Below are 113,106 nucleotides of genomic sequence, written 5' to 3'. Positions count from 1 at the left end.
ATTTTGTTTCATAGTCATAGTCTCCTTATATAGTTTCTGAATAGATGGTCGATTCTATCTATTCAGTTTATCGTTAAGTAATAAAGTAGACTGGGAGGAACTCCCAGTCCAACTTTAAACTTGACTAGTTGCTGTGTTTTTGAGCAATTTCGTCTGCAATAGCTTTCACAGCGTCTGTTGCAGCAGTTTTAGCGTCTTTTGCACCACTTGCAGCTTCGAAGAGCATGTTACCAGCTGGTGTCCAAACTGAACCCATTTCTGAGATGTTTGGCATTGGTTGAGCTGAAGCGAACTGGTTGATAACTGCAGTTGTCAATTCGTCGTTTTTGCTTACAGCATATTCACGAGCGTCAGTGTTAGCTGGAACTTCGTTTGTAGCGTCGTAAAGTGCTTTTTGTTGGTCTGTAGCAGTCAAGAAGTCAACAAATTTTTGAGCCATTTCTTGGTTTTTAGCGCCTGTAGGAACAACCCACGCTTTACCACCACCGAATGCTGAGTAGTTTTTACCGTTTACAAGAGTTGGGATTGTTGCTACACCATAGTTTACGCCAGCTTCTTTATATGAAGCTGCTTTCCAAGGTCCTTCGATAATAGCAGCTGCTTTACCATCTGTAAATTGAGTGTTAATCAAGTTGTTTGCAGCGGTACCGTCTTGAAGACCTTGAGGCCATTTTTCATACCAAGTTTTAGCGTATTCAATCGCTTTGATGGCACCTTCGTTAGCAAGTCCGATGTCTTTTGGATCAGTACCGTTTTCGCCAAATACGTAGCCACCGTAACCAGCTAGAAGTCCGTAAGTGTAGTAGAAGTTTGTCCAGTCAGCAAGGAAGGCAGTTGTTTTACCAGCTTCTCCTTCGAAGGCGTATTTGCTATCTTTAGCAAGTGTTTCAAGTTCTGCAAATGTCTTAGGAGCTTCAGTCAACAAGTCTTTGTTGTAGTAAAGAACAAGTGTTTCGATAACTGCTGGTGAGCCGTAAACTTTACCACCGTTTGTTACAAGAGCAGTTGTTGTGTCATCTGCTTTGCTATCATCTGCAAGTGTCAATTCAGATAATTGACCTTCAGAACCAAGGCTACCTACACGGTCGTATGGTGCCATCATAACGTCTGGAGCTGAACCAGATTGGTTGTCCAATGACAAGTTATCCAAACCAGTCAAAGCATCACCAGTTTTAACTGTAACAGTCACACCATTTTCTTTTTCGAAGTCAGCTTTGACGTCGTTGATATAAGATTCATAACCTTGGTCAACGTAGACAGTCAATTCTTTGCTACCTTCAGCAGACTTAGATGCCTCTGTTGATGAACCTGAGTTTGAGCAAGCAGCTAAAACAGCAGTTGATGCAGCAAGAAGAGCAACGCTCTTAAGGAGATTGTGTTTCATTTTCTTCCCTCCGAAGATAAATAGTTTTGTGTGACGTCCGCATAGCGCAAACGTTTTCCTAAGTTGACTTCATTATACACCAGATTGAATCCGTTTGCAAGCGTTTTTATAAAAAAAAATTAAAAATTTTTTTGAGTTTTAAAAAACATAAGAATTTTTTTGTATATATAATGAAGAGAAATATGGAATGGTATAGGAACGAACAGAATTAAAGGAAAACCCCTTGATTTGTTACCGTTTTCAGTATATAATGAAAAAGAGAAAACGTTTGCGTCGTGTAAGCGGATTAGATAGGAGAGCTTATGAAAGTAAGACAGAGTGGTGTGCTGATGCACATTTCATCATTACCAGGCAAATATGGAATTGGTTCCATGGGACAATCGGCCTATGAATTTGTTGATTTTTTGGTAAGAACTAAGCAGCGCTACTGGCAGATTTTGCCTTTGGGAACGACCAGTTATGGTGACTCGCCTTACCAGTCATTTTCAGCTTTTGCAGGGAATACTCATTTTATTGATTTCGATATATTGATTGATAAAGGCTGGCTGACAGCAGAGGATTTACACGGTGTTGACTTTGGGCAGAATCCTACAGAGGTAGATTATGCAGCCATTTTTTATGCTCGCCGTCCATTACTGGAGAAGGCAGTTGTCAACATGAAGGCACAAGGCTTGCCAGAAGATTACTGGATGTTCTTAGGGGAGAATGACTTTTGGATTCATACCTTTGCGGAGTATATGGCTATAAAAGAGCATTTTGATCTCAAACCTTGGACAGAGTGGGAAGATCAAGGGGCGCGCTTACGTTACCACGATACCTTGGAATATTATCGTCACTTGTTGGCAGATCGAATTGATTATCACCGCATTACACAATATTTATTCTTTTCACAATGGAAGGCTTTAAAGGCTTATGCCAATGCCAAAGGTGTTGAGTTTGTTGGGGATATGCCGATTTATATCGCGGCTGATTCTGCCGATATGTGGGCTAATCCACATTTCTTTAAAACGGATGAAGAAGGCAAACCGAGTGTGGTTGCAGGATGCCCACCAGATGCCTTTTCGGAAATTGGTCAGCTTTGGGGCAATCCGATTTATGATTGGGAAGCGATGAAGCATGACGGATTTACTTGGTGGGTTGCTCGTTTACGTGAATCATTTAAGATATACGATATGGTACGTATCGACCACTTTATCGGCTTTGCCTCCTTCTGGGAAATTCCAGCGGGGGAAGAAACGGCGGTCAATGGTTACCGTGTGGAAGCACCAGGTTTCGAACTCTTTGAAACCATCAAGTACCACTTGGGCGATCTGAATATTATCGCGGAAGATTTGGGAACAGTGACAGATAAGGTCATTCAATTGCGTGAAAGGACTGGTTTCCCAGGCATGAAAGTCTTGCAGTTTGCTTTTGATCCAGAAGGAGACAGCATTGAAATGCCGCATAACCATCCTAATAATGTGGTGGCATATACGGGAACCCATGACAATGATACGATTCTTGGCTGGTACGAAAATGAAACAACGAAAGAATCGCGTGCATTCTTAGATAAGTACAGCAATCGTCGTGAGGATGAAGGGGTTAGCCATGCCATGTTCCGTTTGCTTTTCGGTTCACCTGCCTTTATGGCGGTGGCTACTATGCAGGACTTGCTCGGCTTGGATGGATCAGCTCGTATGAATCTGCCAAACACCCTTGGTGGCAACTGGACCTGGCGGATGACTGCTGACCAGCTCACCCCTGCCATTGAGGCGGAATTGCTTGATTTGACAGTGACCTACCGCCGTGAGAATGCCATTGTCAAAGCGAAAAAACAAGAAAAGACAGAAACATCAGCCTAGGCTGGTGTTTTTTGTAAAGGCTTGCAAGATGTGGTATACTGTTTAGGTAAGGATAAATAGGTGCAGTGGGGGACTGGTATGGATTTAGGACAAAAAATCGAGCAACTGAGGCTAGAAAAGGGGCTGAGCCGCCCAGATTTTTGCGGAGATGAATCAGAGTTGACGGTACGGCAATTAGCTCGGATAGAAAGTGGTCAATCGCAACCTTCTATTCCAAAGCTAGAGTACATTGCCCAGCGTTTGGGTATTCCAGCCTATAGCCTGATGCCAGACTATAAGGAATTGCCACAAGGCTATCTGGAACTCAAGTACAAGTTGCTGCGGGAGCCGATATATAATAAGGTGGAGGTGTTGGATAAACAGGATGGGTATATCGAAACCATATATAATACCTATTTTGAAGAACTACCTAAGACTGAGCAGCTTATCTGTGAGGCTATGCAGGCTATGGTTGATATGGTGCGGACCAATCAACCAGATTATGCAGTAGCTCTATTGACAGAAAACTTACCACTTCTTATGGCAAAGAAAGTGTGTGATGTCAATGACTTGATTCTTATTCGGCTCTTTTTTGTCCAGCAAACAATAGGAGAGAATACAGTCAGTAGAGTTCAAAACAACTTTGAATCTATCTCGTATTTAATGAAAAAACTAGCCAGCAGTCAGACATTTGTTCGATTAGAAGATACTTTTTATTTAAGAGATGCGATTATCTCAGGGCTTGCCTGCTTTGAACTAGTAGAATACTATGACGATGCCCCTATCTATATTGATTGTCTTCGTGGAATAATGGAAGAGACACAAGATTATCAAAAGAAACCTCTCTTGTTTATGATGGAATGGAAAGCGGCTTTGAAACTAGAGGAAGATTATGAAAAAGCTGAAAAAGTTTACCAATCAGCAAAATTGTTTGCACAGGTTATTGGTAATGACTATCTGGCACAGAAATTAGCAGAGGAGTGGCAGAAGGATTTGAAAAAATATTTATAACTATAATTTATAGGTGACATAAATGTCATCATTGAAAGACCTAAGAGATATGATTGTTCGTCTTTTAGGTCTTTTTTGATCTCTTGAATGTCTTTTTACGATTTATAGACTATTTTCGATGACATTGTCGTCATTGGTGATTTTGTAAAAAGAGGATATACTAGGCACATAAAAAGTTATATGTAAGAAGGAGATACGAGATGCTTAAATATTTTTTTGGTAAGCTAGGCGATGTTTGGTGGACAATTTAATCACTTTTAGAAAGGTTAGGAGAAAATGAGATGTATTGTTGAAAAGGTCTATATTCCATGAAAGGAAGTTATACCTAAAAAGTAAACAATAAAACAGAAAAACAAAAGGAGAAAATAGGAATGAAAAAGATAGTATTAAAAAGTTTTTTACTCATTGCGATTGTTGGTATGGGGGCTAGTGCTTCAGCGTTGACATACGATGCGTTTTTTGGGGGTGTAACAGGTGTACCTGGAAAGGGAACGACATGGGGTGAGTATACACCGAATCCTAGAACTGGACGTGCTGTTTCTGTAACTGCTGTTGGAAAAACAAGGAGGACAGATTATGGTTCGAGGGTAGATAAAGCCTATGCGTCAGTTGCACGTGCTATGAGAGGGAATCGTTCTTATTGGAATTATAGATAATCTTGTAGAAAATGGAGGGGACTACATATTAAGTAGTCCTTTTAAAAATATGAAAAAAATTTATCGTCTATTATTGTTGTTTAGCGTTCTCAGTGTATTTTATTTGGCACAAAAAGTATTAGAAAATCATATTAAGAATAGCCTACCTGATGTACAGGTATATATTGAGGTAGTAGAGTGGAATCAAAATCGTAGTACTGATTCAGTTTTTAGCGATCTTGATCAATATGCTGAAGAAAATAACCTGCAATTTCATAGAGTGATGACAGAAATAGATTCAAAAGGCGAAACATCTAAGAATGTCTACACTTTTTCCAAAGGAGTAAGTAATTATTCGTATCATTTACCTTCGTTAAAAGAAAACATAAACTTTTTTGATAGCAAAGAATTGATGAACACCTCACCTATAGGTGGATATTATTTGACACAGAGTGTTCCCAAAAATATAAAATCTGACTTTGAGAAAATGGGTCTACATATTCAGGTAGAAACAATCAACATCTGGTACATCCTTTCGGAATATTTTTTCTCTGTTTATGGATTGATTTTCTTTATTTTATGGAGTATCACTTTATTATCCTATTGTTTTGTAGTTATATCAAATTTTAAAAAGATTGGTCTTTTTGAAATTCATGGACGATATCCTGTTTTAGTTGGTCTATATGGATTTGGAACAGATGTTTGCCTTCTCAGTATAATTGCATTATTCTTTGGTCTTTATCGATGGAATTTAATCACATACTTTATTGTTTGTTGGGGAGTTCTATTGGTGTTTATGATTTTTTATCAGAGCTTACTATATGGTTTATTTTCTTTCGTTGGAAGTATTGTTGAAAAATTAAAAAATAGAAGACCATATCATAAGTTATTAAGCATTAACAATCTTGCAAGATTACTTTTACTAGTTGGTCTTTCTATTGGTTTTCAATTTTCTTTTCAAGAGGTACAGAGATTTCAAAAAATAGAAGTAAATCTACAAAAGTGGCAAACGATTGGAGATTATTATCAACTTCTTTTTAATAGAGATACCACACTCTTACCTCAAGAGTTTACTGAAGACGAAGCAAGCCAAAAATTACATAGTCAACAGGTAAATAGCCTTTTACTTCCTCTTTTTAAAGCTGCAGAACAAACAGGTTCAATTTTAGCTGGTAATAATGAAGACAGAAAGAAAGCTTATTCAACAGGCTTCTATTTTGATTCACACTCATTAATGATAGTGAACCACAATTTTTTGAACAAGATACCTATTCTTGATGGTGAAGGTAATCGAATAGTAGATTTAGACAGAAGCCGTTTTTCCATTTTAGTTCCTAAAAACCTAGAAAAAGATAGGGATCAGATTTTAGAAATACTACGATATGAAATAGAATTGAATAGAGATGTTTATTCAGATATTCCTTATGATGGGGATGTTCAAATTTTATATATAGACTCTAATCAAGAGATATTCAATTTTAATGTTGAGAATTTAGAGCAAGCTTTTTCTTATAATCCTGTTATATTAGTTGTTGATTTAAATCTGTTAGCACCAGGCATAGACAACTTAATTTCAGAACTTTCCCAAGGAAACTATTTATTTTCAAATATAGAACTAGCTAAGGGCTATATTAAGGATACGGGGTTAGGTAATCAATTTGTTGGATTTTCTTCTGCCCAAAATAGTGGATTAGCTTTGTTGAAGGAAGTTCGAAATAATATTATTTTGACACTTTTAATGATTGTGTTGATGGTATTTGTTTTAATATTGGTAGAGTATTTTATTTGTCAAACATATATCGAAATTCAGAGAAAAAAGCTATTTTTAAACTACATTTTAGGGAAATCTTGGATGAATCGCCATTATATGTATCTGTTTAAGTGTCTAATGTTAAATATGATTGCATTTATCATTTTTATATACTACGGATTAAAGTGGCAAATAGCAATTATTGTATTCGGAGTTGATATATCATTTTTAGTTGGAAGTTTACTATTCAGCGAAAACAATCAGCAACTTGAGACGTTGAAGAAAGGGATATAGCAGATGAGTATTATTTCAGTTGACAACATATTTAAGTCCTTCAATGGAAGGCAAATATTTTCAGGACTCTCATTTGAAATAAATCGGCAAGAGATGGTAGCTATTGTTGGTAAAAGTGGGACAGGAAAGACAACATTACTAAATTGTATGGGATTATTGGAAAAAGTTGATTCGGGAAATATTAAGATAAATAATCAAATAATCACTTTTCGTAATAGACGACATTTTTTCAGAGATATTGCAGGGTTTCTGTTTCAAAATTTTGCCTTGCTTGAGAATGAAACTGTTCATCAAAATTTAAATTTAATTTTACGTGATACGGACAAACAGGCTCGGGCATTGGAGAAGGTGGGCCTAGATAAAAATATATTAGTTCAACCTGTATATCAATTAAGTGGTGGAGAGCAACAGCGAGTAGCTCTGGCTCGTTTGTTGCTAAAAAATCCTCAAATTATTTTTGCAGATGAACCTACTGCTTCGCTTGATAGGGAAAATGCCAAAGAAATTATTGCTTTGCTGAAAGACTTGTGTCACCAAGGTAAGACCATAATAGTTGTTACACATGATCAAACAATATTGTCTGAATTTGATAGAGTAATTGAAATAGCGAAGTTGAATAATAGTGTGTAATTGATGTGAGTTTTTATCATCAATTCTTGCGGTAGAGGTTAAAGTAGTATCTCCGATTTTTATTGTTCGATTTCTATCAACTTATCAGAAATAGAAATATATATGATAAAACCCGTGGTGCTAGTTCATTTCAAACTACAATAAAAAGCCCAAATGGACTATACTGTAAGTGACGAAACATACAGGAGGTTAGTCCAAATGAGCCACTTACAGTATACCGCTAAATCTCATCATTTGCAATGGAATGTCCGCCAATTCTCACAAATTTGTCATCACTTCTACCAAAATTATTGTCCAGATTCCTTTAAACATCGGCGAAATGTTGGCTTAGTTAAAGTTTCAGATGAATCAATCCTTGTCTTGCTCTTGTTACAAGCTGAACTAAGCATGACATCACAGCGTCATTTCTACACCATCTGCCACCTCTTTCCTTGTGGTCAGTTACTAGAAAGAAGTCGTTTCAATCGTCGGTCAAAACAATTGATTTGGCTCGTCCAATTAATCCGAAAAGCTATGAGTGACATGCTTCCATCTGATAGAGTTGCCATTTTTAAAGGATTAGACGATATTGGCTACAATGCCTCTAAACATCTTTGGTTTTACGGCTTCAAGGTTCATATGCTGGTGACCTTATCTGGTTATATTTTGAACTATGTTGTCACGCCTGCCTCTGTCCATGATATTAAGGTGGTTTATGAGCTATTAGAGGGATGTAAGCAATCGGTTATCCTAGGAGATTTAGGCTACCTGAGCAGTGAGCTCAAGAAGGACTTAGAACAAGAAGGTTACCATCTATGGACGCCATTTCGTAAAAACATGATAGGGTCCGAAGAACATAACAATTGGAAAGTAATGGCCATGAGACGAACTATTGAAACCCCGTTTTTCTGAACTGTGTCGTCTCTTTGACATCGAACATACATTAGCTAGAAGCCTAGCCGGACTACAGTTACGAATTGAACAAATTATTCTAGCTCATAACTTACGCTATTTCAAATGAACTAGCACCACGGGTATGATAAAGTTTATAGATTGTGTTGAAATTATATATTATATAGAGCGTGGAAAAGTGTATAAAATCAATGTTTTTAGCAACATGATTTATATGCTTTGTCCATGCTCATTTTAAATATATCATACTTCGTAAGTTTTGTGATGTATCATTTAACGAATGACTACTAGACATATATAAATATTTAATACTCTTCAAATATCAAAATCGGCTATTGTCAAGAGACTTGATGCTTGAAAGGCTTCAGAAGACTACTCTATATATTATATTTTAAGAGAATTACGTAATAAGTAGGATTGCTAGATGAAAACATAAAGAAATTTTTGCTGGAATCTTACAAGATTGTCATTTCTTTGTAAGGTAGAGCGATGGCTGGCTTTGTCATTATTGGATACAATGGTTGTTATAGGAAAGTTATCAATCTATTCTTGGATTGGAGGAGACGATGAAACGTTTATTTATTCTACTATCAACCTTATTGGTATCGATTTACTTGGGAATTTCCTTGGCAGGTCAGGTCAGTCTTGTGGAGTTTGGTTCCTACAAGGCAGTGGATGTCATCGGGAAAGATACCAATAGACAGACAGCCAATCGTGACCAGGTGACAGAGGTATTGACCGACTTGGCAGATGAACATAAGAGTGTGATTGCTAGACGGATTGTCGAGCCTAATGCTTCTGGGGAAACCAATTTTACCTACGCCATCTATGGTAGCGGACAGGTTCCAGAAGGTTTGACCGTTTCCTCCAAGGAAAGTGCTGAAACCAGCGACTTGGTTAGTTCTTATCTGATTGTTTCAGGAGATTTGGACAACCAAGTCTTGAAAGAAAGCTTGGAATCACTGGGTTACAGTGGCATGGTCCATCATGGCTATTCTCTTTTTAGCATCTTCCTATCCACAGTCGTTTCAGAAGTAGCCATGCTGAGTTTCTTTGTCTTTCTCTTGACCTTCATGGCTCTCACCTTAATCTATCGGATTAAGACCTTACGATTTGCAGGAATTCGTCTGATTTCAGGTGAAAGTTTCTTACAGGTGGTGGCTCGTCCTTTATGGGAGGATATTCGTCAGATTGCGATGGCTACATCGGTGGGGGCTATAATCGGACTTCTTATTCTCTATCTTCAAGCTGGATTTTTACTATCCATCTTGCAGGTCTTTTTCCTGGGGCTTTTCCTCTATGCACTGGCTCTTGCTAGTATTTCTGTCCTACTTAGCCTAGTGTATTTCCTGGGGTTGAGGCAAAATAGCTTGGTTGATTTGCTCAAGGGAAAACTTCCTCTCAAACGGATGTTGGCTATGATGATGGTTGGGCAACTTCTGGCTATTTTGGTAGTAGGTTTTAGCTCTAGCCGTCTATTGCAGGGCTATCAGGAAATTCGCTTGCTTGAACAGGCACAGGAAGAATGGGCATTGAGAGATGACTATTACAAATCTGTTTTTAGTTACAGCTCTGCTATGATGTCTGAAGAGGAAGTCGCCCAGCAGAATAAAAAGTGGCGGGAGTTTGCCAAGGGACAGCTAGAATCTGGGTCGGCTCTATTTGTCAAAAGCAATGTAGACCAGTATCTCTTTGGTAGCGAGGTGGACCCAGAGGGCAATCGCCTGACGGATTATAGTCCTCGTGGCAATGTCCTATATGTAACGCCAGCATATCTGACCGAGCAGAAGGTGGCAGTGGATACCGCATTCTTGGAGAAGATGAATCACTTGACTTTAGGGGAATATGGCTTGATTTTGCCAGAGCGCTTGCGACATCAAGCGAAGCAAGTAGAGGAGATGTTTCAGGCAGAATTAGAAGGATTTTCTCGTGAAAGCTTGGAAATAAGTAGCCAGCAGTTATTTGAAACCAAGGTCAGTCTGACTTATACAGATAGCGGTCACCAGCGCTTCCTCTATAATGATGGTGAGCGTAGCCAGCTTCAGTATCTGACAGATCCGATTATAGTTGTCTTGACTCCCGAGTCCACAGGTGCAACACCGATTTCAGATATGTTCTGGGGAACCAGTGTTGATATGGGGATGAAGTTTAAGGATTATCAGGCTACGATTGAAGCCATGAAGGAACAAGGTGTGTATAACTGGGTGTCATATCTGGTCAATCATCGCTTGACTTTTGTCGGTGTCTTGAACACCAAGCGGACAGAGTTTTATTCGTTACTCATTGGCACTGTCTTGACTTTAGCAACGGCTATTTTGCTCTTTGATGCCATGAACTTACTCTATTTTGAGCAATTCAGACGGGAAATCTTTATCAAGCGCTTGGCAGGAATGACTTTCCGTGAGCTTCATGGACAGTATCTCTTGGGACAACTAGGGGTATTCCTAGTAGGCTTGCTTGCATCAGTTTGGTTGACAAGCGATCTTGTTATGAGCAGTTTGGCAGTGGGCTTGCTTGCTATCAATGCCATGGTGATATTGAAACTGCAAGATAAAAAGGAACAAACTGCCAATGTCGCAGTATTGAAAGGACAATAAGATGATTGAGATTCAGGGATTGAAAAAGAGTTTTGAACAACGGGTGATTTTTTCAGATTTGAATATGAAACTTGAAAAAGGGAAAATATATGCCTTGATTGGTAAAAGTGGTAGTGGCAAGACGACCTTGTTGAATATGCTGGCCAAGCTGGAAGCTACTGATGGTGGGCGGATTATGTATCAGGGACAGGATTTGTCCACCTTATCTTCGCAGGTTTTCTTTCGGCAGGAGATGGGCTATCTGTTTCAACATTTTGGCTTGTTGGAAAATCAGTCCATCAGAGAGAATTTGGACTTGGGATTTGTTGGGCAGAAGCTATCAAAAGCTGAGCGCCTGCAAAGGCAGTTGGTGGCTATGGAACAGGTCAATCTGGGCTATTTAGATATGAATAAACCTGTCTATACTCTATCAGGTGGAGAGGCGCAAAGGGTTGCCCTAGCCAAATTGATTTTAAAAAATCCTCCCTTGATTTTAGCGGATGAACCAACCGCTGCACTTGACCCCAAAAATTCTGAAGAGGTCATGCAGCTCTTGACAGAACTAAAAAATGACAAGCGTGTGATTGTCATTGCGACCCACAATCCTGCTATTTGGGAAAAAGCAGATGTGGTAATTGATATGAAGGAGATTGGACATGGATAATAAATTTAGGTATTATCGCAATCCAGACTATACGATCGGACGTAGAAAGATGGATATGCTGGTCATTGAAAATTTAACGGATAAGTTGATGTTGTATCAAGTTCGGGTAAATGGGTATTTGCTGGACTTTGTCAGTGCGGAGGGCCGAGTAATCAGACGTTATAGACTGAAGGATTTGCCCTTGGATGTCGAATTAACCGTGGCAGATGTAGAAGACGATGTGGATTTGACCTTACCGGAAAATCAAACCTACCGCCAATTTGACTTTTTCCAAAATCTTACCTCTAAATAAAAATCATCTCCTCTAAGTATAACTTAGAGGAGCCTTTGTTATCTCTGTTTACGGACATAGAGCCAGTAGGAAATCCAGTAGTAGATTGTGTAGGCTAGCATGGCGACTAAAGACCAGGAGCCGATAGTAATTATGATAGCCGCTAAACTAGGAAATAAGAGCTTTGCTAGTAAATAGAAGAGGAGATACAGGAAACAGTATTGCCAGTAGTATTTTTTGAAATGTTTCATCACTTTTCCTCCTTGCTACTTTTCTTTATTATAGCATTTTAATATACATTTATCAACTTGTTCACAAAATCACATTGACAAAGCATGGTTTTTGGAGTAGAATAAGACTAAAATTAGGAGGTGCTTATATGAAAAGACCGATTCATTTGTATATTTTTGTTGTACTGTCATCTATTGCGAGCGTATTGCGTGGCTTTAATATATTTTTTGCGAAGTACGATGAGGCTGTTGTGCGTCAATTGTTGCAGAATTTTAATGTTGAGGGGATTGATGAGGCATATTTTACCTACATGAGAGAATCTATCAATTTCCAGACGAATCTTGTCAATAAGGTATTTGCAGTTGTGTTATTACTTGCTGTGATTGCGACGATTGTGCTGCTTTTCCTTAAGAAAAATGAGCAGGCTTCTTATACCTACCTGGGTTATCTTTTTGTAACTCTCCTATTTTCGACCTACGCTTTTATTGGTGAGAAAGGGTTGAGTCAAATTTATACTGATTCAGTTATGCGTCAGTCAGTAGAGGCGCAGGCAATGATGAATTATATTATTCGAGTTGTCCTATTTGCCATCTATTTTGGGGTAACTATTTTCTTCCATCTGCGCAAGCCAAAAGAGAAACCAAGTACAGCTATCAATTCTACTGATATTTAATCATCTAAAAAACTGCATGGTGTATAGTGAACCTGCAGTTTCTTTTGTTTTATGGGATGGCGATGTAGCGACGGGCTCCTGAATAGCTGACATAGCTGATCCACTGGCGTCCTTCGGATGTGACAACTCGGTCATAGCGGACAGAAGAACCAGCACCGTAGTAGGTGATTTCACTTGCGGACTGGCTAGGGCGATTGCGGACAATGGCTTTGCTCTTGAAATAATAGGTACCCGATGCTGGTAAATTACTGTTTGTTTGATTGGTTTGTTGAGATATTGCTGTTAGTTGAGTTGTAGTTCCAGTAATGAATTCGAGTTTGTTTGAGGAATCTGTGTAATAGACATGGATGTGGTAGAGTCCTCGGTCATTTTTATGTTTACTTGCTTGAACGTTTACCTTGTAGCTGCCATCGCTTTGTCGCTGAGCAGGATACCAGATGATATCATCTTGCCCATTATTATCTGACCAAATTGGAATAGATACTGATTTGATAGTCTTGGGAGATTTTACATTGGTGACGATAACTTCAAAACTACCCTCTGCTTGATTGATATTTGTAATGTGGATTGTTCCTTGAGGTTTTGTAGGAGTTGATACAATTGGCTGCTGTGGTGCAGGGGAGGACTGTACCTGTTTGATAGGAATGTAGCGTCTTTGACCACTATAGCTGACATAGCTAATCCACTGGTAGCCGTCAGCTGTTAGAACCTGGTCGTAGCGTACGCTCTCACCAGCATAATAGTAATCCAAGGTTGTGCTAGATTGTTTGGCTTCATTTTTAATTGGTGCTTGCTGGGTAAAGGTATAGGTACCACTGTTTGCTAAGCCAGATGTGTGCGTCTGAGTAGGTGCAGGACTGGTCTGACTGACAGGAGAGCCAGCTAGGTCCTTGAAGTGAATATAGCCACTGACAGAGTTCTTATGGATCAGACGGCGATTGTAGGTGTATCGAGTACCGTAGTTGTATTCTTCGATTTCGACCATGTCACCTTGGATGCTAGATACCCAGGCAACGTGCATAGGAGAGGTCCACCAAGCCACTGCTCCTATGGCAGGGTTCATATCCACTCGGTAACCCTCTCGTCGAGCTCTATGTCCCCAGACATCCGCATTACCGTAAGCTGGTGGGATTTCAAAACCGTTGACTTTACTGAGTCGAAAGGCTACAAAGGAGGTGCACTGGCGTGTGTAGAGTCTCCAAGGGTCAATAGCGTCAACCGCTGTATAAGGATAATCATCCCCCAAGGCACTGGTGGAGCTAGAGCGCGTGCTAGTGGTGCGAGCCTGGGTGGTCAGTCGATTTCTGTTGGTGTTGGTTTGTGTTTGGGTGTTTGTTTTTTGGGAAATAGCAGAGCTACTTGTTGATGAAGTATTAGTTTGAATTTGGTTGGTACTTGTTTGTCTAGTCTGGTTTTGACTTTGCTGTGAGGAAGGTGTTGTTTGTTGAGAACGTGTTTGACTAGCTGGACTAGTTGATGGTGTAGTGGTTTGGATTGGTTGAATTGCTGACGTTGTTGTACCCGTAACGTTTTTTTCTTGCGATATTTGTTCTGTATTGGACTTAGTGGATGGTGTAGTGTTTGTTTGGTTTGTACTAGATTGACTAACTTGATTGTTTTTTTGTTCAGTAGTGCTATTTGTTGTTTGGGCTATAGTTGGGCTTGTAGATGGATTAGTTGTCGTATTGGCACTAGCTACTGGAGCAGCTGCCAGACAGGCATAGGCTAGTAGGACAGAAGCGGCACCGAGAGAATAGGTGCGGATAGAAAAACGAGGTTGGTTTGCTGTAAGTGATGTTTTTGTCATTCAGACTCCTTTGATGATTTTTTGTAGGGGTCTTAGAACCTGTATTCACAAGTAAAGTGCTTTTAGATAAGAGATAGTTTTTCGCTAATCAAGGCAGTTTTTTGAGGGAATACTGACTGTATTTTGAAAAAAACGAACGATGAGTAACTGGAAAACTAGCCTTAGGTGAACGTGCTGAACTGTGAATACAGGTTCTTACTCCCCCTCGCTAAATCTATTCGCAAGAAGTTGGATAATTTTTTGGCATTTTATATTTGTTTTCTGAAATTGATAAATTATCGCAAACGAAAAATCCTCAACCAGTAGGATTGAGGATAGTTTAGTATTACATTTTTTCTGGTGCTTTTACGCCGAGAAGACGTAGAGCTTCTTTGAGGACAAGTCCTGTTGCGTAGGCAAGTGCTAGACGGCTGTCACGCTCTGGGCTTTCATCCAAGATACGAGTGTGTGCGTAGTACTTGTTGAAGGCTTGCGCCAGGTTGATAGCATATTTAGCAATGAGGGATGGGTCAAATTTATCACCAGCACGTTCTACAACGTTTGAGAAGTTTTGGATGTGCTTGATGATGTCCCAGCTTTCTGCATCAGCCAGTTTGTAGTCATTTTCTGCGCTTGGTACAAAGTTGGCTTTGCGCAGGATAGACTGGATGCGGGCGTATGCGTATTGTACATAAGGACCTGTTTCGCCTTCGAAGGAAACCATAGCTTCTAGGTCGAAGTCGTAGCCGTTGTCACGGTCGGTTTTGAGGTCGTAGAACTTAACAGCGCCGACACCAACTGCGTGTGCCACTTCTTCCTTGTTTTCAAGGTCAGGGTTTTTAGCTTCGATTTGAGTAAGGGCGCGTGAAATGGCTTCGTCCAGCGTTGGCTCGAGTAGGATGATATTGCCTTTACGAGTGGATAGCTTTTTCTTGTCCTTGGTAACCAGACCGAAGGTGATATGGGTCATATCGTCGCTCCAGTCGAAATCCATTTCTTTCAAGACAGCCTTGAGCTGTTTGAAGTGGTTGATTTGCTCCTGGCCAACGACATAGATGCTTTTCACAAAGTCGTAAGTGCGTTTGCGGTACATAGCTGTTGCCATATCACGTGTGATGTAAAGTGTTGCACCGTCTGTTTTCATGATGAGGGCTGGTGGCAGATTGTAGCTTTCAAGGTCAACGATTTTGGCACCTTTAGACTCTTGAAGAAGTCCTTTTTCTTCTAAGATTTGGATACCTTCGTCCATCTTATCGTTGTAGAAGGCTTCGCCATTATAGCTGTCGAATGTTACGCCGAGTTTGTCGTAGATGCGGTTGAATTCGACCAAGCTTTCATCACGGAACCATTGCCACAATTCATGCGCTTCTGGGTCGCCGTCTTCCAATTTTTTGAACCATTGGCGTGCTTCTTCGTCCAACTCAGGTTTTTCTTCCGCCTCAGCATTGATACGGACATAGAGTTTGAGCAATTCCGAAATAGGATCTGCTTCGACCGCAGCTTTATCTCCCCAAAGTTTGTAGGCAACAATCAACATACCAAATTGTTTACCCCAGTCCCCCAAGTGGTTGATGCGGATTGGCTTGTAGCCAAGCTTTTCGTGGATGTTAGCAAGGGCATCACCGATAACGGTTGAGCGCAAATGTCCAACTGAGAATGGTTTAGCAATGTTTGGGCTAGACATGTCGATGGTTACATTGCGTCCTTGACCAATGTTGAGTTTACCGTATTGGTCTTTTTCAGTAATAACATCTGTCAAGACTTGGTGGGAAATCGCAGCCTTGTCCAAGAAGAAGTTGACGTAAGGACCGGTAGCTACAACCTTCTCAAAGCCAGTTGTATCGAGTTTTTCAACGATGTCCGCTGCGATAGCCTGTGGAGCCTTGCGTTCCACTTTAGCAAGTGAGAAGGCTGGGAAGGCAATATCGCCCATTTCTGATGATTTTGGTTTTTCTAGCAGATTGTAGATAGCTTCCACTTCCAAACTCGGAAGGATGGCAGCCAATCTTTCTGCAATCACTTGTTTTTGATTCATATAGGATTTCCTCCAAAGTTATTGATTCTATTTTAACACATTTCTAGGCTAATAGCGGGGAAAAGTGTTATAATATTTCTATAAATATACATTTTGAGGTAAAATGATGAATAAAGCAGGACGACATGATTTAATAAAGGCCATGATTCGTCAAGAAAAAATAGGGCGACAAACGGATATTCAGCAAGGTTTGGAGGCTCGAGGGGTAGTGGTAACCCAGACAACCTTGTCTCGTGATTTACGTGAGTTGGGAGTGATAAAAATTCATGAAAATGGGCGTTCATTTTATTCCTTAGCTATCGAAGAAGAGCGCGTGAATTTTATCCAATTATTGGCACAATATGCGTATAAAGTAGATAGGGCTAGTTTTATTCTGGTCCTTCATTCAGAACTGGGAGAAGCGGCCTTGATGGCCAATATTATCGATGCTGAAAAGCCAAAGTCGATTTTAGGAACCTTGGCAGGTGCAGATACCTTGTTGGTCATTTGTCGAGACGAGGAGGCTGCCAAACAGGTTGAGGCTGAAATAAATTATTACTTGAATTAGAATTGAGAGAAAGAATGGCAACAGAAAAAATTTCTCCAGGCATGCAGCAGTATCTGGATATAAAAGCACAGTATCCAGATGCTTTTTTGCTGTTTCGTATGGGTGACTTTTACGAATTATTTTATGAAGATGCGGTAGAAGCGGCACAGATTTTGGAATTGTCCTTGACCAGTCGCAACAAAAATGCGGAGAATCCGATTCCTATGGCGGGGGTACCATATCACGCGGCACAACAGTATATCGACACACTTGTTGAATTGGGGCACAAGGTCGCAATTGCCGAGCAGATGGAAGATCCTAAGCAGGCAGTCGGCGTGGTCAAGCGGGAAGTAGTACAGGTCATTACTCCTGGTACGGTAACAGACTCGTCCAAAATGGGAGCAGACAGTAACTATTTGGTTGCGATTGACCGTCAGGGAGTGCAGTTCGCACTTTCTTATATGGATGTGTCAACAGGTCAGTTTTTTGTGACTAGTTTGGATGATTTTACTAGTCTTTGTGGTGAAATTCGTAATTTACGGGCGCGTGAATTGGTCATAGGCTATGCTTTATCTGAGGAAGAAGAGCAGGTCTTTTCGAACCAGATGAACCTCCTGCTCTCTTTTGAAGATGAGGTGACAGAGGATGTCCAATTGATTGATAACTCCTTGACAGACTTGGAAAAGGCTGCGGCAGGTAAACTCCTCAGCTACCTACATCGGACTCAGATGCGAGATCTGAGCCACTTGCAAAAGGTGGTCCACTATGAAATCAAGAACTATCTGCAAATGGACTATGCTACCAAGTCTAGTCTGGACTTACTTGAAAATGGTCGGACAGGCAAGAAGCATGGTAGTTTGTACTGGTTGTTGGATGAAACCAAGACAGCCATGGGTATGCGACTATTGCGGACATGGATTGATCGTCCCTTGATTGACCTTAAGCGGATTGAGAATCGTCAGGCTGTCGTTCAGGTTTTTCTGGATTACTTCTTTGAACGGAGTGACTTGGTCGAGGCTTTAAAAGGTGTCTATGACATCGAACGTTTGGCCAGCCGAGTGTCTTTTGGAAAAACCATGCCCAAGGATCTCTTGCAGCTCTCTCAGACTCTGGGAAATATCCCAGCAATCAAGAATATCTTGCTACAAATCAATGAGCCTGCTCTAGGCAATCTGGTGGCTGGATTGGACCCAATCCCAGAACTGCACGCTCTCATCAGCTCTGCTATTGACCCAGAAGCTCAAGGGACCATCACAGATGGAAACATCATCCGTACGGGCTTTGATGAAACGCTGGATCAGTACCGTCTGGTCATGCGTGAGGGTGCGGGCTGGATTGCGGAGATTGAGGCCAAGGAGCGTGAAGCGTCTGGTATCAACAATCTCAAGATTGATTACAATAAAAAAGACGGCTACTATTTCCATGTGACCAATTCCAATCTGGGCAATGTGCCTAGTCATTTCTTCCGTAAGGCGACCTTGAAAAACTCGGAGCGCTATGGTACGGAAGAATTGGCTAAAATCGAAGGGCAGATGTTGGAGGCGCGTGATAAGTCTGCTAATTTGGAGTACGAGATTTTCATGCGGATTCGCCAAGAGGTTGAGAAGTATATCGGTCGCTTGCAGAAGTTAGCTCGGACCATTGCAACCATCGATGTTTTGCAGGCCTTTGCAGTTGTGGCGGAGCAGCAACATTTGGTTTGTCCACGCTTTACAGATCAAAGAGAACTGACCATTGACCGTGGACGTCATGCAGTGGTGGAGAAGGTCATGGGCAAGCAGACCTACATTCCCAACTCCATTCATTTGGATACGGATACGCATATGCAACTGATTACTGGTCCAAACATGAGCGGTAAGTCTACCTATATGCGGCAGTTGGCGGTTATTGTCATCATGGCGCAGATGGGTTCCTATGTGCCTGCGGATCAGGCTGAATTGCCGATTTTCGATGCGATTTTCACTCGGATTGGTGCGGCGGATGATTTGGTCAGTGGGCAGTCGACCTTCATGGTGGAAATGATGGAGGCCAACAAGGCAGTCCGTCTGGCGACAGATCGGTCGCTCATCCTCTTTGACGAACTTGGACGTGGAACGGCCACCTATGACGGTATGGCCCTGGCCCAGTCTATCATCGAGTACATCCACGACAAGATTGGAGCCAAGACTCTCTTTGCTACCCACTACCATGAGTTGACAGACCTTAGCCAGACCTTGGAACACTTAGAGAATGTCCATGTGTCGACCTTGGAGAAGGACGGCCAAGTCACCTTCCTCCACAAGATTGCACAAGGCCCAGCTGACAAGTCCTACGGGATTCATGTGGCTAAGATTGCGGGAATGCCAGAGGAACTACTGCAGCGGGCGGATAGGATTTTGCAGACGCTTGAAAACCAAGCCCCTACTGCACCAACTCACCCAGTTCCGACAGTTGTGGAAGAGCCGTCTGGTCAAATCGACCTCTTCGCAGACACGCCTTCTCACCCAGTCCTCGATGAACTGGAAAAACTAGACATCTACAATATGACCCCAATGGAAGTCATGATGGCTGTGGCGGAGTTGAAGAAAAAAATATAAGACAATGAAAGTCAGGACAGTTGTTCTGGCTTTTTGGTCAAAAAACGAACGATTGGAAGGTGATTAAATAAAAAAATTGTCTTTTATGAATAAGTGATATAGAATATGTTTGTATCGATACATTTGTGATTAAGATAATGTTTTTATAAAAATTGAAATTTTAATTGTTTTTTGCAAAGTGATAAATCAACAGAATTCTAAAATATTAAAACGCTATAATTTTTAGGGTGATTCTATAATTCTATTCTGATTAGGAGATAAAACATATGAAAAAAAAGCTCGGTATTTTTAATTTATTTACAGTAATTATCATGCTATTTAACATATTGAGTGCTACGATTGTGAATGTAGATAGTGTTAAAGCAGCTGAAGTTGCGGTGGCTGATGAGAAACCTATAATTGATTTATATAATGACTATGTAAGCAAAACAGGAAGTCTTTATATTAGTAATTCACAGTATAAGCAAATACGAGATTTAGCTAGAAAAGAAGGATATAGTGTAAATGCATACAGTGATAATTCTAGGGTTGGTGCAGGAAAAAGTGCACGAGTTATCGCTAAATGGATACTCAGAAACAGACAGTTTCTTACGAATATGGTAGGAAAAGTACTTGGACGAAAAGCCGCAGTAAGATTTGGGCATGCGTTACAGTATATCACAGGTCCTTTAAGAGTAATTGATCAAACAATTGATGGTGGTTTATATCAAATTGAGCAGATAATCATAAACGGATTAGTAGCGTCAGGATTAGATAATTGGTCTGCTCGAACATTGGCTGCAGGAGTTCGTGGGATATTAAGTGTATTAGTTTAGGAAGAATAGCTACAATGGATTCAAAAGATACAAAATATATTACAGATAAACTGTTTCAATTGGAACAATTGGTTTTGGATATATATGCTGAACTAGAAAGGCAAAATCCGCAATTTGCTCCGATTAGCTGGTATGTGTATCATCTGGGTTTGGATGATGAGCAGGCCAGTGACATCATGCAGTATTTTCTCTTCCAACAGGATAAACCTCTTGAGGAATTAACGGTTTGGTTGGAAGAGTGGGTTGCGACTAATCGTTACCCTTATCCTCGTGATTTTATTGAGAAGATGGCTCGTCGCTACTATGAAGAAGTCACACGGGCAGTGGATAGGTCGGATGCCAGTCTGTCCTTAGAAGATTTGGAGCAGTTGAAGGTAAGCGGAGCCTTCGATGGGCTAGATGAGTTTGAAGAGTAAAGCTCCAGAGGTTTTTGGTTCCTCGCATAAAAAATGTTGATATAACAGACTAAGTCAGGACAGCTGTTCTGGCTTTTTTGCCGTTTAGCTTAGGAATATGACCACATAGTCAAAAGCCCTTGAAACCAGTTAAGAAATGGTGTTTAATAGGGACAGAAGGGAGAGAATATGAAAGTAAAACTAGCTATATCACCAGAAATTTTGGAAGACTTAGTGACTATTGAAGCACAGGCTATGTCTGAGCAGATTACACAGTTGGTGGCCTATGTTCAAAACCTAGACAAGCAGACATCTAGGCTGACAGTCAAAAAAGGGGAGCAGGTCTATCTTTTGGAGCATGAAGAGATTGTCAGGCTATATCTAGAAGATAGGCTCTTGCAAGTGGAAACAGTAGAAAATGTCTATACTTCCAACCTACGCTTGTATCAGGTCAAGGAAGATTTACCAGCAAACTTCTTACAAATCTCCCAGTCGGAAATCATTCACATCAAGCAACTGGACCACCTCAAGCTGACCTCCAACGGTCTGGTCAAACTGGTCATGAAAAACGGATCAGTTACCTACTCATCCCGTCGCTATCTAAAAGTTATCAAAGAAAGGTTAGGACTATGAAAAAATACATTTTATCAGCCAGTTTAGGCATCGCTATCGGAACCATTATCTCCATTATCACATCAGCCGTCTTCGGACAGGGAACCTATTTTCCTCTAAATCCCTTTTCAACCATGGGGGCTTACTACCTGAGCAACTTTAGTCAAGTAACCGTCATGTTGATTTGTGTAGTTATTTGGGCGGCAATCGGTCTCTTGTTCCAGCTGGCAGACACGATTTTTGAACAGGATTGGAGCCTTCTACGAATGATAGCAACGCATTTTTGCATCACAGCTTTAGGCTTCACACCGCTGGGCATTTTGGCTGGTTGGTTTCCCGTGAAACTTGGGGCTCTTCTCTTTTTCTGGTTTATCTTTGTCTTGATTTACGCTTCTCTCTTTTTCCTAAATTATCGGAAAATGGAGCGGCAGATAAAGGACATCAATGGTCGTTTGTAGTATAATAGCACTATCATTTTGTTGGAGTGTTTTATGAAAATTATTTTGACGATTGTTTATAGCTTGGGAGTGGTGTGGAATACTCTCTATATTGCCTACAATGTCGGTAAACTTCCTTTGTTAAATTTGCTTTGGCCTGCTGTGATTTTAGTGGCCTGTGCTATTAACCTGTACTTTTTATGGACTAGAAAACAAGAGTCAGAATAGGCTCTTGTTTTCATTTGTTTTTCAGAAACGAAGTCTATATTTAGTGTAATTTTTCTATTTTTATATTTTTTTACACAAGATATTGATTTTTATTTTGTGAAGTGCTACACTAATAGAAGTGAAGAATTTTGGAGGTTTGTCAGATGAATGTGCAAGAAAATGTCTTACCGAGTATAGAATTATTGGTTTTGAAACGTGATGGACGGACAGTATCCTTTGACCAGGATAAGATTTTTTCTGCTCTTCGGCGGGCAAACCAAGAATTAGAACATCCTGTTTCAGAGGCAGGTTTAAAAATTGTATTAGAAGCTGTTTTGGCTGAAATTGGTCGCCGATTTGAGAAAGATGTTCAAATTTACGAAATTCAAACGGTCGTTGAACAGGAATTGTTAAAAGCCCATTTGTATGATTTGGCGGAGCTTTATATTCAATACCGAACACGCCGTGATTTTCGCCGTCATCAGGCTACCGATATTAATTTTGAAATTCATAAGCTGCTGAGCAAGGACCAGTCTGTGGTCAATGAAAACGCTAATAAAGATGCGGATGTTTTCAACACCCAGCGGGACCTGACAGCAGGTATTGTCGGAAAGTCTATCGGTCTCAAATTATTGCCAGCTCATGTGGCCAATGCTCATCAAAAAGGGGACATCCATTATCATGATTTGGATTACAGCCCTTATACACCAATGACCAACTGTTGTTTGATTGATTTCAAAGGTATGTTGGCACAAGGCTTCAAGATAGGAAATGCGGATGTAGAAAGTCCAAAATCAATTCAAACTGCTACGGCTCAGATTTCACAAATCATTGCCAATGTGGCCTCTAGTCAATATGGTGGTTGCTCAGCTGACCGTATCGATGAAGTTTTGGCGCCCTATGCGGAGCTCAACTACCAAAAGCATTTGAAAGACGCCAAGGATTGGGTATTAGCAGACAAGCAAGAAGAATATGCGCGTGCTAAAACGCAAAAAGACATCTATGACGCTATGCAATCTTTGGAGTATGAAATCAACACCCTTTTTACTTCCAATGGACAAACACCCTTTACCTCACTCGGTTTTGGGTTAGGGACATCATGGTTTGAGAGAGAAATTCAAAAAGCGATTTTGAACATTCGTATCAAGGGTCTAGGGAGAGAAGGTCGTACAGCTATCTTTCCTAAGCTGATTTTCACAGTTAAGCGTGGCTTGAACTTGGAGCCAGATTCTCCAAACTATGACATCAAGCAATTGGCGATTGAATGTGCGACCAAGCGTATGTATCCAGATATGCTTTCTTATGATAAGATTGTTGAGTTGACAGGTTCCTTCAAGGTACCAATGGGCTGTCGCTCTTTCCTTCAAGGTTGGAAGGATGAAAATGGCCAGGATGTGACATCTGGTCGTATGAACCTAGGTGTCGTAACCGTCAATTTGCCACGGATTGCCATGGAGTCCGCTGGAGATAAGGATAAGTTCTGGGAAATCTTTGCAGAACGTATGGCCATTGCCAAGGATGCCCTGATCTATCGTGTGGAACGAGTGAAAGAGGCAACCCCGGCCAATGCTCCAATTCTCTATCAATATGGGGCATTCGGAAAACGCTTGGCTAAGACAGACGCAGTAGATGAAGTCTTTAAAAATCGTCGAGCAACCGTATCTTTGGGGTACATTGGTTTGTATGAAGTCGCAACAGTATTTTACGGTGGCGAATGGGAGACCAACCCAGAGGCAAAAGATTTCACGGTGGATATTATCAAGAAAATGAAAGCCTTGGTTGAAGATTGGTCGGATGAATATGGTTATCATTTCTCAGTTTATTCGACACCATCTGAAAGCCTGACAGACCGCTTCTGCCGAATGGATACGGACAAGTTTGGTCTGGTTGAAAATATCACCGACAAGCAGTATTACACCAACTCCTTCCACTACGATGTGCGGAAAAATCCGACTCCCTTTGAAAAATTGGATTTTGAAAAGGTCTATGTGGAGGCGGGTGCCAGCGGTGGCTTTATCCACTACTGTGAATACCCTGTACTGCAACAAAATCCAAAGGCCTTGGAAGCTGTTTGGGACTATGCTTATGACCGTGTTGGTTACTTGGGAACCAATACTCCGATTGACCATTGTTACGCTTGTGATTTTGAAGGTGATTTTGAGCCGACGGAGCGTGGCTTCAAGTGTCCAAGTTGCGGGAATAGCGATCCTAAGTCGGTGGATGTTGTTAAACGAACTTGTGGTTATCTAGGCAATCCACAGGCCCGTCCGATGGTAAAAGGCCGTCACAAGGAAATTTCGGCGCGTGTGAAACACATGAATGGGTCGAGCTTATAAGTAATAAACAGACTATGTAGAGCTTCCACAGTTCCAGTTAGCTGTGGAAGTTTATTATAAACGAACAAGAGATAAAAAAGAGGAGAAAACAATGGGAAAATATCAATTAGACGCTAAGGGGAAGGCCCTGGTGACACGCTATCATGAGAAGAATTCTAATGTGAAGCAGGATAAAAAAGCGCGTGTGCAGGAATTGCTCAAACAAGCAAAAAATAAGAAAAAATAGTATGGACTATACAGATATTAGTATTCTCCATACCAATGATATGCATTCCTACATGGAGAATTTTCCAAAGAAGGCGCAACTGATTGCGAACATTCGGGATGGTAATGAGAAAAAGGGGATTCCGACCTACAGACAGGTCTCCACCCTCAGATGTGGGGCATTGTCCAAAGCGGTGAGGATCTTTTGGTCAATGGCAGAGCTGTCGAGCCAGATAGGGTCTATCAGATTGTGACCAATTCCTTTGTTTGGAGCGGTAATGACAACTATGACGATTTCCACAAGGCAGAAATTGTGCAGGACTTAGGACTGGATACGGACATTATCAGCGATTTTTTCAAAAGACAATATGGAGACTAGAATGGAATTAAGAAGACCAACTATAGCGGATAAGGATACGATTTTAGACATGCTAGCGGAGTTTGAAACGGCAGGCTCTGCTATGGATGGAGGCTTTATCTCCAAAGAGGTCGACTTTGAAGACTGGATTTTGAGAAATCAAGACTATGAGGCAGGCATCAACCTGCCAGAAGGATTTGTTCCCTCTATTCAGTATGTGTCATTTGACCAGACAGGTCGAGCCCTTGGTTTTCTCAGTCTACGCCTACGGCTCAACGATTTCCTGCTCAATAAAGGCGGTCACATCGGTTATTCCATTCGCCCGACCGAGCGAGAAAAGGGCTATGCCAAGGACCAGTTGCGACTAGGTTTGCAGGAAGCCGCAACCAAAAATATTTCCAAAGTCCTCGTGACCTGCTCGATAGACAATCAAGCTAGTCGTCGTACGATTGTGGCTTGTGGCGGTAGCCTAGAAGACGTCCGCGAAGGAGTAGAACGTTACTGGATTGGCTAAAAGAAGGAGGCAGCTATGACGGAGCAGACCTGGAACAATCCCAAACCATGCGAGTGGAAGAGTGAGGAACTCAGTCAGGGACGGATTATGGACTACAAGGCCTTTAACTTTGTGGACGGCGAAGGCGTGCGGTGCTCCCTCTATGTCAGCGGCTGCCTCTTTCACTGTCCAGGCTGTTACAATGTTGCCACCTGGTCCTTCAAGGCCGGGATTCCTTACACCAAGGAGCTGGAAGACCGTATCTTAGCAGACTTGGCCCAGCCCTATGTGCAGGGGCTGACCCTCTTGGGTGGGGAGCCTTTTCTCAATACAGGCACCGTCCTCCCCCTCGTCAAGCGAGTTCGGACGGAATTGCCAGACAAGGATATTTGGTCTTGGACAGGCTACACATGGGAAGAATTGATGCTGGAAACGCCAGACAAATTAGAACTGCTTAGCCAGTTGGACATTCTCGTAGACGGCCGCTATGACAAAAGCAAACGCAACCTCATGTTGCAATTTAGAGGATCGACCAACCAACGCATCATTGATGTGCAGAAATCATTGCAGGAAAAACGAGTTGTCCTGTGGGATAAGTTAAAAAAATAGCCCTTCACAATGTGAAAGGGTTCTTTTTGACAAATTCACTCAAAAAACGAGAAAAAGCCTTGATAAATCAAGACTTTCCTCATATCAACCAATATCCTCCCTGTAGGGATCGAACCTACGACCCACGGATTAAGAGTCCGCTGCTCTGCCAGCTGAGCTAAGGAAGGTAAAAAATAAAAATGCTGTATTGGTACCGGTTATTCAAAGATTGTATTGATCCCGCACGCTAGAAGCAGGTGGGTGACGTGTTTCTGACTTAGTTGCTTCTGGGTGTACCAGCCTGCATACTGCCAAAAGATCTTTGTCTCCCTAGTAATACAAAAATAGTCGGTCAACACATAGGTATGAATTCGTATACCACAGCAGTTCTTATTTATGATTTAATATTACCACATTTTTTGAAAAAATCAAGAGGAAAACGGCAAAAAAATGAAAACGGTATCAACTTTTTTTCTTGTTTTGTTTTAGATGCTTGATTTTTTCTTGGGTCATGCCCAAGGCACGCTCGTATTTGCCGGTGTCGTTGGCGGTGAAGTAGTCCGCATTTAGTAACTTGTCGGGCAGGTATTGTTGGTCCACCCATTTTTCAGGATAGGCATGCGGATACTGGTAGCCAATAGCATTTCCCAGCTCCTTACTACCAGCATAATGACCGTCCCGCAGGTGATTTGGGATGGGCAGATGACCGTTTTTCCGCAAATCAGCCAGAGCTGCATCCATAGCCAGATAGGCAGAATTGGACTTGGGTGAAAGAGCCAAATCAACGACCACGTTGGCAATCAAAATCCGTGCCTCTGGAAAGCCGATTTTCTGGGCAGCTTCGAGGGCTGTCACCGTATGAATTTGTGCCTCTGGATTGGCCAAGCCGATGTCTTCGTAGGCAATGACCGTCAAGCGACGAGCCAGACTAGGCAGGTCTTCCGCCTCAATCAAACGAGCGGCGTAGTGGAGGCTGGCATTGACATCGCTACCCCGAATGGATTTTTGCAGGGCGGAGAGGATGTCGTAGTGGGCATCGCCGTTCTTGTCCATGCTGATGTAGGACTTTTGCAGGCTATTTTCTACAGCGTCCAGATCAATGTGGCGGCTACCGTCGTCACTTTCCTTGGTCGAAAGTACAGCTAGTTCCAGCGAATTGTAGGCGGCCCGAAGGTCACCGTTTGTCGCATTTGCTAGGAAATCCAGAGCCTCAGGTTCAATGGTGACGGGGAAGTCAAAACCGCGTTCGCTGTCTGTCAGAGCCAATTCCAAGGCCTGTCGGATATGGCTGGTTTGCAAGGGTTGTAATTCAAAAATCTGCACCCGACTGCGAATGGCGGGTAAAATAGAGAAAAATGGATTTTCCGTCGTTGCTCCAATCATGATGATATTGCCGTTTTCCAAAAGAGGGAGTAGGAAGTCCTGCTTGGTCTTGTTGAGGCGATGAATCTCATCGAGCATGAGAACCAGACCGCCAGAAAACTTGGCTTCTTCCGCAATCTCCTGCAGGCGTTTTTGGTTGTCGGTCGTGGCATTAAAGGTCCGAAAGGCATACTTGGTCGTGCCAGCAATGGCAGAGGCGATCGAGGTCTTGCCAATCCCTGGCGGACCGTAGAGAATCATGGACGACAGCATATTGGCATCAATCATGCGGCGGATAATCTTTCCAGGGCCGACCAGGTGTTCCTGACCGATGACCTCATCAATGGATTTGGGCCGCATACGAAGAGCGAGATTGGCTGGCATAGGCTTCCTTTCAGTACATTTATGGTATAATCATTATACTACAATTTTAGGATTTGGAGAGAAACGAAATGACTGAGTTGACAGTGAGTGTTTTGGAAGAATACTTGCGTGACCATTATGGGACGACAGTTCCAGAGCAAAGTCTCTTTATGAAATTGGTGGAAGAAATTGGTGAAGTGGCAGAGCTGCTGAACAAGCGTGCAGGCCGCAAGATGATGGACGGCGAAGAAGACAGCTCTGCTCGTTTGGCAGAAGAATTAGCTGACGTTATTTACTATGCTGTAGCCTTAGCAGCGGTAAATCAACTAGATTTAACCAAGTCCATTTTGGAGAAAGACAAACGGGCTTCCGTCAAATATGGTCGAGAAATAAATTTATTGGAATTTATCGTCATTTAGTTTTTCTTTTATTACGTCGTTAACTCGCTTTGCCGTACTTCAGTACAGCCTACAGCTCGTTGCCTAGTACTAAAAGTAAACTAAAAGACTATATAGAAAAGAGGAAATAGAATGGCGAAACATGGCTTTTTAGATGTGCTGGAAGTGGCACTGGACAAACATTTTACTTATGATTATGAGCTCAACTGGGACAAGAAAAACCATGCTGTTGAGTTGGCTTTTATCTTGGAAGCACAAAATGTGGCTGGGATTGAAACGGTGGACGACGAAGGCAATGCGTCTTCTGAGGATATTTTCTTGGAGGAGTATGTCCTTTTCTACAACCAGGACAAGTCTCGCTTTGACGAGGAAGACTACCTGGTCGCTCTGCCATTTGACGCCAAGAAGGGCTTTTCGGCAAAGTTTCTGACCTACTTCGCAAGCTTTCTCAAGGACACCGCAGACCAAGGCCTAGATGACCTCATGGACTTTTTGGCGGACCCAGAAGCCCAAGAATTTGCCATTGCATGGGATAGCGAGGCTTTTGAAAAAGGCAGAGCAGACTTGGTGGAAGGGGAATTTTACCCATATCCGAGGTATTAGGAGGTTGGAGCAATGGTTAACCGTAGCAAAAATATCAATATGTTCTTGATGGATGGTGAAGTAACTGGGAAAATCAAATGTACCTTATCCAATTGGACGGGAGTTATTTTCAAAATACCACGCATTCACTTAGGGGATTTGAAAGAACGTTCGGAGATGAAGCAAAGTGGTATCTACTTTCTTTTGGGGTATGATGATGAAAAGAGAAAAGATATTACTTACATAGGGCAGGCTACGACTCGTAAAAATGGAGAAGGAGTGCTGCTCCGTATTCAAGAGCATACACGTGATAACCATGCGGATTATTTTAATGATGTGATTGTACTAACAACTCAGAACAATTCCTTTGGTCCAACAGAAATCAGCTACCTAGAAAATAAATTTACTCAGCTTGCCAAGGAGGCGGGGCGTTTTATAGTGAAAAATGGTAACGAACCCAATCCAGGAAATGTAACGGAAGAAAAGCAGTCAGAATTGGATGAAGTCGTTGATAATACCATTACGATTATTGGAACTTTGGGGTATCGTTTATTTGTTCCAATGGTGCAAAATGTGCCTAATGACAGGGAGACGACAGATGCATCGAGTCAGTTGCTTTATTTAAAGCGAAAAAGTAAAAAATCAAACACAGAAATTCAGGCGACTTGTAAGCAAACTACAGAAGGATTTGTTGTGTTGAAAGGGAGTATGATAGAAACTATTGATTCTCAAAAGATACCATCTGTTTTAAAGGAACGACGAGCAGAGTTACAGAATAGCGGGGTGATAGTTGATGGTCTTCTACAAGAAAATCAACTTTTTAATAGCCCTTCTTATGCAGCTGGATTTGTGCTTGGAATGCATACAAATGGTCGAACTGACTGGAAAGATAGAGATGGTCGAACCTTGAAAGAATTAGAAGAGACAATATAGGTTTGGTCTGAGAGAATGAAAGGAAACAAACATGAACTCATGGCAAGAATTAACGATTCACGTGCATCGTGATGCAGAGGAAGCAGTTTCAAATCTCATGATTGAAACGGGTAGTCAGGGGGTGGCGATTAGCGACTCGGCTGACTATGTGGGACAGGAGGACCGTTTCGGTGAACTCTATCCTGAGGTGGAGCAGTCGGATATGATTGCGATTACAGCCTACTATCCTGATACTGTAGATATTGAGGAAGTTAAGGCAGACTTGGCTACTCACTTGGCGGATTTGACAGGCTTTGGCTTGGAAACAGGTCAGATTAGCTTAGAAAGTCAGGAATTGGCAGAGGAAGACTGGGCGGACAACTGGAAGAAATACTATGAGCCAGCTCGCATTACCCACGATTTGACTATTGTGCCGTCTTGGACTGACTATGAGGCTACTGCTGGTGAAAAAATCATCCGCCTGGATCCAGGCATGGCTTTCGGTACGGGGACCCACCCGACCACCAAGATGAGCCTTTTTGCTCTTTCTCAGGTCCTGCGTGGTGGTGAAACGGTCATCGACGTCGGTACAGGTTCAGGTGTCCTTTCCATTGCTAGCTCCCTCCTAGGTGCCAAGGAGATTTATGCCTATGACTTGGATGAGGTGGCGGTGCGTGTGGCCCAGGAAAACATTGACCTCAACGCCAATACTAGCAATATTCATGTCGTGGCGGGCGATTTGCTTCGTGGCGTTGACATTAAAGCAGAAGTCATCGTTGCCAATATCTTGGCGGATATTCTCATCCATCTGACCGAGGATGCCTACCGTCTGGTCAAGGACGAGGGCTACCTAATTATGAGCGGCATCATCGCGGACAAGTGGGACATGGTACGAGCATCGGCGGAGGCAGCAGGCTTCTTCCTTGAGACACACATGATTCAGGGCGAGTGGAATTGCTGCGTATTCAAGAAAACGGCTGACCGCTCAGGTGTGATTGGAGGCTAGGATGCAGCAGTATTTTGTCAATGGCAGAGCACCGCAGGGCGTGTTCCAGATTAGCGATAAGGACACTGCCAAGCATATGTTTTCTGTCATGCGATTGCAGGCAGATGACCAGATTGTCCTGGTCTTTGATGACGGGATCAAACGCTTGGCACGGGTAGTAGATAGCCAGAACCAATCTGTTGAAATCATCGAAGAACTGGCAGACAATGTTGAATTGCCCGTTTCCGTTACCATTGCCATGGGCTTTCCCAAGGGAGATAAGTTAGAATTTGTCGCCCAAAAGGCAACGGAATTAGGCATGGCAGCCCTCTGGGCCTTCCCAGCGGATTGGTCTGTGGTCAAATGGGATGGCAAAAAACTGGCAAAAAAAGCAGAGAAGCTAGAAAAAATCGCCCAAGGTGCAGCCGAACAGAGCAAACGCAATCGCATTCCAGCAATTCGCTTGTTCGAGAAAAAAACGGATTTCCTAGCCCAGCTGGCAGGCTTTGACCAGATTATCTTAGCCTACGAAGAGGCCGCAAAAGAAGGCGAACAAGCCAATCTAGTAAAAATCTTGTCAGGCTTAGAAGCTGGACAATCAGTTCTGGTTATCGTCGGTCCAGAAGGCGGCGTGTCGCCTGAGGAGGTAGCCGCATTTGAAGGAGCAGGAGCGGTCAAGACAGGTCTTGGACCTCGTATCTTACGAGCGGAGACGGCTCCCCTCTACGCCCTTTCTGCTATTAGTTACGCGACGGAATTGTTGAGGTAAGGTCATGTTTGCTTTAGGAACGATTATCAATACGGTCGCCATTGCCCTAGCAGGTGTGCTAGGGTCTTGGTTTGGTCACTTGCTTAAAGAACGCCATCAATCAGGTTTAACGGTGGCGAGCGGGCTAGCTGTTTTATTTTTAGGAATTTCAGGTAGTTTAGAAGGACTGTTGACAGTCGTTGACGGTCAACTCAAAAGTCAAAACAGCATGCTTTTGGTCCTTAGTCTAGCCTTTGGGACTTTGATTGGGGAAGTCCTCCATATCGAAGGCTGGTTTGAAAGGCTGGGTGTTTGGCTCCGTGAAAAATCGGGAAACAGCCAAGATGGCCAATTCTTAGATGCTTTCCTGACAGCTTCTTTGACCGTCTGTATCGGTGCCATGGCCATACTAGGAGCCATCCAAGATGGATTGACGGGTGATTATCGCTTGTTGGCTGTTAAGAGTGTTCTGGACTTTATCATCATCTTTATCATGACGGCCAGTTTGGGCAAGGGAGCAGGCTTTTCAGCAGTACCCGTTTTTCTCTTTCAAGGCTCTGTGACTCTTTTGGCCCGCCTGATTGAACCTTTGATGACGGATCAGGCCCTTGCCAATCTCTCCTTTTATCGGCTCTGCCCTCATCTTCTGTGTCGGTGTCAATATCATCTGGGACAAAAAGATTCGCGTGGCCAATATGTTGCCGGCCATCGTGATTGCAGTTATTTGGTCATTTTTTTAATAGACTAAAAGAGCTCGGTTGCTTATCCGAGCTCTTTACTATTTTACATTAGTTTTCATTTTTCTTGCGGAAAGCACCGACAAGGCCCATCAAACTGATGCCAATCAGGCTAAGCATAGAATTTATCTCACCTGTTGCAGGGAGTGTTTTTGGTCCTGCTTGAGTTGTTGAGGAGGAAGTGCTTGTCTTAGCTGTAGTAGCAAGTTTGTATTTTGGTGCAGGTGCTGTTGTTTTTTCGGCTGGAAGGGTAATGACCTGACCAGACGGAAGTGTAATTTGAACACCAGATTGACCAGATGAAGTTTGATTATCAGTAGCTGTTTGTCCAGTTGGAGGTGTTACGACTTTTGGCTCAGTGTAGACAAACTTGAACTCACCAAATCCTTCGTTTTCAGCTGAGGCTTGGAGGTAAACCAGACCTTCTTGGTCAGCAACTAGAGATTTCGCACGATCTGCTGTCAAGAAGCGGAGATCGAGTCCCTTGATGCTATCTGTAAAGGTCCAGTTATTGTCTGCTGTAGGGTTGATAACTTTCTCAGCGATAATATAATTGATGATGGCTTGGCGGTTTTCCAGGTTGAGCAAGTAATTGACAGAAGCTTCGCGGACCCCAGGGAAAGTACCGTTTGCACGGTAGTTGTTGGTAACCACGATGAATTCTTGATCAGCTGTCACATCTTGCCCATTGTATTGCAGATTCCGAACTCTGCTGGCAGTTTCGTTGATTACCTTACCGTTACGATCGTATTTATTTGGTTGCGTAATATCGTACTGATAAGTTACTCCGTCAATAACGTCAAAATTGTAAGTGCGGAAATCTGTGTTGACTAGGTTTTGTGGCTCTGTTGAGCTTGGGTCAACTTGGTTGAATTGCCCTGCGGACATTTCCAACCATTCTTTGAGTTGGGCACCGTTGACTTTCAAGATAGCTACCACATTGTCATAGAGGTAAAGGTCTGCTACGTTCTTGATAGCGATTGGACCAGCAGGGATATCTGTATAGGCAGTTGCATCGCCTCGAGTACCAGCCTTAAATGGTGCAGCCGCAGATAGGATTGGCAGATTAGCTTCTGAAGTACCCGCCAACTGTTGTTTTGCATACCAGATTTGGGCATTGTTGACGATTTGAACAGATGGGTCGTCTTGCACCAAGGAGAAGAAGCTGTTGATTGGTGCAGTTGTTTCACCGACTTGCTGGCGAACATAGTTGATGGTTTCGTTATGGGCTTCTTTAGCAAGGTCGATGATGCGACTATCTGCTACAGATGATTTTGTATCGATTTTACGAATAGCCGCTTTGCTAGAAGTAGTTGTCCATTTGCCATCTTTAAAGACCAGATTGAGGTCGATGACGCCGAGGTGGTCACCGTATTTACCCGCCATGGTGACAGGAGTGCCGTTGATTTTACCATTTGTATCATCCACGCCAGAGTATTTAGCATAGAAGCTTGGTTTTTCGGCAGTTCCTGGGAATTCTGCGTGGGAGTGACCTGTGATAACCGCATCAACTCCTGATAGGCTGGCGATTTGGTAACCGACATTTTCCTCACCGACTTCATATTGGTCATCGCCGATACCTGAGTGGGAAAGGACCAGAACGATGTCTGCGCCATTTTCTCGCATGGTTGGGATAATATCGCGAACGGCTTCAACTGCATCACGAACAATCACTTTTCCTTCTAGATAAGCTTTGTCCCAGTTGAGAATTTGAGGGGGAACAATCCCCGTAACACCGACATTTAGTGTAACCTTTTTACCCTCGGTGTCTGTGAATGTCTTTTTCACAATGGTATAAGGGGTGTAGAGAAAGTCTTTTGTAGTCGGATCGAGGACATTGGCATTGACTAGAGGCATGTTGGCTGTACGAATTACTTTTTCGAGGTAGGCAAGGCCGTAGTTAAATTCGTGGTTGCCAAGTGTGCCGACGTCAAATCCCAGAGTCTCTAAGGCGGCGTACATAGGATGTTGTTCACCTTCTTCAATAGGATCAACGATAGACTTGTAATTTCCAAGAGGAGTACCTTGAATGGTGTCTCCATTATCTACCAATACGACATTTGGATTTTCTTTTTTTGCTTCTTCGATAAGAACAGCTGTTTTTGCTAGACCCAGTGTCTCTACAGGTTTATCCTGGTAATAGTCATAGTTGACCAAGTTCGTATGGAGGTCAGTTGTTGCGAGAATGCGAACATCAACAGTTTGTCCTTCAACAGGCTGACTAGTTTCAGTTGCAGCAGGAGTGACCGTGCGTGCTTCTGAAGTAGTTGTGTCAGTTGTCTCGCTTGTAGGATCACTAGTTTCAGCTGTCTCGGAAGAGCTTGGATTTTCAGCTTCGGTAGTGGCTGGAACAGGAGATTCTGTATTATCAGCTTTCTCTGTGGTGTCAGATTCAACTGGTACAGCCTGACTTGCTTCTGTTGAAGAAGCTGGAGTTGTGTTGAGAATCTCTTCGGCTTGAGCTAATTTTGGATTGCTTGCAGCTAAGAGAGCTAGTGTGAGTGCTACGGCACACTTACTGAAACGAAAATTCATAAGAATCCTCCATTTTCTTTTTGTAATAATCTTCTACAATCATTATACAGCTAAGGAATGCAAAAATCAAGACTAATTCTGAACGTTTGGTTGAAAAACAAGTGAAAATAGCAAGAAAAGCAATGAAAAAAGGAACGTTCGCTGAATCTGAACTTGGTTTGGATTGTTTGTAATTAGTAGTCTTATGTTGTTAGATTCCTTTTTCTTTTCCAGTGAAAATGGTAAAATAATAGGAAATAGTTAGGGAGAGAAGTAAATGAAAGAAATCAATTACACTGGCGAGGAAGTTGTTGCACTGACAGCAAGCTATCTTCCAGCTGATGATGTGGCCTTTGTTGAGAAAGCTTTGAACTATGCTACTGAAGCTCATAAACTTCAATTTCGTAAATCAGGTGAACCCTATATTGTCCACCCTATCCAAGTGGCAGGGATTTTGGCAGGGCTCAAGCTAGATGCGGTAACCGTAGCTTGCGGATTCTTGCATGACGTAGTAGAAGACACTGAGGTAACTCTGGATGATATGGAAGCAGAATTTGGTCCAGAGGTCCGCCATATTGTTGGTGGGGTGACCAAGTTAGGCAAGGTTGAGTATAAGTCACATGAGGAGCAACTAGCTGAAAACCACCGCAACATGCTGATTGCCATGTCCCAAGATATGCGGGTCATTCTGGTTAAACTGGCAGACCGTCTTCACAACATGCGGACCCTTAAGCACTTGCGCAAGGACAAGCAGGAACGGATTTCACGTGAAACAATGGAAATCTATGCACCGCTTGCCCACCGCCTGGGTATTTCCTCTATCAAGTGGGAATTGGAAGACATGTCCTTCCGTTACCTCAATGAAGTTGAGTTCTACAAGATTACCCACATGATGAGGGAGAAACGACGCGAACGGGAAGAGTTGGTCAATGAAGTTGTCGACAAGTTAAGAGAATACACAGAGGAGCGCCATCTTCACGGTCAAATCTATGGTCGTCCCAAGCATATCTACTCCATCTATCGGAAGATGCATGACAAGAAAAAGCGTTTTGACGAACTATATGATCTGACTGCTATCCGTTGTTTGATGGATACGCCAAGTGATGTCTATGCTATGCTGGGCTATATCCATGAACTATGGAAACCTATGCCCGGTCGCTTCAAGGACTATATTGCCAGTCCAAAGGCCAATGGCTACCAGTCCATCCATACGACAGTCTATGGACCAAAGGGACCGATTGAGTTCCAAATTCGGACGGTGGAAATGCATCAGGTGGCGGAATACGGGGTGGCAGCTCACTGGGCTTACAAGCGTGGTGGCAAGGCAACTGCCAGCGAAAAAGAGTTGCGCTGGATCAACAACCTGATTGAACTCCAAGAAGGGGCTGGAGATGCGCAAACCTTTGTAAATTCTGTCAAGGACGATATTTTTACAGAACGTATTTACGTTTTCACGCCAGATGGTGCTGTGCGTGAATTGCCTAAGGACTCCGTGCCTATTGACTTCGCCTATGAGATTCATACCAAGGTCGGCGAGCGGGCGACAGGTGCCAAGGTCAACGGGCGTATGGTGCCTCTGACGACCAAGCTTAAGACAGGCGATCAGGTGGAAATCATCACCTCTGCCAACTCTTTCGGCCCAAGTCGTGACTGGGTCAACTTGGTTAAAACTCACAAGGCCCGTAATAAAATCAAGCAGTTCTTCAAAAACCAGGACAAGGAACTTTCCGTCTCCAAGGGGCGTGAAATGCTCCAGAATCTCCTCCAAGAAAATGGCTACGTTCCCAACCAATATCTGGACCGTCGCCACATGGACGAAGTCCTGCAAAAGACCAGCTACAAGACCGACGAATCCCTTTTTGCGGCAGTTGGTTTTGGAGAAATCTCTGCCGTGTCCGTCTTTAACCGTCTGACAGAGAAAGAACGCCGAGAAGCTGAGCGGGCTAAGGCAAAGGCTGCCGCGGACGAATTGGTCAACGGTGGTGAAGTCAAACACGACAACAAAGATAGTTTGAAAATCCGTCACGAAGGTGGCGTGGTCATTGAAGGGGCGTCAGGCTTGCTGATACGGATTGCCAAATGTTGTAATCCAGTACCTGGCGATGAGATTGTCGGCTACATCACCAAGGGGCGTGGGGTTGCAGTTCACCGTGTGGACTGTATGAACCTCAAGAGCCAGGAAAACTACGATGTCCGCCTGATTGATGTCGGTTGGGAGGATGAAAACTCTACCAAGGAATACATGGCAAATATCGATATTTACGGCCTCAACCGCTCAGGTCTCCTCAACGATGTCCTCAAGGTTTTGACCAATGCCAGCAAGAATATTTCGTCAGTCAATGCCCAGCCAACCAAGGATATGAAGTTTGCGACTATCCATGTTTCCTTTGGTATTTCCAATCTGGCAACCTTGACCAGTCTGGTAGATAAGATCAAGTCAGTGCCAGAAGTTTACTCAGTGAAAAGGACCAACGGATAAGATGAAAATTATATTACAACGTGTGTCGCAGGCCAGTGTGACTATCGAAGGAAGCATCCATGGGCAAATTGATCAGGGACTTTTGCTCCTAGTCGGTGTGGGGCCAGATGACAGCCAGGAAGACCTGGACTATGCTGTTCGTAAAATTGTCAACATGCGGATTTTTTCAGATGAGGCAGGTAAGATGAACAAGTCTGTTCAAGATGTGGCGGGCAAGATTTTATCCATTTCCCAATTTACCCTTTTTGCGGACACCAAAAAAGGTAATCGCCCTGCTTTTACAGGAGCGGCAGCTCCTGCCCTAGCCAGCCAACTCTATGATGCTTTTAACCAGGCCTTGTCAGCCTTTGTGCCGGTTGAAGTGGGCATTTTTGGGGCGGACATGGCGGTCAGCCTGGTCAATGATGGTCCGGTGACCATTGTGTTAGATACCAAAAATCGCTAGACCTCTATACTTTTTGTGTCTATTTTGATATACTAAAAGTGAATTAGATGTGGAGGTGTCGGATGAAAAAGTTATTAACCAATCATTTCTTTTATTTAATCCTTGCTTTTGTACTAATCTTAGCGATTTATTTCAGTGATTTGGATAAACGTTGGATTATCTTAGCAAGTTTTCTCTATTTCATTCCCTCGCAGATTTTATACCGTCGTCGCCTCAAAGAGCGGCTACAAGAAGACCAGCCCAAGTAGGCTGGTTTTTTGATGTGTAAATTGGACTACAATTCTTTATTAAATATGCTATAATAGTTTTTGCAGAAAAGTAAAGACGGTGGCTCTAATTTCTGAAAGGTAGGTGGGAGCGGTACAGAACTCAACTTGTAGAAAATGAGTTCCCTTTGTCTCCATATTTGTAGCTTCAGGCTAAAATAGTCCACTGGACTATTTTACTACCGCCCCCGCACAGCTCAAAAGGTTCAGTGAACCTTTTGAGGTTGGAAATAGAGCGAACTTTGTTCGCAACAGTCGTATAGGTCAGATTTGGAGTGCGAAGCACGAACAAATCTGCCAATCAACCACTGCGCTGAGATGTTGACGCGAATTAAGAGAAGTGGAATGGAACTTTTTGTTCTACTATGCAAATCATCAAAATCTAACAGAAGGGCTAGCCCAAGCCAGCTGGTAAGTGAACTTACTCATCTGGCAACGACAAATCCTATAAGATTTGTCTAGGGCTCGCACTAGCTCGAGTTTTGAAAAATATCGTTTCAAAACTCTCACGTCGAAAGTCTTAGCTTGTCAACCTTTGAGGTCTTAACACTCATGTTTGTAGCTGGTAACTTTGTTATCGCTCTCGTGATGTTAGTGCTTGAATTGGTAAAATCGACAAAAAAATAACCGTCTATAACTTTGGCGAGTTAACGGTTATTTTTTAAATAATTTATAACAAGCCACCGTCTTAAACGGTTCTGCAAAGGGTAGTTGTTTCCAGCAACTACCTTTTTCTATGCTTATTATACATCGGTAGGTCTATCAAGTCAAGTTGGACATTTATCTTTTGCTGAAATATGCTATAATAATGATTATAACTTACAAAAAATGTAGGAGATTTCTATGCTTAATATTTTTGTATTAGAAGATGATTTTTTTCAGCAGAGTAGGCTAGAAAATGCTATTAGACGGTGTGTTGAAGAAACGTCAGTAAGGTATAAATTCCTAGAAGTTTTTGGTAAACCAAATCAATTATTGGACTCAATTGAGGAAGCAGGCAATCACCAATTTTTCTTTTTAGATATTGAAATTAAAGGCGAAGAAAAGAAAGGAATGGAAATCGCTAAAGAAATCCGTGCTCGAGATCCTTATGCCGTTATTGTCTTTGTAACGACACACTCAGAATTTATGCCGGTAACGTATCGTTATCGAGTCTCTGCTTTAGATTTTATAGATAAAGGCCTAGAGGATAGTGACTTTCAAAAGGCAGTATCAGATGTGTTAGTGCATGCTTTTGAAAATATTGATCATACTATAGCTGAAAATTCTTTTGTATACAAAACTGAAACTGCTCATATTCAAGTCCCTTTTAGTGATATTCTTTATTTTGAAACATCATCAACGATTCATAAAGTCATTTTAAAAACCAAAACAGGTCAGACTGAGTTTTACGGGAAAGTATCCGATATATCGAAAGCAGATGAACGACTTTACCAGGCACATCGTTCTTGTGTAGTGAATCCATTAAATATAACGAGATTGGACAGAACAAACCATATTGCCTATTTTGAGAATGGAGATTCTTGTTTTGTTTCCAGATTAAAACAAGGGAAATTGGTAGAACTAGTGGAGAAAAACAATGACTATCTCACCAGGATATGATGCACTTTTTTTCATTGATATCTTAATAAGACTTTATATTTTTCAGCAAATTAGTGGTTTTAAAATAGAGAAGAAAAAGAGAATTACGATAGCAGTCATTATCACCTTAGCTTCTATATTGTTAAGTAGTACATTTCAATTATGGGAGCCCTTTTCACTATTGCTGATAGTTTCCTTTTTAAAAACTGATTGGAATAAGACTCAAAAAATATTCTATTGTTTATTACCGTTTGTCATTGGAGATATGTTTCAAAGGATAATAGGTTTGTATTTACGATTTATCTTTGATATTGATATTGTTACGTTAAATAGCAGTCCATTATTTAATATTCTCCTAACACTATTATTAGTTCCATTTTATACAATATTTTTTAAAGGACTTGGGATAGAATCTAAGAATCTTCAAGTTGATACTTTGAATCAAGATTTTAAAAAGGTATTTATTGGTCTGAATGTATTTTTTATTACATATTTTTTGATAATCCGTAGTATGATTCAACTTGAAATTGCGATTGAAAATGGTTTGAATTTAAAGATAGATACTTACTTTATTAGGACTAATGTGCTACTGATATACTTTATTCTATTTACAGTTAGTATGTTGTATTTGAACTATCAGAAGAAAGAAAAGCAAGCTCTAGAAATCCAGGAGTTGAAGGACAAACAATTAACTGACTTAGGTCGTTATAGCCGTCATGTTGAGTCACTTTATAAAGAAATTCGAAGTTTCCGACATGATTATACAAATATTCTCATTAGTTTGAATGAGGCGATTAAGGAAGAGGATATTGTTGCGATTCGAACGATTTATAGTGAGGTTATTGCAGATTCTGATAGAAAATTCTATGATGGAAAGTATGATATAGCTAGACTATCCAATATACAAAATCCTGCAGTGAAGAGTTTGCTGTCATCTAAGATGTTGGAGGCACAAAAAAAGGGTATTGCAATTTCTGTGGAAGTAGATGCTGAAATTGAACCACCTGATTTAGAGTTGATAGAATTCATAACTATTCTATCTATCTTATTAGATAATGCGATTGATGCTGCAAAGCAGTGTGCAAATGGAAATATTGTATTTGCCTACTTCCAGGAAGATGATCGAAAAATTGTGGTTGTAGAAAATACTACTGTTGAAGATAAGGTAGCAACAAATCATATCTTTAAGTATGGTCACTCTACAAAAGGAGATAATCGAGGAATTGGCTTGGCCAATGTAAAAGCTATTTTAGATAACTATCCTAAATTTTCTATATCAACGAACAGTAGCAATCATCGATTTGTTCAAGAGTTGGTGTTTTTGGAATAATCTCCCTTTTTGTTTATTCAAAAAAGCTGAGAAGACAAGATTTTTGTTGACAATTAGTAGCTTTTATAATATAATTATTGCATAAGCGTTGATGTACTTTAGTTATCTCGTGATTAAAGTAATGAGCTATCGATTTGGGGACGGTTACCGCGAACGAGAACTTAAGCCGGAAAAAAATGGGACTCTCAAAGAGAGTCTCATTTTTGATTATGTGAGGAGAGACTATGGAAACGTTATTTTCAGAAGCTATTAGAACTTGTTATTCTTTAGAAAATTCTGTTTATGATTTTGAGTTTAGCGATGAAGTCATTTCTTTAAAATTTGAAACAAAAAATTTCTATCATCTCCTTGGATTTCAATACTTAGAAAATTTGAATCGCTATACTGAGTCTGGAAAATCTAAAAGTATCGTTGATAAGGCTTTGTTGTTTAAAAACTTGAAAAAGCAGGTTTTGTACGGAGATATTAGTCAGAATAATTATTATAAAAAAATTAGTACCTCAGGGCAATTTTATGATTTAAAAGGACGATTGGAATTAGCGAGAGAGCTAACTTATTTTTTGGACACCCTTATCTCAAAAAATAGTTACTGGAAATATACCAATCAATTTGGAGTTAGAACGCATATAAAGTGGGACTATCTTATTGAATTCCAGCCCCATATGGAAAATCCTAAACGTTACTATTTGTTTATAAGGAAGGATGAGTCGTCTGACTATTATGTTCCTATTTCTTTATTTAAGACAGACCAACTAAATCATGATAAGGAATATAGTTTTAAGCAGACTAGAAAAATTATTAAATCAGTTACAAAAAAATGTGATGTTGTGCAAAGGTAAAACAACTATCCACAATTTACTTTGTCAACGGACAGTAGCAATCATCGATTTGTTCAGGAGTTGGTGTTTTTAGAATAAGATTTATAGATGTAAGTCCAGTCGAAAGGCTGGATTTTTTTGCATTTTCTCGAAAAAATGGTCATTCATTACAAAATATCGACAGTTCATGACATGGATGAAAAAATAGGGCTGAGTTAGCTTATACTGAATGTGTAAAGAAACAAGGAAAATAAGAACAAGGAGAGGAACATGAATACTATAAAAACATACTTCAAAGGAAATAAAAAAACAATCTACATGGTGTTGATTATTGTTGGCTTATTGACCATTTATCCGCCTATTTTTCAAACCATTTACCAAGCAGGTAGAGATTTTGGGCGTAGTTTTGTGAATGCAGTTTTACCGTAAATATGTTGATAGGATAGGAAATTTTAAAGGAGAGAAAGCGATGAAAAAAATGAAAACTGTTAAGGATAGTCAACCGTGGTCAGAGCGTGAAAAAGTTTTGCTCTTGTTACTTTTGGTTAGTGTGATTGATATTCCGTCTCTCATTGATACCCTATATCAAATTGGTTATGAATTTGGTCAGGCTCTTGCACTTTGGTTTTAGTAAATGATGAGATGATTTATACGCGTATCGTAGGAGGAATAATTTTATGATTTGGCTTATTAAACTTCTTTTGATTGTTGTGATTTCTATTCCTGTAACAAGTATTTTACAGCTAACAAGTATTTTACAGCCTCTTCACAACCATTACTTAAATGGAGTCACGGTTGCGGTCATTTCCGTCATTGTGTCCCATTTAGTGGATAAATATGGGAAAGGTGGGGATGAAGTATGAGTAAAGAGCTGAAAAGGATGTTGAAACTCGGGACACTTTTCCTTGCCTTATTTATCTTTAATATGTTTTTTCTTAAATGGTTGTCTGTTATAGGATTTGTTATTCATTTTAGCGAAATTAGTTATTTGGTTCCACCGCTGTTTTCAGTCATCGTTCTATCGATGATTGAAAAAAAGAGAAGTAAGAAAACGACTAAATGAAAAAATGGTCGTTCATTACAAAATAACGACCGTTCATGACATGGATGAAAAAATGGTGGTGTGTTGGTCTATACTAAGAGTGTAAAAAATAAGAACAAGGAGAAATGAGATGACAGTGAAAAAGAAAATTGCTATGACAGAAGAACAATTGCTACATGTCGCTATGATAGTCTATACCTTGTATGTGCTGTACTTACTTGTCACCAAGAATTTTGTACCACGCTTCATAACTCCCTATGGACTGTATCTATTTGTTCTCGTTGAAGAAAAATTAGAGAAATTTTGCAAAAAACTATATCACAACTTAATGAATCGATAAAAAATGGTCATTCATTACAAAATATCGACAGTTCATGACATGGATGAAAAAATAGTGCTGATTTGGCTTATACTAAGAGTGTAAAAAATAAGAACAGGAGAATTGAAGATGAAGAATAAAAAACTCTATGCAGTTTTGATTCCCGTTGTGCTTTGGATAGTTTTTAAAATCTGTGCGAATTTGTCAGATGAAAACATTAAAGACTATTTCAATATTTTAGCAGTCAGTAATCCAGGACTAATCATCGCTTTTGCCATTTTTACAAATAAGGAACAAAACAAGGAAAAGTAAGTTTGTATAGAAAACAAGAACAAGGAGAAATGAAAATGGAAAACAAACATCAAGAACTTAGTCAAGTAGAATTGGAAAATAGTGTAGGTGGTAAAGTAGGCATTAATCTCGGTGGAGATATTATTAAAGTTGCCGAAAAAGTATTTGCAGGTGTATGCTCATTTCTTGATGGATGGAATAAGAAAAATATACTTGTGGGTGTTAAAGTGGGGTTGATAGAATGATTAATATTTTAAAAAAGTGTGGCTATGTTTTGATATCTATTTTTGGGTTTATGTTTTTATCTATATTTACTCAAACACCGGTTGTATCAACTTTTAGCGATGATCGTATCCATGTTAGTAATAATCTTACAGGAGATACTATTCGAATTATAGTGTGTATTGCTTTTGTATTATTATCGCTTTGGTTTCTATCATCTTTTGCTAAACGACTGGATATTACGTTTAAACAAGGAAAAATAAATAAAAAAAGTCTAGTTATCTACTCATCAGTGACACTTTTTTTGACATTAGTATATGTGACGATTCTATATGTTGGAAATGGCTATAATGTAGGATCAGTTCCGACACAAATACTGGAAATGAAGGAAAGACCGATAGTCTTTATATTGTATCTTTTAACCACAATCGTTACTCAGCCTATTTTGGAAGAAATTTTATATAGAGGAATTCTTCAAGAGAAACTATCACGTTATATAGGTTGGGGTTCTATTGTTGTTACTTCTCTCATATTTTCGTATAGTCATGATTATCAAATTGCATTTAATAGTCAGTTAATAAGTTCTCTAATTTATGGACTAGCTTATTATTCAACTGATGATATTAGAGTATCTAGTATTGCACATTGTTTACACAATTTCGCAGTAGTTATGGTTGTTATTTTGCTGGGATAATCCGACAGAATAACATTATTAATGAAAAGGAGAAATGAAAATGGAAAACAAACATCAAATGATAACTATCAAAGAAACGAATAAAATTATGCAGTTCTTGCAAGGGCTTGTTGTAGGAATTTTGGTCACTGCCGTTCTTATTCACCTAGTGGTTTGGCTTGTTCTTGGAAAAACAGTAGATGTTTTCTCATCTAGTTTCTATCCAACGCTCTTTATTGCATTGTATTTTCTAATGAAAGTGAGCAAGACTAAAAAGGATGAATAGCTTATGAAACGTGTTAAAAATATATTAAAATTTATTGGTTTAATTCTTGTCATCATTGCGATTAACATAACTCCGATGCGATTGATTGCCATACAGGATTCGATGTCAGGTGTCATGCAGTGGGTTTCTGGCATTGGCTATCTGGTCATTGCGACGGCTATTGTGGTGTGGACTTGGAAACGGTATAAGAAAGGTCTACCTGACCAGCAAAAACGGTTCACATTTACTTGGAAAGATTTTGGGTTTGCTCTGCTATTTTTCTTGGCCGGACGGGTTGTCGGTATTGGCGGAACGTTATTGACCCAATTGGTAACTGGTAATGCTACCACAGCCAACGATGCAGCACTTTTGGCTACAAATGAGCAATTGGCGAAGATGTTTCCGCTATACTTTATTGCCTTTCATATTGCAATAGGTGTCTTTGCTCCTTTTATGGAAGAGCTTGTTTTCAGAGGTTTGTTTAGCAGTTATTTCTTCAAAGAACATCAAAAATGGCTAAAATTGATAATCAGTTCAGCTGTCTTTGCTCTTCTTCATGCGATTCATCCAATTGAGTTGCCACTTTACTTCTTGCTTGGGGCAGTCTTCTATTTGGCCTATGCTCGTCGTGGCAATATTGTGGATGCGATTATTGTTCATATCTTGAACAATAGCTTGATGGTTATCTTCTCAATTATTGGTTACTTATTGGTACTGTTTGGTTAGTGATGTTAAAGGAGTTCAGTTATGACAATGATGGAAAAATTAGATAAAAAATACCAAGAAGTTGAAACAGCTTATGAGTCTTCTACGTTTGCAATGAAATTCTTGGTCTGGGTAGGAGTAGCTCTGACCTTGATGACACTTGGATCAGTTCTTGTACCAGCGATTTATTCAGCAGGGCAAGAATTCGGGGAATTTCTATATTCTGTTTTTGGATGAGGGAGTGGTAGAAAATAAAATGAAAAAAGCTGAGCAATCAGCTTTTTATTCACACTCGTTTCGTTAGACTTGTTGAAGGGGGGAAAGTATCTCGTTATTTGAGGGTTTGCTTGAATAGATTGTCTAGGTTGTTTAGGTAGTCTGTTCTTGCTCCTCTAATGCGAAGGACATCTACACGAGAGCCACGAATCAAATAGAAGATGAGGTGCTGTTTTCCAGGAATCATCCTTGTTTTTCCTTCTGGGAATAATGCTTGTCCCAGACGAGCGTCAAGGTCAATATATCCCTCTGGAAATATTTCTAAGGTCAAGATAGCTGTGCTCAGAGATGCAAGCACCTTTCGAGCACTTGATTCTGAAAATTCACGGACATAATACTGGTAGATTTCCTCTAAATCTTGTTCGGCTTTAGCAGATAAATGTACTTCATAGACCATATTTGGCGAATACCTCACGAGCAGGTGTCGTGTGTCCTGATAAAACTTCTTGGTAGCCTTCATCAAGCTCTGCAATCAACTCATCAAGAAAAGCCTCTGCACGTGCCTCTTCTACCGTTTTTATTGGCAAATCTTGCTCTTCCACCACCCTTTCTACAAATAAATTAAGAGCATCAGAAAGGGTCATATCTTTTTCCGATAAGATTATTTTTGCTTGTTCCAGTAATTGTGCATTTACTCTAAAATTATACTGTCTATCCCTAACCAATCCTGCCATTATCTTCAACTCCAAATTCTAATATGTATAACAATAGTGTAGCTATTTGTTTTACATTTGTCAATCGATAATCTTGAGCTAAATATCTTGGATGCTATTCGGTGAATTCAAAAAAATGGTCATTCATTACAAAATAACGACCGTTCGTGACAGGAATGAGAATAGTGTGTTGATTTGCTATATACTAAGTTTATAAAAAGATTGGATTAGAAAGGGAGAGTAGCAATGGTTCATTGGATAAAAAGCATCGTACAGGTTTTATTGTTAACCTTAGTCATACAAGTCCCCTTCATTGCTGAGATGAGTTGGGGGAATATGGATGATACTTTAATTGGTTATCTCATCCATGTTATTTGTTGGATTTTACTCACTATCTTGGTTTTTTGGCTATTAGATACTTTGCGTAAAAAGTATCGTGATTACAATCTAGAAGTGAAAAACTATAGTTATATTAAACTGTTTGGATTGGTTATTTTGGTAATCATTATTAAAATTGTACTATTAAATGTTTCCTTGCGATTATCTGGCTCGACGGTTGATAATAGTAGTATGCTTGAGCTATTTCAGTCCAAATATGGCTGGATGGTCTTGCTTAGTACAAATATTCTCTCTCCTATCCGAGAAGAGTATCTCTATAGGGGAATCTTTCAGGAGAGAATAAGGAGTAAGCACTATCCAATCATTAGCGTGTTAATTACAGCCATTTTATTTGCTTTTGTACATAGTTATGAAATTTCTTTTAGTTTCTGGTCGGCACTTTTTCCAGGATTTTTGTTTTCTTGGATTTACTATAAAACGAACGATCTCAAATATCCGATAGTGGCACATATCTTGTCGAACAGTATTGTGACCGTTTTAAATGTTATAAGTATATAAAGGTGTGAATATTGTGAAAAAAATTGAGTAGGCTATAAACGACAATGGAAAGGAGAGAGAATATGAAAATAATAAAATCCATCGGTTTAGCTGTGGGTACCTTGTTGCTCACTTTGCTCATTCAATTTCCAGTTTATGTGGGGATAACAGCCTTTCAAGAGAATATGCTTTTAAAACTTGCAGTCATGATAGGGCTTGGTCTTGCAATATTGGCACTACTTTCTGTCATCAGACGAGGAATGATGAAGCATCAAGTCTTTTCAAGAGAGAAGCTGAATGTTTTAAAAATAGTCGGTATGACAGCACTGGTATTTACTGGACAAACTTGCCTGAACCTCCTTTGGCAGTATTTGGGTCTTAGTCCTAGTGATTCTAACGCCTTGGATACAGTCAATCAGTTAAATTCAGACAATTTTGGGGTGATAGCTCTCTCAGTTGTCTTGTTTGCTCCAGTTTTAGAAGAATTTCTTTACAGAGGGATTTTGTTAGAAAAGACAGCCCAGTATTTTCCTAAGCATCCTCAAATGGTCATCGTATTTTCTGCCCTTCTATTTGCCTATTGTCATACTTGGAGCTTTTCGGTGGCATTTTTAGGTCACTTTATCACAGGGGCTTATCTGGGTTATCTGTATATGTGCAATAGACGAATGACGGATACTATCCTTGCACATAGCTTCTATAATGCCTCCATTTTATTCCTCCAAATTTTATTTGGTTTGGTGCAGATTGGTGGATAAAAATTGACAGTAGACATTTTGCGGAAATGCCTGTATACTAAGAGGAAACCAGCAATTTTATAATTGCTAACTATCAAGTGCAGAGGTGAGCAAGAATATGAGAAAATTTTTTCAAGACCTTAATCAAGAGTATCTGGAAACCAGAAGTTCAGTTGGAGAAGATTGGCTGGAATGGTTGATTCAGAGAAAGATGACCTGGGGCATGCGGTGGGGCTTGGTAGGGATTCTCATGTTTGTCCTACAACCTCTAACCTTTCATCCACACTTTCTCTTGGGCTGTTTTTATCTAGGTTCTTTTTTGGGTTTGGTATATATCCTAGGGCAACTATTGTTTGCGGCCAGATTTATTTTCCGCAATTGGAAGAAAAAATAATCGCTCAGCTTGTTTAGGCTGGGCGATTGCTTTTTTCGATGAATAATTGTTGAGCGATGGCTGTTGGGACGGCGAGCTCTTTGTCCTTGTACTGGATGGTGATGGTTTGGGCAAAGTGGTCGAAGTCTGTGACGGTTAGTAAATCGCCGACAGCTAACTCATGTTGTTCCAAGTACTGAAGGAGTTGATAGAAGTCATGGATACGGACAAGCTGGTAGTTCCCTGTCTCAGTTAGCTGTGATAGCCGTGTCTGGTAGCGTTCGATGAGCGGTTGTCCTGCTTGAGGAATGCTTCCCCCGTGAGGACAAGTTTGAGGCTGTTCCAGTAGCAGGTCTAGGCGATTGATAAAGTGATCTGAAACGGTGTGTTCTAAAATCTCAGCCTCTTCATGTACTTCTTCTGGAGAGTAGCCAAGTTGCTCAACTAAGAATACCTCAATCAAGCGGTGTTTGCGATAGAGGCTGGCTACCATTTCAAGGGCAGTTTGGCTGAGGAGATAACCTGCCTTGGCATCCTTAGAAATGAGCTCTTCGGCTACCATTTTTTTGAGCATTTCGGAAACGGCTGGTGCGGAGAAGGCCATCTTCTCTGCAATGAGTTTATTGGTAATTTTTTGGTCTAATTGACCCAGTTCATAAATACATTTTAGGTAATCTTCTTTGTTTGGTGTCATGAGAACTCGCTTTCTACTGAAACTATTATATCAAAAAATTTAAAAATCAGTTGACAAAATGAATTTTTTAGCTTAATCTAATTATATAGTTAGGTATGCTTAATAAAAATAAAAGGAGAACCTATATGAAGAAAATATTGTTCAGTTTTGCTCTGCTATTGTCCCTAATAGGGCTAGGAGCTTGTCGTCCATCGCAAACCACAGAAGGCTCCAGTAAGCCAAGAGTGGCTGTGACTACTTCCTTCCTCAATGACATGGTCTATCAGCTGGCGGGTGATGAGGTGGAACGTGATTTGCTGATTCCAGCAGGAGAAGACCCTCATTTGTACGTAGCCAAATCTAGTGATTTATCAAAATTACAAAAGGCTGACCTTGTTCTCTACCACGGTTTGCACTTTGAAGGTAAAATGGTTGAAGCTTTGGAGAAGACCGGAGTAGCTGTTTCTAAAAACTTTAATGCAAAAGACTTGAATACGATGGATGAGGATGGGGAAGAGATTGTCGATCCGCACTTCTGGTTTTCAATTCCCTTATACAAGTCAGCTGTAGCTGTAGCTTCAGAGGAACTACAAAAACTCTTACCTGCTAAAGCTGAGATGATTCAGAAAAATGCAGAAAAATACCAAGCGCAGCTAGATGATTTGCATGCCTGGGTAGAAAAAGAATTAAGTGTGATTCCAAAAGAAAGTCGCTATTTGGTAACACCACATGATGCCTTTAATTACTTTGCTGCTAGTTATGACTTCACTCTTTATGCTCCTCAGGGCGTGAGCACCGACTCAGAAGTGGCTAATAGTGACATGATTGAGACAGTTAACCTAATCATTGACCATAATATCAAGGCTATCTTTACAGAGTCTACAACTAATCCAGAACGCATGGAGAAATTGCAAGAGGCAGTAAAAGCCAAAGGTGGTCAGGTTGAAGTTGTTACTGGCGAAGGTAAGGAGTTGTTCTCAGATTCTTTGGCACCAGAAGGCGAGGAAGGGGATACCTTTATCGACATGTACAAACATAATGTTAAACTGATGGTTAAATATCTGAAATAGTACAGGTCGAACGGACTTGCTATTCAATGAAGACTAGAGATATTACCGAAGATAGAGTTGATAGGTACCAATATGAGGGATAATCAATTGTTTCGAGCACAAGCAGTATAGGACTCTTTCTATAGGAGGTGACAACGCTTGGGGGAGGATAGGCGTTAGTAGCAAATCACACCAGTTATTGAGGTCCTTGACTAGAAATACCGCTTGTAGACCTCGATAATCTTGGTTCACAGCGGGACTTTATATATCAGTAGTCTGTGCGTGAATAGGGATTTCAAATGAGTAGTAAAAAGGACTCGGTCTAGGTCGAGTTCTTTCCGTTTTTGGACCATTTTTAACAGATTTATAAACATACGATTGAAGGAAGCATTGGTGCTCTACGAAAATCAAATTCATGTACTGATGTGTTGAAATAAGCGATGTATAGGGTTTGCCAGCAATTTGTTGGTACGGTATCTTAATCTTATCGACTTTCTCAGCTTGGTAGGTTGGTCTGATTTTGATTTTCATTGAGTATGAATGAGGTATATCATTTTTAAAAATAGGAGGAAATATGTCAGCAATCATTGAATTAAAAGATGTCAATTTAGCATATTCAGCCAGCCAGACCATGGCTTTAGAAGATGTTAATTTGGTGATTCCTAGAGGGAGTCGGACGGCTATTGTTGGACCAAATGGTGCTGGGAAGTCCAGTCTATTCAAGGTCATTTTGGGGTTGGAAAAACCTGACACAGGGCAGGTTCGCTTGCTTGGTCAGGAGGCAGGTCTAGAGAGGTTGATTGCTCAAAAAGTAGCCTATATTCCCCAATCCAGTCAAGTGAACTGGCAATTTCCTGCAACAGTTTTTGAAATTGTTCTGATGGGACGCTTCGCTCATAGTAAGGGAATGTTTAGAAGACCGACTAAGACTGATAGACAGATTGTTGAGCAGGCTCTAGAACGGTTAAAAATTACAGATTTACGCCATCGTCAGATTGACCAGCTTTCAGGTGGGCAGCGTCAGCGGGTCTTTCTAGCCAGAGCCCTGGCACAGGAAGCAGAATTGTATCTTATGGATGAGCCTCTAGCAGGGATTGATCAGGCAACAGAAATCATGATCATGGATATGCTCAAGGAGTTCCAATGTGAAGGGAAAACTTCCATTGTCATTCATCATGACTTAACGACGCTGGATGCCTACTTTGATCACCTTGTCTGGCTTCATAAGCATGTGATTGACTCTGGTCCGATGGATGAGACTTTGACAAGCGAGAATTATCAGGCGACCTACGGCATAGGAAATGGGTTGTTTCTAGGAAATGCCAAAGGAGGCAGTCATGTTTGAGGTTTTCAAAGAGTATTCTTTCTGGACAGTTGCTTTAGGGACCGTAAGCCTAGCTGTAGCAGCCAGCACTATCGGAAGTATATCTGTTCTTACTAAACAGAGTTTGCTTGGGGATGCTCTGGGGCATGCTTCTTATCCTGGAGTGATTGTCTCTTTCATGATTTTTCAGTCGCGACATCCTCTCTACTTGCTGTTAGGAGCAGTGTTGTCAGGCTACCTTTCTTATGCACTTGTCCATTGGCTGCGTCGAAAAGGTGGTCACAGCCTAGTCAATGCCCTTTCATTGGTGTCTGCTTCTTTCTTTGGTTTGGGAATGGTCTTAAAAAATGCTATTCAGGGAAATGAAGCCTTTGCAGGGTCTTCCCAAGCTGGATTGCAAACCTATCTATTTGGACAGGCAGCCTTTATTCAGCTGGATGATGTGATACTCATCGGAATTATTTCTCTATTGGCTTTGGCATTGTTTGCTTTCTTTTATCAAGACTATAAGCTGTATCTGTTTGATCAAACTTTTGCAAGGGTTATTGGTGTTCGTGTAAAGTACTTGCAGCAGTTGACGATGTTTTTGATGATTTGCCTAATTGCAGTAGGATTAAAGTTAGTCGGAGCTATTTTGATGAGTAGTTTTTTGATTGCACCAGCTGTCTTTGGCTTGATGCTGGGAAAATCGTATCACAAGAGTCTATTACTGGCAGGAATCGTTGCAATTGGGTCGGCTTTCGTAGGGACCTGGATTAGCTCCAGTGTATCTGGCTTGTCGACCGGACCGACTATTATCGTCTGTCTGACAGGTCTGACTCTGTCTGCATTTGTGTATGTTACCTATGTCAGAAAGGAGAATGGTCGTGTTTGAAGTATTACTCATTTTGATGGTTATTGCTAGTTCTTGTGGCTTGCTCGGCTCGATACTGGTTGTAAAAAATCAATCGATGTTGGCAGATGCGCTATCGCATTCTGTCTTGCTTGGGATTGTTCTGGGATTTTTTATTAGTCATAGTTTGGATTCGCCATTGTTAATAGTTGGTGCCAGTCTGTTTGGGTTATTATCGGTTCTTGCCATTGACCGTCTGCATAGTCGAAAGATAGCGCATGATGCCGCAACAGGTCTAGTTTTTTCTTTCTTTTTTGCGGTGGCGGTTTTGCTTATTTCTCTTTTTGCTCGCAATGTTCACTTGGATGTGGATCTGGTTTTGCAGGGGGAAGTACTTTTTGCTCCGCTCCATCGTATGGATGTTCTAGCCTGGTCACTCCCTGTTAGTCTGGTCAAGTCGAGTTTGGCTTGGTTGGTTATTGTTCTATTTTTTGTTTGGGCTTACCATCGTTTACAAGTGTACCTATTTGACAGCAACCATGCTCGTTTGTCTGGCTTACGAACAAGGATTTTAGAAATGGTTATTTTGATTCTAGTTTCCTTAACCACTGTTCTGGCCTTTGAAGCGATTGGCTCGATGACTGTTATTGTTTTCTTGGTGGCACCAAGTATGGCTGCCCTACGTTGGGTCAAATCCTTCTGGCAATTGCTTCTTTTAGGGCAAGGTATCGCTATTTTAACGGTTGTGCTAGGTTTTTTAGTGGCCAATCAACTGGATTTAACCATGTCAGGGACCTGTGCCGTTGTCAGCCTTCTTGTGGTTTGTTCGAGTATTATTCTAAAAAATACTTGGTCATGGTCACCTGATAAGTGAAATTGTCAGAATTTTTTGTTATTATAGTCATTAAGAAAGACAAAGGAGAAAAATCAATGACACGTTTACAAGATGATTTTTACGAATACGTCAATGGTGAATGGGCAAAAACAGCCGTGATTCCAGACGATAAGCCAAGAACAGGTGGTTTCTCAGACCTGGCGGACGAGATTGAAAAGCTCATGATTGACACGACAAACGCTTGGTTGGCGGGAGAAGATGTCCCAGAAGATAGCGTTTTGCAAAACTTTGTGGCTTTTCACAAACAAGTAGCTGACTATGAAACCCGTGACCGTTTGGGGGCAAAACCAGCACAAGCCTTGATTGCAGAGTACAAGGCACTCAACTCTTTCGAAGAATTCACCAGCAAGTTGGCAGAATATGAGTTGGCAGGTAAGCCAAACTTCATGCCTTTTGGGGTGTCGCCTGACTTTATGGATGCCCAGACCAATGTGCTTTGGGCCTATGGCATAGCGACCATTTTGCCGGATACGACCTACTATGCTGACGGGCATGAGAAGGGAGCTGCACTGCTCAAGACTTGGCGAGAGTGTCAGGAAGCTCTCTTGCCTAAGTTTGGTTTCAGCGATGAAGAAATTGCAGAGCTCTTGGATAAGGTCTTGGCCTTGGATGCAATTGTAGCTAAATATGTTCTGTCAAACGAAGAGGGGTCAGAGTATGCCAAGCTCTATCATCCATACAAATGGGAAGAATTTGCGGCCTTGGTACCAAACCTGCCTTTGACAGCTTTCTTTGAGGAACTTTTAGGACAGGTGCCTGATAAGATTATCGTTCCAGAGGAGCGTTTCTGGCAGGCGGCTAATGAGATTTACAGTCCTGAAAACTGGGACTTGCTCAAGGCTGGTTTGGTATTTGCGGCGACTCGTTCCTATACCTCTTTCCTATCAGACGAGATTCGGATTTTGGACGGAGCTTATTCTCGTGCCCTTTCTGGTACGCCGCAGGCTCAGAATAGGGAAAAGGCAGCCTACAACCTTGCTCAAGGTTTCTTTAGTCAGGCCTTGGGGCTCTGGTATGCAGGGGAAAAATTCTCACCAGAGGCTAAGGCGGATGTGGAAGCCAAGGTTGCCAAGATGATTGAGGTGTATAAATCTCGCTTGGAAACGGCAGATTGGTTGGCTCAAGAGACGCGTGACAAAGCCATTGTCAAACTTAATGTCATCAAGCCTTACATTGGCTACCCAGAAGCCTTGCCAGAGCGTTATTATAAGAAGCTTGTTGACCCAAGCAAGTCCTTGGTGGAAAATGCCATTGAGCTAAACAAGATTGACATTGCTCATGGTTGGAGCAAGTGGAACAAGCCTGTGGACATCAAAGAGTGGGGCATGCCAGCTCATATGGTCAACGCCTACTACAATCCACAGAAGAACTTGATTGTCTTTCCAGCAGCCATTTTGCAGGCACCATTCTACTCTCTGGAGCAGTCTTCATCAGCAAACTACGGCGGTATCGGTGCGGTTATTGCCCACGAGATTTCCCATGCCTTTGACTCAAACGGTGCTTCCTTTGATGAGCATGGTAGCTTGAATAACTGGTGGACAGAGGAAGACTATGCTGCCTTTGAAGCCCGTACCCAGCAGGTCATTGACCAGTTTGAAGGTCAGGATTCCTACGGTGCCAAAATCAATGGTAAATTGACCGTGTCAGAAAATATTGCCGACCTTGGTGGGATTGCAGCAGCCTTAGAAGCAGCGAAGTCGGAGGACGACTTCTCCGCAGAAGAGTTTTTCACCAACTTTGCTCGCATCTGGCGGATGAAGGCCCGTCCTGAGTTCATGCAGATGTTGGCTAGTGTGGATGTCCACGCACCAGGTCACCTACGCACCAACATCCAGTTGCCAAACTTCGATGAATTCCATGAAACGTTTGGCGTTCAAGAAGGCGACGGCATGTGGCGTGCAAAAGAAGACCGCGTGATTATTTGGTAAAATAAAGAAATACCTAGTGTTGACGTGCACTAGGTATTTTTGTCATTCAGCAAAGATAGCTCATGTAAATTTGTCACTAAGAAAAGCTTTGACTTGATATACTACGTATACCAAGTATTGACTTACCAGTCAATACTTAACCCAGAGGTAAAGGAGAAAATGATGAACACTTTAACCTTAAAAGATTTATTTCATTTTTCTGATGAAGACTTACCCAAAGTAAAGCTGCGTTTTCATGTTTGGGAAGGTAGTGTGGATTATACAAAGTCCTATTATTTAGCGGACAAAGAACAAGTAAATAATTGGAATATTTTTTACAATCCAGAAGGAAAAAACTATTTCCGTGTTGGAGAGATAGTGGTCAATTTTATTAAAGTCGGTCACAATAAATGGTTATTAACAACGGTGAAGGAAATAACGGAGCAGTTGCCTGTAACTTCTGGTAAATCTTATGAAGGCAAGGTGCGGGAGGAATTTTCTGCCTATTTTGATCGTCTAATTATTGATTTTAAAGTGGGGATTTCTACAGTGCGTTATTTTGAGCGTTCTGCAAAGGATATCGTGATTAGAGAACTGCTCCCTACGCCTTGGACGGGCGATGATTTTCCTGGCTATGACAATATTCGTCTATCTTATTACCAACTAGAGAGTATTTTCCGTTTGCAAAAGCAGGATTGGTTGACAGCACTCGGTAATCAGAAAGCAGTTTACTTGTTGACTGATAAACAAACGGGCAAGCATTATGTAGGTTCTGCTACTAGTGATAGCGGTATGCTTTTGTCGCGTTGGCAAGCTTATGTCCTTAACGGACATGGCGGGAATCAAGAACTGCGTCAGCTTGTTAAGGAGCAGGGATTTGACTATGTCAAGACCAATTTTCAATATAGCCTTCTGGAAAATTATAATGGCAGAGTAGATGACCATCTTATATTAGCCCGTGAATCTTGGTGGAAGGAAACCTTGAAAACGAGAGAGTTTGGCTACAATGCAAACTAGGGGAAGATATGAAAGTAAACAGAGTTATTTTTACACCACGTGTCTCATTTGCGGATCAGGGAACGCTGAAATTTGTACTAAAGAAATGGCGCCCAGAAGGATTTTTTGTTAGGGAGTTGGGAAAAGGCAATGGTAACTGGACAATTTATCGCCCAGGGAAAATAGAGGTGGAGATAGACGATGACGGAGAGGTAATCTGTCTGGATGTCACTCGACGGGTAAAAGAATTGTACAACAGGAAGCGTCTAACGGAAAAATTTGCTAAGGATATTGAATGTGATTTGCGAACAGGTAGACTATCTTTAGATGATTTGTAAATAAAAGGAAGGGAGGTGACTACTATGCAAGAATGGATTGTAGTGGATCAATTTGGGAACCTTTATGCCGGTCCCTTTTTAGGGCCAGAAGGTAAAAAATATGCAGAAGAATACGTTAAAAGTTTATATGGAAATTATCGTGTAGAACTCAAAAGATAATCTAATCTTCTCATTTTAGCAGGGTTTACAATCCTGCTTTTTTCTTTCCTGATTTCGTGATATAATAAGAAAATAATCAATTTTATTGGAGAAATGATATGAGCTTCTACAATCACAAGGAAATCGAGCCCAAATGGCAGGAATTTTGGGCGAAAAATCACACTTTTAAGACGGGAACAGACGCAGAAAAGCCAAACTTTTACGCCCTAGATATGTTCCCTTATCCGTCTGGTGCTGGCTTGCACGTTGGTCACCCTGAGGGCTATACGGCGACCGACATTCTCAGTCGTTACAAGCGTGCCCAAGGCTACAACGTTCTTCACCCAATGGGTTGGGATGCCTTTGGTTTGCCAGCAGAGCAATATGCTATGGACACGGGAAATGACCCGGCTGACTTTACAGCAGAAAACATTGCTAACTTCAAACGTCAGATTAACGCCCTTGGCTTTTCTTACGACTGGGACCGCGAGGTTAATACGACTGCCCCTAACTACTACAAGTGGACTCAGTGGATTTTCACTAAGTTGTATGAAAAAGGCCTCGCCTACGAGGCAGAAGTGCCTGTCAACTGGGTAGAGGAATTGGGAACAGCTATCGCCAATGAAGAGGTCCTTCCTGACGGAACGTCTGAACGTGGTGGTTATCCAGTTGTCCGCAAGCCAATGCGTCAATGGATGTTGAAAATCACGGCCTATGCAGAGCGTTTGCTTAATGACCTAGAAGAAGTTGATTGGCCAGAGTCTATCAAGGACATGCAACGCAACTGGATCGGCAAGTCAACGGGTGCCAATGTGACCTTCAAAATCAAGGACACAGACAAGGACTTCACAGTTTTTACTACCCGTCCAGATACTCTTTTTGGTGCGACCTACGCAGTCCTTGCCCCTGAGCATGACTTGGTAGATAGTATCACATCAGCTGAACAAGCAGAAGCTGTGGCAGAATACAAACGCCAAGCCTCTCTCAAATCAGACCTGGCTCGTACTGACCTGGCTAAAGACAAGACAGGTGTTTGGACTGGTGCCTACGCGATTAACCCTGTCAACGGTAAAGAAATTCCAATCTGGATTGCCGACTATGTACTGGCAAGCTACGGAACAGGTGCTATCATGGCCGTTCCTGCCCACGATGAGCGTGACTGGGAATTTGCTAAACAGTTTGGTTTGGACATCATTCCAGTTCTGGAAGGTGGCAATGTAGACGAAGCCCCTTATACAGAAGATGGCATTCATATCAACTCTGACTTCTTAGACGGTCTTAACAAGGAAGAAGCTATTGCCAAAATGGTGGCTTGGCTGGAAGAAAATAGTGTCGGTCAGGAGAAAATTTCTTACCGCCTCCGCGACTGGCTCTTCAGCCGCCAGCGTTATTGGGGTGAGCCAATTCCAATCATCCACTGGGAAGACGGCACTTCCACAGCAGTACCTGAAAATGAGTTACCTCTGGTATTGCCAAAAACCTCAGACATCAAGCCTTCAGGTACAGGGGAGTCACCTCTTGCTAACTTGACAGACTGGTTGGAAGTGGTGCGTGAAGACGGTGTTAAAGGTCGCCGTGAGACCAACACCATGCCGCAATGGGCGGGCTCTAGCTGGTACTACCTCCGCTATATCGACCCGCACAACGACGAGAAATTGGCAGACGAGGAGCTTCTCAAGGCTTGGTTGCCGGTGGATATTTACATCGGTGGTGCCGAGCACGCAGTCCTTCACCTGCTCTACGCTCGCTTCTGGCACAAGTTCCTCTATGACCTTGGCGTTGTGCCGACCAAAGAGCCATTCCAAAAACTCTTTAACCAGGGCATGATTTTGGGAACTAGCTACCGTGACAGCCGTGGTGCCCTTGTGGCGACAGATAAGGTTGAAAAACGTGATGGTTCTTTCTTCAACATCGAAACTGGTGAGGAGTTGGAGCAGGCACCTGCTAAGATGTCTAAGTCCCTTAAAAACGTGGTCAATCCAGACGATGTGGTCGAGCAGTTCGGTGCGGATACCCTCCGTGTTTACGAGATGTTCATGGGCCCACTTGATGCGTCAATCGCCTGGTCAGAAGAAGGTCTTGAAGGTAGCCGTAAGTTCCTTGACCGTGTTTATCGCCTCTTGACGACCAAGGAGATTGTGGCGGAAAATAGCGGAGCGCTTGATAAAGTTTACAATGAAACTGTGAAGACGGTGACAGAGCATATTGAAGATCTGAAATTCAACACGGCTATCGCCCAGCTCATGATTTTTGTCAACGCAGCCAACAAGGAAGACAAGCTTTATGTCGACTACGCCAAAGGCTTTGTCCAATTGATTGCCCCATTTGCACCGCACTTGGCAGAAGAACTCTGGCAGGGTCTGGCAAATACAGGTCAGTCAATCAGCTACGTCGCTTGGCCAACATATGACGAAAGCAAGCTGGTGGAAAGCGAAGTGGAAATCGTTGTCCAAATCAAAGGCAAAGTAAAAGCTCGCTTGACCGTAGCCAAAGACTTAGCACCAGCTGAACTTGAAAAAGTTGCCCTTGCAGACGAGAAAGTCCAAGCTGAAATCGCTGGGCAAACAGTGGTGAAGGTGATTACGGTTCCAAACAAATTAGTTAATATTGTAGTGAAATAATAATATGAAAACGACTTCCGTAGGGGAGGTCGTTTTTGCGTTTTCTAGAGGAGGAACAGCTTTTTTTCCGTTGTGATACGGAAAAACAAAGGGCAGGTATTGGTTTACAATTTACTAGATGGATCATATAATAAGGATATATTAAAAACAAGAAGAAGGGGAGGTTATGAAGACAATCAAATTAGTGACAATCGGTGGCGGCTCAAGTTACACTCCAGAATTGGTTGAAGGTATGATTCTTCGTGCACATCAATTACCCATTCGAGAATGGTGGTTTGTTGATGTTGAACAGGGAGCCCAAAAACAGGAAATCGTTGTTAATTTAGCACGGCGCATGGTCAAAAAAGCAGGTTTGGACTGGAAAATAGAATCGACCTTAGACCGAAGAGAAGCATTGTTAGAGGCTGATTTTGTAACGTCTCAGTTCCGAGTTGGCCAACTACCTGCAAGATACTTAGATGAGACCATTCCCTTGAGTTATGGGATGCTGGGGCAAGAAACCAATGGGGCTGGAGGAATCTTTAAAGCTTTTAGGACCATTGAAGCATATAAAGGGATTATCAAGGATATGAAAGACTTGTGTCCGAATGCTTGGTTGATTAATTTTACGAATCCTGCTGGTATCGTAACGGAAGCCATTGCTAATGAACTCCACTGGAAGAAAGTAATTGGTCTGTGTAATATCCCTATTGGTCAAAAGAAACTTGCTGCTCAGATTTTAGGCCAATCAGAAGGAGACCTAAGTACGCGCCATATTGGGTTAAATCATTTTCACTTTCATGAAGTTTGGGATAAGTATGGGGAAAATCGTACGCAAGTAGTCTTAGAAACATTGTATGGGGATTTGAGAAAGGAGACGCCAGAAGCAGTCAAAAATATTACCAATCTAGAGTTTCCTATTCAATTGCTTCGGACGATTGGAATGTTGCCATGTGATTACCATCGTTATTATTTTTTGGAACAAGAAATGTTAGAGGATGCTTTGGAACAGTATCGTCAGGGTAATGTACGAGCCAAGGTTGTGCAAGAAGTAGAGACAGAATTGTTTGAGCTTTATAAAGACCCACAATTGAAAGACAAACCAAAACAGCTGGAACTACGTGGGGGTGCCTACTATAGTGATGTTGCCTGTCAAATCATTTGTGCTATCCATAATGATAGTAAAGAAGAATTGACCGTATCTACTGTAAATAGAGGAGTTATTCCCTATCTACCTGAAAATTGTGTGGTAGAAGTCACCTCGATTATCTCTGCGCAAGGAGCAACTCCACTAGCCTGTCCACCAACTCCGCCGATTGTAACCGGCTATTTACAACTGATGAAGCAAATGGAGCTTGTCACTGTTCGGGCAGCAATGACAGGTGATTATTCACTGGCTTTACAAGCTTTTACACTCAACCCGCTTATTTCAAATGGACCACAAGCTGAGGCGCTATTGCAAGATATGTTACTTGCACATGAGGACTATTTGCCACAATTTGCACCAGCTATACAACACATAAAAGAGAGAAGGAACAATCAATGACGAAAGACAAGGTATTTTATCAATTTCCAACAAATTTTTTGTGGGGTTCTTCTACATCAGGACCTCAAAGTGAAGGAATTGAGCCAGGTGATGGAAAGGGACAAAACAATTGGGATTATTGGTATAGTATTGAGCCTGAAAGATTTCATAACAAAATTGGCCCTAGTCAAACATCAACATTTTACAAACATTATGAAAAAGATATTGATTTATTAGTTGAAACTGGGCACACTGTATTTCGGACTTCCATTCAATGGTCGCGTCTCATACCAACAGGTACTGGAGAAATTAATCAAGAGGCGGTGTCCTTCTATCGTTCGGTTTTTTCTTTGGTAAGAGCAAAGGGAATTCAACTCTTTGTCAATCTTTATCATTTTGATCTTCCCTATTGTTTACAAGAAAAAGGTGGTTGGGAAAATAAGGAAATTGTTCGAGCTTACGAAGCCTATGCACGTACATGTTTTGAATTGTTTGATGACTTAGTCGATCGTTGGATTACCTTTAATGAGCCGATTGTTCCAGTAGAGTGTGGTTATCTAGGAAATTATCATTATCCATGTAAAGTTGATGCAAAAGCGGCAGTTGCGGTGGCTTATCATACACAGTTGGCAAGTTCTTTAGCTGTAAAGGCTTGCCATGAGGTAAATCCTCATAAAAAAATTGCTATTGTCTTGAATCTAACTCCAGCCTACCCTCGTAGTGAGCAAGCAGAGGATATAAAAGCAGCTCGAATTGCAGAATTGTTTCAAACAAAGAGCTTTCTGGATCCGTCTGTGCTAGGAGAATATCCAGATGAATTGGTCAAACTGATTGATGCATATGGTCTAATGCCAGAGGTCAGCGACGAGGAACTAGCCATTATTAAGGAAAATCGTGTGGACTTCCTAGGGGTGAATTATTATCAACCTCTTCGGGTACACGCTCCAACCAATAGTTGGAAAGAGGGAGAGCCTCTTACTCCGGAACATTTCTTTGCCCCATATGATATGCCAGGTAAAAAAATGAATCCGCATAGAGGTTGGGAGATTTATGAAAAAGGGATATATGATATTGCGATAAATATTAAGGAAAATTACCATAATATCGAATGGTTTGTAACAGAAAATGGTATGGGAGTTGAAGGAGAGAGCGCGTTTAAAGACAATGGACTCATTCAAGATGATTACCGGATTGAATTTATCGAAGATCATTTAGTTGAATTGCATCGAGCTATCCAAGAAGGAGCGAATTGTAAGGGATACATGTTATGGACCTTTATTGATTGCTGGTCTTGGTTAAATGCATACAAGAATCGCTATGGATTAGTTGAACTGGATCTAGACACGCAGGAAAGAATTGTTAAGAAATCAGGCAAGTGGTTCAAGAAATTGAGCGATGCGAATGGTTTTCATCGCTAGGAGGGAATGATGGTGGAACTGGGCTTTTCAATTTATCCTGAAAATTATTCACTAGAAGAGAGTCAAGCTTACATTAAACTCCTGCACCGATATGGAGCAAGGCGCCTATTTATGAGTTTATTGCAACTTGAAAATGGAGACCGAACAGTTTTCGAATTGTATCGAAAACTCATTGAGTATGCTAACCAATTAGAGATAACCGTCATTGCAGATATCAGTCCTCATTTTATCGCAGCCCAAGGTTGGGATGGGGCATTGATGGAGCGTGCAGCTGAACTGGGGTTGGCAGGGATTCGTCTTGATGAAGCTCTTCCTTTGGAAGAAATCATTGAGATGACGCATAATCCACACAACATAAAAGTTGAATTGAATTTGAGTACAGATAAGACCTTGTTGTCCAATCTTTTGGCTAGTGTTGCAAACAGGGATAATATTATTGCCTGCCATAATTTTTATCCTCATGCTTTTACAGGTTTATCCGAAGAGCACTTCTTAGAGATGTCATCTTATTATCATCAATCTGGCATAAGAACTGCGGCATTTGTCAGTGCACAAACAGCTTCTGAAGGACCGTGGCCATTATCTGAAGGCCTACCAACTTTAGAAGATCATCGGTTCTGGCCCCTTCCCTTGCAAATTGCTTGGATGAAGGCAACGGGTGTTATTGATTCTATTTTGATTTCAAACCAATTTATCTCGGAGGAGGAACTACAATCCATTCAAACAGTTTTAAATGAAGATACAATCAGCCTCATGGTTGATATCGAGGAGGGGTTGACTCCCGTTGAAAGAGAGATTGTAGCGTTTGATCATGTTTATAGAGGTGATATTTCTGCTTATGTTCTGCGTTCAACCATGCCTCGTGTGGTGTATAAGGACGCATCTGTACCGGCTCGGTCAGACCAAGAAATTCCTGTGGGACGAGGGGATATCTTAATTGATAATGATTTATATGGTCGCTACAAGGGTGAATTGCAAATTGCACTCAAAGAATTTACCATCAGTCCAAAGGTAAATAAGGTTGGACGAATCAGCCCAGACTATCTTCCTTTGTTAGGCTTTATTAAACCCTGGCAAGCGTTTAAGCTGGTCATAGCTTCCGAGCACTTTCATTAATGATGCGGAAAAAGTAGGGACCTCTAGAAAACGCTCCCATGTTATAATGTATATATAAGAAATCAAAGACTGTTGGAGGAAAGGAGGGAGCATGTTATCTAAAAAAGAAGTACGCTTGTTAGAGGTTTTACTTGCAAAACAGGAGACATTCGTACCAAGCATAGAGCTAGCTAAGGTGTTATCAGTGAGTGATCGAACGGTAAGAACGTATATTCATCAACTGACGTCTTCTTTAGAAAATAGCGGTGCTCATATCCTTTCAAAACAGGGTAGTGGTTATTGTTTACAGATTGAACGGCCAGTTGAGTTTGAAATGTTTTGGCAGGAGCAATTGCACCTAAAGAAGCAATTAACAGATTTAACTCAACTAGAAGAAGCGGGTGATCGGCAACGGTATATTCTTAATAAGCTCTTGTTTGAGGATCCGATTCAGTCACCAGATTGCTTACAAAGAGAGCTATTCATCGGAAAGACTACGCTACATTCCATTTTAGCGGATATTCGGAAACTGTTCTCGTCCTATCAACTAGAACTCCTAGTGACACGTAAAGGAATTGAACTAAGAGGGGATGAACCTGCTATCCGTCACTTTATTATGGATTACTTTTTTGATGAGGGAAGTGTTCAATCTGTTTATGGAGTTGTCGAAACCAATCTATTGCCAGATATACGGTTCACAGACTTAATGTTAATCGTTTTAGACGAGTGTCGGGATGCAAGATTACGTTTATCGGATTTTGTCATGCAGAATCTAGTGCTCCATATTGCTCTTCTTTTACAACGGATGAAAATCGGGTCTGGTCTAGACCGATTCCCGATATCGGAGCGTATTCAGTCGTCTCAAGAGTATCTTGTAGCACAGCGGATTATTGAACGAATCGAAGAAACGTTTCAAGTGACGATACCGTCAGAGGAAGCCAATTATATTGCTTTGCACCTTAAGGTAAAACTAACGGGGAATCCGAATCAAGATGGTGAGGTGGAAGAGAGATTTAGACAAAATGTGGAGAACAGTCTCCTACATTTGTCACATTTAACAGGTCTAGAGTTGTCAAAGGATCAGCAACTATTCAAAGGAGTTTTGGCCCATTTGATACCATTACGTATTCGTTTGGAGAATAATATTCAACTGGGAAATCCCCTAACTGCTGATATTAAAGACCAATATTTTGAGGCTTTTGAATTAACAAAAATGGCATTTTCAGCGATACCAGAATTAATGGGCTATTCGATTTCGGATGATGAGTGGGCGTATCTTACTTTACATGTGATGGCGGCAATTGAACGTTATCAAGGATTTAAGAAGACCAGAGTATTGGTAGTCTGTGCTACCGGAATTGGAAGCGCATTGATGTTAAAGAATCGCTTGGAGAAAGAATTTTCATCCAGCTTAGAAATTCTTGATACGGTCAGCTACTATGAAGTGACAGAGGAACGACTGAAGGATGTTGATTTGATTATTTCATCCATTAGCTTGTCGAATCTAATGTTTATGACACCAGTCATCAATGTCAGCGTCTTCTTGTCAGCGAAGGACATTGAGGCTATTCGTTCTCATTTACAGCAAACAATACCTGTCATCCCTGACCAAGGGGAACATGTGCTAATGGAAGTAGGTCAGGCTAAGCAAATAGCGGAAGCAGTTTTTGCTCCACATAGAATAATCTATCTTGAGGAGGATTGTGATCGAGAAGTGGCCTTGAAGCAATTAGTAGCATTATTGAACGAGTCCATTGAGTCTGATTTTGTTGATCGCTTTATAGAACAAGTGAATTTGCGGGAATCTTACAGCCCAGTTGTCTTTGGGGATCGGTTAGCCTTCCCTCATCCAGCCTTGCCGATGAGCTATTCAGAGCAAATTGTTGTGGGGATATATAAGAATGCTGTGGATTGGGGACATGGGAAGCGAGTTCACTTCATCTTCTTATTGTCACCGTCAAAGGGGCGAAATACCTATCTAAGGCATATTTCACCTTGTCTGGTTGATTTTGTGCAAGATAGAGTTCTCCAAGAACGTTTGTTGGAACATCCCAATTATAGTGAATTAATGAATATTTTTATTGCCCTCATTCAAAGAAAGGGGTAGGAGGAGTTTTTTATGAAACACATTATGTTAGTTTGTAACGCAGGTATGTCTACAAGTATGCTTGTAACCAAGATGCAAAAAGCAGCAGAAGAAACAGGGGTTGAAGCAACTATTTGGGCTGTTCCAGTATCTGAAGCCGATAATGAAGTTGCTCAAAAAGAGATTGATGTATTGCTCTTAGGTCCCCAAGTAAAATTCTTATTGAACGACTATAAGGTAAAATTTGAGCCAGCTATCAAGGTAGATGCTATCAATATGATGGATTACGGAGTAATGAATGGGGCTAAAGTTCTAGAAGCAGCTTTAAAATTAATGGAGGCCTAGTATGAGTTCTCCAGAGTATCTTGAAGCCATCATGGGGCTGATCATGTACGGCGGTGAAGCGAAGGGATTTGCTAGTCAGGCGATTCGAGCAGCCAAAGAAGGTCGTATTGACGAAGCGGAACAGCTGCTCCAAGATGCAACTGCTTCATTGAATATTGCCCATAAATCACAAACACAATTACTAGCAAAAGAAGCAGGTGGAGAGTCTGTAGAATTATCTTTGTTAATGGTACATGGACAAGATCACTTGATGAATGCTTTGACATTTATTGATTTAGCGAAAGAATTCGTAGATCTTTATAAACAGATTGGATAATAGGAGGACTGGGTTATGAAGATATCAAAAATAGGTCAAGTTCCCATTGAGCGACTTTTTGCTACGATTCGCCAATCCTTAAAAGATGATTTTCAGCAAAATACGGGTTCCACTTTGCAAGATCAAGATATCATCCAAGGGCTTACTTATACAAAGGTTTTTGGTGATAAAGGTCAGCATAGTGTCAAAGTGACCATTGAAGAGTTTTCGGCTCCCAATTGTTATGCAGTTTGTTTTCATTCTAATCGAGGCAAAGAACATGTTCGCTACCAGTTAGAGGATTTAGGGAACGCTCAAACCAAGATAGAGTATTCTTATGAGATGGAAGCTGGGGATATTTTTGTAAAAGGTAACTATTTTCTCATGGAAAAACTTTTTTCAAAAAGTATAAAACGCCAGACAGAGACTCAATTAGAAGCCCTTATTCGCCATTCTGTAGACGGGGCTTCAGCTTAATATTTCGATCATATACAATAAAAAAATAGAAAAGGAGACAGATTATGTCAAATATTTCTGAAAAGTTTATGGAAATATCTGGTAAGATTGGTTCGCAACGTCACTTGATTGCGATTCGTGATTCCTTTATTTCCATGATGCCGATTACCATGGCGGGTACGGTGGCCGTTCTTTTGAATGTCTTTCTGAGGGATATTCCAAACAATATGGGCTGGACAGGTTTTGCAGAGGCCATGCAGCCAATTATTAACATCAATGGTTATGTTTATTTTGGAACCATTGGAATCATGGCACTCGTTTTTGCTTTTACCTTTGGTTACAATTTGTCGCTCATGTATAAGGTCAATCCTTTGGCGGGTGGTTTGATTTCCTTCGCCTCCTTCATTTCAACCATTCCTCAAAGTCTCACCATCTCAACTGCTTTAGAAGGAGTGGATAAACCGGTTATCACTGCCTTGGAAGAACTTGGTTTGACCATTGTTACCACTGATGGTGTTTCTGTATTGGAAACCAGTGAGTGGGGAGCAATCGCCTTGAAATATGGAGGTGCAACTGGTCTCTTCACAGCCATGTTTATTGGTTTCTTGGCAACCTTTGTTTATGCAAGTTTGGTGAAACGCAATATCATCATCAAGCTACCAGACTCTGTTCCACCTGCAGTTAACAAGGCTTTTGCAGCGATTATCCCAGGAACGGCAGCGATTTATGTTTCTTCTATCGTGGCTTACCTAGTATTTTCTGTATCTGGTCAGTCCCTGAGTGATGTGGTATCGACCTATATTCAGATGCCTTTACTTGGTTTATCACAAGGGCTTGGTTCAGTCGTACTCCTGACCTTCCTCGTTCAACTTTTCTGGTTTTTTGGTTTGCATGGACACAATGTCCTGGCACCGATTATGGACGGAATTTACCTCATCGCCCTGAATGAGAATACTGCTGCCTATGAAGCAACAAGAAGTGTTGCAGATTTGCCTTGGCTTTGGACACGCGGTTCCTTTGATGCCTACGCTCAGATGGGTGGTTCAGGTGTCACCCTCGCGTTGATTATTGCAATTTTCATCTTCTCTAAACGGGAAGAATACAAGATGGTCGCTAAGCTATCAGCTCCGATGGGAGTCTTTAATATCAATGAACCGATTACCTTTGGTATTCCGATGGTATTGAATCCACTCTTTGTCATTCCATGGTTGATTGTGCCTCCAGTTTGTGCTGCTATTGCTTATTTAGCGACTGCTGCTGGACTCATTCCTCCTGTCTTTCTAGCTGTACCTTGGATTACCCCGCCAGGTCTCTATGCTTATCTGGCAACAGGTGGTAACATTATGGCGGCTCTGGTTTCACTCTTCAACCTCTTTGTTGCCTTCTTGATTTGGACTCCATTTGTCATTGCGGCCAACAAGGTGAAGGCTGGTGAGGACTAATGTTTTCCAAAAATAAATCCCCCTTCTTACTAGCACTAGGTTTTTTTCTGATTGCGATTAGTCCGCTGTATGGCAATAAGTATCTCAATATTATTTCTGGTTTGGTGCTCATCTTACTCAGTGTACTTAGAAGTAGGAGAAAATAAGAACAAGTAGGAAAAAACGACTTCCGTATTGGAGGTCGTTTTCGTCTGTCTATAGATACGCTTTCTCATTTAACCAAGCGTAGATAACAGATAGGGTTTTGTCTTGGAATTTGCCAGATTCGTACATATGGTCTGCTCCTGTTAAGGAAACGAGGACAGAGTCCTTGTAGTTTTTAGCTGTTTTTCGGGCAATGGCGGAAACGGTCATCTTATCTTCGCTTCCTGTGATAACGAGGACAGGTTCTGTAATCTTACTGAAATCGACGTGTCCAGCTCTGCTTTTGTCAAAGAAAGGAAAGGCCATCTGAGAATAGACCTTGCCAGACTCGGGCACTAGGGTCTTGAAAATCTCTTCTTTGAGGGCAGGGTCTTGAACGTTGAGGCAGTAGCGGAAGAACTCGTCCTTGTACGGTGGCATGGGCTTTTTCCAAAATCCCCAGCGCAAGAAGTGGCGGATAAAGCAACGAATCATGGTTGGATAGAAAGCGAAGATATCGTCATTTAGTTTTTCTTTTATTACTTCGTTAACTCGCTTTGCCGTACTCCAGTACAGCCTGCAGCTCGTTGCCTAGTACTAAAAGTAAACTAAAAGACTATATCAGCTGTTGGAGCAGGTCCCATGAGAATCATACCAGCTACCTGCGTGCGTTCTGCGACCATTTGGGCTAGTAGGCAGCCTAGAGAATGTCCTAAGAGTAGCGGTGGTTCTTCTAGGCTCTCAATTAGGGCGACCAAATCATCAGCATAGTCTGTCAGGCTGACGGCACCGACCTTTTCCATAACTTCATCATAAGGTAGGTCGTGGTAGCGTAGGCTAGGTGTGTGGACCCGCAAGCCCATGTTTTCTAATTTATGGGCAAAATCTCCCCAGACGGAGCCATCACACCAAGTTCCGTGAATTAACACAATATTTTTCATTTCTCTCCTTCTCATTAAAAATTAAAATTTATTTTTTCTATAAAAAAACTGATTCATTTCTCTTGCAAATTATTTACAAATTCTATATATAAATTACTTAATCCATTCTTTAAAAGATATCATTGTATCAAATTTAAAAATGTCTTTTGTTTTATATAATAACCTGCTGTTTTTAAGATGGATAGAAATCATTTCAAAGCCATTTTTGATACAATCCTTTTCCAAATATTGTTCAGAAACATAAATATCTAAACGTCCATACTTACTATCTATGTAAATAAATTCGAAAGCAGGATTATAAATAGCTAGACAAGAACCATCATCATAAAACATTCGCAAATAATTAGTATCAAACAATTTATAAATTTCTAATACATCACAATTTTGGTCTAAGGGCATCTTGTCCTCTGAAAAAATCATTTCAAGTGTAGAGTAAACCTCTATATCTCGACAATTCATTTTATAGATTTCCATTTTAATAGTTTCTTCTTCCTGACTTTTTTACATTATAGCATGCTGAAAGCTAAATGTTAATTATTTGAAAACTGGTTGTCATACTTGTTACATTTCTTTAAGCTCTCTGCAAGGATTATCCCTTAGGATAGATAAGGCAGAAAAAACACAAAGGAATCAAATATTATGAATTATCAAATGATTAAAAAACAATTTAAATCAGGACTATTTACAGTTCTTATAGGAAATCTTTTATGGTCGGGATCGGTAAATGTTAGTGCAGATGACACAGTTATAAGCGATAGTCCGACGGTATCAGCATTAACGAAAAAGGTTGAAGCTGTAAAAATAGCAGCCAAAGCAGCAGCCCAGGCAGCCTTGACCATAAATATGGTATCTGAGGTTGCTGTGGAATATACGGCTAATACCTATCCAGCTGGTCAGTGTACTTGGGGTGCCAAAGAAATGGCTCCTTGGGTCGGGAATTATTGGGGAAATGGTGGTGACTGGGCAGCAAGTGCTGCAGCGCTAGGATATGAAGTCGGAACGACTCCAAAAGTTGGTGCCATTGCTGTGTGGACAGACGATGGCTATGGTCACGTTGCCTATGTTACAGATGTAGCAGCTGATGGAACCATTCAAGTAATGGAATCAAACTATGGAGGAACTTATTACCCAAGTAATGTACGTGGATTCTTTGATCCGACAACGACCAGTGAAGGAACGGTTAGCTACATTTACCCACCAGCTGGTGTATAATCATTTAAGAAAGGTCTTCTAGGCCTTTTTCTTATTACTAAGACTTGATTAAAAAATTTAATAGCCTTGATAGAAAATTTATATTGGTTATACGATTCATTTCGTGATATGATTGTAAAATCTGAAAAAGAAAGAGTGTATTTATAATGAAAAAATTAGCTTTATTTGCAACAACAGCCCTAGCAGCTTTAACCTTAGCAGCTTGCAGTTCGTCAACATCAACGAGCTCATCAAGCAGCACAGACCAAACCCTCTTGGCACAAATTAAGGAAGAAGGCCTTATTCAAATCGGTACTGAAGGTGCCTATGCTCCTTACTCTTATCATGACGAGAGTGGAAAGTTGGTCGGTTATGATGTAGAAGTAGCCGAAGCCGTTGCTGAGAAATTGGGTGTTAAGGTGGAATTTGTTGAAACAGAATGGGATTCCATGATTGCAGGCTTGGATGCAGCCCGTTTTGATACTATCGCTAACCAGGTTGGTATTACGGATGAACGCAAGGAAAAGTACGACTTTTCAACACCATATACATACATCTATGGAGCTTTGGTAACACAGAAGGATAATACTGACATTACAAGTTTTGCAGATTTGTCAGGCAAAAAGTCAGCCAACAGCTTGACAAGTAACTGGGCAGATTTGGCACGTGAAAATGGTGCAGAAGTTGTCGGTGTGGATGGATTCTCTCAAGCAGTTGAATTGTTGAACACAGGTCGTGTGGATGCTACCATCAATGACAACTTGGTGTACTTAGACTATGTGAAACAACATGCTGATGCACCGATTAAGGTTGTGACCTTGACGGATGACGTGTCAACAACAGCCTTCCCAGTTGCAAAAGGAAATGACGATCTTGTGAAAGAGATTGATGCAGCCTTGGCAGAATTGGCTAGTGAAGGAAAATTGGCTGAAATCTCAAACAAATACTTTGGTGAGGATGTATCTAAAGCCAAATAAAGAATAAGTAGGAGAAACGATGACAGATAGAGTTTGGCAATTATTAATTGATTCATTTACGCAAATCCTTGTCCCAGGATTATTGGTGACGATTCCACTGACCATCTTGTCTTTTGTCTTTGGTCTAATCATTGCTATTGGGACGGCCTTGGTGCAAATTGCTCAGATTCCCATTCTCAAACAAGTGGCTCGTTTCTATATTTGGGTTGTTCGAGGGACGCCACTCTTGGTTCAACTCTATGTGATATTCTTTGGGCTACCAAGTCTAGGAATTGTCTTGGATGCCTTTCCATCTGCGGTTTTGGTTTTTTCTGTCAATACAGGTGCCTACGCCGCGGAAACCATACGGGCTTCTATTGAGTCCGTGCCTAAGGGGCAGTTGGAGGCTGGCTATTCTGTCGGGATGAGTTTTGCCCAGACCATGCGTCGGATTATTCTCCCACAGGCCTTTCGAGTGGCCTTTCCGCCCTTATCGAATACCTTGATTGGATTGGTTAAGGACACATCTTTAGCGGCCAATATTACGGTCTTGGAGATGTTTATGGCGACTCAGCAGATTGCGGCAAGGACCTATGAGCCATTTGCCCTCTATTGTGAAGTTGCTCTCATTTATCTATTCTTTTCAACTATTTTGACCAAGCTTCAAGCCTATGGCGAGAAGAAGTTGGCGGTCTATTAGGAGGTTCAGATGATTCAAGCAAATGGAGTAAAGCTGGCCTTCAATGGTCAAGAGGTATTAAAAGGCATTGATGTAGAGGTCAATCCAGGAGAGGTGGTTGTTATTTTGGGACCATCTGGCTCTGGAAAAACAACCCTTCTTCGTTCCTTGAACTTTTTGGAAAAAGCTGACGCGGGTCACCTAGTCTTCGGTGAGGACAGCTATGATTTGGCTCAGATGACAAAGAAGGAAATTGCAGGCATCCGCAAGCGAACAGCCTTCGTTTTTCAAAACTACAATCTCTTTGCCAATAAGACTGCCCTGCAAAATGTGACGGAAGGCTTAATTGTAGCTCGGAAAGTACCCAAACAAGAGGCTGAAAGAATTGGTAAGGCAGCCTTGGACAAGGTTGGCTTGTCGGACAAATATGATTCTTATCCGAGCCAGCTATCAGGAGGTCAGCAGCAACGAGTTGGCATTGCCAGAGCCATTGCGACAAATCCCGAGGTCATCTATTTTGATGAGCCAACCTCGGCCTTGGATCCTGAGTTAATCGGTGAGGTCTTGGCTGTCATGATGCAGTTGGCCAAAGAAGGCATGACCATGGTGGTTGTGACACACGAGATGGGCTTTGCGCGTGCTGTAGCCGACCGTGTGATTTTCATGGATGGGGGCCAGATTATTGAAGAAGGTCGCCCAGAAGCTATTTTTGACCAGCCAAAAGAAGAACGAACCAAGCAATTCTTGGCTCGGATTCAGAAAGAAGAACTATAGAATGAAAACACTGGCAATGCTGGTGTTTTTCTCATACCTAAAGAAATAGATGTTATAACCTTCAAAACACTTTTGCATTTTTTACTAGAATTGGATATAATAGAGCAGAGAAAACGTTTGCACAAAATTTGAGAAAATATGAATAAGAAAAGTAGGAGGGGCTGATGACAACTTTAGCAGATGTAGCTAGGCTAGCCAATGTTTCAAAGATGACGGTGTCGCGTGTTATCAATCATCCAGAGCAGGTGACACGTGAATTGCGACTGTTGGTGACGAAAGCCATGGAAGAATTAAATTATAAGCCAAATGTTGCCGCCAAGGCCTTGGCCCAGCAACGGACCCTGATTGTGCAGGTGGTCATCCTTGAAAAAATGGATGTCGTTGAGCCGTATTATATTGATTTATTGCGAGGGATTGCAGCAGAATTGAATCAACGAAATTATACCTTGCAATTGGTAACCGATGCGAAGTTAGTGACGAATCAGTGTGATGGCTATATTGTCACAGGTGCCAGAAAGTCAGATTTTCCATGGTTGAAAGGCTTAGGTAAACCTCTCATATTATTTGGAGAAAATAGTGAGGGGCTACCGTTTGTGGACTCAGATAACAAGGAAGCCACTCGATTAGCGACAGAATTTGCCCTATCAAAAGGATATGAACAGGTTTTCTTTGTGGGCATTGATTTACCAGAGTCATTTGAAGAAAGGCGAGAAGAGGGCTATAAAAAGGCTATGAAAGACCGAGAAAGTCGCCTGTATCGCTTGGCCAATCATTCTCGCGCCGCAGAAGACTTTATCAGAAATCTAGACGATTTACCAGATAAGACTTGTTTTGTCTGTGCTTCGGACCGCCTAGCACTGGGAATCACAAGGGGGCTACAAGCGATTGGAAAATCGATTCCACAGGATGTTGGCGTGATTGGATTTGATGGATTTTTTATCGATAGGATTTCAAATCCGAGGTTGACGACCATGAAGCAACCCATTCAAAAAATGGGAGCAATCAGTGTGAAGCGATTGATGGATATGCTGGACGGAAAACCATTGACCAGCTTGGCTCACTTCGACCGTGCTGAATTGATTGAACGAGAGACTACGCCATAGTAGTTTCTTTTTTTGATGATTTTTGTTACCGATAACAACTAAGAAAACGTTTGCAAAGACTAGGTGCGATTGTATATACTTATACTATAAAAATCAATTGACGTGGAGGAGCCTATGAAAAAGAAATCCATTCGTGAGATGAAATCAAGAGGAATGTTTGAGAAAAAACAATTTTTTAGCATTCGTAAATATAATGTCGGCGTTGCATCCGTCGGCATTGCGACAGTTTTTCTGATGTCTGGAGTCGGTCAAGTAGTTCATGCTGAGGAAGTGGCTACTCCTGCGGAAACTACCATAACCAGTGTTTCGGAACAGTCTGGAGGAGCATCGACAAGTGAAACTGTATCAACTGTAACCAATACAAGTCCTACAGGGGTATCAGAAACAGTTGAGACACCAGCAGTAACTGATGTTGTTGAAACAGTAGATAATGCTTCAGCTGCTCCGCTGGCAACTACTGTAACACCTGTGGCAGAAAGAGCTGCAGCAGAAAACCCTATCGAAGAAGGCAGCATTCGTCTGCACTTTGAAAATGTAGATGAAACAGCGCCAGAGAGCCAAGGACTGTGGACTTGGGGAGGAGTGGCAGAGCCATCCGATGGTAATCAATGGCCAACGGATACAGCGAATTTTTCAAGCAGTCAGGTAGATGACTACGGCCATTACGTTGATATTAAAAAATCTGAGACACCAGGAACGATTGGCTATCTGGTTCTCAAGAATGGGGAAAAAATAACAGAATCGGACCAGAAAGTGGAGCTACTGGTCCCTGAGCAGAATGAAGCCTGGATCTCTAGTGATTATAGCGTGTCTAGCTATGAGCCGCTCAAAGATGAAAATGTCCTCCGTATCAACTACACACGTGAAGACAACAATTATGAAGGTTGGGGCGTTTGGACTTGGGGCGATACGACTGAAGCAAGTAGCGACTGGCCAACAGGTGCCCTTGATTTTAAACTTGGCAAATACGGTGCTTATGTTGACATTCCTCTATCGAATGGTTTAGATTCCAAGCTTGGATTTCTACTAATCAATCAGAGTAATCCAGATCTAGCAGGCAATAAAACTATTGATTTAGCCTTTGCAGACCGTAAACGGCATAGCCAAATTTTCCTTCGCAATGACGACGACAAAGTCTATACCAATCCATATTTTATCGAAGAGAAAGTAGAATTAGATACAAGTAAAGCTACTCCGGGTACAAAAAATGTGACCCTTGAGGCTAGTAGCAAAGCACCATTCAACTACAATGAAAGTGGCTTGGTATCTGTAACTGTCACCAACCCTGAAAATGCTGAGATTGTCAAAATGGAAGTTGATACAAGTGCCATCGGCGGAGGCCTTGTGCCAATCTCTACTGAGCTCAATCGTGTGACCATTAAAGCGACGTCTAGCACAGCGCCAGGTACATATAGTCTTCCTGTAAAAGTCTATGATAAAGACAATGGTTACTACGAAACAAAATTGGATGTGACCATTACAGAGCGTATCAAGGCAGATGGTGAAAAAGACTGGGACGAGCAAGTCATCTACTTCATGATGACAGACCGTTTCTACAATGGAGACACCAGCAATGACAAGCTAGTGGAAGGAACAGCCTCCAACCCACGCGGTCTTTACCAGGGCGGTGACTTCAAAGGAGTGACAGCCAAGCTGGACTACTTGAAAGAACTGGGTGTGGACTCTATCTGGTTGACTCCGATTGTGGAAAATATTCCACAGAATGTTGGTAGCGTAAAAGATGGAGAGTACTATGCTTACCATGGTTATTGGGCATCCAATTTTGAGAAACTCAATCCGCATTTGGGAAGTTTAGCTGATTTCCATGAATTGATTGATGCCGCAGCCGAAAAAGGCATTAATATTATTGTTGACGTGGTGCTGAACCATGCTGGCTATGGTACAGAAGAAACCTTTGCAGGTATGGTACGGACTAAGGAAGAAGACAAGCAGGGAGATGACCAATTAGGCGCATTATCTGGATTACCAGACTTCAAGACAGAAGAAGTAGCTGTTCGCAATCAGTTGGTTGCTTGGCAGGCATCTTGGTTGGAACGTTCAACAACTGCCAAGGGCAACTCTATCTATGCTTTCCGTGTCGATACAGTCAAACACGTTGACGATACCACATGGCAACATTTCAAAAATGAATTGGTGGATAGAGACCCTGACTTCCACTTGATTGGGGAAACATGGGGAGCGAATTATAAGGATACCAAGGGTGACTTGGGTATCGGTACTATGGACAGCTTGTTGGACTTTGGCTTCAAGGATATTGCCAAATATCTGGTCAATGGTCAACTAAAAGCAGCTGGAAAAGAGCTGGAAGAACGTAGCAAGGTTCTGACTAGTGCAGCTTCTCTGGGTCAATTCTTGGGCAGTCATGACGAAGATGGTTTTCTCTACAGTCTCGGTGGCGCAGAAAAAGAAGGAAATCTGGACAAACTGAAATTGGCTGCTAGTCTCTTGATTACTGCTAAAGGTCAGCCAGTCATCTACTACGGCGAAGAAGTGGGGCAATCTGGACAAAACAACTGGCCAGTTTATGACAACCGGTACGATTTCGATTGGAGTAAGGTAGAGACAAGTGACATAGAGGACCATTACCAAAAATTGTTGGCCTTCCGTAATGCCAATTCAACATTGCTCTCACGTGGTGATACAAGCACCCTTGCTGGAAATGATAGCCAAGGTTGGCTTATCAGCAAACGCAGTTACCAAGATCAAGCTGCCTATCTTGTCTTCTCAACCAATACCGAGAACAAGGAAATGGCGCTTGAAGTATCTGGTCAGGATGTAGTTGTCACAGATGCCTACACAGGAAAATCTTATCAAGCTATCGAGAAAGATGGTAAATGGGTTGTTCAAGTCGAACTTCCAACTATCGCTCAAGGTGGCACCATGCTCCTTCAGACAGAAGCAGGTGACATCGTCAATGCAAGTGTGCAAGGAGCAACTGAAGAACCAATTGAAGCAGGCTACTTCCGTGTTCACTTTAAAACTCTACCATCTGATAATTTATCTAGCCTAGGTTTATGGACATGGGATGATGTCGAAAAACCATCGTCAGATCTTGGTGCTTGGCCAACAGGTGCAACCAATTTCAGCACCGCTAAGCAGGATGACTATGGCTATTATCTGGACATCAAGATGAAAGATGAAAAAGCTAGCAAGATTAGTCTGTTGATTAATAACACTTCTGGTGATAATATCACAGGTGACAAGACTATTGAACGGATTAGTACCAAGATGAATGAAGCTTGGTTTGATGAAAACTACCAACTCAGCCTCTATCAACCGCTCAAAGAAGGCTACATCCGTATCAATTACTTCCGTACCGATGGCAATTATGACCAAAAAGGTCTCTGGATCTGGGGTGATGTGACTGACCTTACCTTGGGTGATTGGCCAAATGGTATTGATTTTGAAAACCAAGGCAAGTACGGTGCCTATATTGATGTCAAATTGACAGATTTACCAAGTTCCATTGGCTTCTTGCTATTGGATGAAAGCAAGTCAGGAGACGATGTGAAGATTCAGCAGAAAGATTATAGCTTTAAAGATTTGAAAAATCAGACACAAATCTTCCTCAAGGATGATGATGCGACTATTTACACCAACCCTTATTTTGTCAATAATGTCCGTGTGACAGGTGTTTCTCACGTTAGTTTAACAGCTTTAGAAGCAGCCTTTACAACGCTGGAAGGTGCGGATAAGGATAGCATCTTAGAGAAATTGTCTGTAACAGATAAAAATGGTCAGACAGTTGCTGTGACGGACCTTGTCTTGGACCTTACTAGCAACAAGGTGCGAGTCCTCGGGGATTTCAACAAAGAAAATGCGGGCTATACCCTCAAATATGGCAATGATAGCTTCACAACAACTATGAGCTGGCAATTGAAGGATGAGCTCTATGCTTACGATGGAGAGCTTGGTGCGCGTGTGCATCAGGCTGGTAGTGTCGTTGATATGACTCTCTGGTCTCCAAGCGCAGACAGTGTAGCAGTTGTTCTTTATGATAAGGATGACCAGTCTAAGGTGGTCGGTAAATTGGCCATGACCAAGGGCGATAAGGGACAATGGGACCTTGAATTGAATGGTCAATCAGGTCTTGGTATCGCGGACTATCGTGGTTACTACTACCATTATGAAATCACTCGTGGGGATCAAGCTGTTCTGGTCTTGGATCCATATGCTAAGTCTTTAGCGGAGTGGAATAGTGATTTGGCAGATACAGATTCATCTTATCGGATTGCAAAAGCTGCGATTGTGGACCCAGCAGAAGTTGGTCCAAGTGATTTGAACTATGCCACAATTCCTAACTTCAATCAGCGTGAAGATGCGATTATCTATGAGGCTCATGTCCGTGACTTCACATCCGATCCTGCTATTTCTGATGAATTGACAGCTCAGTTCGGTACCTTTGCGGCCTTTGCAGAACGTCTCAGCTACCTAAAAGAACTGGGTGTGACTCATATTCAGTTGCTCCCAGTTATGAGCTACTATTTTGTCAATGAATTGAAAAATGCAGAGCGGATGAGCGAGTACGCGTCAAGCAACAGTAACTACAACTGGGGTTATGATCCACAGAGCTACTTTGCCTTTACAGGTATGTATTCTACAGATCCGACCGATCCAATGAAACGCATCGAGGAATTCAAAAACCTGGTCAATGAAATCCACAAACAAGGCATGGGTGTGATTTTGGATGTGGTCTATAACCACACTTCTAAGACTTTCTTATTTGAAGATTTAGAGCCAAACTATTATCACTTCATGGAGGCTGATGGTACGGCTAAATCAAGCTTTGGTGGTGGTCGTCTGGGAACCACTCACTACATGAGCCGCCGTGTCTTAGTTGATTCCATCAAGTATCTTGTGGATGAGTTTAAGGTAGATGGTTTCCGCTTCGATATGATGGGTGACCATGATGCTGAAGCAATTGAGCTGGCCTTTACCGAGGCTCAAAAACTCAATCCAAATATCATTATGCTTGGTGAAGGATGGAGAACCTTTACAGGCGATGCCAATCAGCCTGTTCAGCCAGCGGACCAAGACTGGATGAGTTCAACAGATACGGTTGCGGTATTCTCAGATGAAATTCGCAATACACTTAAATCTGGTTATCCAAACGAAGGTCAGCCAGCCTTTATCACAGGCGGTGCTAAGAGTGTTGAGTCTGTCTTCAATAACATCAAGGCACAGCCAGGCAATTTCTTGGCAGATGATCCAGGTGATGTGATCCAGTATATTGCTGCGCATGATAACTTGACCCTCTTTGATATTATCGCTCAGTCCATCAAGAAGGATCCGTCAGTTACTGAAAACTATACTGAAATTCACCAACGTCAACGCTTGGGTAACTTGCTAGTTTTGACTGCTCAAGGGACACCGTTTATCCATTCTGGTCAGGAGTATGGACGGACCAAACAGTTCCGCCATCCTGATTACAAGGAGCCAGTTACAGAGGACAAGGTGCCAAACAAGGCGCATTTGTTGACCAATGCAGATGGAACGCCATTTGACTATCCATACTATATTCATGATTCTTACGATTCATCGGATGCGGTCAACAAGTTTGACTGGACCAAAGCGACAGATGAGGTGCTCTATCCAGAGAATACCCGTACTCAGGCCTTTACAAAAGGATTGATTGCCTTGCGCAAATCTACAGATGCCTTCCGTTTGGGAACAAAAGAAGAAGTTGAACAGAAGGTTAGCTTGATTTCAATTCCAGGTCAAAATGGCATTGCCAAAAATGATGTGGTCATTGCCTATCAAACCATTGCAAGCAATGGGGACCGCTATGCTGTCTTTGTCAATGCCGACAGTAAGGAGCGCAGCTTTGTTCTTTCTGATATTTACAAAGAATTGCTTAAGGGTCAAGTGCTGGTCGATGGTAAGCGGGCTGGAATAGCAGCGCTGACTGATTTGGTAGGTGTGACATTGACAGATGATGCAGTTGTGCTTGCACCGTTGACTGCAACGGTGATTCGCTTGCCTTACATCACTACGGCAGTTCCAGATATAGCGCCTACTGCTGAAGAAAAACCAAGTCTAGACTTTACTACCAAGGAACGTACAGAGGAAAAAATTCTTCCTATCGTAGAGGAAATTCGCTATGATGAAACTCTTGCAAAGGGGCAATCTTATGTGCTTCAAGAAGGTAAGGCAGGTAAGCGAGTCTTGGTTTATCAAGATGTTTTGGTTGATGGTAAGGTAGCAGCAACAAATCTGTTATCAGAAACAGTTGTTGATAGCGAAACACGTATTGTTGTGAAAGGCAGTATGGAGGCTAAGAAAGAGGCTGAAAAACCAAGTCTCTCTACTCCACCAGCTCAAGTGTCTGGACAAACTACAAGTATATCAACCAAAGAAAGCCTACCAGCTACAGGTGACCATCAAAGTGATTTGGCACTTCTAAGTCTCGGACTTGCTGGACTTGGTTTGACAGTTGCTGCGCAAGGAAGAACTAAAAAATCAGAAGAATAGTATGCTTTCCTCCCAAGAGGTTAGGGACCCTATGGTTCTTGACCTCTTTTTTATTTTGTGGGCAGAAACCAAATCGTCTTTTAAATTTTACGATTTAGAAGTAGTCAATAAAAACTTTGGTAAATAGTCCAAGAGTGAACACAAGCCTGTGCTTTATTTGGTCTTTTTGTTTCCGCTTACATAACTTATAATAAAACCATAAAAATCATTTCAAAAAAGGAGAATGAAAAATGGATTTCCTTCAAACCCCATTAAACTGGTTCTCACAGAATATCCTGCAGAATCCAGCCTTCTTCGTAGGTCTTTTGGTATTGGTGGGCTATGCCCTCTTAAAGAAAAAGCCTCATGATGTTTTTGCAGGGTTTATCAAAGCGACGGTTGGCTACATGATTTTGAACGTAGCTGCTGGTGGTTTGGTAACAACCTTCCGTCCAATCTTGGCAGCCTTGAACCACAAGTTCCAAATCGATGCGGCAGTTATTGACCCTTACTTCGGTCTTGCAGCAGCAAACGGAAAAATTGCTGAAGAGTTTCCTGATTTCGTATCGGCAGCTACAACAGCTCTCTTGATTGGTTTCGGTGTCAACATCCTCTTGGTGGCACTACGTAAGGTTACCAAAGTACGTACTCTGTTCATCACTGGACACATCATGGTACAACAAGCGGCAACAGTCTCATTGATGGTGCTCTTCCTTATCCCGGCTCTTCGCAATCAATTTGGTACAGCAGCGATTGGTATCATCTGTGGTATTTACTGGGCAGTCAGCTCAAACATGACAGTTGAGCCAACCCAACGATTAACAGGTGGCGGTGGATTTGCCATCGGTCACCAACAACAATTCGCTATCTGGTTTGTCGATAAGATTGCACCAAAACTTGGTAAAAAAGAAGAAAACTTGGACAACTTGAAGTTGCCTAGCTTCCTCAACATCTTCCATGATACAGTTGTTGCTTCAGCGACATTGATGCTTGTGTTCTTCGGTGTGATTTTGTTCATCTTGGGGCCAGAAATCATGGCAAATCCAGAAGTTATCACTTCAGGTGCTCCATACAACCCAGCCAAACAAGCCTTCTTTATGTATGTTATTCAAACAGCCTTCACTTTCTCAGTATATCTCTTCATCTTGATGCAGGGTGTACGTATGTTCGTAGCAGAATTGACAAATGCCTTCCAAGGTATCTCAAGCAAATTGCTTCCTGGTTCATTCCCAGCAGTGGACGTTGCAGCTTCTTACGGCTTTGGTTCATCTAACGCAGTTCTTTCAGGTTTTGCTTTCGGTTTAATCGGTCAGTTGATTACAATCGTTCTCTTGATTGTTTTCAAGAGTCCAATCCTCATCATCACTGGTTTCGTACCTGTATTCTTCGATAACGCAGCTATCGCAGTGTACGCTGACAAACGTGGTGGTTGGAAAGCAGCAGCCATCCTTTCCTTCCTCTCAGGTGTCCTTCAAGTAGCCCTTGGTGCAGTCTGCGTCGGCTTGCTTGAATTGAGCGGTGGTTACCACGGAAACATCGACTTCGAAATCCCATGGTTGCCATTTGGATTTGCATTTAAGTACCTCGGTATTGCTGGTTATGTTCTTGTTTGCTTATTCTTATTGGCTATTCCGCAACTTCAATTTGCGAAAGCAAAAGATAAGGAAGCTTATTATCGCGGTGAGGCGCAAGCTGACTAACACTCTTCGAAAATCAAAAGGATACGTCGTCAACTTGCCTTGGTGAACTCTAGTTCTACCGTCGGCTGCGTTTCCTAGTCTGCTTCTGATTTTCATTGAGTGCCTGTTCTTCAGTAAGACGAGAGATATTCGAAAATCAACAGAACAAAACTTCGTTTATTACTTGGTTCATTAAGAAAAACAACAAAATATATTTTATAAAAAACAAGGAGAAAATAAGATGGTTAAAGTATTAACTGCTTGTGGTAACGGCATGGGTTCATCTATGGTCATCAAGATGAAGGTAGAAAACGCCCTTCGTCAACTCGGCGTAACAGATTTTCAATCAGCTTCTTGCTCAGTCGGTGAAGCAAAAGGTTTAGCGGCGGGATATGATATCGTAGTTGCTTCAAATCACTTGATTTCTGAGTTGGAAGGTCGCACGAAAGGTCATTTGGTTGGTCTTGACAACCTGATGGACGACAACGAAATCAAAACAAAATTACAAGCAGTGCTATAAATAGCCGTTAGGGGTAGGGAGTCTCCCTCCCCCTTTCATATAGCGTGTAGAAGGGAAAAACTATGAATTTACAAAAATCATTTACGGAAAATAATTCCATTCGCTTGGGATTGACAGCGGAAACCTGGCAGGAAGCTGTTCACAAGGCTGTTGAGCCCTTGATTGAAAGTGGCGCTGCGACAGAAGAATACTATGATGCCATCATTGCATCGACAGAAGAATATGGTCCCTATTATGTGCTCATGCCAGGTATGGCTATGCCACATGCCCAGGCTGGTGTCGGTGTTTTGAAAGATTCCTTTGCCTTGATTACCTTGACAAAACCAGTAGCCTTTTCAGATGGTAAAGAGGTTTCTGTCCTATTGACCTTGGCTGCGACAGATCCAAAAATCCATACTTCAGTAGCTATTCCGCAGATTATCGCCCTCTTCGAATTGGAAAATTCAATCGAGCGTTTGATTGCCTGCAAAACTCCAGAAGAAGTATTGGCAATGGTGGAAGAATCAAAAAATAGCCCATATTTAGAAGGTTTAGACTTGGATAGCTAGGAGGAAGAAAAGATGACAAAACATATCCCAAATTTACAGGTTGCATTGGATCACTCAGATTTGCAGGGAGCGATTAAGGCAGCTGTGTCTGTTGGTCATGAAGTTGACGTGATTGAAGCAGGTACGGTTTGCTTGCTCCAAGTTGGTAGCGAATTGGTGGAAGTTCTTCGCAGCCTTTTCCCAGACAAGATTATCGTTGCAGATACCAAGTGTGCGGATGCTGGTGGTACGGTGGCTAAAAATAATGCCGTTCGTGGTGCGGACTGGATGACTTGTATTTGTTCTGCGACCATTCCAACCATGGAAGCTGCTTTGAAGGCTATCAAGGAAGTGCGTGGTGACAAGGGTGAAATCCAAATCGAGCTCTACGGTGATTGGACGTTTGAACAGGCTCAACTCTGGTTGGACGCAGGTATTTCCCAAGCGATTTACCACCAATCTCGTGACGCCCTTCTTGCTGGCGAAACGTGGGGCGAAAAAGACCTCAATAAAGTGAAAAAATTGGTTGACATGGGCTTCCGTGTTTCTGTAACAGGTGGTCTTGATGTGGATACACTCAAACTCTTTGAGGGTGTAGAAGTCTTCACCTTTATCGCAGGTCGCGGTATTACAGAAGCAGCAGATCCAGCAGCAGCGGCACGTGAATTTAAAGACGAAATCCGTCGTATCTGGGGGTAAGGCCTATGGCACGACCAATCGGAATATATGAAAAGGCAACGCCCAAGCATTTTACATGGAAGGAACGCTTGGAGTTTGCCAAAGAATTAGGTTTCGACTTTGTGGAGATGTCGGTGGATGAGAGCGATGCTCGTTTGGCTCGTTTGGAATGGACCAAGGAAGAGCGTTTAGACTTGGTCAAGGCTATCTATGAAACAGGTGTCCGCATTCCGACCATTTGTTTCTCAGGTCACCGTCGTTATCCACTTGGATCCAATGACCCTGCTCTTGAAGCTAAGTCTTTAGAAACCATGAAACAGTGTATCGAACTAGCTCAGGACTTGGGTGTCCGTGTCATCCAGTTGGCTGGTTACGATGTTTACTATGAGGAAAAATCGCCTGAAACTAGAGAACGTTTCATCAAGAATCTCCGCAAGGCTTGCGACTGGGCAGAACAGGCTCAGGTCATGTTGGCTATCGAGATTATGGATGATCCATTTATCAACTCTATTGAAAAATACCTAGCCGTTGAAAAAGAAATCGACTCGCCTTATCTCTTTGTCTACCCAGATACGGGAAACGTGTCTGCTTGGCACAATGACATTTACAGCGAATTTTATCTGGGACACCGTTCTATCGCAGCCCTTCACCTCAAGGATACCTATGCGGTAACTGAAAATTCCAAAGGTCAATTCCGTGATGTCCCATTCGGTCAGGGCTGTGTGGACTGGGACAATATGTTTGCAGTCTTGAAAAAGACCAACTACCAAGGTCCATTCTTGATTGAAATGTGGTCAGAAAATTGCGAAACGGTTGAGGAAACACGAGCAGCGATTAAAGAGGCACAGGATTTCCTCTATCCATTGATTGAGAAAGCGGGGTTGAACTAATGCCAAAAGATTTACAGGAAATGCGCCAACGGGTCTATGAAGCCAATATCGCTCTACCTGCCCACGGTCTTGTCAAATTCACCTGGGGTAACGTATCAGAAGTCTGCCGTGAACTTGGTCGCATCGTTATCAAGCCTTCTGGTGTGGATTATGAAAAATTGTCACCAGAAAACATGGTGGTGACGGACTTGGATGGAAATGTGGTAGAAGGTGACCTCAATCCTTCTTCTGACTTGGCGACTCACGTTGCCCTCTACAAGGCTTGGCCAAACGTACATGCTGTCGTGCATACCCATTCGACAGAAGCAGTGGGTTGGGCTCAGGCTGGTCGTGACATTCCATTTTATGGTACGACCCATGCGGACTATTTCTACGGTCCAGTACCATGTGCCCGTTCTTTGACGGCCGAAGAAGTGAATACTGCCTATGAAAAAGAAACAGGCTCAGTCATCATCGAGGAATTTAAACGTCGAGGCATTGACCCAGTTGCTGTTCCGGGTATTGTTGTCCGAAACCATGGTCCGTTCACTTGGGGCAAGGATCCTGCTCAGGCAGTTTACCACAGCGTTGTCTTAGAGGAGGTGGCTAGGATGAACCGCTACACAGAGCAAATCAATCCACGGGTGGAACCAGCACCAAGCTATATCATGGACAAGCACTATCTCCGTAAGCACGGTCCAAATGCCTACTACGGACAAAAAGGTGATGAACATTAAGTTCTTGTGTGAAAAAAAGTAGGGAAAAGTAGCAGACTCCCCAAAAAGGAGAACTGCTTTTTCTCTTTTGATGAGGAGAAAGATGAGAAAGTTTTTACAAGATAGTCTGACAGAGGTTGCCTACTATCTGGAGTTGATTTTATCAGCCATTTTAGGATTAGCCCTACTAGCATTGTCAGGTTTGTTGTTGGCGGATTTAGTTGGTTCACTGACGGGTGGTATTCAAGCGGATAACTTTATCCAGAGTTTTTTAAGCAAGGCTATGACTTTGGCAGTCGGGGTCGAATTCATCAAAATGCTTTGCAAACAATCTCCTAGCACGGTTATTGAGGTGCTTTTGGTTGCCATTGCCCGTCAATTGATTGTGGAACATGGGTCTAGTATGGATTACCTGATTGGTATTGCGTCGGTTGCCATCTTATTTGCAGTAAGAAAATACCTCTTTACCCAGTTTGATGACTCTAATAATATCATCATGCGGGCCAGCCAGAAGGTTAAGGTTGCCAACATCATTGCACGGGTAAAAATTCCTAGTGAAGGCAGTGAAACCCTGCGTGAATTTGTGACCCGCAAACTCAATGAAGAAGAAAAAACCATTGCCATCGGTGCCTGCGTCTATCTGAAAAATGTAGCACTACGGATTGACAATATGCATGGAGATTTGATTACACGGGTGGAGATTATCAAGAGTATCTATTGACTGGAAAAACAATACCTATTTATATTGTCGTTAGAATTTGTGTTATAAATATGTTAAAATAGTAAGAGAGGAGGGAGAAACGGTGTTACTAGATAAAAGTAGTTGTGCCTTATTACGGCATTTGATTGGTATCCAAGAGCCAGAAACCATTATGGCTATTTCCAAGGAATTGCAACAATCGCGTAGAAAAATCTATTATCATTTAGAAAAAATCAATGCTGCCTTTCCAGACCATGTTGAGCCAATCGAAAGTCTACCTCGGATCGGAATCCGTTTGTCCGAAGAGCAAAAGCAAGCCTGTCGTCAACTCTTAGATTCCATTGATTCCTATAGCTATATTATGAATATGGATGAGCGGATGCAGTTGATGCTCCTTTATATCTGCATTGCACACGAACGAATTACCTTGGAAAAATTGATGGATCTGACAGAGGTTTCGCGAAATACCGTTCTCAACGATTTAAATGAAATCCGTAGTCGATTGAGTAAGGAACAGTATCAGATGACCCTCTATGTTTCTAAGTCACAAGGGTACGATCTGGCCTGTCATCCCTTGACAAAAATCCAGTATATCCACTCTCTACTCTATAGTTTGTTCACAGAAGCGAGCAAGAGTTTTGTCAGCATTTTGGAAGACAAGGTTAGTCTTTTCAGTGGTTGCCAGTCCCTTTTTTCAAAAGATTTGGCCCAATTTTTGTCCCACCAGGTATATGGTATTGAAAAAGATCTTGGTAAGAAAATCAATCGTTCTGAAATTGAACTGATGCTCAAGATTCTACCCTATATGTTGCTAACTTATCGCAATATGAGTTTGGAGCAAGAGGAAAAGGATGCGATTGTCCGTGAATTCGCCTTGGTCTATGAACGGATTGAGTACGGTGTTGCTCAAAAAATTAGCCAGTCCCTAGAAGAGCAGTTTGGTCTTGATTTAGACGAGATAGAGGTGTCGCTAATCGCTGTCTTGCTCTTGTCTTATCGCAAGGACCGGGATGCCCATGTTACTAGTCAGGATTTTGCGGATTTGAAGAAGATTGTCGATGTCTTCATCCGTCATTTTGAGTTACATTCAGATTTTGAATTGGAGAAAAAAGAGGAGCTAGCCCATGATTTGCTGGCTCACTGCAAGGCCATGCTATTTCGTAAAACTTACGGGATTTTATCGCGCAATCCTTTGGTCGATCAAATTCGCTACAAGTATGATACTCTTTTTCGATTGACAAAATCTTCTAGTCATATTCTGGAAGAAGCCTGGCAAATCCAGTTGACAGATGAGGATATTGCTTATCTGACGGTGCATTTGGGTGGAGCCCTTCGTCGAAGCAGTAGTCGAAAGCTGACCAGTCCGACTGTCTTTCTTATCTGTGATGAGGGAGTTTCTGTGCAGAAATTGTTGATGAAACAATGTCAGCACCACCTACCTGAAAAAACCATCTCTGCCGTCTTTACAACAGAGCAATTTAAGAGCGTGGAAGACCTGTTGGAGGTGGACTTCTTGATTTCGACCAATGAAGTGACGGATACGGATTTGCCTGTGATACAAGTCCATCCGATTCTGGATTTTGATGATGTCTTGCGTTTGATTCATTTTGCCAAATACCGCAATCTGACAGACAGTCAAAAAGGTTTTGCCATAGAATTGGACAAACTCCTAGCGTCATATGTTGAAAATGGCCAGGAAGCCCTGGAATTGAAACAGCGTTTGCAAAATCTGATTGCCAATGAATTATTGGCAAGCTTAGCTAGTTCCGATCTGGAAACAGATTTGTATTAGCCATCTGCGTGCAAAAGTCCAAATGTGAACACAAGCCTGTGTTTTATTTGGTCTTTTTTTTGTGACCTTTTGCGCATATACTAGAAGCATAGAAACACAATCAGCCTTATAGGAGGAATGAAAAATGGCTAAAGTTCAAGATATTACAAGAGAATCCTGGATTCTTTCAACCTTCCCAGAATGGGGAACTTGGCTCAATGAAGAAATTGAAGAAGAAGTAGTGCCAGAAGGCAACTTTGCTATGTGGTGGTTAGGCAACTGTGGTGTCTGGATTAAGACGCCTGGCGGAGCTAACGTGGTTATGGACCTGTGGTCATCTCGTGGTAAGTCTACTAAAAAAGTGAAAGACATGGTTTGGGGACACCAAATGGCTAACATGGCCGGCGTCCGTAAATTGCAACCAAACTTGCGTGTGCAGCCAATGGTTATCGATCCATTTGCCATCAATGAATTGGACTACTACCTAGTATCGCACGTCCACAGTGACCACATGGACATCAGCACAGCCGCTGCTATCATCAACAATCCAAAGTTGGACCACGTCAAATTTGTCGGTCCAGTTGAAAGTGGCGACATCTGGGAAAAATGGGGCGTTCCAGCTGACCGTATCATCCGTATCGCACCGGGCGACAGCTTTGAGTTCAAAGACATCAAGGTCCACGCTGTAGAATCCTTCGACCGTACTTGCTTGGTGACACTTCCAATCGAAGGCTACGAAGAAAACGGTGGCAAACTAGCAGGACTTCCTGTGACAGATGAACTCATGGCTCGCAAGGCAGTCAACTATGTCTTTGAAACACCAGGTGGAACCATCTACCACGGTGCAGACTCACACTTCTCTAACTACTTTGCAAAACACGGTCGCGACTTCAACATCGACGTTGCTATCAACAACTATGGTGACAACCCAATCGGTATCCAAGACAAGATGACATCAATCGACCTTCTTCGTATGGCAGAAAACTTGCGTGCTAAGGTTATTATCCCTGTTCACTATGACATCTGGTCTAACTTTATGGCGTCAACTGATGAAATCTTGCAACTATGGAAAATGCGTAAAGAACGCTTGCAATACGATTTCCATCCATTCATCTGGGAAGTTGGTGGCAAGTATACTTATCCTATGGACAAGGACCGTATCGAATATCACCACCCACGTGGCTTTGACGATTGCTTCTTGGAAGATTCAAACATTCAATTCAAGGCCTTGCTATAAGAAGACAAGAGGGGCGGGACGCAAGTCCTGCCTTTTGAAACAGACATAGAAAACGCTTTATGGTATAATGAAACCATTACTTTATTAAAGGAGAATAAGATGTCACAACTTTCAGTAAACGCAATTCGTTTCCTTGGTATTGATGCCATCGAAAAATCAAAATCAGGTCACCCAGGTGTTGTTATGGGTGCGGCACCGATGGCTTATAGCTTGTTCACTAAAGAGCTCCGCATCAACCCAGATCAACCAAACTGGATTAACCGCGACCGCTTTATCTTGTCAGCAGGTCATGGGTCAATGCTCCTCTACGGACTTCTTCATTTGTCAGGATTTGAAGATGTCACTATGGATGAAATCAAGAACTTCCGTCAGTGGGGGTCAAAAACACCAGGTCACCCAGAATTTGGTCACACAGCAGGTGTAGATGCAACAACAGGTCCTCTTGGACAAGGGATCTCAACTGCGACAGGTTTTGCGCAAGCAGAGCGTTTCCTTGCGGCTAAGTACAACCGTGATGGTTTCCCAATCTTCGACCACTATACATATGTAATCTGTGGCGATGGCGACTTGATGGAGGGTGTTTCTGCAGAAGCGGCTTCTTATGCAGGTCTTCAAAAATTAGAAAAACTCATTGTTCTTTATGATTCAAACGACATCAACTTGGATGGTGAAACAAAAGATTCCTTCACAGAAGATGTGCGCGCTCGCTACAATGCTTATGGCTGGCATACAGACCTCGTAACAGACGGAACAGATGTGGATGCCATCTTTGCTGCTATTGAAAAAGCTAAGGCAGCAGGTAAGCCATCTCTTATCGAAATCAAGACTGTTATCGGTCACGGTTCACCAAACAAACAAGGTACAAACGCAGTCCATGGTGCGCCGCTTGGACCAGAGGAAGCAGAAGCAACTCGTAAGGCACTTGACTGGAACTATGCACCATTTGAAATCCCAGCAGAAGTCTATGCGGACTTCAAGGCAAACGTAGCAGATCGCGGTGCTGCTGCCTACGATGCTTGGGTGAAATTAGTAGAAGGCTATAAGGCAGCTCATCCAGAATTGGCAGCTGAAGTAACAGCGATTTTGGAAGGTCGTGATGTAGTCGAAATCAAGCCAGAAGACTTCCCAGTTTATGAGAATGGCTTCTCACAAGCAACTCGTAACTCATCACAAGATGCCCTCAACGCAGCGGCTAAGGTCTTGCCAACTTTCTTAGGTGGTTCAGCAGACTTGGCTCATTCAAACATGACCTACATCAAGGAAGATGGTTTGCAAGATTCAGTAAATCCACTCAACCGCAATATCCAGTTTGGTGTGCGTGAATTTGCCATGGGAACTATCTTGAACGGTATGGCAGCCCACGGCGGACTTCGTGTCTATGGTGGTACCTTCTTCGTCTTCTCAGACTATGTAAAAGCAGCAGTTCGTTTGTCAGCTCTTCAAGGACTTCCTGTGACTTACGTTTTCACACACGATTCTATCGCAGTTGGTGAAGATGGACCTACTCACGAGCCAATCGAGCACTTGGCAGGACTTCGTGCTATGCCAAACCTCAACGTTTTCCGCCCAGCAGATGCGCGTGAAACACAGGCAGCTTGGTACTTGTCATTGACTAGCAAGTCTACACCATCAGCCCTTGTCCTCACCCGTCAAAACTTGACAGTTGAAGAAGGAACAGACTTTGACAAGGTTGCAAAAGGTGCTTATGTGGTTTATGAAGCAGCAGGCTTTGATACAATCCTTCTTGCATCAGGTTCAGAAGTGAACTTGGCTGTTAAAGCTGCCAAAGAACTAGAAGCAGCAGGCACTAAGGTTCGTGTGGTTTCTGTGCCATCAACTGAACTCTTCGATGCACAAGATGCTGCCTACAAGGAAGAAATCCTTCCAAATGCTATCCGTCGTCGCTTGGCAATTGAAATGGGTGCGACTCAAGGTTGGTACAAGTATGTCGGCCTTGACGGTAAAGTCCTTGGTATCGATACATTCGGTGCTTCAGCTCCAGCCCAAACAGTTATCGACAACTATGGTTTCACAGTAGAAAATGTTGTGAAATTAGTTGGCGAATTGTAATAGAAAATGTCAGAGACAGCCTTTCGAGGCTGTTTTTGACATTTTTTTTTAAAATTTTCTTGACAATATCGACAATAGATGATATATTAATATCTGTAAATATCAATATTGCTCCCCCTACCTTCTCGACTGAGGAGGTATTTTTATATTTTTAAGTTAATAGAAGGGCAGAATTTTGAAAGAAATGTGTGACAAGGAAGAAGTAGTGTTAGATTGATTTTGATAGCAGAGAATAAAGAAGTGATTTTGAACTGTTATCAGGGCTGTGCTATAATAGATTTATGAACTATACACAAGAAGAAAAAGAATATTTTATGAAACAGGCCTTGGCAGAGGCTGAAAAATCACTGGACAAGGAAGAAATTCCAATTGGTTGTGTGATTGTCAAGGATGGCCAGATTATTGGCAGAGGGCATAATGCGCGTGAGGAATTCAATCAGGCTATCATGCATGCCGAAGTCATGGCCATCCAAGAAGCCAATCAAACAGTGGGAAATTGGCGTTTGCTGGATACGACCCTCTTTGTGACCATTGAACCCTGTGTCATGTGTAGCGGTGCTATTGGCTTGGCTCGTATTCCCCAGGTGGTGTACGGTGCTGCCAATCAGAAGTTTGGTGCTGCAGGCAGTCTCTATGATATTTTGACAGATCAGCGACTCAATCACCGTGTGACAGTTGAGACGGGAATTTTGGAAGAGGACTGCGCTCAGATTATGCAAGATTTTTTCAGACAACGTAGAGAAAGTCAGAAGGCTGCTAAACTTATCATGAAGACGCAAGAGGAAGCAACTTCGGATAGCTAGTTTACACTCTAAACTTGCACTTTAGTCAATTTGTGTTATAATAATAAACGGAGCAACATTCGTGCGTGAAGCGGGTCAGGGGAGGAATCCAGCAGCCCTAAGCGAAGTCGGGTGTGTGCTCTTTTTGCGTATAGTCTAAAAACCCTTTGAAATCATGCTTTCAGAGGGTTTTCTTTTGCTTGTTTTTAGAAATAGGGGCAACTACTTTAGCAAGTATATTTCTCTCCGTCTGGGGACTGATTTTGTTGCCATTCTATTGATTTATAGGGAAAAAGGAGTAAAATAGATTTCCTCTTAAGAAAACTTTTTGTTAGCTCTGCTATTCTACAGAGGAAAAGGAGGAAAGCCTATGTTTGTATTTGCTTTTCCAGGTATGGGGAAAACGACACTTGTCAAGCAATCTTCACAAATTGTAGATTTAGAAATGTCGGATATCAAATATGATAATTCTAGTGTTCGTCATTTGAATAAAGAAGAAAGAAAATCAACTCCACGTCCGATTAAAGATAAGAATTATAAAAACATCTACGTTGAAAAAGCCTATACCTTGCATGAGGAGGGGAAGACGGTCCTTGTCGCCATGAATTTTCTAGTAAGGATGTTGTTGGTTATGCTTGTACGTGGCGCTGTCCCGTTTCACATTTACATTCCCCACCCATCATTAAAAGAAGAACACCGACAACGCTATATTCAGAGAGGGAATAATAGCAAATTTATTTTTGAAGTGATGACAATCTGGTATGTGAGCCTGGTCCCGCTATATTTATTGTCAAAAATATTGCCAAATATGATAACAGTGACACAGTCGGGTCAGGTCTTAGCAGACTTTGAAATTCCTCAGAATTTTACTATTTTTGCAAAAAATAAACAAGTTACGCAAACCATTTCATGAAAATAAATGAAAATCGATAAATCCCTTGAAAAAAACATGATAAAGCGTTATCATATTATGGTACATAAATGGAGGAATGACATGACACATATTACATTCGATTATTCAAAAGTCTTGGGCCAATTTGTCGGTGCTCAAGAAGTAGACTACATGCAACCACAGGTTACCCTTGCAGACCAAATGCTCCGTCAAGGAACAGGTCCTGGTAGCGACTTTATCGGCTGGTTGGATTTGCCAGAAAACTACGACAAAGAAGAGTTTGCTCGTATCAAGGAAGCAGCAGCTAAAATCCAAAATGAAAGTGAAGTTTTGGTAGTTATCGGTATCGGTGGTTCTTACCTTGGTGCTAAAGCAGCTATTGATTTCTTGAGCAATGCCTTTGTAAACTTGCAAACACGTGAAGAGCGTAAAGCTCCACAAATCCTTTACGCTGGAAACTCTATCTCATCAAGCTACCTTGCTGACTTGGTGGACTATGTGGCAGATAAGGATTTCTCAGTTAACGTGATTTCTAAATCAGGTACAACAACTGAGCCTGCCATTGCTTTCCGCGTCTTCAAAGAATTGCTTGTGAAGAAATACGGTCAAGAAGAAGCTAATAAGCGTATCTATGCGACAACTGACAAGGCAAAAGGTGCTGTTAAGGTTGAAGCGGACGCAAATGGTTGGGAAACCTTTGTTGTTCCAGATGATGTCGGTGGCCGTTTCTCAGTCTTGACTGCAGTTGGTCTTTTGCCAATCGCAGCAGCTGGTGCGGACATTGATGCCCTTATGGAAGGTGCAAACGCTGCTCGTACGACTTACACTTCAGATAAAATTGCTGAAAACCAAGCCTACCAATATGCAGCTGTTCGTAACATCCTTTACAGAAAAGGCTATGTAACAGAAATCTTGGCTAACTACGAGCCATCACTGCAATACTTCAGCGAATGGTGGAAACAATTGGCAGGTGAGTCAGAAGGTAAAGACCAAAAAGGTATCAACCCTACATCTGCTAACTTCTCAACAGACTTGCACTCTCTTGGACAATTTATCCAAGAAGGAAACCGCAACATCTTTGAGACAGTGGTGCGTGTTGACAAACCAAGAAAAAATATCTTGATTCCTGACATGGCAGAAGACCTTGACGGTCTTGGCTACTTGCAAGGTAAGGATGTTGACTTTGTAAACAAAAAAGCAACGGACGGCGTACTTCTTGCCCACACAGATGGTGGCGTACCAAACATGTTTGTGACCCTTCCACAACAAGATGAGTTCACACTTGGTTACACCTTCTACTTCTTCGAGTTGGCAATTGCGATCTCTGGTTACCTCAATGCGATCAACCCATTTGACCAACCAGGTGTAGAAGCCTACAAGAAAAATATGTTCGCTCTTCTTGGCAAACCAGGATTTGAAGAACTCGGTGCAGAATTGAACGCACGTTTGTAAGAAAATGAAAATTTAATCCCGCCTATCAGAGTTCGTGTCAACATCTCAGCGCAGTGGTTGATTGGTAGATTTGTTCGTGTTTCACACTCCAAATCTGACCTAATCAACTGTGCGGGGGTGTGAGGACGAACTCTTTTCTATGTCTTGAGTTCTATCACACTCCCAGTTTTTCTTTCCTTTGGAAATGTGGTAGAATAGATACTATGAAAAATGAATTTTTTGTAGTAGGAGATGTTCATGGTAAATTTGAACTCCTACTCGATATGTTGAAGAAATGGAATGAAGAGCGACAACAACTGATTTTTCTAGGCGATTTGATTGACCGTGGAGAAAATTCAAAGGCTTGTCTAGAGTTGGTGCGACAGTTGGTCCGTGAAAAAGGTGCTATCTGTTTGACTGGTAATCATGAACGGATGTTGCTAGCTTGGTTACGCGATCCAGTTAATCGCTACGACCACTATCGGAGAAATGGTGGAGATACGACCATCAATTCCTTACTGGGGCGTCCCTTGGCTGCACCGGTAGATGGTCTGGTGGATGCCAATGCAGTGATGGAACAATATGAGGACCTGATTGATTTTGTCAAATCTTGCCCCTATCATATCGAGACTGAGCACTATATCTTCGTCCATGCAGGGGTTGATTTGACCTTACCAGATTGGCGTGAAACCAATAATCATGATAAGGTTTGGTTACGCACCCCTTTCCATGAGGCTGAAAATACCACAGGGAAAATGATTGTCTTTGGACATACCCCTGTTTATAATCTTTATCAGACCGAGCTTCGTATCAGTCAGATTTGGACCAGTCCAGATGGGAAAATGGGAATCGACGGTGGAGCTGTTTACGGCGGAGTGCTACACGGGATTGTGCTGGATGATACAGGTCTGGTGCAGGACTACATCGTCGGAGCTGTCAATCCGAGAAAAGAAATTGAAGATTAGAGAATGCTTGAAAATTAGGAGGTCAAACTTCTAATTTTTTTTAATTTTATACTTGACAACGCATATATATATATAATGGTAGTGTAAACAATTTCTTGGAGGATTTTATGAAAAAACTTACTTTCCTAACTTTGACTGCACTGTCAGTGTTTGCACTTGCTGCGTGTTCTACTACTGAACCAAGTAAAAAGGAAGCTACTGATACTTCTAGCAGTGTCACCCAGTCTAGTTCAGAACAAGCAACTAGTACAAGCGACACTGCTTCAGCGACAGATTTTGTCCCAACGGATTCTACTGATGCGACCATTGAAAGTATTGAAACATACAATGATTATTTGGAAATGTACGAGTTTATTGTCAATGAATACGTGACTAACTATGAAAATATGGTCAGTCAACACGGACTAGGTGATGATGCGACTTATCAAGCGATGAGAGATAGTGTTACACAGTCAGTAGATGAGCAGAAAGCACAATATGGCCTGTTCGGTAATGCACCAATTGTTGGAAAAGATGGGATCGTTCAGTTCCTAAAAGAATACCGAGATAGCTTGCAGCAACAAATCAATGATATGTCTGCAGCCCTAGGTGGTTAAGAAGGATAAGGCAGAAATAGTCAGTACTATTTCTGTTTTTCTTTGCTAGAAAAATCTGAAAATTCTGTTATAATAAGTAAATACCAAAGAAAATGGAGAAAATATTATGACTGCACAAAAAATGACTGCCCAAGAAATCATTGCCTTTATCGGTAATGCTGTGAAAAAAACGAATGTTAAAGTGACTTTTGAAGGTGAATTGGCTGGTCCTGTTCCTGCTGAAGTGACAAAGCTTGGCAATGTCCTCTTCGGTGACTGGAAAGACGTCGAGCCACTTTTGGCAAACTTGACTGAAAATGTAGACTACGTAGTCGAGCAAGACGGTCGCAATTCAGCTGTGCCTTTGCTAGACAAACGTAACATCAATGCCCGTATCGAGCCAGGTGCCATTATCCGTGACCAAGTGACCATTGGCGATAATGCCGTTATCATGATGGGTGCGGTAATTAACATCGGTGCGGAAATCGGTCCAGGTACCATGATTGACATGGGGGCTATCCTTGGTGGTCGTGCGATGGTTGGTAAAAACAGCCACATCGGTGCAGGTGCGGTCCTTGCAGGTGTCATCGAGCCAGCTTCTGCTGAGCCAGTGCGTGTTGGCGACAATGTTTTGGTCGGTGCTAATGCCGTTGTTATCGAGGGCGTGCAAATCGGTAGTGGCTCTGTTGTCGCAGCGGGTGCTATTGTGACCCAAGATGTCCCTGAAAATGTTGTAGTGGCAGGTGTGCCAGCCCGCATCATCAAGGAAATCGACGCTCAAACCCAACAAAAGACAGCCTTGGAAGAGGCTTTGCGAACACTCTAAGAGGTAGCTATGCTAGATTTAATCGCGACACGTCGAGCCCTCCACCAGATTCCAGAGCTGGGCATGGAGGAGTTCAAGACCCACGCCTTTCTTATGGAAACTATTGAGAACTTGCTGGAAGATTGCTCTTTTGCCCAGGTTCGCACCTGGAAGACAGGCATTTTAGTCTATCTGACAGGCTCTGCTCCTGAAAAGACCATCGGCTGGCGGGCAGATATTGACGGCCTGCCTATCGTGGAAGAAACGGACCTGGACTTCAAGTCCCTCCACCCAGACCGAATGCACGCCTGCGGACATGATTTCCACATGACCATTGCCTTGGGGCTTTTGGAGAAAATGGCAGAGCAGCAACCGAAAAATAATCTTCTCTTCTTGTTTCAGCCTGCGGAGGAAAATCTAGCAGGTGGCATGCTCATGTATAAAGCGGGAGCTTTCGGGGATTGGTTGCCAGATGAATTTTATGGGCTCCATGTCCGACCAGACCTCAAAGTCGGTCAAATGGCCACCAACCGTGCGACCCTCTTTGCCGGGACCTGTGAAGTTAAGATACGGTTTACAGGAAAAGGTGGCCACGCAGCATTTCCCCATACTGCCAATGACGCCTTGGTGGCAGCAAGCTACTTTGTGACTCAGGTGCAGTCGGTGGTCAGTCGTAACGTTGATCCGATTGAGGGAGCTGTGGTCACCTTCGGCTCCCTGCACGCGGGTACGACCAATAATGTCATTGCGGAAACGGCTTTCTTGCATGGCACCATTCGGGCTTTGACCCAGAGCATGAGCCTTCTTGTGCAAAAACGGGTGCGGGAAGTGGCAGAGGGAATCGCCCTGTCCTTTGGAGTGGACTTGGAGATTGAGCTTAATCCTAGCGGTTATCTGCCTGTGGAAAATAATCCCCAGCTGGCGGATGAACTGATAATTTATTTTGAACAAGTCGACGGCGTGGAGATGATTGACTGCCCACCAGCTATGACGGGTGAGGACTTCGGCTACCTGCTCAATAAGGTGCCGGGTGTTATGTTCTGGTTGGGTGTGGATACGCCTTATCCCCTTCACAATCCTCGTCTCAGTCCCAAAGAGGAAGTGCTTCCCTTTGCTGTGGATAAGTTGAGCGATTTTTTGAAAATGAAAGCAAACTAGACTGGTTTTCCAGTCTTTTTCTGAAAAGAAAGGAGTTTCTGTGGATAAAAAGAGCATTCGGCAAGAGGTCCTGCAGAGCTTGAAAGACCTGACTAGTAGTCAGCGAGCAAGATGGAGCCAGCAGCTAACGGAACGCCTCCTTGCTTCTGAGGCCTATCAAGGCACAAAGTCGCTTGGGACCTACCTTTCCATGCCTCATGAGTTTGATACTTCTTACCTGATTGAACAGGCTCAAAAGGATGGAAAATGCATTTTCATTCCTAAGACCTATTCACAAGGCCGCATGGATTTTGTAGAATATAATCCTGATGATTTGGTGAAATCTAGGTTTGGAGTTTGGGAACCTGGGACTTATTCACAACCTGTGGATAAGTCTGTGGTTAAGTTGATTCATGTCCCTGGTTTGGCTTGGAATCAAGCGGGTTTTCGAGTGGGCTATGGAGGTGGTTTTTATGATCGCTACCTAGTAGATTATCAGGGGGAGACGGTATCGACCGTGGCAGAATTTCAAGTCTATGATTTCGAACCAGATGTATTTGATATTCCAGTGAAGGAGTTGTTGATTTTTGAAGAACTTTTTTGATAAGCGCTACCCTGTAACCAATGGCCTGTTGGCGGTTACGGCTCTTGTTTTCCTATTGATACAAGTATTTCGCTTCGGACAGACGACGGCTGCCTATACGATTTATGAATTCGGTGGTATGTTTGGTGAGGTAGTGCGGTATGATCCGACTCAGTTGTGGCGGTTGATTTCCCCCATCTTTGTCCACATTGGTTGGGAACATTTTATCTTTAACAGCATTACCTTGCTTGGTTTGGGTTATCAATTAGAAGGGCTGTTTGGGTCAAGGCGTTTCTTCCTGCTGTATATCTTGTCTGGGATAATGGGCAATCTTTTTGTTCTCTTTTTTACACCAGATGTGGTTGGTGCAGGTGCATCGACCTCGCTCTTTGGTCTTTTTGCAGCTATGGCACTTTTGAGAAAATTTAGTCGCAGCCCTTATCTGCAGGTTCTTGGTCAACGCTACATGGTCCTTTTGGGATTGAACTTGGTTTTGGGACTTTTTAATCCAACCATTAGTATGGCAGGACATATTGGAGGAGCTGTTGGAGGTTGCTTGGTCGTGATGTTCCTTCCACCTCTTGTGGAAAAAGATCTCTTTACAGGAAAACAGATTTTTTACAGTTTCATTGGTTATTTGGGTTTGATCGCCTTGCTACTAGGGATATTCTATGTGATATAAGAAAAAAACTAGCACTTGCTAGTTTTTCTTTGTATCTAATTTTTTACCAAGATCGATCAAGTATTGTTTCAAATCATCTTTTACTTGAGGGTGTTGGAGAGCGTAGTCGATAGAAGTTTTCATGAAACCGAACTTATCCCCAACATCGTAACGGTTGCCTTTGAATTCACGAGCAAACACGCGTTGCGTTTTGTTCAGAGTATCAATGGCATCTGTCAATTGAATCTCGTTCCCGGCACCTGGTTTTTGGTTTTCTAAAATCTCAAAGATTTCAGGAGTGAGTAAGTAGCGTCCGATAATAGCCAGGTCAGAAGGAGCATCTTCTGGTTTTGGTTTTTCCACAAAGGTTTCCACACTATAGAGACCGTTGACACCTTCACCTTGTGGAGCGATAACACCGTATGCAGAAACTTCTTCATGAGGAACAGGCATAACTGCAATGGTAGAAGCGTGTGTTTTTTCATAGTCGTTCATGAGTTGCTTGGTCAATGGGACAGCTTTTGTATCTGTGATGTCCATGAGGTCATCGCCGAGCATGACAACAAATGGCTCGTTCCCGACAAATGCTTTAGCTTGAAGAACGGCATCACCAAGTCCACGTGGGTGGCTTTGACGGATGAAGTGTAGGCGAATACCTGTTGTCTCATCAACGAGTTTCAACAAATCATTTTTGCCTTTTTCTTTGAGGTTATATTCCAATTCAAAGTTTGAATCAAAGTGGTCTTCGATAGAACGTTTTGATTTACCAGTGACCACCAAAATATCTTCGATACCAGAGCGAAGAGCTTCTTCAACGATAAATTGAATAGTTGGTTTATCAACAATCGGCAACATTTCTTTGGCAAGAGCCTTAGTTGCTGGAAGGAAACGTGTTCCCAAACCTGCTGCAGGGATAACGGCTTTTCTAACTTTTTTTGTCATAATGCAATCTCCTTTTTATTAAGACCATTCATTTTCGTGGCGGAATTCGCCGGACATGATTTCTTTAATAGCATCTTGTATGCTAGCACCCTGGTAAATAACGCTGTAAATGGCTTGGGTAATAGGCATGTAAACATCTAATTCTTGAGCCAGTTCGTAAGCTGCTTTGGTAGTAGAAATTCCTTCGATAACCATGCCCATGTTTGCTTCGATATCTTCGAGTTTTTCACCCTTACCAAGCAAGTCACCAGCCCGCCAATTGCGGGAGTGGACAGAGGTTCCTGTAACGATCAAGTCGCCGACACCAGACAGACCGCTGTAGGTCAAGGGATTTGCGCCCATAGCAACGCCTAGACGTGTGATTTCTGTCAAACCGCGAGCGATAATAGCTGCCTTGGCATTGTCACCGTAACCGAGACCGTGAAGAGCACCCGCCCCTACGGCGATAATGTTTTTCAGGGCACCAGCAGTTTCTACACCGATGACATCATTGTTGGTGTAGAGGCGGAAGTAGTTGTTGCTAAAGAGGTTTTGAACATAGCTGGCTGTTTCCAAGTCTTTAGAAGCGGCAGAAATCAAGGTCAAGTCACGAACAATGGTTTCTTCCGCATGGCTAGGACCTGAAACAACAACGATTTCAGAGCGAAAATCAGCAGGAATTTCTTCTTCTAAGACCTCTGACAAGCGTTTGTGGCTATCAGGTTCCAAACCTTTTGAGGCATGCATGACAATCACCTTGTGCTTGAGAGCTTGGGCCACTTGCTTGGCAACCAGACGGGTTACCTTGGTCGGCACAACGAATAGAACTGCATCCACACCGTTTAAGGTTTCTGCTAAATCCTTGTAGCCTGTGATTTTATCATCTAGGACAATATCCTTGAAGTAGCGAGTATTGGTATGGTGTTCATTGATTTCGTCAATTTGTTCAGGGATATTTCCCCAAATACGGACAGTATGACCGTTATCGTTGAGAACTTGGGCAAGGGCAGTTCCCCATGAGCCTGGTCCCAAGACAGCAATGGTTTGTTTGGTCATAGAAAATCCTTTCTAGGTTGAGTTGATTTGTCTATATTATATCATAATCCATAGATAAAATCTTGCAAGTCATGTCAAATATTGCTGTTAGGAAGAAAAATGTTAGCAGGGTGAGATTTGAAAATAGGTCTTATTTTCAGAAAATAGAAGTTAAAATGATTGACAATAGTTCTTAAGAGAACTATAATAGTTCCCATGCTAATTAATTGATTGGAAAGGAGTCATTGTGGGACATACCATTGCAGATTTTCGGAACTTGCTCAATCAGATTGAACAAATTAGTGAAACCATTGCTAAAGAATACGATGTGGAGCACCTAGCTGGGCCACAGGGCTGGGCCTTGCGTTTCATTGCGGAACGGTCAGACCTTGAAACCTTTGTAAAAGATATAGAAGCGGAATTGAAGATTTCCAAATCGGTTGCCAGCAATCTGGTCAAGCGAATGGAGAAAAATGGCTTTATCCAAGTCCTGCCTTCTCAGGTTGACAAACGTTACAAGCGGTTGGTTTTGACAGAGAAAGGACAAGGAAAAATCTGTCACCTGAAAGCCTTCCATGAAGAAATGCACCATTCACTTTTTTGGGGCATTCAAAAAGAGGACTTTGATTTGGTTAAACAGGTGGCTAATCAATTAAAAGAAAATATTCGAAATTATAAGGAGAATGACCATGTTTAAAGAAGCCATTTTACGTTATAAATGGTACGCCTTAGCATCGGTCTTGCTAACGTCAATTGTCGTAGCAACGACCTTGATGCAACCTAGTTATTTGCAGGATGTCTTGACAGCAGTCTTGGCCAATGACAAGGATGAAATTGTTCGTGTAGGCAAATTACTGCTGATTATTGCTGGAATTGGTCTTTTGGCAGGGCTTGTCAATACCATTTCAGCAGCTAAGATTTCTCAGGGAGTATCTGCGGATATTCGTGAGAAGACCTTTCGGAAAATCCAAAGCTTCTCTTATGCTAATATCGAAGAGTTTAACGCAGGGAACTTGGTTGTTCGGATGACTAACGATGTCAATCAGATCCAGAACCTTGTCATGATGCTCTTCACAGTGTTGATGCGGGTTCCATTGCTGTTTGTCGGAGCCTTCATCATGGCGGTGCGGACCATGCCAGAACTCTGGTGGATGATTATTCTCATGGTGGTCTTGATTATGGCTATTATGGCGGTTGTCATGGGGCAAATGGGACCACGTTTTGGGAAATTCCAGTCCCTCATGGACAAGATGAACAGCATTGCCAAGGAAAATCTCCGTGGGATTCGTGTGGTCAAATCCTTTGTTCAAGAGAAAAAACAGTACAAGAAATTCAAAGATGTATCCAACGAACTCTTGGACCTCAATCTCTTTATCGGCTACGGTTTTGCTATCTTGCAACCCTTGATGATGTTTATCTCCTACATGGCGATTTTTGCATCGCTTTACTTGGTGTCTGGGATGTTGAAAACCAACATGGAAGCAGTTGGTGGCTTTACTTCCTTTATGAGCTACCTCATGCAAATCATGTTTGCCATCATCATGACTAGCTTTATGGGGATGCAGGCTTCACGTGCTGCCATTTCTATTAAGCGGATCAGCGAGGTGTTGGATACGGAGCCTGCTATGACTTTCAAGGATGTGGCGGATGAAGAATTGACTGGTAAGATTGTCTTTGACAATGTTAGCTTTACCTATCCACACGATACCGAGCCGACGTTGAAAAATATCTCATTTGAGATTGAGCCAGGTCAAATGGTCGGTGTGGTTGGTGCAACAGGTGCGGGTAAATCCACTCTTGCTCAACTGATTCCGCGTTTGTTTGACCCGCAAGAAGGAACGGTATCCATCGGTGGTCGGGACTTGAAAGAAGTCAGCAAGAACACCCTGCGTGATACGGTATCGATTGTCTTGCAAAAGGCTATTCTCTTCTCGGGAACCATTGCAGACAACCTGCGTCAAGGGGCACCTGGTGCTGATTTGCAACGTTTGGAGCGGGCCGCAGGTATTGCCCAAGCCAAAGAATTTATCGACCGCTTGGATGATACCTATGAGAGCCAAGTAGAAGAACGTGGAAATAACTTCTCTGGTGGTCAGAAGCAGCGGATGTCCATTGCTCGTGGGGTGATTGGCGAGCCTAAGGTTTTGGTCTTGGATGACTCAACTTCTGCCCTGGATGCCAAGTCTGAGAAACTAGTCCAAGAGGCTCTCAACCATGATTTGAAGGGGACAACCACTGTCATCGTTGCCCAGAAGATTTCTTCTGTTGTCAAAGCTGATAAGATTTTGGTTCTTGACGAAGGTCGTCTGATCGGCCAAGGTACCCACGCCGAGCTGGTAGCTACGAATGATGTCTACCGTGAAATTTACGAAACACAGAAAGGGAGGGAGGAGAACTAAGCAAGTGCAGTCTATATAGAACGATTGTATTTGAACTCGGTCGGAAAGCTTCGAAAAAAGATAAACCGCCTAGCGTTTCGGGACGCGGCGTTGGTTTCCTATTTTTCGGTCGCTTTCTGGGCGACCTTAGTATCATGTTATGAAGACGTTACGTTTTTTCTGGTTTTATTTCAAACGCTATAAACTGTCCTTTGCTGTGATTTTTCTAGCCATTGTGACAGCGACCTACTTGCAGGTTAAGACACCTGTTTTCCTTGGAAATGCCATTGCGGAGATGGGGAAAATCGGGCAGGCTTACTTTGCTTCGGTGCAAATGGGTCAGTCAGATTTCAAACCTGACCTGTCTGATTTTAATGGGGTTATGCTCAACCTTTTCTTCGCCTATGCGGCGACGGTTGTGGCAACCTTGATTTACACCCTTCTCTTCACGCGCATCGTGGCTCATTCGACCAACCGTATGCGTAAGGGCTTGTTTGGCAAGCTGGAACGTTTGACAGTTGCCTTCTTTGATAGCCACAAGGACGGGGATATTCTCTCTCGCTTTACCAGTGATTTGGACAATATCCAAAACGCTTTTAACCAGTCTTTGACTCAAGTGGTGACCAACATCGCTCTTTATGTTGGTATGGTCATCATGATGTTCCGTCAGGATACTCGCTTGGCCTTGGTGACCATTGCTTCTACGCCAGTTGCCTTGATTGCCTTGGTCGTTATCATCCGCCTGTCACGGAAATATACTGATAAGCAACAGGCTGCGGTGTCTAAACTCAATGCCTACATGGACGAGAAAATTTCTGGACAAAAAGCGATTATTGTACAGGGTGTGCAGGAAGAGACTATTGATGGTTTCTTGGAACTCAATGAAGAAGTTCGCCGTACGACCTTCAAGGGTCGCTTGTTTGGTGGGATTCTCTTCCCATTTATGAATGGTATGAGCTTGGTCAATACGGCCATTGTTATCTTTGCAGGCTCCAGCATTGTTCTCAATGATAGCTCGCTAGAAACAGCTGCCGCACTTGGTCTGGTCGTGACCTTTGTTCAGTATTCGCAACAGTATTACCAGCCAATCATGCAGGTTGCTGCCAGCTGGGCAGAATTGCAGCTAGCTTTCACAGGAGCTCATCGTATTCAGGAAATGTTTGATGAGCCTGAGGAAGTTCGTCCTCAAAACGCTCCGCTATTTACCGAATTAAAAGAAGGTGTTGAAATTAAGGACATCGACTTTGGCTACCTGCCAGGTCAGAAGGTCTTGGACAAGGTGTCTATCTTTGCTCCTAAGGGCAAAATGGTGGCGGTCGTTGGTCCGACGGGATCTGGTAAGACTACCATTATGAACTTGATTAACCGCTTCTATGATGTCAATAGTGGTAGTGTGGCCTTTGACGGTCGCGATATTCGGGAATATGACTTGGACAGCTTGCGGGATAAGGTCGGCATTGTCTTGCAGGAGTCAGTCCTTTTCTCAGGTACTATTGCGGACAATATCCGCTTTGGTGATGAGAGCATTTCGCAGGAAATGGTGGAAACCGCAGCTCGTGCCACCCATATCCACGACTTCATCATGAGCTTGCCAGAGGGCTATGAAACCTTTGTGACCGATGATGAGAATGTCTTCTCGACAGGTCAGAAACAGCTGATTTCCATTGCCCGTACGCTCTTGACAGATCCACAAGTCTTGATTTTGGACGAAGCAACGTCTAACGTTGATACCGTAACGGAAGCCAAAATTCAAAAAGCTATGGAGGCTATTATCGCAGGACGGACCAGCTTCGTCATTGCCCACCGCCTCAAAACCATTCTCAATGCGGACGAAATCATCGTCCTCAAAGATGGAAAAGTAATCGAGCAAGGCAACCACAGCCAGCTCCTCAAGCTCAACGGCTTCTACGCCGAACTCTACCACAACCAGTTTGTGTTTGAATAATATATAGAAAAATAAACAGCCAAGATAAGCAGACCACAATCCTTAAACGTTTAGGACGTGGTTTATCTTGGCTGTTTTTGTGGTAGGCTTATTGCTCAATATGGTTGGTTTTGGTTTGATTGAGCCAAGCGTAGGCGATACCGATAAAGAGACCGGCTCCAAGCCAATTTCCAAAAAAGACCACAATCCATTGACGAAGGATATTGATCATATTGAAGTCTTCGACATTGCTTCGAGTAGCGTTAAAAGCTAGGAGCATGAAAGATGCGAAATTGGCGACCAGATGCTCATTGATGAGGAAAACGAACATAAAAATGGAGGAAATGATGACAAAGAACTTAGCAGACTGTTCTTTGATGAGCATGAAGCCAAGGATTGCCATATTTACAAACATATTAGCCGTGATCCCTTCAATAAAATTACTCCAGTCAGATTTTCCAAGTTTGATGGTAACGGCATTGACGACAAAGCTCTTATCAGAGAGATTGAGGTAGGAGAAGGACTGATTGAAGAGCCAGGCTAGAATAGTAGCGCCTACAAAGTTAAAGAAAGTACAGTATAGCAGCATCAGTGTCACTTTTTTCCAGCTAATTTGCTTATAGTAGGCACCAGTTGTGAGATACATCATGTTAGATGTGGCTAATTCACCACCAAAAAGAAGAACAAAAACCAGCCCAATAGCAAAGATGAAGGTAAAGACAAAGCGCGACAAACTTGGAAATTGACTGGCAATAACGTCTGCTCCGATAATACCGACAGCTGTTGACATAGTCAGGTAGGCTCCTGCATACATGGAACGCAAGGCATAGCGGCCTAGACTTTCGTCAAAAAGGGCTTCTTTTTTTGAAACTGCAGCTGAAATTTTTTCTTGAAATGGTGACATAGGAACTCCTTGTGAAATCATGATCAATGTTTTGTTTGAAAAATATAGTGGGAAGAGTTCTTCCCACTATATGTGAACGATTAGTGAGCGGATGCACCAGAATCTGCATCTGTCGGTGTGGAAGTAGCAGGGGCACTACCAGCATCTGATGCACCAGAGGTTGCGTCAACATGTGCAGGAGCTGCGGCAGTTCCCGAACCACCAACCAAGCGTTGACCAGTAGCTTCAAGATACCAATCTAGCCATGGTTTGAAATTAAAGATAATTTCATTGATACCAGCGTAGGATCCGTCAGGATAGTACATAGCTTGGTAGTTGTGGGTGTTGATAATTTCAGCAGGGGTACCGGGTACAATGGTACGAACATATTCCTGATTACCATTACGCAAGGTACCGACAACCCATTCAACATTCTTCATGCGGGCAGGAGGTAGCGTACCGTGGACAGTTGACAGGCGATTTCCTACTTGAGCAAGTACCCGTTTACCTAACATGGTATCAGGTTCTTGGTGCTTGTTGTTGTAGTAGAGGAATTGGTTATTATCATCTGCATATGTCAATTCAAATGGCATCGCATTGAGGAACATATTGAGTTGGTCTACGGTGAGGAGACCGTTGTCCAATTTCACATAGGTATTTCCCTCAACGGCATTGACCTGTTTGGCAGCTTTTTCCAACCAGTCTGGATCATCTGGATCGATGCCGTGGATGGTCGTCGCAATCGGCTTTCCACAGTCCAAATCTTCTGGTGCGATTGGTTTTGGTTTTTTCAATTTGGATACAACACCGACATACTTGATAAAGTTGTCTAGACAGCTTTCTAAGAATTTCACGGTACCTTCATTGATGATATTGCCCTTATCGTCAAAAGCTTCTTTGGCCTTACCAAGGAGGAATTCATTACCTGGTAGTGTGTAAGCATTGACACCTGGTGCATCTAAAATTTTCCGTAGGTGAACTTGGGCACGAGAAGTTCCTTGATCGTAGTAAGATGCCCCGATAATCATAACTGGTTTATTTTCGAATGGGTGCAAATTAAAGCTGAGCCATTCCAGAGTACTCTTAAGGGCAGGGGTAATGGTATGATTGTGCTCAGGGGTAGCAATAATGACCCCGTCAGCACGGGTGATTTTGTTGTAAAGGTATTGAATTGCAAAACAATCAGACTGGTCTTCGTCCTGATTGAACATTGGAACATCTTTGATTTCCAAAAGTTCTAGTTCAAACTTCACTTTAAAGTGGCGTTGAATGAATTGCAATAGCATACGGTTATAAGATTGATCTGCATTTGATCCAACAATTCCGACAAATTTCATAGTATATTCCTCTCTTACAGGTTTTCCCAATCGAAGTTTTCAGCTTCTTTTTGGAGTAATTTTTTTGCGTTAGATAGCTTGCCAGTCATGGTGACAAAGAGGCGGAAGTCATCAAAGATGGCATCCAGTTTTTGACTAGTTTCTAAATCAATGAGCTCCCCATTGGCATCAAAGGCTTGCAAGGAATGTGACAATAAAAATTCATCTGGCAAGACAGTGGCCTTGAGTTCAGGAGCGTTGAGAATTTGACGTAGCTGTAGTTGGGCACGAGAGGAACCAAGTGTTCCATAAGAAGCACCAGTAATCATAACTGGTTTGTTTAATAGTGGATAGACACCGTATGATACCCAAGCAAGGGCATTCATAAGGACAGCTGGAATAGAGTGGTCATATTCGGGAGTTCCGATGATGACTCCGTCAGCAGCCTCAATTTTTGCGACCAATTCTTTGACAATTTCTGGTAATTCTCGATTGGCTGGTTTATTGAAGATTGGGAGTTCCTTGATTTCAACCAGTTCGATATCTGCCTTATCAGCGAAGTGCTGTTCAATGTACTGCAAGAGTTTGCGGTTGGTTGAGCGAGCGGAGTTTGTTCCGACCAGTCCTAGAAGTTTCATAGCGTCTTCTCTCTTTCCTAAATTTGGTACTTTTATCATACCCGTTTATTCAATAAAATGCAAGCGTTTTCTGAAAATGTGATAAAATTGTTCAAAAATTCACGAGTTCTTTTGGTATAATATTAGTATGCAGAGAATATTCTATCTAGTATTTGGTTTTGTTAGTTTGATGCTTGGTGTCATTGGGATTGTTTTGCCGATAGTTCCGACAACCCCTTTGTTACTTTTAGCTGGTTTTTGCTTTGCGAGAAGTTCAAAAAGGTTTGAAAAATGGCTACGCAATACAAAAATTTATCAATTTTACGTAGCTGATTACGTTGAGACCAAATCCATTTCCCGCAAACGAAAAAAGCAAATCATCTGGCAAATTTACTTACTCATGGCAATTTCTATCTGGCTGGCTCCTATTTTATTGGTCAAAATAGGACTGGGACTATTAACAATCTTCATCACTTACTATTTGTTTTGGGTCATACCGGAGAAATAAAGTCAGATTTGAGGGTTGAACATCGTCCTCAAAGACGGAAAAGTGATTGAGCAAGGCAACCACAGCCAGCTCCTCAAGCTCAACGGCTACTACGCCGAACTCTACCACAACCAGTTTGTGTTTGAATTGCACACTTCAAAAATCACAGCCTATTTCATTGAATAATAGGAGGGACAGAGTTCCATCTGTATCGTAAAGTCTGATTTTGAATGTTATATGGTATAAGAATGTGAACAGCAAAAACCAGTCAATCTCTATTTCTGTGATTGACTGGTTTTTAATACTCTTCGAAAATCAAAATCAGACGTTGTTGGCTTGATTTGATGAACTTCAGTTCTATCTGCATCTGCGTCGCCTAGTCTGTTTTTGATTTTCATTGAGTATAAGTATTTGTTCTATACGACTTCAAGATTAAGCTAGATAACTTGATACATTCAGTCTTGTATAGATTTTCTCGGAATGTTTTCATATTCATCTGATGTAGTTTATTAGCAATTTTCTAGTTAGTGAGTCGTTGATGGCTAGGGGTCATTTTTTGTTACTAAGAGATAAGCAACTGAAAAACCGACACTAATCCCTAGGGTAATCCACCATTTGAAGGGTTGGTGGAATATCCAAGAGCGAAGTCCACTAAGTAGGAAGACAACTAAGTGGAGGCCAATCAGAGTGAAAACGATTGATTTTTTTTTGAAAGAGATTGGTTCGTTTCATAACTGTTCTTCTTTCCAAAATACTCTATGTGGGATTAAAATAGAAAAGAAAGTGAACTTGCCAGAGCAACAAGTAGGAAAATCCCTTTCCAAATTGGGAAATCTTTCTGAATGAACTTGTCGCCGTACAATGCAAGGGCTAGAGAAATCCAGAGAATGATTATTTTCAAGTAAACCATGTCGAGCACCTCCTAAGAAAGGGGTTGGATTTATTGAGAAGTAATCCAGTGGGGTCTAGCGTTGCCCAAAGAACCTATGAAAGCGATGATGATACCGCGGCCAGCAGCGTTATTCCATCCCACTAATCCTGCGGCAACACCTAAAGTGATAGCTAGAGCTTTCGCTAGCGTTGGATCAGGCACTAGTGCGGCAGCGACTGCACCGAGACCTAAACCAGCAGCTAATCGATTAGCATTTGTGCTATCTAGATAAACATCAAACCCCTTCCAAGTATAAACTATTTTGTTAACACCTGTAAAGGATCGTTCTTGGATATGTGGAACAATTGTGACAGAGTTTTCAGTGAATTCGACATGATATTGCGTTAAATCTACGGACGATAATACTTCTTGTTTGTATTTTTCTGTTATTTTAACATTTTTCGAAGAATCATCAATTTCTAAGTAACCTTTTTCTTCCAGAGTGTTTAACAAGTTTCTTGTAGAGGTAGTTGTGGCTATCTCGTTAGCATAAACGGAATTAGATTGCATAAGAGCCGAAGTACTGGGAATTAATGAAATAGATAGTAGGCCGAGAGCTATATATTTATGAACTTTCATGATAATTTTCCTTTCTAAAGTGTATTTTTATTTTCAAGATTAGCTTTCCCATCCCCTCCACCCAACATATAGTTTTCAGTCATTTTCCTCCTTTCCAGAGTGGTGAGATAGTGGTAGCTTATTTATTGATAACTGGCCAAATGATAACCCATCCACCCCCTAAAAGTTGAGGGGCTAGTAGGATGGCTGAGTAAGTTAAAAGCAAGAGATAGTTTTTCCAATTTTTCATAAAAGTGCCTCCTATTATTTTGTTTGTTTTTCTTTACTATTATGGTATCATAGAATAAATGCAAAAGATGAAAACGTAAACATTTCTCACATTTTTTGGAGGTCTTGCATGAAATGGGATTTTGGAACAGTCTTAAAAGAAATTCGTAAGTCCAAAGGGCTTAGCCAGCAGGATGTTTGTGGAGATGCCTTGTCACGGACGACCCTATCAAAAATTGAAAACAACAAGGAGTACCCTACCATTGCCCACTTTTCCCATATCCTCCGTCAGTTGGATATGACCTTTGCAGAGTTTGACTATATTTGCCATGCCTATCAGCCTTCGGAGCGTTCGTCTATCATCCATTGTTTTGAAAATCTTAGAGGACAATTTTTTTCTGAATCAAACTGTCAAGATTTTTTGTACCAAATAGAGCAGTATTTGAAGAGGCAGGAAGATATACGGGTTCAGCGAATCGAACAACAGATACGGTTAGCTCTCTCTATCTATCAAACAGGAGATGGGGAGCGGACTAGACAGTTGGGACAAGCACTCTGGAAAGAATTGGAAAAGTCGGATACTTGGTATTTATCTGATTTTCGTAAGTTGGGGTTGGTACTTCCTATCATTCCTGTATCTCATTTGAAAGGCTTTGTAGATAAAATCTTGCTTTCCTTGGACAAGTATAAGGACTTCAGAGATGTACAAGTTAGTCAGTTTGCTTTTCTTTACAATCTATCGACTGTTTTGTTGAAAAATGAAGAGTATCAACTTTGTATTTCAGTAATGGAGAGAGTTTATGCCATGGCTCAGGAAAGTATGCGGATTGATTATGTAGGCATGGCTAATGTCCGTATGGGTATCTTTCAGCAGGATAGAGGGATGGTAGATAAGGGACTTGCTATTCTCCGAGCTGCAGACTTGCTAGAGATGGTTGAACATTTGGAGAAAGAAGTCGGGGAGTATTGGGATATTTTTGGCTCGGAAGTGGTTTGAACTGCTTGAGCTAGTTTATAGTAGTAGCACCTGTTTGTCAGGTGTTTTTTGCTAAATATCGCAGGCTTTTGCGAATTAGTGTATAATAGAGCTAGTAGCTGACAATCGTGCTATTAAATCAAGTCCTCAATACTGTATCATTTGACAATCGAATAAAGGGGTGCTATACTGATGTTGTTAACAAACGCGGTATAAGAATGTTAGCACGGTATCAACCCCCCCCAACGCTGCAACGTTGAGGGTTTTTCTTTTGCCCCTGGGGCTACTTTCTGCGATTGTTTATCCAATATTCAAACAACGATGTCAGAATACTAACCAACAACGGCAGAAAAAACACGGTAAGAATGATTTCCGCCACGGTATCACCTCCCTTCAATAAAGTCCGGGAGTTTGTCTATCATATCAGATAGCATGATGCATTGTCAAAGGGATTGTGCAGATAAATCTACGCACGATAAAAACCAATCTAAGAAACCTTATTAAATCAACGTTTTGAAAGGATAAAAGAAAAAATAGTATGAAAATCCGTGGATTCGAACTGGTCAGCCAGTTTACAGATGAAAACTTATTGCCAAAACGTGAGACAGCCCACGCAGCAGGTTACGACCTGAAGGCTGCAGAAACCGTCAGCTTGGAGCCAGGCGAGATTAAACTGGTGCCGACTGGTGTAAAGGCCTATATGCAGGCCAATGAGGTCCTCTATCTCTACGATCGCTCGTCCAATCCTCGCAAGAAGGGGCTGGTCCTGATTAACTCGGTTGGAGTTATTGACGGCGACTACTATGGCAATCCAGCCAATGAAGGCCACATCTTTGCCCAGATGCGAAACATCACCGAGGAAACTGTCGTGGTGGAAGCTGGCGAGCGAATTGTGCAGGCTGTTTTTGCCCCCTTCCTCTTGGCTGACGGTGACCAGGCCGACGGCGTTCGGACAGGTGGATTTGGCTCGACGGGGAAATAGACTACTATGCAGATTCTCTTTGTACGACATTCCGAGCCTGACTACAGTATGTTTGACCAGCATGATAATCCTCGGCTGTATGCAGGTTTTGGACGGGATCTGGCTCCTTTAACTGAAAAGGGGCGGACTTTAGCTCAGGAAATTGCTAGTGATCCTATCTTTTCCCAAGCTCAAGTAGTCATTGCTTCAAGCGTCACACGGGCCTTGGAAACTGCAACCTACATTGCTCAGGCCCAGCAACTACCTCTTCTGGTCGAACCCTTTTTTCATGAGTGGCGACCAGACCTGACGGGGCAAAATACCAGTCAAGATGAGGCTGTCTTGGCTCATCGATTATTTTGGGAAAATGGCGGAGCGGTGCCCGAGACTTCTCCTGTTCGTTATGAGACTGGTGCGGAGATGAAAGAGCGATTTTTACAGGCCCTTGAAAAATACCAAGCCTATGACCGAATCGTTATCGTCTGTCACGGTATGCTGATACGCCAGTTTGTTCCCAAAGAAACTATAGCCTACTGCGAAATCCTAGAATATAATCTATAGGAGGAAATGACCATCGCTAAGAAAAAAACAACCTTTGTCTGTCAATCCTGCGAGTACCACTCGCCCAAGTATCTGGGCCGTTGCCCCAACTGTGGCTCCTGGTCTTCCTTTGTCGAGGAAGTGGAAGTCGCTGAAGTTAAGAACGAGCGGGTCAGCCTGACAGGTGAGAAGACCCGTCCGATGAAGCTCAATGAAGTTTCCTCCATTCAAGTGGCCCGCACCAAGACCAATATGGAGGAGTTTAACCGCGTCCTCGGTGGTGGAGTGGTGCCGGGCAGCCTAGTTCTCATTGGAGGCGATCCAGGGATTGGCAAGTCCACCTTGCTCCTGCAAGTATCCACTCAGCTGTCTACCATTGGCACCGTCCTCTATGTGTCGGGGGAGGAATCTGCCCAGCAGATTAAGCTCCGTGCCGAGCGTTTGGGCGACATTGACAGCGAATTCTATCTCTATGCGGAGACCAATATGCAGAGCATTCGGACCGAGATTGAGAAAATCAAGCCAGATTTCCTGATTATCGATTCTATCCAGACCATTATGAGCCCTGACATCTCCAGCGTGCAAGGATCTGTCAGTCAGGTCCGTGAAGTGACCAATGAACTCATGCAGATTGCCAAGACCAACAATATTGCAACCTTTATCGTCGGCCACATGACCAAGGAAGGAACCCTGGCTGGACCGCGGACCTTGGAGCATATGGTGGACACCGTTCTTTATTTTGAGGGCGAGCGGCAGCACACCTTCCGTATCTTGCGGGCGGTCAAAAACCGCTTTGGATCCACCAACGAAATCGGCATTTTTGAAATGCAGTCGCAGGGTTTGGTCGAAGTTCTCAATCCAAGTGAGGTCTTTCTGGAAGAGCGTCTGGACGGGGCGACTGGCTCTGCGATTGTCGTGACCATGGAGGGCACCCGTCCAATCCTTGCGGAA

The 113,106-nt window shown here is 42.2% G+C and carries 119 protein-coding genes, 1 tRNA gene, 2 other RNA genes and 2 pseudogenes (2 of these 124 cut by a window edge); 100 read left to right on the top strand and 24 right to left on the bottom strand.

Going from position 1 to position 113,106, the window contains the following annotated elements; all coding sequences use genetic code 11:
* A protein-coding gene (locus PHA78_RS12160) for a sugar ABC transporter permease (protein WP_009911009.1) crosses the window boundary here: on the bottom strand, positions 1–18 show its beginning. The gene continues 1,278 nt to the left of window position 1, outside the view; 18 of the gene's 1,296 nt are visible here — the first part of the coding sequence; its start codon is at positions 16–18; its stop codon lies off the left edge, out of view.
* A gap of 106 nt (positions 19–124) precedes the next feature.
* Positions 125–1,384: an extracellular solute-binding protein gene (locus PHA78_RS12155; protein ID WP_002941908.1), complete on the bottom strand. Its 1,260-nt coding sequence runs from the start codon at positions 1,382–1,384 to the stop codon at positions 125–127.
* Positions 1,385–1,686: 302 nt separating this feature from the next.
* On the opposite strand from PHA78_RS12155, the gene malQ reads away from it, so the two are divergent.
* The 9 genes and pseudogenes from malQ to PHA78_RS12110 all read left to right on the top strand — a co-directional run bounded on the left by malQ (position 1,687) and on the right by PHA78_RS12110 (position 11,947).
* Positions 1,687–3,225: a 4-alpha-glucanotransferase gene (gene malQ / locus PHA78_RS12150; protein WP_272158289.1), complete on the top strand. Its 1,539-nt coding sequence runs from the start codon at positions 1,687–1,689 to the stop codon at positions 3,223–3,225.
* A gap of 78 nt (positions 3,226–3,303) precedes the next feature.
* Complete coding sequence (locus PHA78_RS12145; protein WP_272158287.1) at positions 3,304–4,215, top strand: helix-turn-helix domain-containing protein; 912 nt, start codon at positions 3,304–3,306, stop codon at positions 4,213–4,215.
* A 371-nt stretch (positions 4,216–4,586) separates the two neighbouring features.
* A complete protein-coding gene (locus PHA78_RS12140) occupies positions 4,587–4,871 on the top strand; it encodes a hypothetical protein (protein WP_172061260.1) in 285 nt (94 codons plus the stop codon).
* Between the two features lie 49 nt (positions 4,872–4,920).
* On the top strand, positions 4,921–6,894 hold the full coding sequence (locus PHA78_RS12135) for a hypothetical protein (protein WP_272158283.1): 1,974 nt from the start codon (positions 4,921–4,923) through the stop codon (positions 6,892–6,894).
* A 3-nt stretch (positions 6,895–6,897) separates the two neighbouring features.
* Positions 6,898–7,524: an ATP-binding cassette domain-containing protein gene (locus PHA78_RS12130; protein ID WP_172102474.1), complete on the top strand. Its 627-nt coding sequence runs from the start codon at positions 6,898–6,900 to the stop codon at positions 7,522–7,524.
* Positions 7,525–7,722: 198 nt separating this feature from the next.
* Positions 7,723–8,524 (top strand): annotated as a pseudogene (locus PHA78_RS12125) (IS982 family transposase).
* A gap of 457 nt (positions 8,525–8,981) precedes the next feature.
* Positions 8,982–11,012, top strand: a complete 2,031-nt coding sequence (locus PHA78_RS12120; RefSeq protein ID WP_272158280.1) for a bacteriocin-associated integral membrane family protein — start codon at positions 8,982–8,984, stop codon at positions 11,010–11,012.
* Between the two features lies 1 nt (position 11,013).
* Positions 11,014–11,655, top strand: a complete 642-nt coding sequence (locus PHA78_RS12115) for an ABC transporter ATP-binding protein (protein WP_024376021.1) — start codon at positions 11,014–11,016, stop codon at positions 11,653–11,655.
* Entirely contained in the window at positions 11,648–11,947 is a 300-nt protein-coding gene (locus tag PHA78_RS12110; RefSeq protein ID WP_024376022.1) for a hypothetical protein, read from the top strand. The genes PHA78_RS12115 and PHA78_RS12110 overlap by 8 nt, the downstream gene beginning before the upstream one ends.
* Positions 11,948–11,985: 38 nt before the next feature.
* On the opposite strand, the gene PHA78_RS12105 is transcribed toward PHA78_RS12110, so the two are convergent.
* Positions 11,986–12,177 (bottom strand): hypothetical protein, encoded by a 192-nt coding sequence (locus PHA78_RS12105; protein ID WP_024376023.1) that lies wholly within the window; start codon positions 12,175–12,177, stop codon positions 11,986–11,988.
* Positions 12,178–12,305: 128 nt separating this feature from the next.
* Here PHA78_RS12105 and PHA78_RS12100 point away from each other — a divergent pair, with 128 nt between their 5' ends.
* Positions 12,306–12,830 carry an ABC transporter permease gene (locus tag PHA78_RS12100; protein ID WP_002941931.1) on the top strand — a complete coding sequence of 175 codons (525 nt, stop codon included), beginning with the start codon at positions 12,306–12,308 and terminating at the stop codon, positions 12,828–12,830.
* Positions 12,831–12,879: 49 nt separating this feature from the next.
* On the opposite strand, the gene PHA78_RS12095 is transcribed toward PHA78_RS12100, so the two are convergent.
* Together PHA78_RS12095 and argS are read right to left on the bottom strand one after the other, a co-directional pair.
* Complete coding sequence (locus PHA78_RS12095; RefSeq protein WP_272158271.1) at positions 12,880–14,637, bottom strand: SH3 domain-containing protein; 1,758 nt, start codon at positions 14,635–14,637, stop codon at positions 12,880–12,882.
* Positions 14,638–14,962: 325 nt separating this feature from the next.
* Complete coding sequence (argS, locus tag PHA78_RS12090; RefSeq protein ID WP_024376208.1) at positions 14,963–16,651, bottom strand: arginine--tRNA ligase; 1,689 nt, start codon at positions 16,649–16,651, stop codon at positions 14,963–14,965.
* Between the two features lie 106 nt (positions 16,652–16,757).
* Here argS and argR point away from each other — a divergent pair, with 106 nt between their 5' ends.
* The 12 genes from argR (at position 16,758) to nrdG (ending at position 26,219) form a co-directional block, all read left to right on the top strand.
* Positions 16,758–17,198: an arginine repressor gene (gene argR / locus PHA78_RS12085; protein ID WP_099806952.1), complete on the top strand. Its 441-nt coding sequence runs from the start codon at positions 16,758–16,760 to the stop codon at positions 17,196–17,198.
* Between the two features lie 14 nt (positions 17,199–17,212).
* On the top strand, positions 17,213–19,753 hold the full coding sequence (mutS, locus tag PHA78_RS12080) for a DNA mismatch repair protein MutS (RefSeq protein ID WP_272158268.1): 2,541 nt from the start codon (positions 17,213–17,215) through the stop codon (positions 19,751–19,753).
* A gap of 266 nt (positions 19,754–20,019) precedes the next feature.
* Positions 20,020–20,568 carry a hypothetical protein gene (locus PHA78_RS12075; RefSeq protein WP_024376205.1) on the top strand — a complete coding sequence of 183 codons (549 nt, stop codon included), beginning with the start codon at positions 20,020–20,022 and terminating at the stop codon, positions 20,566–20,568.
* A gap of 14 nt (positions 20,569–20,582) precedes the next feature.
* Entirely contained in the window at positions 20,583–20,984 is a 402-nt protein-coding gene (locus tag PHA78_RS12070) for a hypothetical protein (RefSeq protein ID WP_099806943.1), read from the top strand.
* A gap of 168 nt (positions 20,985–21,152) precedes the next feature.
* Positions 21,153–21,596, top strand: a complete 444-nt coding sequence (locus tag PHA78_RS12065) for a LytTR family DNA-binding domain-containing protein (RefSeq protein ID WP_024376203.1) — start codon at positions 21,153–21,155, stop codon at positions 21,594–21,596.
* Positions 21,593–22,033 carry a DUF3021 domain-containing protein gene (locus PHA78_RS12060; RefSeq protein WP_024377585.1) on the top strand — a complete coding sequence of 147 codons (441 nt, stop codon included), beginning with the start codon at positions 21,593–21,595 and terminating at the stop codon, positions 22,031–22,033. The genes PHA78_RS12065 and PHA78_RS12060 overlap by 4 nt, the downstream gene beginning before the upstream one ends.
* A 33-nt stretch (positions 22,034–22,066) precedes the next feature.
* Positions 22,067–22,240, top strand: coding sequence for a hypothetical protein (locus PHA78_RS12055; protein WP_002941962.1), 174 nt, complete (start codon positions 22,067–22,069; stop codon positions 22,238–22,240).
* Between the two features lie 143 nt (positions 22,241–22,383).
* Positions 22,384–24,555 carry an anaerobic ribonucleoside-triphosphate reductase gene (gene nrdD, locus PHA78_RS12050; protein WP_099806944.1) on the top strand — a complete coding sequence of 724 codons (2,172 nt, stop codon included), beginning with the start codon at positions 22,384–22,386 and terminating at the stop codon, positions 24,553–24,555.
* A 91-nt stretch (positions 24,556–24,646) separates the two neighbouring features.
* Positions 24,647–24,781 carry a hypothetical protein gene (locus PHA78_RS12045; protein WP_032500125.1) on the top strand — a complete coding sequence of 45 codons (135 nt, stop codon included), beginning with the start codon at positions 24,647–24,649 and terminating at the stop codon, positions 24,779–24,781.
* A 150-nt stretch (positions 24,782–24,931) separates the two neighbouring features.
* Positions 24,932–25,138: a 5'-nucleotidase C-terminal domain-containing protein gene (locus PHA78_RS12040; protein ID WP_099806945.1), complete on the top strand. Its 207-nt coding sequence runs from the start codon at positions 24,932–24,934 to the stop codon at positions 25,136–25,138.
* Between the two features lies 1 nt (position 25,139).
* Positions 25,140–25,631: a GNAT family N-acetyltransferase gene (locus PHA78_RS12035; protein ID WP_024377588.1), complete on the top strand. Its 492-nt coding sequence runs from the start codon at positions 25,140–25,142 to the stop codon at positions 25,629–25,631.
* Positions 25,632–25,646: 15 nt separating this feature from the next.
* Entirely contained in the window at positions 25,647–26,219 is a 573-nt protein-coding gene (nrdG, locus tag PHA78_RS12030) for an anaerobic ribonucleoside-triphosphate reductase activating protein (protein WP_272158254.1), read from the top strand.
* Positions 26,220–26,313: 94 nt separating this feature from the next.
* Here the strand turns inward: nrdG and PHA78_RS12025 are convergent.
* The 3 genes from PHA78_RS12025 to PHA78_RS12015 form a co-directional block, all read right to left on the bottom strand.
* A tRNA-Lys gene (locus PHA78_RS12025) sits at positions 26,314–26,386 on the bottom strand.
* Between the two features lie 8 nt (positions 26,387–26,394).
* A non-coding RNA gene (gene ssrS / locus PHA78_RS12020) (6S RNA) lies at positions 26,395–26,588 on the bottom strand.
* 72 nt (positions 26,589–26,660) lie between these two features.
* Positions 26,661–27,944, bottom strand: a complete 1,284-nt coding sequence (locus PHA78_RS12015) for a replication-associated recombination protein A (protein WP_272158251.1) — start codon at positions 27,942–27,944, stop codon at positions 26,661–26,663.
* Positions 27,945–28,012: 68 nt separating this feature from the next.
* Between PHA78_RS12015 and PHA78_RS12010 the strand changes: the two genes are divergently transcribed.
* The 6 genes and pseudogenes from PHA78_RS12010 (at position 28,013) to PHA78_RS11985 (ending at position 32,288) form a co-directional block, all read left to right on the top strand.
* On the top strand, positions 28,013–28,342 hold the full coding sequence (locus PHA78_RS12010; protein ID WP_099871045.1) for a MazG nucleotide pyrophosphohydrolase domain-containing protein: 330 nt from the start codon (positions 28,013–28,015) through the stop codon (positions 28,340–28,342).
* Between the two features lie 111 nt (positions 28,343–28,453).
* A complete protein-coding gene (locus tag PHA78_RS12005) occupies positions 28,454–28,924 on the top strand; it encodes a DUF3013 family protein (protein ID WP_099872482.1) in 471 nt (156 codons plus the stop codon).
* Positions 28,925–28,936: 12 nt separating this feature from the next.
* On the top strand, positions 28,937–29,836 hold the full coding sequence (locus PHA78_RS12000) for a GIY-YIG nuclease family protein (protein ID WP_029175435.1): 900 nt from the start codon (positions 28,937–28,939) through the stop codon (positions 29,834–29,836).
* Between the two features lie 31 nt (positions 29,837–29,867).
* Positions 29,868–30,821, top strand: coding sequence for a 50S ribosomal protein L11 methyltransferase (prmA, locus tag PHA78_RS11995; RefSeq protein ID WP_024376192.1), 954 nt, complete (start codon positions 29,868–29,870; stop codon positions 30,819–30,821).
* Position 30,822: 1 nt separating this feature from the next.
* Positions 30,823–31,569 carry a 16S rRNA (uracil(1498)-N(3))-methyltransferase gene (locus PHA78_RS11990; RefSeq protein ID WP_024376191.1) on the top strand — a complete coding sequence of 249 codons (747 nt, stop codon included), beginning with the start codon at positions 30,823–30,825 and terminating at the stop codon, positions 31,567–31,569.
* 4 nt (positions 31,570–31,573) lie between these two features.
* Positions 31,574–32,288: pseudogene (locus tag PHA78_RS11985) on the top strand (DUF554 domain-containing protein).
* Positions 32,289–32,336: 48 nt separating this feature from the next.
* Here the strand turns inward: PHA78_RS11985 and PHA78_RS11980 are convergent.
* On the bottom strand, positions 32,337–34,820 hold the full coding sequence (locus tag PHA78_RS11980; RefSeq protein ID WP_272158243.1) for a bifunctional 2',3'-cyclic-nucleotide 2'-phosphodiesterase/3'-nucleotidase: 2,484 nt from the start codon (positions 34,818–34,820) through the stop codon (positions 32,337–32,339).
* Between the two features lie 256 nt (positions 34,821–35,076).
* Between PHA78_RS11980 and PHA78_RS11975 the strand changes: the two genes are divergently transcribed.
* The 17 genes from PHA78_RS11975 to PHA78_RS11895 all read left to right on the top strand — a co-directional run bounded on the left by PHA78_RS11975 (position 35,077) and on the right by PHA78_RS11895 (position 45,472).
* Positions 35,077–37,278, top strand: a complete 2,202-nt coding sequence (locus tag PHA78_RS11975; RefSeq protein WP_002941987.1) for a RelA/SpoT family protein — start codon at positions 35,077–35,079, stop codon at positions 37,276–37,278.
* A gap of 1 nt (position 37,279) precedes the next feature.
* Entirely contained in the window at positions 37,280–37,723 is a 444-nt protein-coding gene (dtd, locus tag PHA78_RS11970) for a D-aminoacyl-tRNA deacylase (RefSeq protein WP_272158240.1), read from the top strand.
* A 62-nt stretch (positions 37,724–37,785) separates the two neighbouring features.
* A complete protein-coding gene (locus tag PHA78_RS11965; protein ID WP_024379357.1) occupies positions 37,786–37,971 on the top strand; it encodes a hypothetical protein in 186 nt (61 codons plus the stop codon).
* A 570-nt stretch (positions 37,972–38,541) separates the two neighbouring features.
* Positions 38,542–38,616: a hypothetical protein gene (locus PHA78_RS12635; protein ID WP_238596331.1), complete on the top strand. Its 75-nt coding sequence runs from the start codon at positions 38,542–38,544 to the stop codon at positions 38,614–38,616.
* A gap of 216 nt (positions 38,617–38,832) precedes the next feature.
* Positions 38,833–39,591 (top strand): response regulator transcription factor, encoded by a 759-nt coding sequence (locus PHA78_RS11955; RefSeq protein ID WP_272158238.1) that lies wholly within the window; start codon positions 38,833–38,835, stop codon positions 39,589–39,591.
* Positions 39,569–40,900: a sensor histidine kinase gene (locus PHA78_RS11950; RefSeq protein WP_024409704.1), complete on the top strand. Its 1,332-nt coding sequence runs from the start codon at positions 39,569–39,571 to the stop codon at positions 40,898–40,900. Before PHA78_RS11955 ends, PHA78_RS11950 begins: the two co-directional genes overlap by 23 nt.
* 224 nt (positions 40,901–41,124) lie before the next feature.
* On the top strand, positions 41,125–41,739 hold the full coding sequence (locus PHA78_RS11945; RefSeq protein WP_099806874.1) for a PBECR4 domain-containing protein: 615 nt from the start codon (positions 41,125–41,127) through the stop codon (positions 41,737–41,739).
* A 249-nt stretch (positions 41,740–41,988) separates the two neighbouring features.
* Entirely contained in the window at positions 41,989–42,147 is a 159-nt protein-coding gene (locus tag PHA78_RS11940) for a bacteriocin (RefSeq protein WP_099806875.1), read from the top strand.
* A 40-nt stretch (positions 42,148–42,187) separates the two neighbouring features.
* Complete coding sequence (locus PHA78_RS11935; RefSeq protein ID WP_002942006.1) at positions 42,188–42,349, top strand: hypothetical protein; 162 nt, start codon at positions 42,188–42,190, stop codon at positions 42,347–42,349.
* 46 nt (positions 42,350–42,395) lie between these two features.
* Positions 42,396–42,581 (top strand): hypothetical protein, encoded by a 186-nt coding sequence (locus PHA78_RS11930; RefSeq protein ID WP_099806876.1) that lies wholly within the window; start codon positions 42,396–42,398, stop codon positions 42,579–42,581.
* A 309-nt stretch (positions 42,582–42,890) separates the two neighbouring features.
* Entirely contained in the window at positions 42,891–43,100 is a 210-nt protein-coding gene (locus PHA78_RS11925) for a hypothetical protein (RefSeq protein ID WP_024398780.1), read from the top strand.
* Between the two features lie 108 nt (positions 43,101–43,208).
* A complete protein-coding gene (locus tag PHA78_RS11920; RefSeq protein ID WP_099806877.1) occupies positions 43,209–43,391 on the top strand; it encodes a hypothetical protein in 183 nt (60 codons plus the stop codon).
* A 35-nt stretch (positions 43,392–43,426) separates the two neighbouring features.
* Positions 43,427–43,615, top strand: a complete 189-nt coding sequence (locus PHA78_RS11915; protein WP_099806891.1) for a hypothetical protein — start codon at positions 43,427–43,429, stop codon at positions 43,613–43,615.
* A complete protein-coding gene (locus tag PHA78_RS11910; RefSeq protein WP_099806878.1) occupies positions 43,612–44,286 on the top strand; it encodes a CPBP family intramembrane glutamic endopeptidase in 675 nt (224 codons plus the stop codon). The genes PHA78_RS11915 and PHA78_RS11910 overlap by 4 nt, the downstream gene beginning before the upstream one ends.
* Positions 44,287–44,326: 40 nt before the next feature.
* Positions 44,327–44,551 (top strand): hypothetical protein, encoded by a 225-nt coding sequence (locus PHA78_RS11905; protein ID WP_099806879.1) that lies wholly within the window; start codon positions 44,327–44,329, stop codon positions 44,549–44,551.
* 3 nt (positions 44,552–44,554) lie between these two features.
* Positions 44,555–45,256, top strand: a complete 702-nt coding sequence (locus PHA78_RS11900) for a CPBP family intramembrane glutamic endopeptidase (protein ID WP_099806880.1) — start codon at positions 44,555–44,557, stop codon at positions 45,254–45,256.
* A gap of 21 nt (positions 45,257–45,277) precedes the next feature.
* A complete protein-coding gene (locus PHA78_RS11895) occupies positions 45,278–45,472 on the top strand; it encodes a hypothetical protein (RefSeq protein ID WP_099806881.1) in 195 nt (64 codons plus the stop codon).
* Between the two features lie 94 nt (positions 45,473–45,566).
* Here the strand turns inward: PHA78_RS11895 and PHA78_RS11890 are convergent, their stop codons facing one another.
* Both PHA78_RS11890 and relB read right to left on the bottom strand, forming a co-directional pair.
* The gene (locus tag PHA78_RS11890; protein WP_024377605.1) at positions 45,567–45,908 is read right to left on the bottom strand and encodes a type II toxin-antitoxin system RelE/ParE family toxin; all 342 of its coding nucleotides are present in this window, start codon (positions 45,906–45,908) and stop codon (positions 45,567–45,569) included.
* On the bottom strand, positions 45,898–46,185 hold the full coding sequence (gene relB, locus PHA78_RS11885; protein ID WP_024398776.1) for a type II toxin-antitoxin system RelB/ParD family antitoxin: 288 nt from the start codon (positions 46,183–46,185) through the stop codon (positions 45,898–45,900). Before relB ends, PHA78_RS11890 begins: the two co-directional genes overlap by 11 nt.
* Before the next feature lie 225 nt (positions 46,186–46,410).
* Between relB and PHA78_RS11880 the strand changes: the two genes are divergently transcribed.
* The 3 genes from PHA78_RS11880 (at position 46,411) to PHA78_RS11870 (ending at position 48,171) form a co-directional block, all read left to right on the top strand.
* Positions 46,411–47,061: a CPBP family intramembrane glutamic endopeptidase gene (locus PHA78_RS11880; RefSeq protein ID WP_024377607.1), complete on the top strand. Its 651-nt coding sequence runs from the start codon at positions 46,411–46,413 to the stop codon at positions 47,059–47,061.
* Positions 47,062–47,123: 62 nt separating this feature from the next.
* The gene (locus PHA78_RS11875; protein WP_272158227.1) at positions 47,124–47,798 is read left to right on the top strand and encodes a CPBP family intramembrane glutamic endopeptidase; all 675 of its coding nucleotides are present in this window, start codon (positions 47,124–47,126) and stop codon (positions 47,796–47,798) included.
* 97 nt (positions 47,799–47,895) lie between these two features.
* Entirely contained in the window at positions 47,896–48,171 is a 276-nt protein-coding gene (locus PHA78_RS11870) for a hypothetical protein (RefSeq protein ID WP_024409693.1), read from the top strand.
* A gap of 13 nt (positions 48,172–48,184) precedes the next feature.
* On the opposite strand, the gene PHA78_RS11865 is transcribed toward PHA78_RS11870, so the two are convergent.
* Positions 48,185–48,844, bottom strand: coding sequence for a metal-dependent transcriptional regulator (locus tag PHA78_RS11865; protein WP_002942034.1), 660 nt, complete (start codon positions 48,842–48,844; stop codon positions 48,185–48,187).
* 125 nt (positions 48,845–48,969) lie between these two features.
* Between PHA78_RS11865 and PHA78_RS11860 the strand changes: the two genes are divergently transcribed.
* Positions 48,970–49,893 carry a metal ABC transporter solute-binding protein, Zn/Mn family gene (locus PHA78_RS11860; RefSeq protein ID WP_002942036.1) on the top strand — a complete coding sequence of 308 codons (924 nt, stop codon included), beginning with the start codon at positions 48,970–48,972 and terminating at the stop codon, positions 49,891–49,893.
* A 240-nt stretch (positions 49,894–50,133) separates the two neighbouring features.
* Here PHA78_RS11860 and PHA78_RS11855 read toward each other — a convergent pair whose 3' ends face one another.
* Positions 50,134–50,403 carry a hypothetical protein gene (locus tag PHA78_RS11855; protein ID WP_228377842.1) on the bottom strand — a complete coding sequence of 90 codons (270 nt, stop codon included), beginning with the start codon at positions 50,401–50,403 and terminating at the stop codon, positions 50,134–50,136.
* Between the two features lie 43 nt (positions 50,404–50,446).
* Here PHA78_RS11855 and PHA78_RS11850 point away from each other — a divergent pair, with 43 nt between their 5' ends.
* The 16 genes from PHA78_RS11850 (at position 50,447) to PHA78_RS11775 (ending at position 67,564) form a co-directional block, all read left to right on the top strand.
* Positions 50,447–51,217, top strand: a complete 771-nt coding sequence (locus tag PHA78_RS11850) for a metal ABC transporter ATP-binding protein (protein ID WP_272158226.1) — start codon at positions 50,447–50,449, stop codon at positions 51,215–51,217.
* Positions 51,210–52,070 (top strand): metal ABC transporter permease, encoded by an 861-nt coding sequence (locus tag PHA78_RS11845; protein WP_024409691.1) that lies wholly within the window; start codon positions 51,210–51,212, stop codon positions 52,068–52,070. Before PHA78_RS11850 ends, PHA78_RS11845 begins: the two co-directional genes overlap by 8 nt.
* A complete protein-coding gene (locus tag PHA78_RS11840; protein WP_024409690.1) occupies positions 52,063–52,902 on the top strand; it encodes a metal ABC transporter permease in 840 nt (279 codons plus the stop codon). Before PHA78_RS11845 ends, PHA78_RS11840 begins: the two co-directional genes overlap by 8 nt.
* Positions 52,903–52,958: 56 nt before the next feature.
* The gene (locus tag PHA78_RS11835; RefSeq protein ID WP_024409689.1) at positions 52,959–54,851 is read left to right on the top strand and encodes a M13 family metallopeptidase; all 1,893 of its coding nucleotides are present in this window, start codon (positions 52,959–52,961) and stop codon (positions 54,849–54,851) included.
* A 162-nt stretch (positions 54,852–55,013) separates the two neighbouring features.
* Positions 55,014–55,847, top strand: a complete 834-nt coding sequence (locus PHA78_RS11830; protein ID WP_099808918.1) for a GIY-YIG nuclease family protein — start codon at positions 55,014–55,016, stop codon at positions 55,845–55,847.
* Positions 55,848–55,855: 8 nt separating this feature from the next.
* Positions 55,856–56,164, top strand: coding sequence for a hypothetical protein (locus PHA78_RS11825; protein ID WP_099808917.1), 309 nt, complete (start codon positions 55,856–55,858; stop codon positions 56,162–56,164).
* 24 nt (positions 56,165–56,188) lie between these two features.
* Positions 56,189–56,323: a hypothetical protein gene (locus PHA78_RS11820; protein ID WP_257213183.1), complete on the top strand. Its 135-nt coding sequence runs from the start codon at positions 56,189–56,191 to the stop codon at positions 56,321–56,323.
* A 98-nt stretch (positions 56,324–56,421) separates the two neighbouring features.
* A complete protein-coding gene (leuS, locus tag PHA78_RS11815) occupies positions 56,422–58,923 on the top strand; it encodes a leucine--tRNA ligase (protein ID WP_272158225.1) in 2,502 nt (833 codons plus the stop codon).
* Positions 58,924–59,089: 166 nt separating this feature from the next.
* Positions 59,090–60,448 (top strand): 6-phospho-beta-glucosidase, encoded by a 1,359-nt coding sequence (locus PHA78_RS11810; protein WP_024376161.1) that lies wholly within the window; start codon positions 59,090–59,092, stop codon positions 60,446–60,448.
* Complete coding sequence (locus PHA78_RS11805; protein ID WP_024376160.1) at positions 60,445–61,845, top strand: glycoside hydrolase family 1 protein; 1,401 nt, start codon at positions 60,445–60,447, stop codon at positions 61,843–61,845. The genes PHA78_RS11810 and PHA78_RS11805 overlap by 4 nt, the downstream gene beginning before the upstream one ends.
* A 9-nt stretch (positions 61,846–61,854) precedes the next feature.
* A complete protein-coding gene (locus PHA78_RS11800; protein ID WP_024376159.1) occupies positions 61,855–62,961 on the top strand; it encodes a DUF871 domain-containing protein in 1,107 nt (368 codons plus the stop codon).
* Positions 62,962–63,052: 91 nt separating this feature from the next.
* Positions 63,053–65,047 carry a BglG family transcription antiterminator gene (locus tag PHA78_RS11795; RefSeq protein ID WP_099806890.1) on the top strand — a complete coding sequence of 665 codons (1,995 nt, stop codon included), beginning with the start codon at positions 63,053–63,055 and terminating at the stop codon, positions 65,045–65,047.
* A gap of 12 nt (positions 65,048–65,059) precedes the next feature.
* The gene (locus PHA78_RS11790) at positions 65,060–65,371 is read left to right on the top strand and encodes a PTS sugar transporter subunit IIB (protein ID WP_024376157.1); all 312 of its coding nucleotides are present in this window, start codon (positions 65,060–65,062) and stop codon (positions 65,369–65,371) included.
* Between the two features lies 1 nt (position 65,372).
* Positions 65,373–65,687 carry a PTS lactose/cellobiose transporter subunit IIA gene (locus PHA78_RS11785; RefSeq protein WP_024376156.1) on the top strand — a complete coding sequence of 105 codons (315 nt, stop codon included), beginning with the start codon at positions 65,373–65,375 and terminating at the stop codon, positions 65,685–65,687.
* A gap of 15 nt (positions 65,688–65,702) precedes the next feature.
* Positions 65,703–66,143 (top strand): DUF3284 domain-containing protein, encoded by a 441-nt coding sequence (locus PHA78_RS11780; protein ID WP_024376155.1) that lies wholly within the window; start codon positions 65,703–65,705, stop codon positions 66,141–66,143.
* A 44-nt stretch (positions 66,144–66,187) separates the two neighbouring features.
* Positions 66,188–67,564 carry a PTS sugar transporter subunit IIC gene (locus tag PHA78_RS11775; protein WP_024376154.1) on the top strand — a complete coding sequence of 459 codons (1,377 nt, stop codon included), beginning with the start codon at positions 66,188–66,190 and terminating at the stop codon, positions 67,562–67,564.
* A 195-nt stretch (positions 67,565–67,759) separates the two neighbouring features.
* On the opposite strand, the gene PHA78_RS11770 is transcribed toward PHA78_RS11775, so the two are convergent.
* From PHA78_RS11770 to PHA78_RS11760, 3 genes are all read right to left on the bottom strand, one after another.
* Positions 67,760–68,182 (bottom strand): alpha/beta fold hydrolase, encoded by a 423-nt coding sequence (locus PHA78_RS11770; RefSeq protein ID WP_228377536.1) that lies wholly within the window; start codon positions 68,180–68,182, stop codon positions 67,760–67,762.
* 113 nt (positions 68,183–68,295) lie between these two features.
* Positions 68,296–68,628 (bottom strand): alpha/beta hydrolase, encoded by a 333-nt coding sequence (locus PHA78_RS11765; protein WP_198400827.1) that lies wholly within the window; start codon positions 68,626–68,628, stop codon positions 68,296–68,298.
* Positions 68,629–68,721: 93 nt separating this feature from the next.
* The gene (locus tag PHA78_RS11760) at positions 68,722–69,102 is read right to left on the bottom strand and encodes a hypothetical protein (RefSeq protein WP_024376153.1); all 381 of its coding nucleotides are present in this window, start codon (positions 69,100–69,102) and stop codon (positions 68,722–68,724) included.
* Between the two features lie 165 nt (positions 69,103–69,267).
* Between PHA78_RS11760 and PHA78_RS11755 the strand changes: the two genes are divergently transcribed.
* From PHA78_RS11755 to PHA78_RS11630, 26 genes are all read left to right on the top strand, one after another.
* Positions 69,268–69,840 (top strand): CHAP domain-containing protein, encoded by a 573-nt coding sequence (locus PHA78_RS11755; RefSeq protein WP_024376152.1) that lies wholly within the window; start codon positions 69,268–69,270, stop codon positions 69,838–69,840.
* Positions 69,841–69,986: 146 nt separating this feature from the next.
* Entirely contained in the window at positions 69,987–70,796 is an 810-nt protein-coding gene (locus PHA78_RS11750) for an amino acid ABC transporter substrate-binding protein (RefSeq protein WP_024376151.1), read from the top strand.
* 19 nt (positions 70,797–70,815) lie between these two features.
* On the top strand, positions 70,816–71,475 hold the full coding sequence (locus PHA78_RS11745; RefSeq protein WP_024376150.1) for an amino acid ABC transporter permease: 660 nt from the start codon (positions 70,816–70,818) through the stop codon (positions 71,473–71,475).
* 9 nt (positions 71,476–71,484) lie between these two features.
* Positions 71,485–72,228, top strand: a complete 744-nt coding sequence (locus PHA78_RS11740; RefSeq protein ID WP_024376149.1) for an amino acid ABC transporter ATP-binding protein — start codon at positions 71,485–71,487, stop codon at positions 72,226–72,228.
* A 164-nt stretch (positions 72,229–72,392) separates the two neighbouring features.
* Positions 72,393–73,331, top strand: a complete 939-nt coding sequence (locus tag PHA78_RS11735; protein WP_024376148.1) for a LacI family DNA-binding transcriptional regulator — start codon at positions 72,393–72,395, stop codon at positions 73,329–73,331.
* A 114-nt stretch (positions 73,332–73,445) separates the two neighbouring features.
* A complete protein-coding gene (locus PHA78_RS11730) occupies positions 73,446–79,823 on the top strand; it encodes a pullulanase (RefSeq protein ID WP_272158224.1) in 6,378 nt (2,125 codons plus the stop codon).
* 230 nt (positions 79,824–80,053) lie between these two features.
* Complete coding sequence (locus tag PHA78_RS11725; RefSeq protein WP_024377628.1) at positions 80,054–81,502, top strand: PTS ascorbate transporter subunit IIC; 1,449 nt, start codon at positions 80,054–80,056, stop codon at positions 81,500–81,502.
* 220 nt (positions 81,503–81,722) lie between these two features.
* Positions 81,723–82,001, top strand: coding sequence for a PTS sugar transporter subunit IIB (locus PHA78_RS11720; protein WP_009910950.1), 279 nt, complete (start codon positions 81,723–81,725; stop codon positions 81,999–82,001).
* A gap of 62 nt (positions 82,002–82,063) precedes the next feature.
* Complete coding sequence (locus PHA78_RS11715; protein WP_024377629.1) at positions 82,064–82,549, top strand: PTS sugar transporter subunit IIA; 486 nt, start codon at positions 82,064–82,066, stop codon at positions 82,547–82,549.
* A 12-nt stretch (positions 82,550–82,561) separates the two neighbouring features.
* Entirely contained in the window at positions 82,562–83,227 is a 666-nt protein-coding gene (locus PHA78_RS11710) for a 3-keto-L-gulonate-6-phosphate decarboxylase UlaD (RefSeq protein ID WP_024377630.1), read from the top strand.
* Between the two features lie 5 nt (positions 83,228–83,232).
* A complete protein-coding gene (locus PHA78_RS11705; protein WP_014638764.1) occupies positions 83,233–84,096 on the top strand; it encodes an L-ribulose-5-phosphate 3-epimerase in 864 nt (287 codons plus the stop codon).
* Positions 84,096–84,812 (top strand): L-ribulose-5-phosphate 4-epimerase, encoded by a 717-nt coding sequence (locus PHA78_RS11700; RefSeq protein WP_029187600.1) that lies wholly within the window; start codon positions 84,096–84,098, stop codon positions 84,810–84,812. Before PHA78_RS11705 ends, PHA78_RS11700 begins: the two co-directional genes overlap by 1 nt.
* An 82-nt stretch (positions 84,813–84,894) precedes the next feature.
* Positions 84,895–85,512, top strand: coding sequence for a phosphate-starvation-inducible PsiE family protein (locus PHA78_RS11695; RefSeq protein ID WP_024377632.1), 618 nt, complete (start codon positions 84,895–84,897; stop codon positions 85,510–85,512).
* Positions 85,513–85,594: 82 nt separating this feature from the next.
* On the top strand, positions 85,595–87,283 hold the full coding sequence (locus PHA78_RS11690) for a BglG family transcription antiterminator (protein WP_044776239.1): 1,689 nt from the start codon (positions 85,595–85,597) through the stop codon (positions 87,281–87,283).
* 124 nt (positions 87,284–87,407) lie between these two features.
* On the top strand, positions 87,408–88,499 hold the full coding sequence (gene ulaG, locus PHA78_RS11685; protein ID WP_002939891.1) for an L-ascorbate 6-phosphate lactonase: 1,092 nt from the start codon (positions 87,408–87,410) through the stop codon (positions 88,497–88,499).
* A 99-nt stretch (positions 88,500–88,598) separates the two neighbouring features.
* Positions 88,599–90,569, top strand: coding sequence for a transketolase (tkt, locus tag PHA78_RS11680; protein ID WP_272158222.1), 1,971 nt, complete (start codon positions 88,599–88,601; stop codon positions 90,567–90,569).
* 281 nt (positions 90,570–90,850) lie between these two features.
* A complete protein-coding gene (gene tadA / locus PHA78_RS11675) occupies positions 90,851–91,372 on the top strand; it encodes a tRNA adenosine(34) deaminase TadA (protein WP_024376137.1) in 522 nt (173 codons plus the stop codon).
* Between the two features lie 42 nt (positions 91,373–91,414).
* An RNA gene (gene ffs, locus PHA78_RS11670) (signal recognition particle sRNA small type) lies at positions 91,415–91,504 on the top strand.
* Between the two features lie 217 nt (positions 91,505–91,721).
* Complete coding sequence (locus tag PHA78_RS11665) at positions 91,722–92,264, top strand: hypothetical protein (protein WP_024376136.1); 543 nt, start codon at positions 91,722–91,724, stop codon at positions 92,262–92,264.
* 81 nt (positions 92,265–92,345) lie between these two features.
* On the top strand, positions 92,346–93,695 hold the full coding sequence (locus tag PHA78_RS11660) for a glucose-6-phosphate isomerase (protein ID WP_024376135.1): 1,350 nt from the start codon (positions 92,346–92,348) through the stop codon (positions 93,693–93,695).
* Between the two features lie 203 nt (positions 93,696–93,898).
* Positions 93,899–94,639, top strand: coding sequence for a metallophosphoesterase (locus PHA78_RS11655; protein WP_029184848.1), 741 nt, complete (start codon positions 93,899–93,901; stop codon positions 94,637–94,639).
* 107 nt (positions 94,640–94,746) lie between these two features.
* Entirely contained in the window at positions 94,747–95,235 is a 489-nt protein-coding gene (locus tag PHA78_RS11650) for a hypothetical protein (protein WP_228377798.1), read from the top strand.
* 106 nt (positions 95,236–95,341) lie between these two features.
* On the top strand, positions 95,342–96,040 hold the full coding sequence (gene dapD, locus PHA78_RS11645) for a 2,3,4,5-tetrahydropyridine-2,6-dicarboxylate N-acetyltransferase (protein WP_099831610.1): 699 nt from the start codon (positions 95,342–95,344) through the stop codon (positions 96,038–96,040).
* A gap of 9 nt (positions 96,041–96,049) precedes the next feature.
* A complete protein-coding gene (locus tag PHA78_RS11640) occupies positions 96,050–97,177 on the top strand; it encodes an N-acetyldiaminopimelate deacetylase (RefSeq protein ID WP_272158217.1) in 1,128 nt (375 codons plus the stop codon).
* 40 nt (positions 97,178–97,217) lie between these two features.
* Positions 97,218–97,760, top strand: a complete 543-nt coding sequence (locus tag PHA78_RS11635; RefSeq protein ID WP_029187592.1) for a 5-formyltetrahydrofolate cyclo-ligase — start codon at positions 97,218–97,220, stop codon at positions 97,758–97,760.
* Positions 97,744–98,421, top strand: coding sequence for a rhomboid family intramembrane serine protease (locus PHA78_RS11630; protein WP_029187591.1), 678 nt, complete (start codon positions 97,744–97,746; stop codon positions 98,419–98,421). Before PHA78_RS11635 ends, PHA78_RS11630 begins: the two co-directional genes overlap by 17 nt.
* Positions 98,422–98,439: 18 nt before the next feature.
* On the opposite strand, the gene galU is transcribed toward PHA78_RS11630, so the two are convergent.
* Together galU and PHA78_RS11620 are read right to left on the bottom strand one after the other, a co-directional pair.
* Entirely contained in the window at positions 98,440–99,342 is a 903-nt protein-coding gene (galU, locus tag PHA78_RS11625; RefSeq protein ID WP_023371721.1) for a UTP--glucose-1-phosphate uridylyltransferase GalU, read from the bottom strand.
* Between the two features lie 18 nt (positions 99,343–99,360).
* Positions 99,361–100,377: an NAD(P)H-dependent glycerol-3-phosphate dehydrogenase gene (locus PHA78_RS11620; protein ID WP_272158215.1), complete on the bottom strand. Its 1,017-nt coding sequence runs from the start codon at positions 100,375–100,377 to the stop codon at positions 99,361–99,363.
* Positions 100,378–100,603: 226 nt separating this feature from the next.
* Here PHA78_RS11620 and PHA78_RS11615 point away from each other — a divergent pair, with 226 nt between their 5' ends.
* The 3 genes from PHA78_RS11615 (at position 100,604) to PHA78_RS11605 (ending at position 104,679) form a co-directional block, all read left to right on the top strand.
* On the top strand, positions 100,604–101,053 hold the full coding sequence (locus PHA78_RS11615; protein WP_029179478.1) for a MarR family winged helix-turn-helix transcriptional regulator: 450 nt from the start codon (positions 100,604–100,606) through the stop codon (positions 101,051–101,053).
* Positions 101,046–102,755 carry an ABC transporter ATP-binding protein gene (locus tag PHA78_RS11610; RefSeq protein ID WP_272158213.1) on the top strand — a complete coding sequence of 570 codons (1,710 nt, stop codon included), beginning with the start codon at positions 101,046–101,048 and terminating at the stop codon, positions 102,753–102,755. Before PHA78_RS11615 ends, PHA78_RS11610 begins: the two co-directional genes overlap by 8 nt.
* Before the next feature lie 139 nt (positions 102,756–102,894).
* The gene (locus PHA78_RS11605; RefSeq protein ID WP_222311198.1) at positions 102,895–104,679 is read left to right on the top strand and encodes an ABC transporter ATP-binding protein; all 1,785 of its coding nucleotides are present in this window, start codon (positions 102,895–102,897) and stop codon (positions 104,677–104,679) included.
* Between the two features lie 88 nt (positions 104,680–104,767).
* Here PHA78_RS11605 and PHA78_RS11600 read toward each other — a convergent pair whose 3' ends face one another.
* The 3 genes from PHA78_RS11600 to PHA78_RS11590 all read right to left on the bottom strand — a co-directional run bounded on the left by PHA78_RS11600 (position 104,768) and on the right by PHA78_RS11590 (position 107,495).
* Positions 104,768–105,562 carry a formate/nitrite transporter family protein gene (locus tag PHA78_RS11600; protein ID WP_222357527.1) on the bottom strand — a complete coding sequence of 265 codons (795 nt, stop codon included), beginning with the start codon at positions 105,560–105,562 and terminating at the stop codon, positions 104,768–104,770.
* Positions 105,563–105,642: 80 nt separating this feature from the next.
* Complete coding sequence (locus PHA78_RS11595) at positions 105,643–106,878, bottom strand: NAD(P)H-dependent oxidoreductase (RefSeq protein ID WP_024376122.1); 1,236 nt, start codon at positions 106,876–106,878, stop codon at positions 105,643–105,645.
* A gap of 14 nt (positions 106,879–106,892) precedes the next feature.
* Positions 106,893–107,495 carry an NADPH-dependent FMN reductase gene (locus PHA78_RS11590; RefSeq protein WP_015647489.1) on the bottom strand — a complete coding sequence of 201 codons (603 nt, stop codon included), beginning with the start codon at positions 107,493–107,495 and terminating at the stop codon, positions 106,893–106,895.
* A 127-nt stretch (positions 107,496–107,622) separates the two neighbouring features.
* Between PHA78_RS11590 and PHA78_RS11585 the strand changes: the two genes are divergently transcribed.
* A complete protein-coding gene (locus PHA78_RS11585) occupies positions 107,623–107,982 on the top strand; it encodes a YbaN family protein (protein ID WP_272158212.1) in 360 nt (119 codons plus the stop codon).
* 15 nt (positions 107,983–107,997) lie between these two features.
* Positions 107,998–108,147: a hypothetical protein gene (locus PHA78_RS11580; RefSeq protein WP_161498491.1), complete on the top strand. Its 150-nt coding sequence runs from the start codon at positions 107,998–108,000 to the stop codon at positions 108,145–108,147.
* Positions 108,148–108,236: 89 nt separating this feature from the next.
* On the opposite strand, the gene PHA78_RS11575 is transcribed toward PHA78_RS11580, so the two are convergent.
* The 3 genes from PHA78_RS11575 to PHA78_RS11565 all read right to left on the bottom strand — a co-directional run bounded on the left by PHA78_RS11575 (position 108,237) and on the right by PHA78_RS11565 (position 109,471).
* On the bottom strand, positions 108,237–108,359 hold the full coding sequence (locus PHA78_RS11575; RefSeq protein ID WP_002939945.1) for a hypothetical protein: 123 nt from the start codon (positions 108,357–108,359) through the stop codon (positions 108,237–108,239).
* A gap of 368 nt (positions 108,360–108,727) precedes the next feature.
* Positions 108,728–108,871, bottom strand: a complete 144-nt coding sequence (locus PHA78_RS11570) for a hypothetical protein (protein ID WP_161947137.1) — start codon at positions 108,869–108,871, stop codon at positions 108,728–108,730.
* A gap of 30 nt (positions 108,872–108,901) precedes the next feature.
* Positions 108,902–109,471, bottom strand: a complete 570-nt coding sequence (locus PHA78_RS11565) for a hypothetical protein (protein ID WP_029175489.1) — start codon at positions 109,469–109,471, stop codon at positions 108,902–108,904.
* A gap of 337 nt (positions 109,472–109,808) precedes the next feature.
* On the opposite strand from PHA78_RS11565, the gene PHA78_RS11560 reads away from it, so the two are divergent.
* The 4 genes from PHA78_RS11560 to radA form a co-directional block, all read left to right on the top strand.
* Positions 109,809–110,675: a helix-turn-helix domain-containing protein gene (locus PHA78_RS11560; protein WP_029175490.1), complete on the top strand. Its 867-nt coding sequence runs from the start codon at positions 109,809–109,811 to the stop codon at positions 110,673–110,675.
* Between the two features lie 517 nt (positions 110,676–111,192).
* Positions 111,193–111,636, top strand: coding sequence for a dUTP diphosphatase (locus PHA78_RS11555; protein ID WP_002939955.1), 444 nt, complete (start codon positions 111,193–111,195; stop codon positions 111,634–111,636).
* A 6-nt stretch (positions 111,637–111,642) separates the two neighbouring features.
* A complete protein-coding gene (locus PHA78_RS11550; protein WP_002939962.1) occupies positions 111,643–112,176 on the top strand; it encodes a histidine phosphatase family protein in 534 nt (177 codons plus the stop codon).
* A 6-nt stretch (positions 112,177–112,182) separates the two neighbouring features.
* Positions 112,183–113,106, top strand: the 5' portion of a protein-coding gene (gene radA, locus PHA78_RS11545) for a DNA repair protein RadA (RefSeq protein ID WP_024377772.1). The gene runs 444 nt beyond the window's last position; only the first 924 of its 1,368 coding nucleotides appear in the window; the start codon lies at positions 112,183–112,185; its stop codon lies off the right edge, out of view.

It is taken from the genome of Streptococcus sp. HN38, from assembly GCF_028335765.1.
GTDB classification, from domain to species: Bacteria; Bacillota; Bacilli; order Lactobacillales; family Streptococcaceae; genus Streptococcus; species Streptococcus suis_P.
The sequence above is the reverse complement of the archived record's forward strand: the minus strand, read 5'-3'. Positions and strand labels throughout refer to the sequence as shown.

Excerpts from the sequence above, each read along its gene's own strand:
- PHA78_RS12105 (WP_024376023.1), bottom strand. The coding sequence starts at position 12,177 with ATGAAACATTTCAAAAAATACTACTGGCAATACTGTTTCCTGTATCTC.
- PHA78_RS11725 (WP_024377628.1), top strand. The coding sequence starts at position 80,054 with ATGGATTTCCTTCAAACCCCATTAAACTGGTTCTCACAGAATATCCTG.
- PHA78_RS12120 (WP_272158280.1), top strand. The coding sequence starts at position 8,982 with ATGAAACGTTTATTTATTCTACTATCAACCTTATTGGTATCGATTTAC.
- PHA78_RS11820 (WP_257213183.1), top strand. The coding sequence starts at position 56,189 with ATGCAAGAATGGATTGTAGTGGATCAATTTGGGAACCTTTATGCCGGT.
- PHA78_RS11550 (WP_002939962.1), top strand. The coding sequence starts at position 111,643 with ATGCAGATTCTCTTTGTACGACATTCCGAGCCTGACTACAGTATGTTT.
- PHA78_RS11850 (WP_272158226.1), top strand. The coding sequence starts at position 50,447 with ATGTCAGCAATCATTGAATTAAAAGATGTCAATTTAGCATATTCAGCC.
- PHA78_RS11710 (WP_024377630.1), top strand. The coding sequence starts at position 82,562 with ATGACAAAACATATCCCAAATTTACAGGTTGCATTGGATCACTCAGAT.
- PHA78_RS11570 (WP_161947137.1), bottom strand. The coding sequence starts at position 108,871 with ATGGTTTACTTGAAAATAATCATTCTCTGGATTTCTCTAGCCCTTGCA.
- PHA78_RS11835 (WP_024409689.1), top strand. The coding sequence starts at position 52,959 with ATGACACGTTTACAAGATGATTTTTACGAATACGTCAATGGTGAATGG.
- PHA78_RS11780 (WP_024376155.1), top strand. The coding sequence starts at position 65,703 with ATGAAGATATCAAAAATAGGTCAAGTTCCCATTGAGCGACTTTTTGCT.
- dtd (WP_272158240.1), top strand. The coding sequence starts at position 37,280 with ATGAAAATTATATTACAACGTGTGTCGCAGGCCAGTGTGACTATCGAA.
- PHA78_RS11745 (WP_024376150.1), top strand. The coding sequence starts at position 70,816 with ATGACAGATAGAGTTTGGCAATTATTAATTGATTCATTTACGCAAATC.
- PHA78_RS11890 (WP_024377605.1), bottom strand. The coding sequence starts at position 45,908 with ATGGTCTATGAAGTACATTTATCTGCTAAAGCCGAACAAGATTTAGAG.
- PHA78_RS11910 (WP_099806878.1), top strand. The coding sequence starts at position 43,612 with ATGATTAATATTTTAAAAAAGTGTGGCTATGTTTTGATATCTATTTTT.
- PHA78_RS11920 (WP_099806877.1), top strand. The coding sequence starts at position 43,209 with ATGAAGAATAAAAAACTCTATGCAGTTTTGATTCCCGTTGTGCTTTGG.
- nrdG (WP_272158254.1), top strand. The coding sequence starts at position 25,647 with ATGACGGAGCAGACCTGGAACAATCCCAAACCATGCGAGTGGAAGAGT.
- PHA78_RS11560 (WP_029175490.1), top strand. The coding sequence starts at position 109,809 with ATGAAATGGGATTTTGGAACAGTCTTAAAAGAAATTCGTAAGTCCAAA.
- PHA78_RS11655 (WP_029184848.1), top strand. The coding sequence starts at position 93,899 with ATGAAAAATGAATTTTTTGTAGTAGGAGATGTTCATGGTAAATTTGAA.
- PHA78_RS11905 (WP_099806879.1), top strand. The coding sequence starts at position 44,327 with ATGGAAAACAAACATCAAATGATAACTATCAAAGAAACGAATAAAATT.
- PHA78_RS11955 (WP_272158238.1), top strand. The coding sequence starts at position 38,833 with ATGCTTAATATTTTTGTATTAGAAGATGATTTTTTTCAGCAGAGTAGG.
- PHA78_RS11915 (WP_099806891.1), top strand. The coding sequence starts at position 43,427 with ATGGAAAACAAACATCAAGAACTTAGTCAAGTAGAATTGGAAAATAGT.
- PHA78_RS11555 (WP_002939955.1), top strand. The coding sequence starts at position 111,193 with ATGAAAATCCGTGGATTCGAACTGGTCAGCCAGTTTACAGATGAAAAC.
- malQ (WP_272158289.1), top strand. The coding sequence starts at position 1,687 with ATGAAAGTAAGACAGAGTGGTGTGCTGATGCACATTTCATCATTACCA.
- galU (WP_023371721.1), bottom strand. The coding sequence starts at position 99,342 with ATGACAAAAAAAGTTAGAAAAGCCGTTATCCCTGCAGCAGGTTTGGGA.
- PHA78_RS12035 (WP_024377588.1), top strand. The coding sequence starts at position 25,140 with ATGGAATTAAGAAGACCAACTATAGCGGATAAGGATACGATTTTAGAC.
- PHA78_RS11965 (WP_024379357.1), top strand. The coding sequence starts at position 37,786 with ATGAAAAAGTTATTAACCAATCATTTCTTTTATTTAATCCTTGCTTTT.
- PHA78_RS11900 (WP_099806880.1), top strand. The coding sequence starts at position 44,555 with ATGAAACGTGTTAAAAATATATTAAAATTTATTGGTTTAATTCTTGTC.
- PHA78_RS11825 (WP_099808917.1), top strand. The coding sequence starts at position 55,856 with ATGAAAGTAAACAGAGTTATTTTTACACCACGTGTCTCATTTGCGGAT.
- PHA78_RS11715 (WP_024377629.1), top strand. The coding sequence starts at position 82,064 with ATGAATTTACAAAAATCATTTACGGAAAATAATTCCATTCGCTTGGGA.
- relB (WP_024398776.1), bottom strand. The coding sequence starts at position 46,185 with ATGGCAGGATTGGTTAGGGATAGACAGTATAATTTTAGAGTAAATGCA.
- PHA78_RS12010 (WP_099871045.1), top strand. The coding sequence starts at position 28,013 with ATGACTGAGTTGACAGTGAGTGTTTTGGAAGAATACTTGCGTGACCAT.
- PHA78_RS11990 (WP_024376191.1), top strand. The coding sequence starts at position 30,823 with ATGCAGCAGTATTTTGTCAATGGCAGAGCACCGCAGGGCGTGTTCCAG.
- PHA78_RS11755 (WP_024376152.1), top strand. The coding sequence starts at position 69,268 with ATGAATTATCAAATGATTAAAAAACAATTTAAATCAGGACTATTTACA.
- PHA78_RS11775 (WP_024376154.1), top strand. The coding sequence starts at position 66,188 with ATGTCAAATATTTCTGAAAAGTTTATGGAAATATCTGGTAAGATTGGT.
- PHA78_RS12145 (WP_272158287.1), top strand. The coding sequence starts at position 3,304 with ATGGATTTAGGACAAAAAATCGAGCAACTGAGGCTAGAAAAGGGGCTG.
- PHA78_RS11595 (WP_024376122.1), bottom strand. The coding sequence starts at position 106,878 with ATGAAATTTGTCGGAATTGTTGGATCAAATGCAGATCAATCTTATAAC.
- nrdD (WP_099806944.1), top strand. The coding sequence starts at position 22,384 with ATGAATGTGCAAGAAAATGTCTTACCGAGTATAGAATTATTGGTTTTG.
- PHA78_RS11945 (WP_099806874.1), top strand. The coding sequence starts at position 41,125 with ATGGAAACGTTATTTTCAGAAGCTATTAGAACTTGTTATTCTTTAGAA.
- PHA78_RS11935 (WP_002942006.1), top strand. The coding sequence starts at position 42,188 with ATGAAAAAAATGAAAACTGTTAAGGATAGTCAACCGTGGTCAGAGCGT.
- PHA78_RS11640 (WP_272158217.1), top strand. The coding sequence starts at position 96,050 with ATGCTAGATTTAATCGCGACACGTCGAGCCCTCCACCAGATTCCAGAG.
- argR (WP_099806952.1), top strand. The coding sequence starts at position 16,758 with ATGAATAAAGCAGGACGACATGATTTAATAAAGGCCATGATTCGTCAA.
- PHA78_RS11830 (WP_099808918.1), top strand. The coding sequence starts at position 55,014 with ATGAACACTTTAACCTTAAAAGATTTATTTCATTTTTCTGATGAAGAC.
- PHA78_RS11605 (WP_222311198.1), top strand. The coding sequence starts at position 102,895 with ATGAAGACGTTACGTTTTTTCTGGTTTTATTTCAAACGCTATAAACTG.
- PHA78_RS11620 (WP_272158215.1), bottom strand. The coding sequence starts at position 100,377 with ATGACCAAACAAACCATTGCTGTCTTGGGACCAGGCTCATGGGGAACT.
- PHA78_RS11660 (WP_024376135.1), top strand. The coding sequence starts at position 92,346 with ATGACACATATTACATTCGATTATTCAAAAGTCTTGGGCCAATTTGTC.
- PHA78_RS11650 (WP_228377798.1), top strand. The coding sequence starts at position 94,747 with ATGAAAAAACTTACTTTCCTAACTTTGACTGCACTGTCAGTGTTTGCA.
- PHA78_RS12015 (WP_272158251.1), bottom strand. The coding sequence starts at position 27,944 with ATGCCAGCCAATCTCGCTCTTCGTATGCGGCCCAAATCCATTGATGAG.
- PHA78_RS11695 (WP_024377632.1), top strand. The coding sequence starts at position 84,895 with ATGAGAAAGTTTTTACAAGATAGTCTGACAGAGGTTGCCTACTATCTG.
- PHA78_RS11795 (WP_099806890.1), top strand. The coding sequence starts at position 63,053 with ATGTTATCTAAAAAAGAAGTACGCTTGTTAGAGGTTTTACTTGCAAAA.
- PHA78_RS11930 (WP_099806876.1), top strand. The coding sequence starts at position 42,396 with ATGATTTGGCTTATTAAACTTCTTTTGATTGTTGTGATTTCTATTCCT.
- leuS (WP_272158225.1), top strand. The coding sequence starts at position 56,422 with ATGAGCTTCTACAATCACAAGGAAATCGAGCCCAAATGGCAGGAATTT.
- PHA78_RS12115 (WP_024376021.1), top strand. The coding sequence starts at position 11,014 with ATGATTGAGATTCAGGGATTGAAAAAGAGTTTTGAACAACGGGTGATT.
- PHA78_RS11735 (WP_024376148.1), top strand. The coding sequence starts at position 72,393 with ATGACAACTTTAGCAGATGTAGCTAGGCTAGCCAATGTTTCAAAGATG.
- PHA78_RS11740 (WP_024376149.1), top strand. The coding sequence starts at position 71,485 with ATGATTCAAGCAAATGGAGTAAAGCTGGCCTTCAATGGTCAAGAGGTA.
- PHA78_RS11895 (WP_099806881.1), top strand. The coding sequence starts at position 45,278 with ATGACAATGATGGAAAAATTAGATAAAAAATACCAAGAAGTTGAAACA.
- ulaG (WP_002939891.1), top strand. The coding sequence starts at position 87,408 with ATGGCTAAAGTTCAAGATATTACAAGAGAATCCTGGATTCTTTCAACC.
- PHA78_RS11805 (WP_024376160.1), top strand. The coding sequence starts at position 60,445 with ATGACGAAAGACAAGGTATTTTATCAATTTCCAACAAATTTTTTGTGG.
- PHA78_RS11610 (WP_272158213.1), top strand. The coding sequence starts at position 101,046 with ATGTTTAAAGAAGCCATTTTACGTTATAAATGGTACGCCTTAGCATCG.
- argS (WP_024376208.1), bottom strand. The coding sequence starts at position 16,651 with ATGAATCAAAAACAAGTGATTGCAGAAAGATTGGCTGCCATCCTTCCG.
- PHA78_RS11760 (WP_024376153.1), bottom strand. The coding sequence starts at position 69,102 with ATGGAAATCTATAAAATGAATTGTCGAGATATAGAGGTTTACTCTACA.
- PHA78_RS11855 (WP_228377842.1), bottom strand. The coding sequence starts at position 50,403 with ATGAAAATCAAAATCAGACCAACCTACCAAGCTGAGAAAGTCGATAAG.
- PHA78_RS12130 (WP_172102474.1), top strand. The coding sequence starts at position 6,898 with ATGAGTATTATTTCAGTTGACAACATATTTAAGTCCTTCAATGGAAGG.
- PHA78_RS11880 (WP_024377607.1), top strand. The coding sequence starts at position 46,411 with ATGGTTCATTGGATAAAAAGCATCGTACAGGTTTTATTGTTAACCTTA.
- tkt (WP_272158222.1), top strand. The coding sequence starts at position 88,599 with ATGTCACAACTTTCAGTAAACGCAATTCGTTTCCTTGGTATTGATGCC.
- PHA78_RS12135 (WP_272158283.1), top strand. The coding sequence starts at position 4,921 with ATGAAAAAAATTTATCGTCTATTATTGTTGTTTAGCGTTCTCAGTGTA.
- dapD (WP_099831610.1), top strand. The coding sequence starts at position 95,342 with ATGACTGCACAAAAAATGACTGCCCAAGAAATCATTGCCTTTATCGGT.
- PHA78_RS11750 (WP_024376151.1), top strand. The coding sequence starts at position 69,987 with ATGAAAAAATTAGCTTTATTTGCAACAACAGCCCTAGCAGCTTTAACC.
- PHA78_RS12065 (WP_024376203.1), top strand. The coding sequence starts at position 21,153 with ATGAAAGTAAAACTAGCTATATCACCAGAAATTTTGGAAGACTTAGTG.
- PHA78_RS12005 (WP_099872482.1), top strand. The coding sequence starts at position 28,454 with ATGGCGAAACATGGCTTTTTAGATGTGCTGGAAGTGGCACTGGACAAA.
- PHA78_RS11790 (WP_024376157.1), top strand. The coding sequence starts at position 65,060 with ATGAAACACATTATGTTAGTTTGTAACGCAGGTATGTCTACAAGTATG.
- PHA78_RS12040 (WP_099806945.1), top strand. The coding sequence starts at position 24,932 with ATGTGGGGCATTGTCCAAAGCGGTGAGGATCTTTTGGTCAATGGCAGA.
- mutS (WP_272158268.1), top strand. The coding sequence starts at position 17,213 with ATGGCAACAGAAAAAATTTCTCCAGGCATGCAGCAGTATCTGGATATA.
- PHA78_RS11785 (WP_024376156.1), top strand. The coding sequence starts at position 65,373 with ATGAGTTCTCCAGAGTATCTTGAAGCCATCATGGGGCTGATCATGTAC.
- PHA78_RS11770 (WP_228377536.1), bottom strand. The coding sequence starts at position 68,182 with ATGATTCGTTGCTTTATCCGCCACTTCTTGCGCTGGGGATTTTGGAAA.
- PHA78_RS12060 (WP_024377585.1), top strand. The coding sequence starts at position 21,593 with ATGAAAAAATACATTTTATCAGCCAGTTTAGGCATCGCTATCGGAACC.
- PHA78_RS12045 (WP_032500125.1), top strand. The coding sequence starts at position 24,647 with ATGGGAAAATATCAATTAGACGCTAAGGGGAAGGCCCTGGTGACACGC.
- PHA78_RS11565 (WP_029175489.1), bottom strand. The coding sequence starts at position 109,471 with ATGAAAGTTCATAAATATATAGCTCTCGGCCTACTATCTATTTCATTA.
- tadA (WP_024376137.1), top strand. The coding sequence starts at position 90,851 with ATGAACTATACACAAGAAGAAAAAGAATATTTTATGAAACAGGCCTTG.
- PHA78_RS11865 (WP_002942034.1), bottom strand. The coding sequence starts at position 48,844 with ATGACACCAAACAAAGAAGATTACCTAAAATGTATTTATGAACTGGGT.
- PHA78_RS11940 (WP_099806875.1), top strand. The coding sequence starts at position 41,989 with ATGAATACTATAAAAACATACTTCAAAGGAAATAAAAAAACAATCTAC.
- PHA78_RS11590 (WP_015647489.1), bottom strand. The coding sequence starts at position 107,495 with ATGAAACTTCTAGGACTGGTCGGAACAAACTCCGCTCGCTCAACCAAC.
- PHA78_RS11765 (WP_198400827.1), bottom strand. The coding sequence starts at position 68,628 with ATGAAAAATATTGTGTTAATTCACGGAACTTGGTGTGATGGCTCCGTC.
- PHA78_RS12095 (WP_272158271.1), bottom strand. The coding sequence starts at position 14,637 with ATGACAAAAACATCACTTACAGCAAACCAACCTCGTTTTTCTATCCGC.
- PHA78_RS11950 (WP_024409704.1), top strand. The coding sequence starts at position 39,569 with ATGACTATCTCACCAGGATATGATGCACTTTTTTTCATTGATATCTTA.
- PHA78_RS11980 (WP_272158243.1), bottom strand. The coding sequence starts at position 34,820 with ATGAATTTTCGTTTCAGTAAGTGTGCCGTAGCACTCACACTAGCTCTC.
- PHA78_RS11705 (WP_014638764.1), top strand. The coding sequence starts at position 83,233 with ATGGCACGACCAATCGGAATATATGAAAAGGCAACGCCCAAGCATTTT.
- PHA78_RS11575 (WP_002939945.1), bottom strand. The coding sequence starts at position 108,359 with ATGAAAATCAAAAACAGACTAGGCGACGCAGATGCAGATAGAACTGAA.
- PHA78_RS12070 (WP_099806943.1), top strand. The coding sequence starts at position 20,583 with ATGGATTCAAAAGATACAAAATATATTACAGATAAACTGTTTCAATTG.
- PHA78_RS11860 (WP_002942036.1), top strand. The coding sequence starts at position 48,970 with ATGAAGAAAATATTGTTCAGTTTTGCTCTGCTATTGTCCCTAATAGGG.
- PHA78_RS11585 (WP_272158212.1), top strand. The coding sequence starts at position 107,623 with ATGCAGAGAATATTCTATCTAGTATTTGGTTTTGTTAGTTTGATGCTT.
- PHA78_RS11875 (WP_272158227.1), top strand. The coding sequence starts at position 47,124 with ATGAAAATAATAAAATCCATCGGTTTAGCTGTGGGTACCTTGTTGCTC.
- PHA78_RS11720 (WP_009910950.1), top strand. The coding sequence starts at position 81,723 with ATGGTTAAAGTATTAACTGCTTGTGGTAACGGCATGGGTTCATCTATG.
- PHA78_RS12075 (WP_024376205.1), top strand. The coding sequence starts at position 20,020 with ATGAAAAAAAAGCTCGGTATTTTTAATTTATTTACAGTAATTATCATG.
- prmA (WP_024376192.1), top strand. The coding sequence starts at position 29,868 with ATGAACTCATGGCAAGAATTAACGATTCACGTGCATCGTGATGCAGAG.
- PHA78_RS11600 (WP_222357527.1), bottom strand. The coding sequence starts at position 105,562 with ATGTCACCATTTCAAGAAAAAATTTCAGCTGCAGTTTCAAAAAAAGAA.
- PHA78_RS12110 (WP_024376022.1), top strand. The coding sequence starts at position 11,648 with ATGGATAATAAATTTAGGTATTATCGCAATCCAGACTATACGATCGGA.
- PHA78_RS11925 (WP_024398780.1), top strand. The coding sequence starts at position 42,891 with ATGACAGTGAAAAAGAAAATTGCTATGACAGAAGAACAATTGCTACAT.
- PHA78_RS11845 (WP_024409691.1), top strand. The coding sequence starts at position 51,210 with ATGTTTGAGGTTTTCAAAGAGTATTCTTTCTGGACAGTTGCTTTAGGG.
- PHA78_RS11800 (WP_024376159.1), top strand. The coding sequence starts at position 61,855 with ATGGTGGAACTGGGCTTTTCAATTTATCCTGAAAATTATTCACTAGAA.
- PHA78_RS11730 (WP_272158224.1), top strand. The coding sequence starts at position 73,446 with ATGAAAAAGAAATCCATTCGTGAGATGAAATCAAGAGGAATGTTTGAG.
- PHA78_RS11810 (WP_024376161.1), top strand. The coding sequence starts at position 59,090 with ATGAAGACAATCAAATTAGTGACAATCGGTGGCGGCTCAAGTTACACT.
- PHA78_RS12000 (WP_029175435.1), top strand. The coding sequence starts at position 28,937 with ATGGTTAACCGTAGCAAAAATATCAATATGTTCTTGATGGATGGTGAA.
- PHA78_RS11870 (WP_024409693.1), top strand. The coding sequence starts at position 47,896 with ATGAGAAAATTTTTTCAAGACCTTAATCAAGAGTATCTGGAAACCAGA.
- PHA78_RS12140 (WP_172061260.1), top strand. The coding sequence starts at position 4,587 with ATGAAAAAGATAGTATTAAAAAGTTTTTTACTCATTGCGATTGTTGGT.
- PHA78_RS12100 (WP_002941931.1), top strand. The coding sequence starts at position 12,306 with ATGAAAAGACCGATTCATTTGTATATTTTTGTTGTACTGTCATCTATT.
- PHA78_RS12155 (WP_002941908.1), bottom strand. The coding sequence starts at position 1,384 with ATGAAACACAATCTCCTTAAGAGCGTTGCTCTTCTTGCTGCATCAACT.
- PHA78_RS11975 (WP_002941987.1), top strand. The coding sequence starts at position 35,077 with ATGAAAGAAATCAATTACACTGGCGAGGAAGTTGTTGCACTGACAGCA.
- PHA78_RS12055 (WP_002941962.1), top strand. The coding sequence starts at position 22,067 with ATGAAAATTATTTTGACGATTGTTTATAGCTTGGGAGTGGTGTGGAAT.
- PHA78_RS11665 (WP_024376136.1), top strand. The coding sequence starts at position 91,722 with ATGTTTGTATTTGCTTTTCCAGGTATGGGGAAAACGACACTTGTCAAG.
- PHA78_RS11700 (WP_029187600.1), top strand. The coding sequence starts at position 84,096 with ATGCCAAAAGATTTACAGGAAATGCGCCAACGGGTCTATGAAGCCAAT.